Consider the following 114,115-nt stretch of genomic DNA (forward strand, 5'->3'; position numbering starts at 1 on the left):
ACAGCAGCATCATGCCCTGCGATTCGAGCTTCTTCTCGAGGAAGGGCTTCTGGGCCTGATAGAGCTTGAACGAGGCGTCGTAACCCGTGGCCAGGAAGGGCAGGCCGTCGAGTTCGTAGATGGGGGCTTCGTTGGCGAAGTTGGTCAGCAGGATCTCGCCGATCTGGGCCTGGTTGCCCTGGACCGCGCGCTTGATCTCCGGCGCCTTGTAGAGCGACGCATTGTTGTGCAGCTGGATCTTGAGCTTGCCGCCCGACAGCTCATCGACTTCTTTGACGAACTGCGTCAGGTTTTCGACGTGCAGGTTGCTGGCCGGGTAGGCCGAGGGCAGATCCCATTTGGTCTGAGCGATGGCGCCGGCGGAAAAAGCCAGGCCGATGCTGCCGGCGAGCAATGCGATGCGTTTGAACATAGGGTGGATCCTTCGTGCTGAGACTAGAAGAACCGCTTGCGCGCGAGCCGGCGCGATGGCGGTTTGTTACCAGGAGAGGAGCCGGGCGCCGAACCTGCGCGCGCCGTCGAAAACGCTGCAATTCTATGTTGAGGCCGCGTGCGACAGCGCTGAAAAAACGCTGTTTTGCGGGTAAGTCCTAACGTTGCACGCGCATCGATGCTTCAGGCATCAACGTTCGATAACGATGCGCGAAATCGGGTGACCCGATGCGAATGGCCGTCCCGCGAACCGCACCGGCGTGCCGTCGCGAAGCACGTTGCCGGGCTCCCGTATGGCGCATTCCGCACCGCGACGGTGAAGAACCCGGTGCGCGCGCCTCGAACGACCGCGATCGAGGGAAAACCATGAGGCGTTTCCTGGTTTCTGAGTCGTTATTTTGTTGATGAAACGTTGATAAATTATTAGTATTTCGCCATTGAAGGATTGGCGACGCCAGTCATGCCTGGGAATCACAGCGTGAAAAGCAATCTGATCGCGTCTTCGGCGCACCTGGCCAGCGGGCGCGCGCCCGATCTCTCCGAGGTCGAGTTCGGCCTCATGATCGCGAGCCACGCGTTCGACCGCTGGACGGTGCGCTGCATGGCGGCGGCGGGCCTGCCCGATCTCACGCCGACCGACGTCATGGTCATGCACCACGTCTATCACCGCGAGCGTCCCAAAAAGCTCGCCGACATCTGCTTCACGCTCAACGTCGAAGACACGCACATCGTCAACTATGCGCTCAAGAAGCTAGAGCGGCAGGGCGTGGTGCGGGGCGAGCGCAGCGGCAAGGAAGTGTTCTACAGCGTCACGCCTGAAGGCGCGGCCTATATCGAGCGGTACGCGGCCATCCGCGAGCAATGCCTGATCGACGGCATGGAAGCCGGCGCGGGTGGCGGTCTGGAGTTCACGCGCCAGTTGGCCAATACGCTGCGCGCGCTGTCCGGCCTGTACGACCAGGCCGCGCGGTCGGCGACGTCGCTCTGAAGAATCCGTCGGCCGCCGCCGCGGCGGCCGCGCATGCAGCTGAGCTGCGCTATTCCTACATTCCGAGGGTGTTATGAAGTGGCAATTCTGGGTGGACCGTGGCGGTACGTTCACGGATATCGTGGCGCGTCGCCCCGATGGCAGCATGACGACGGCGAAGATGCTGTCGGAGAATCCCGAGCAGTATCGCGACGCGGCCGTCGCGGGCATCCGCAAGCTGCTGGGCATCGCGCCCGGCGAGCCCGTGCCCGCCGAGCAGGTCGAGTGCGTCAAGATGGGCACCACGGTGGCGACCAACGCGCTGCTGGAGCGCAAGGGCGAGCGCACCGTGCTGGTCACCACCCGCGGTTTCCGCGACGCATTGCGCATCGCCTATCAGAATCGCCCGCGTCTCTTCGAGCGTAACGTCCAGCTGCCCGAGCTGCTGTATGAGCGCGTGGTCGAGGCCGACGAGCGCGTGGGCGCCGACGGCGCGGTGGTCGCGCCGCTCGACGAGGCCGCGCTGCGCGCCGCCATGCAGGCCACGTACGACGAAGGCGTGCGCGCCATGGCCATCGTGTTCATGCACGCCTGGCAGTCGCCCGAGCACGAGCAGGCCGCCGCGGCGATCGCGCGCGAGATCGGCTTTACGCAGGTGTCTGTCTCGCACGAGGCGAGCCCGCTGATCAAGTTCGTGTCGCGCGGCGACACGACGGTCGTGGACGCCTATCTGTCGCCGATCCTCAAGCGCTACGTGGATCAGGTGGCGGGCGAGCTGCCCGGCATCCGCCTGATGTTCATGCAATCCAACGGCGGCCTGACCGACGCCCACCGCTTCCGCGGCAAGGACGCCATCCTGTCCGGCCCGGCGGGCGGCATCGTCGGCATGGTGCGCACCAGCGAACTGGCCGGCTTCGAGCGTGTGATCGGCTTCGACATGGGCGGCACCTCCACCGATGTGTCGCATTACGCCGGCGAGTTTGAGCGCGAGTTCGAAACCCAGGTGGCCGGCGTGCGCATGCGCGCGCCCATGATGAGCATCCACACGGTCGCGGCCGGTGGCGGTTCGATTCTGCACTTCGACGGCGCGCGTCTGCGCGTGGGGCCGGATTCGGCCGGCGCCAACCCCGGTCCGGCCTGCTACCGCCGCGGCGGTCCGCTGGCCGTCACCGACTGCAACGTGCTGCTCGGCAAGATCCAGCCCGACTACTTCCCGCGCGTGTTCGGCCCGGGCGCCGACGAAGCGCTCGATCGCGATGCGGTGGCGCGGCAGTTCGAGGCCATGGCCGTCGAAGTGCGCGAGGCCACCGGCCGCGACATGACGCCCGAGCAACTGGCGGAGGGCTTCCTGGAAATCGCGGTGGGCAACATGGCCGAGGCCATCAAGCGCATCTCGGTGCAGCGCGGCCACGACGTGACCGAATACGCGCTGACCACCTTCGGCGGCGCCGGCGGCCAGCATGCCTGCCTGGTGGCCGATGCCCTGGGCATGACCACCGTGTTCGCGCATCCGCTGGGCGGCGTGCTCTCCGCCTATGGCATGGGGCTGGCCGACCAGACCGACATGCGTCAGAAGACGGTCGAGAAGACGCTGTCGGCCGAGCTGCTCGATGAACTCGAGGCGGGCCTGCAGGAGCTGGCCGATCTGGCCGAGGGCGAACTGCGCCGCCAGCACGTGGCCGCGCAGGACATCCGCGTCGTGCGCCGTCTGCATGTGAAGTATCGCGGCACCGATACCGCGCTGGACGTCACGTTCGGCGCGCTCGACGAGATGCGTGCCGCGTTCGAGGCCGCGTATCGCCAGCGTTATTCGTTCCTGATGCCCGGCCGCGAGCTGGTGGTCGAGACCATCTCGGTCGAGGCCACGGGCGGCGGCGAGCAGGCCACCGAAGCGCCGGTCGAGCGCAGCCGCGCCACGCCGCTGTCGGCGCGCGGCCAGGTCCGCATGTACAGCGCGGGCGCCTGGCGCGACACGCCGCTGTATGTGCGCGAGGATCTGGTGCCCGGCGACACGATGCCCGGCCCGGCCATCATCTCCGAGCCCAATCAGACCACGGTGGTCGAGCCGGGCTGGCAGGCCGAAGTCACGGCGCTCGATCACCTCGTGCTCAAGCGGGTGGAAGAGCGCGTGCAGCGCCGCGCCGTCGGCACGCAGGCCGATCCGGTCATGCTCGAGGTGTTCAACAACCTCTTCATGTCGATCGCCGAGCAGATGGGCTATCGCCTGCAGAACACCGCGTACTCGGTCAACATCAAGGAACGCCTGGACTTCTCCTGCGCGATCTTCGACGCCGAGGGCAATCTGATCGCCAATGCGCCGCACATGCCCGTGCATCTGGGCTCGATGGGTGAGTCCATCAAGACGGTGATGAATGCCAATGCCGGCGCGATGCGACAGGGCGACGCCTATGTGGTGAACGATCCGTATCACGGCGGCACGCACCTGCCGGACGTCACGGTCATCACGCCGGTGTTCGACCGCGCGGGCGCAGAGATCCTGTTCTTCGTGGGCTCGCGCGGGCACCACGCGGATATCGGTGGCACGACGCCGGGATCCATGCCGCCCGATTCGCGCACGGTGGAAGACGAGGGCGTGCTGTTCACCAACTTCCAGCTGGTCAAGAACGGCGAGTTCCGCGATGCCGAGGCGCGCGCGATCCTGGCGTCCGGCCGCTGGCCCGCCCGCAACCCCGACCAGAACATCGCCGACCTGCACGCGCAGATCGCGGCCAACGAGAAGGGCGTGCAGGAGCTGCTGCGCATGTGCGACCACTTCGGTCTGGACGTGGTGCGCGCCTATATGGGCCATGTGCAGGACAACGCCGAGGAGGCGGTGCGCCGCGTGATCTCGGTGCTGAAGGACGGCCGCTACGAGTATCCGCTGGATAACGGCGCGGTGATCAAGGTGAGCGTCAAGGTCGACACCGCCGCTCGCACCGCCGTGGTCGACTTCACCGGCACCTCGCCGCAGCTCGAGAACAACTTCAATGCCCCGGGCGCGATCGCGGTGGCGGCGGTGTTGTATGTGTTCCGCACGCTCGTCGACGACGAGATTCCGCTCAACGCCGGCTGCCTCAAGCCGCTAGAGATCGTGATTCCGGCCGGCTCGATGCTGCGTCCCAACCCGCCGGCGTCGGTGGTGGCGGGCAACGTCGAGACCTCGATGTGCGTCGTCAATGCGCTGTACGGCGCGCTGGGCGTGCTGGCCGCCAGCCAGGGCACGATGAACAACTTCACGTTCGGCAATGCGCGCTACCAGTACTACGAGACCATCTCCGGCGGCACCGGCGCGGGTCCGGTGCGCATCGACGCGACGGGCGCCGATGACCCCGGCTTTGCCGGAACCTCGCTGGTGCAGGCGCACATGACGAACTCGCGTCTGACCGATCCCGAGGTGCTGGAGCTGCGGTTCCCGGTGCGTCTGGAGTCGTACGAGATCCGGCACGGCTCGGGCGGGCGCGGGCGTTATCCGGGCGGCGACGGCGGCATACGCCGGGTGCGCTTCCTGGAAGACATGACGGCCGCCATCCTGTCGAACAACCGCCGCTTCGCGCCGTTCGGCCTGGCAGGCGGCGAGTCCGCGCAGATGGGCCGCAACTACGTCGAGCGCGCCGACGGTTCCGTGCAGGAGCTCGGGCCGCAGGACAGCGCGCAGTTGAAGGCGGGCGACGTGTTCGTGGTCGAAACCCCGGGCGGCGGCGGCTTCGGTCGGCCGCGGGCCGCGTAGGCCGGGCCGGGCCGCGTAGGCCGCGTAGGCCGCGCAGGCCGCGTAGCCCTACAGCACGATCGTCTGCGCCGGCAGCGCCTGACGATCGTGCACCGCCAGCGTTACCTGGCCACCGTCCATGCGAAAGCAGGCGGTGGCCAGCGTGTTTTCGTCGTCCGGATCGTCGGGCGCGCGGCGCAAGATCGGCAACGGCCCGCTGTCATCGTGCAACAGCGCGATCAGATCGCTCGGCTGTGCCATGCCGCCCCAGACGTCCAGTGCGCGCTCGGCCTTGTCGTGGCGGGCGCGTGACGAGTCGCTCACCACCTGAGCCTGCCGGGTGCTGCCGGCGTGCACCAGATGATTGGTGTGAGCGTAGCCGCGCCCGATTTCCAGCACCGAGCATGCGGCGGGCGCCGCCTCCACGCTGTAGAGCCGCTGATCGTGCGCCGAGCCCAGCAGGTGATGAAAGCCGCCCGCGCGCGGCGCGTCGCGCAGCAGGGTCAGCGCGTCGGGCAGGGTGGCGCAGTCGAGCACGGCGCGCGCCAGCAGCATGCGCGGCACGCCGGCATGGCGCTGGCGGATGCGCAGATTGTTGATGGTCTGGACGAGCCCGGCCCGGTTGGCCGCGAAGGTGTGCCCCGGCAGCGAGCCGGGATAGTAGAAGCTGACGTAGCCCGGCGCGTCGTCGGGCTGCACATCGACCAGCTGGCAGCGGCCGTACAGCCAGGGATCGCCGTCCTCGTTATGCGCGATCCAGCGCACCCCGCCGGCGTCGCGCAGCGCGATCGACGTGCAGCCGTCGGTGGTCTTGTGCAGCAGGTCGCCCCGGCAGTGCCAGAGCAGCACGTCATCGAGCGGCAGGCGCAGGCCCTCGGCCAGCCCCTCGAGCTCTTCCCAGATCGCGGGCAGGCGCAGCCGCGCCGTGTCGGCCAGGCTTTCGAGATAGGAATGGCCGCGCCACGGGCGCAGCGCCTGCCAGGTACGGCTCTGGTCGAGATACGGTTCCATGATCGGGCGCGCGAGCTTGCCCAGCGCCGCGCCGATCTCACGGCGGGTACCACGGATGGAGACAGGCTTGAACGGCATGGCAGACCTCCGGGTTGTCGATTCATTGTAGGGGCGCCGGGCGGCGTGCGCGTTCGGCCTGAATATTCGTTACAGCATCGCAGGCGCGGCAAGCTGCGCTAAGATCTTCGAAGCCCCTCGGCCCCTGGCTGAACGAGGCGATGCAATCCAGGCGCCGCAGGCGCGGCGTCGCGGACATAACCAGAGTGAGGAGACTTTCCATGTTCAAGCGTAGTGTTGCTGCGTTGTTGCTGGGGTTGTCGACTTCGGTGGCGGGCGTCACGTCCACCCAGGCGCAGGGGCGTGAATTGGTGGTGGCCACCGACACCGCGTTCGTGCCGTTCGAGTTCAAGCAGGGAAGTACCTACACCGGCTTCGATATCGACCTCTGGGAAGCCATCGCCAAGGAGCTCAAGCTCAAGTACAAGCTGCAGCCGATGGACTTCAACGGCATCATCCCGGGCCTGCAAACCAAAAACATCGACGTGGCGCTGGCCGGCATCACGATCCGCGACGACCGCAAAAAGGTCATCGACTTCTCCGATCCCTACTACGAAAGCGGCCTGGCGATCCTCGTCAGCGAGAAAAACACCGATATCAAATCGGCCGCCGATCTGGCCGGCAAGTCGGTCGCCGTCAAGACCGGCACCGCCACGGTCGACTATCTGCGCGCGCAGGTCCCCAAGGCGCAGCTGCGTCTGTTCCCCAACATCGACAACGCCTACCTCGAGCTCGCCACGGGCCGGGTCGACGCCGCCGTGCACGACACGCCCAACGTGCAGTACTACGCCAACACCGCGGGCAAGGGCCGCGTCAAGGTCGCGGGCACCCTGAAGAGCGGCGATTTCTACGGCATCGCCTTCCCCAAGGGCAGTGCGCTCGTGCCGGAGGTCAACAAGGCCCTGGCCACGCTCAAGTCCAACGGCCAGTACGACGCGATCTACACGAAGTGGTTCGGCAAGAAGCCCTGAACGCAGCGCAACGGTACTGACGGCGCGTCCCGCCGGTCCATCGTGGGCCGGTCGGGGGCCGCCTTCGTTCGAAGGGGACGCTCGTGGAATTCGACTGGTCCGTTATCGAAAATGCCCTGCCCAGCCTGATCGAGGGCACGCGCATGACCGTGTACATCACCGCGCTGGGTCTGGTCGGGGGCGCGCTGCTGGGCGCCCTTACCGGCGTCGTGCGCGCCTACGGCAACAGGGTGCTGGGCCTGCTGGCGCTCACCTATGTCGCGGTGATCCGCGGCACGCCGATCGTCGTGCAGGTGATGTTCATCTATTTTGCGCTGCCGCTGATGTTCGACATCCGGGTCGACCCGGTGATGGCCGCGATTGCCACGCTCATGATCAACTCCGGCGCCTACATCGCCGAGATCGTGCGGGGCGCGCTGCTGTCGGTGCACAAGGGGCTGCGCGAGGCAGGGCAGGCCATGGGCCTGCCTTTCTACAAGATCCTGTTCTACATCATCGGACCCATCGCGTTCCGGCGCATGATCCCGCCGCTCGGCAATCAATGCATCATCAGCCTGAAAGACTCTTCGCTCTTCATCGTGATCGGCGTGGCCGAGCTCACGCGCCAGGGGCAGGAGATCATGGCCAGCAACTTCCGCGCGGTCGAGATCTGGTCGGCGGTGGCCATCATCTATCTGATCCTGACCGGCATGATGGCACTGGGCCTGCGGCTGCTCGAAACCAGGATGCGCATACTATGAGCATGGTCGAGTTCGACAACGTCATCAAGCGCTTCGGCGAGACCACGGTGCTCGACGGGATCTCGCTCGCGATCGACGCGGGCGAGGTCGTGGTGGTGGTCGGGCCCTCGGGGTCGGGCAAGTCCACCTTCCTGCGCTGCATCAATGTGCTGGAGACCATCGACGACGGCGATCTGCGCGTCGACGGCCTCAGCGTGCGGGGCTCGGCGCGCGAGGTGCGCGAGATCCGGCGCGAGGCCGGCATGGTGTTTCAGCAGTTCAATCTGTTCCCGCAAATGACCGCCTTGCAGAACGTGATGTTCGGGCCGGTGCACACGCGCGACATGAGCCGCGACGAAGCGCACGAGCTGGCTCTGGATCTGCTGGCCAAGGTCGGGCTGTCAGAGCGGGCGGGGCACTATCCCGCGGAGCTCTCGGGCGGACAGCAGCAGCGCGTGGCGATCGCCCGGGCGCTGGCGATCCGGCCCAAGCTGATGTTGTTCGACGAGCCCACGTCGGCGCTGGACCCCGAGCTGCGGCACGAAGTGCTCAAGGTGATGCGTGACCTGGCCGAAGAGGGCATGACCATGATCGTGGTCACGCACGAAATGGAATTCGCGCGCAAGGTCGGCAGCAGGCTGCTGTTCATCGATGGCGGCAGGATCGCGCACGACGGCGCGCCGGCCGCGCTGTTGAGCGACCCGCCGAGCCAGCGGCTGCGGGACTTTCTGCAGCACGTGAGCTGAGCGAAACGCGCGCGTTGCGGACGGCCAGTCGCGGACGGCCAGTCGTGGACGGCGAGCTGAGGGCGCGTGCGAAACGCGCGAGCGGGGCGACCCGCTCAGCCCTTCACGCGCACGATCTTCTGTACCTGGGGTACGTGGCGGATGGCGCGGATGACCTGGGCCAGGTGCTTGCGGCTGTCGACCTGCACCGTGAGGTGCAGCGAGACCGTGGATACCGCATCGTCGTGCATCGTGACGTGCACGATGTTGGCGTCGGCCGCGGTGACCTCGGCGGCCAGACGGCCGAGCACGCCGCGCTCGTTGCGCGTGACGATGTCCAGGCGCGTGGCCAGGTGCTTGGCGGTGTGGCTGTCCCACGCCACCGTGACCCAGCGCTCGGGCTCGCGGGCGCGCTGGCGCGCCGCCACGGGGCAGTCGTCGATATGCACGACCAGGCCGTGGCCCAGACGCATGCCGGCAATGATGGGATCGCCGGGCAGCGGGCCGCAGCACGGAGCGAGCTGCACGGCCTGGCCCTCGTTGCCCTGGATCAGGATGGGCGCGCTGCGGGCCGAGGTGATTTCGTCGACGGCCGCGGCAGTGGTGGCCACCAGCGCGTGCTCCGGCGCGAAGCGGCGCGCCACGACGGCGGCGAGACGCTTGCCCAGGCCGATGTCGGCCAGGATCTCGTCGCGCGACGAGGCACCGCTGCTGCGGGCCAGCTTTTCCCACATCGGATCGTCGGCGGGCGCGAGCGGCAGATGCAGCTCCTGCAGGGCCTGCGTGAGCAGGCGTTCGCCGAACGCGACCGATTCTTCGTATTTGACCGTGCGCAGGTAATGCCGGATCTCGGAGCGGGCGCGGCCGGTGCGCACGTAGTTGAGCCACTGCGCGTTGGGGCGCGAGGCGGGCGAGGTGATGATCTCGACCGCGTCGCCGCTGTTGAGTTCGGTGCGCAGCGGCACGAACTCGTTGTTGATCTTGGCCGCGACGGCCTGGTTGCCGATGTCGGTGTGGATGGCGTAGGCGAAATCGACCGGCGTGGCTCCGCGCGGCAGCGAGATGATCTTGCCGCGCGGCGTGAAGACATACACCGCGTCCGGGAACAGGTCGACCTTGACGTGCTCGAGGAACTCGCCCGAATCGCCGGTCTGGCTCTGGATGTCGAGCAGCGACTGCAGCCATTGGTGCGTGCGCTTCTGCAGCTCGTTGAGCGTGAGGTCGGCTTCTTTGTAGAGCCAGTGCGAGGCCACGCCTTCTTCGGCGATGTGATGCATGTCGCGCGTGCGGAACTGGAATTCCACCGGCGTGCCATACGGGCCGACCAGCGTCGTGTGCAGCGACTGGTAGCCGTTCACCTTGGGGATGGCGATGTAGTCCTTGAACTTGCCCGGCACCGGCCGGTAAAGCTGATGCAGCGTGCCCAGCGCGAGGTAGCACTCGGGCAGCGTGTGCACGATGACGCGGAACCCGTAGATGTCCAGGACCTCGGAGAAGGTCTTTTTCTGGTCGGCCATCTTGCGATAGATGCCGAACAGCGTTTTTTCGCGGCCCGTGACCTCGGCCTCGATGCCGGCGGCGGGCAGGGCGGCGCGCACGGCGTCCTCGATCTTGCTGATCACTTCGCGGCGGTTGCCGCGCGCGGCCAGCACGGCCTTGTACAGCACCTGATAGCGATTCGGATACATCGCCGCGAAGCACAGATCCTGCAGTTCGCGGAACAGCAGGTTCAGGCCGAGGCGGTGCGCGATGGGCGCGTAGATCTCGAGCGTCTCGCGCGCGATGCGGCGGCGCTTCTCGGGATTGACCGCGTCCAGCGTGCGCATGTTGTGCAGGCGGTCGGCCAGCTTGATGAGGATGACGCGCACGTCGCGCGCCATCGCCAGCAGCATCTTGCGAAAGCTCTCGGCCTGCTGCTCGGCCTTGGTGGCGAAATCGAGACGGTCGAGCTTGGACAAACCATCGACCAGTTCGGCCACCTCGGGGCTGAAGCGCTCGGCCAGCTCCTGCTTGGTGACGCCCTGGTCTTCGATCACGTCGTGCATGAGGGCGGCCGACAGCGCATTGGCGTCGAGTTTCCAGCCCGCACAGATCTCGGTGACGGCGATCGGATGGGAGATGTAGGGGGCGCCGCTGGCGCGGAACTGGCCCAGGTGGGCCTGATCGGCGAAGCGATACGCCTCGCGCACCCGTTCGACCTCTTTGGGATCGAGGTAGGTGCTGATGATCTCGGTGAGGGGAGCGAGCGAGGCGACCGGCAGCGCGGCCGCCTGTGCGGCCTCTTCAGCCGCCTGCGCCTGGGGCAGGGCCGCGTTTTTCTTCGGGCTGCGCCGGCCCAGTCGAGAGCCGGCGCGCAGCGCCGCGAGCAGTCCTGAAGATGCGTACTTCAGTCCGGGAAAAGCCATGCCTGCCGCCTCCCCGGCCGTGATCAGGTCGGGACTTTACGCAGCATTTCCAGGCCGGTGAGGCCGGAAGCGATTTCGCGCAGCGCGGTCACCGTGGGCTTGTCCTTGCTGTCCAGGCGCGGGGCGTGGCCCTGAGCCAGCTCGCGGGCGCGGTACGTGGCGGCCAGCGTGAGCTTGAAACGATTGGGGATCTGATTCAGACAGTCTTCGACAGTGATACGGGCCATGGAGAAATACCTGATGCTGACGGGTGATAGGGGATCGCTTCAGTGTGCGGCCGGGATGCCGAGTTGTGCGAACAACTGGGAATTTCGGACAGCCTGAGACGAAAAACGTAGCCGTGCGGCGCTGACGATCTGGTTCAGCTCCGCGAGGGCTACGCTAAATTCTTGATTAATAATAACATATTCGCATTCCGGCGCGTGGGCGATTTCGCCCCCCGCCGCCAGCAGGCGGCGCGCGATCACTTGCGGGGCATCCTGGCCGCGCGCCTTCAGGCGCGACTCGAGCTCTTCAATCGAGGGCGGCAGGATGAAAATCCCGATCGCGTCGGGGTAACGCTGGCGCACCTGGCGCGCACCCTGCCAGTCGATCTCGAGCAGGACATCCTGGCCGGCCTTGGTGGCGGCGTCGATCCGGTCGCGCGGCGTGCCATAAAAGTTGCCATGCACCTCGGCCCATTCGAGCAACTGCTGGCCTTCGCGCATCTCATTGAACGCCTCGGGCGTAACGAAACGATATTCGCGGCCATCCTCTTCACCCGGACGCGGCGCGCGCGTGGTGCAGGAAATCGACAGCACGATGGACGGGTCGCGGTCGAGCAGAGCGCGGACCAGGCTGGATTTGCCGGCGCCACTGGGGGCGACGACCATGAAAACATTGCCGGAGTGAGCGGACATGGAGCGGAAAACACACGGAACGAGAGGCGAAGCATAGCAAATCGGCACGGATCGCGGCGCGCCGGCCCCGTGCGGAAGGCTACGCGAAGGTGTTGCAAGGCTGGAGCAAAATCGTCACCGGCGCTTGCAATGCACCCGCGACCTTTGGGGTAGGATGGCGCGGTTACAAATCTACCGCTGGAGCGATCCGTGAATTCCCAAACGTCTGAAACGCCCGAGATCCCGGTTGCCCGGGTCGCCCTGGTCACTGGCGCGGGGACCGGCATCGGCCGCGCCGTCGCGCTCGAGTTCCTGGCCCAGGGATATCGGGTCGTGCTCGCCGGACGGCGCCGCGAGCCGCTGGACCAGACCCGCATCGCGGCGGGCGAAGATGGCGTGCGGGCGCTGGTGGTGCCCACCGACGTGACGCGCGAAGAATCCGTGCGCGAGCTGTTCGAAACGACGCAGCGCGAGTATGGCCGCCTGGACGTGCTGTTCAACAATGCCGGGCGCGGCGCGCCGGCGGTGCCGATCGAGGATCTGCCGATCGAGACCTGGCGCGAGGTGGTCGATACCAATCTGAACGGCATGTTCTTCTGCGCCCAGGCCGCGATCCGGCTGATGAAGGCCCAGAATCCGCGCGGCGGACGCATCATCAACAACGGCTCGATCTCGGCGCATGCGCCGCGGCCGTATTCGATCGCCTATACCGCCACCAAGCATGCCGTGACCGGCCTCACCAAGTCGATTTCGCTCGACTGCCGTCAGTACGACATCGCCTGCGGTCAGATCGATATCGGCAATGCCGCCACCGACATGACCGAGCGCATGGCCAAAGGGGTACTCCAGGCCAACGGCACGACCTCTGTCGAACCGCGCATGGACGTGGCGCACGTGGCGCACGCCGTGGTGGCCATGGCCAAGCTGCCGCTCGACGCCAATGTTCAGTTCATGACCATCATGGCGACCAACATGCCGTTCGTCGGCCGCGGCTGAGCCAGGCCGCGGTCAGGCCTGGGGCCAGGGCGTGCCGGAAAAGCGCAGGCTCTCGGCCAGGTCGACCGACTTCAGCGCAAACGATGCGCTGCCATCCCAGGCGAACGGGCGGCTCGCATCGCACGCGAGCGGCTCGGCCGGCAGGCCCCACGGCCCGCCACAGGATGGGTCGGCGGGCTCGGCGTCTGCATGCGGCGGCAGGCCGCCCGTCAGGGCCGCAAGCGCCAGGCCGCCCAGCATGACGGGGCCGTTCACCAGCAGCGACACGACGCCGGCCATGGCCGGCTGCCAGGCGGGGGGCGGGGATGTCCGGCTCGGCGCGTCGGCGTGCATCGTGCTCCACGGATGCACTTCGGCCTCACCCTCCTGAACGAACGCAATGCGACGCCGGCCCTCGGCGTCGGTCTGCATGCGCAGCACCTGGCGGCTCAGCACGCGCCGATGTTCGGTGACGACGCCGTCGCTCAACGAGGTTTCGCTCTCGCAGACGAATTGATTGCCCGTGAAAGACAGGGTGAGCGAGTGCAGGGTGGGGGCGGCGGGCAAGCCGTCGTCCTGATCGACGCCGAGCGGACGCGGCGCCTTGAGCTGCAGCATCGGGAAGTCGCCCACGAACTCGAAGTCTTCGCGCTGCGTGCCCGGATAGGCAAGGGCCAGCGCAGGCAGGATCAATCTGTCCAGCAGCAGGTGCGGCGAGATCAGCATGGCCGCCGGCTGCTTGTCGGCGATCACGCTGGCCATCACCTGCTGCTTGAGGTGTCCGCCCGGGCGGCCGTTGGTCATGGCCAGAATGGCGAGCACGCCGTCGCCGCGCGCCGGCCGGTCGGCATAGGCGTAGCTGATGGTGGTGGGCTTGAGCCAGGCGTGCGGCGCGTCGGTGCGCGGCGGATCGAGCGCGATGGTGGCGAGCGCATGTCGGAAGGCCCCGGCATGGGTGGCGATCCAGTCGTGCAACGAGGATTCGACCATGGAACGCCCCATCAGCCCGCACAGCGCGCCGAGGTCCGTGCATTCGATATGGAAGGCGGCTTTGTCGTCGTCGCGATCGCTCCGGATCCGCAACGTGTGACCTTCAGCCTCGGCCACGTAGGCCAGGCTGACCGACACCGTGACCGAGCCATAAAAAGTCTGGATGCGGTCGGCGTGCCGCATGCTGGCATGCAGGATGGGAATCTGCAGGAAGATCCGATCCGCCCCGCCGCCGGGCACGATCTGCCATGCGCCCAGCGTGCCCTCGACGGAAATTTCTTCACCGTAGGCCGAGGAAAATTGCCGCGGCGCAGGTTGCCCGGCCGCGATGCGCGCGTTCAGATGCGAGATCTCGACGGCGTATACCAGGTCCCAGCCCAGGGTCGGGACGCCCCGGCGGGGCGCTTGAAGAAGTGAACTCATGCTTGTGTGCCAACTGCGCTGGAGCCCCCGTTGGTGGGGCGCTGTAACAAACGTTATCATCGCCAGATAGCGTTTTGATCTTCGAGGTTTGCTGGAATGCAGGACAGGTTTGCCGCAAGGAAAAATATTCGTGCGGCGGCAGGAGAGATGTCTGTCGCAGTGCGTCCGGCCGCGGGCCGCCGTGGAAGAATGCGCGGCATGAATGACGCCCCCGATCCGCTGGCACCCGGCCAGCTTGCCGGCTTGCGCGTGCTCGTCGTCGAGGATCGCCCCGAAGACCGCATGCTGCTGGTGGACTTCCTGACCAGCCAGGATTGCCGGGTCTATGTGGCCGAAGACGGCAACGACGGCTATCGGAAGGCGCTGCTGGTGCAGCCCGACATCATCCTGATGGATGTCACGATGCCGGTCTGCGATGGCGTCGCGGCCTGCCGCCTGTTGAAGGCCGACCGGGCCACGCACGGCATCCCGATCATCTTCCTGACGGCGGCGGTGTTGCCCAACGAGCGCGTGGCGGGCCTGTCGGCCGGCGCGGTCGATTACGTGACCAAGCCGTTCGACTTCGAAGAGGTGCGCCTGCGCCTCCTGATTCATCTGCGGGTGGCGCCGGCGGCGCCGCCCGAGCCGCGCCCGGAAGAGGGCATGTCGGCGGCCGCCGCCGGCGCCTCGCTCGACGGCGTGCTGTTTCGGGCCGCGCGCAAGCTGCTGCGCGAGCGGCTGGACCAGACGCCGGAGTTGATGCCGCTGGCGCAGGCGCTGGGCACCAACGCACGGCGCCTGAACCAGGCGTTCCGCCGCTGCGCGGGCACCACCGTGTTCGAGTTTTTGCGTGAAGAGCGCATGCGCGAAGCGCGCCGCCTGTTGTGCGAGACCGGCCTGGATATTCAGGCGATCTCGCAGGCGGTGGGCTACGGCAACCGCGGCAATTTCTCCACGGCGTTTCGCGAGCGTTTCGGTATGCCGCCGACGGCGTTGCGCCAGGAGTCGGATCCGCATGCTTGACCGCCACAGCGCGTGGCCGCGGTCGCTGGTCTCTGTTCTCGTTCTTCTGCTCTTGCTGTCCGGGTTCTTCATGCCCGCGCGCGGCCAGCCGCCGCAAGCCGTGGTGGATCTGAGCGCGCTCAGCGGCAGCCTGCGCCTGGAGGGCGTGCTGCGTGGCGTGGAGGATCGCGCCGGCCGGCAGGAAGCCGCCGACATGCTGCACGCTGCCTGGCAACCCGTGAGCGCGGCCTGGCTGAATCGCGGCTACTCGGCCTCGGCATTCTGGCTGCGCCTCGAAGTGAACAATTCCACGCCGGACATCCAGGAGCGCTGGCTGTCGCTGGGCGTGCCGCGGCTGGAAGACGTCCGTTTCTACCTGTTCGACGACGACACACAGCGCCCCTTCAAGACCTTGCTCGCCGGCAACCGCGAGCCCCTGTCGCTGCGCGAAGTGCCCGCCACCGTGTCGGTCCTGCCCTTGCTGCTGGCGCCGGGTGAGCGGATGACGGTGCTGGTCCGGGTGCAGAGCCGCTCGGCGATCAACATGGAACCCGTGCTCTGGACGCCCGCGGCCTTCGTGGGCGTGGAGCAGCGCGGCACGCTGGTGATGGCGCTGTTGATCGGCGCGCTGGCGATGGTGTGCCTCTACACGGCCTTGCTGGGGGTGTCGCAGCGCGATCCGGTGTTCCTGCTGCTGGCCGTGGCCATTCTCGCCGAGATCCTCTACAGCCTGGCGTTTCATGGTCTGCTGTATCGCTACGTGCTGACCGACGGCGGCGAATGGGTGCTGCGTGCCCCGACGGTGCTCGCGACGCTGGCCACGACACTCTTCGGCTACATGGCCATGCGCTTCGCGGATCTGCAGCGCGTGCGGCTGTGGCGCTGGGTGTATCACGCGCTCACCGTCTGCGGTGCGATCGGCTGCGTGTGGGCCGCGCTGGGCGATTACCGCGTGAGCGCACAGGCGATGATCGGGTTGGTGCTGCTGTGGGCCCTGGTCTGGCTGGTGTCGATGGTGGATGGATGGCGCCGGGGTCATGCCAATGCGCGCGTGTTTCTGCTGTCGTTCGCGGTCTATCTGGTGTGCCTGGTGCTGCGGCTGGCCTTTATCCACGGGCTGCTGCCGGGCAGTTGGGGCGGCGGGCCCGAGATTGCGTGGGACCTGATGGCGATCTCGTTGATGTTGGGCGTGCTGTTGCACGGCCGGGCGCGGCAGCAGCGCCAGGAACGGCTGGCGGCCCAGGAGGCCCTGACCCGGGCGCGCGAACGCGAACACCAGCGGCTCGATCAGGCGGTGACCGAGCGCACGCAGGCCCTGCAGGCCGCGCTCATTCGCGCCGACGAGGCAGGGCGGGTGCGCCAGGACTTCCTGGCCCGCATCAGCCACGACCTGCGCACGCCGCTCACGTCCATCATCGGCTTCGCGGATCTGATCCAGGCCGGCGGGCGCGACGACGCGCCGCGCGGCACGATCATTCGACGCAGCGCCGACCATATGCTGGGCATGGTCAACGACCTGATCGATTACGCGGCGGGGGCGGGCGGCCAGGCGCTGCGGCTTTCGCCCGAATACGTGCACGCGCTGCTGGACGTGATTGCGAAGGAGGCCGGCCCGATCGCGGCGCGCAACGGCAATCGCTTCGTGCTGCGCGTGTCGGCCGAGGTGCCGACCGTGCTGGATCTCGACGGCAGGCGCGTGCGGCAGGTGCTGTCCAATCTGATCGACAACGCCGCCAAGTTCACGCAGCACGGTGTCCTGACGCTGACCGCGGACTACCGCGAGGAGGACGGTGCCGCGGCATCGGCGACGGACGCCGTTTCAGGGCATCTCGTGCTCTCGGTGCGCGATACCGGAAGCGGCATCGCGCCGGAAGACCTGCAGCGCATTTTCGAGCCGTTCCAGCGGCTTGCGGCGGCGGACAGCCAGCCCGGCGTGGGCCTGGGCCTGGCCATCGTGCAGCACTGGACCGAGCGCATGGATGGCCACGTTCGCGTCGATAGCAGGGTGGGCGAGGGCACCACCGTGCACGTGACCCTGCCGGTGCGGGTGCTGGACGAGTCCCGGGTGTCGCATCACTACCTCGCGACGGCGGCGCACGCGCTGCCGGCGCTCGAGGGGCAGGGCAAGCAACTGTGGCTGGCCGAAGATACGCCGGAAATCCGCGAGTTCCTGGTCGAGGAGCTGACCAGCCTGGGCTTCGCGGTCGAGAGCGAGGCCGATGGGCTCGGCATGCTGGCGCGCATTCGGCGCGCGGATGCGCCACGGCCGGACCTGATCCTCACGGACCACCGCATGGAAGGTGCCGACGGTGCGGCGGTGCTGGCGGCCGCGCGCGCACGCTGGCCCGAGGTGCCGGTGGTCGCGGTGTCGGCCACGCCGCACGACACGCGCTCGGGCGGCGGTGCGGGTTACGACGCGAGCCTGCTCAAGCCCATCAGCCTGGTGGAACTGAGGCACGTGCTGGCCAGGTTGTTGCGGCTGTCGGTGAACGAGGTGGCGGCACCCGCGCCCGTGTCGGCGTCCGCGCCGCGACTGTCCGCCGACGATCTGCGACAGCTGCACGCGCTGCTCGACAGCGGCGCCATCTCCGACCTGATGGACTGGGCGCGCGCGCTGCGGGCGCGCGATCCCTCACTCGACGCATTGGGCGAGCAGATCCGCGGGCTCGCCCGTCTGGGCGATCTCGGCGCGATCCGTGCGCTGTGCGAGCGCCCGGATTCCGCCTGAACCGCGCGCGGACGAGCGCTCTGCCGGCGCCTGCTCAGCGCAGCGCGGCAGGCGCGCCGGCGTCTTCCCAGCCACCGCCGAGCGCCAGGAACAGCGCCACCTGATCCGACGAGAGCTGCGCCTGCGAGGCGGCCAGCGCGCTTTCGTTGGCAGCCAGCGTGCGTTCGGCGTCGAGCACCGTGAGGTAGTCGGTCTTGCCCAGCGTGAACAGCTGGCGCGCCTGCTGCGCCGCGAGGCGGCTCTGGTCGCGTGCCGCGCTCAGTGCGGCGTCGCGATCGAGCTGACGCGCATAGCTCACCAGCGCGCTCTCGGTTTCGCGCAGGGCGTTGAGTACCGTGCCGTCGAAGCGCGCGAGCGCGGCCTTGGTCGAGGCCTGGGCCTCGGCGATGCGGGCCTGCGCGGCGCCGGTGTTGGGCAGCGTCCAGCTGATCAGCGGCCCGACGCTCCAGCTGAACGTGCCTCGGTCGCCCAGCATGCTGGCCGGTCCGCCCGAGGCGCCGGACAGGCCGAGCGAAATTTTCGGATAGAGGTCGGCCGTGGCCACGCCGATGCGCGCCGTGGCCGCGGCCAGCGTGCGTTCGGCCTGACGGACGTCGGGCCGGCGCCGCAGCAGGGCCGCGCCGTCGCCCACCGGGATCGTCTGCGTCAGGCGCGGGGGCTGCGCGCATTGCAGCAGCGTCGTGGGCAACTCGGCCGGCGCCCGGCCGGTGAGGGCGGCGAGACGGTACAGCGCGATGCGCTGCTGGGCCTGGAAAGGCGGCAGATTGGCCTGCAGTTGTTCGAGCTGACCGCGGGCGCGCGAGACATCGAGGGCGGTGCCGCGCCCCGCCTGCTGCAGCCGCTCGACCGCCTGCAACGAATCGCGTTGCACCTTGACCGACTGCCGCGCGGAGGCGAGCTGCATGCCGGCCGCACACATATCGGCGTAGGCACGGGTGGTCTCGGCGACCAGCGTGACGCGGGCACTGTCGTAGGCGGCCTGCGCGGCGGCCTCGTCGCCCTGCGCGGCTTCGATCGCGCGCCGGATCTGGCCGAACAGATCGACCTGATAGGCGATGCTGACGCCGCTCGAATACGACCATCGGTCTTGCGGGCGGGTGTCGGGCTGCAGTTGCTGGATGCCGGAGCCATGACCGAAGGTCGGCGAGGCGTTGACGCCCAACGTGGGCTCCTGGCCCGCCTGCGTCTCGCGCGTGACGGCCTGCGCGCGCTCGAGATTGGCGGCCGCCACGCGCAGATCGGTGTTCGCGGCGAGCGCCTGTTCGACCAGCCCGTCGAGCGTGGGATCCTGATAGAGGCGCCACCAGTGCGCCGGCAGCGGCGCCTGGCTGACCATCGCCTCGGCCTGCGTGAACGGCCCCTGGGCCGCGTCGCGCTTTACCACGGCCTCGGCGGGCACGTGATAGTCGGGACCGACGGCGGCGCAGCCGGCCAGCGCGAGCGCGAACGCAAGCGGCAGGAGTAGGCGGGTTTTCATGGCAAGACTTCTGTAGGCAAACGATGAATGAAAAGTGCGATCAGCCCGCGCGACCGGACGGCGGCGTGCTGGCCGCCGGGGCGGCCGCGGTAGCCGCGGCAGGCGTGGCGTTGTCGATGGCGACCGTGGCCGTCTGACCGGCGACCAGCCGCACGCCGTCGGGAATGCTGTCGATCTTGACGCGCACCGGGATGCGCTGCGCGAGCCGCACCCAATTGAACGTCGGGTTCACATTGGGGAGCAGGTTGGCGCTGGTGCTGCGGTCCCGATCGGCGATGCCCATGGCGATGCTTTCGACATGGCCGCGGATCTGGCGGTCGTCGCCCATCAGCGTGACGAGCGCGGCATCGCCTTCTTTGATGCGCACCAGCTTGGTCTCTTCGAAGTAGCCCTCGATGTAGAACGAATGGGCATCGACCAGGGCCATGACGGGATGACCGGCGGTGGCATAGGCGCCCACGCGCAGATCGAGGTTGGTGACGCGGCCGTCGACCGCCGCGATCACGCGGCTGCGTTCGAGATTGAGCTTGGCCACGTCGAGCTGGACCTTGGCCTGCGCGAGCGCGGCGTCGGTCTGCTGCAGACGGGTCTGGCTCTGTTCGACCGTCTCGGCCGACACGAGCTGCCCGAGCGAACGATTGCGTTTGACGTCGCGCGCGGCCTGATCGTGGGCGACCTGCTGGGCGCGCACGGCGGCGTCGGCCTGGTCGAGCGCCAGCGCGAATCGGGCGCGGTCGATCTCGAACAGCACGTCGCCGGCCTTGACGTCCTGGTTGTCGTGCACCGGCACCTGGGTGACGAGGCCGGACACGTCGGGTGCGACCTGCACCACGTTGGCCTTGACGCGGCCATCGCGGGTCCAGGGTTCGACTTCGTAGTGCACCCAGAGCTGCCAGCCGGCGTACGCGGCGGCGGCCACGACGAGCGCCGTCACGGCATAACGGCCGAGCGCAGCGGGGCGAAGCATGGTTGGGAGTTTCATACTGCTATCTCTGGAAAAAATAAGGGGAAATCAGGCTGGCGCCATACAGCAGCACCACGAACAGCGCCAGATCGAACAGCGCGGGGTGCCACACGAGGCGGTAGAAGCCGACCCGTGCCAGCACGCGCCGCGTCATCCACGCCACGGCCAGGGTGGGCACGGCCAGCACCAGCAGCCACGGAAAGAAGACGCCGTAGAAATTGAATTCGCCGATCATGATGCATACCCTGCGGAATCAAGACGCCGCGGACGATAGTCTTCGGCATCGGGGAAAAGGGCGCGCCGGATACCCACCAGCGCCACCACGGCGCGCTCGCGGGGGCCGCCCGTGCGGGGTCCGCCCGTGCGGGGGCCGCCCATGCGGGGTCCGCACGTGCGCGGCGCGTCCGTACCGCGGGCGTCCGCACGCGGGCCCTCGGTGTGGTTCGCGCTGGCGCACACGCTGGCCAGTGCCTGATCGATGCGATCGAGCAGCTCGGGCGTGCGCGTGCCGCGCCGGCCCGCGTTGCGCTCGCGAAAGAAATTGCCCAGGCCATCGAGCACGGGCTGGATCGCCACGTCGGCGACCGGCAGATGGCGGCGCGCGCGCTGCAATTCGGCGATGTCCTTGCCCACCCGCAGATCCTTCAGGGCGTCGTCGGCCAACTGATCGTCGGCGCGTTTGCTCAGGGCCAGGCGCGGCTGCAGCAGACCGATGCGATCGAGCATGCGGCTCGCGTAGGCCTGGCGTCCCGGCACGCGGCGATTGCCGGCCAGTGCGATCAGCTCGCGCCAATTGGCGGCCTGGATGCGGCGCGCGCTGGCTTCGACGCTCACGCTGCGGAACAGCGCGGCGATCAGGGCGGCCACGGCGACGCCGATGCATTGGGCGACCACCGTGTCGAGGAAGGACACGAGATCGGCCGTGTTGGTGTCGTGCAGCGCGAGCGTGCCGGTCAGGCCGAAGAACACCGCCATCGCCTTACCCGTGCTGGCCGGCCGCATGATGTACACGCCCGTCACGAACGCCACCGGAAACAGCGTCAGGGCCAGCATTTCGAACGAATGCACGGCGGGCATGATGCCGAGCAGGTACAGCGCCGACAGCGGGACCGAATAGATCGTGTAGGTCAGGAACTGCATGATGCCGGGCACGGGGTTGTCCTGCGCGGCGAAGAAGCAGCTGAAGATCGCGGCCATCATGGCGGCGGTCGCGCCGTTGGTCCAGGCCGTGCCGATCCAGAACAGGCAGCAGATCGAGATCGCGACGCCGGCCGCGAGCGCCGAGAGCAGCGCCATGCCGTGATCCCGATGCAGGGCCTGGCCGCGGGTGAGGCGGCGGGGCCGCGCCGACAGATGCGGCACGCCGTGCAGGCCGTCGCGGATGTCCAGGCGCAGCGCCAGGCACGCATCGTAGGTGTCGACCAGCTCGCGCAGCCGTACGAGCAGGCTGGTGAGCAGCGCGTCCTGCCAGCTGGCCTGCGCATCGAGCGTGGGCTCGAGACGGGTGAGGGCGGCGCGCAGCTTCACCGCCTGATCGCGCGTGACGGTGCGGGAGCCGTCCATCCAAACGGAAATATCGTCGAGCACCTGCGCCACCGGCGCGGGCAGCTCGTGACCCGCGGCGCAGAGCGCCTGGAGCCGGTCTTCGACGGCGGACACGGCCGGCGTGAGCGCGGCGATGTGATCCTGCATGGCGCGCAGCGCGTCGGCCGTCCAGCGGATGTTGCCGTTGTCGAACGGCACATGGGTGGAGAGCAGGCGCAGCTGCGTGATGTCGTTGGCCAGCACGCGGCGGTCGCGCGCATGGCGGGCCTCGTCGCGGCGATTGAGCACGTCCTGAATCCAGCTGCGGGCATCGCGCACCGTGGCGTCGAGCCGACCCATGAGCGGCGCGGCGATGCCGCGCGGCAGGATCAGGCTGTGGGCGAGCGTGGCGCAGAGGATGCCGAGGCTGATCTCCTCGACGCGGGCCAGCGCGGTGTCGAACACGGTGGACGGGTCGGTCACGCTGGGAAAGCCGATCATGGCGGCCGTGTAGCCGGCCAGCATGAAGAGATACGAGCGCGGCGTGCGGTCGAGCACCGCGATATAGAGGCAGGTGCCCACCCACAGCACCATCACCAGCGTCATCAGCACGGGATAGTTGGCGAGCCGCGGCACGCAATACACCGTCATGGCCGAACCGAAGAAGGTGCCGCCCAGGCGGTACACCGCCTTCGAGCGCACGGCGCCCGACCAGGGCTGCGACACCACGTAGGCGGTGGTGACCGCCCAGAAGGGGCGCGGCAATCCGATGGTGTACGAAACATAAAGCGCCAACATGGCGCCCAGGTAACACTTGATCGAAAAGAGCGATTCCTCGGCGGTGGGCAGCTTCATGGCCGGTAGTCCTCCATGGAGGCGGCCGACTGGCGGCCCAGCGCGGTCTTGAGGGTGTCGAACACGCGCAGGCAGACCTCGAGATCGGCTTCGCTCACGCCATCGAACAGCTGCCGGCGCAACTGAATGAGCACGCCCTCGATGCGCTCGCGCAGCACCTGGCCGGCATCGGTCAGGTGGATCGTCTTGGCGCGGCGGTCCTGGGCGTCTTCGCGGCGCTCGATCATGCCGGCGGCGACGAGCTGATCCAGCACGCGCACCAGCGACGGCCCCTCGACGCCGAGCGCCTCGGCCAGCACGCCCTGGCGCACGCCATCGCCGAGCCGTCCGGTGAGGATCACCGGCCAGGCGGTGGCCTGCGACATGCCGAAGTCGGCCAGTGCCTTGTCGGCCGCGCCGCGATAGGCGCGCGAGAGCACCATGAGGTTGGCGGTCATGGCCATGAGGCGGGCGTCGGAAGGCGTGTTCATGGAGTGCATTGTATCCTATTTAGTAGGAAGCTAATAAATAGGAAATCGCAATAATTCTGATCGATTGTGCCTAATGGTGAGCAGGCGTCCCGCCTCACCAAAAAGGGGGCGGATTGACCGGGGTCGGGCAGGGAGGCGGGGAATTGGTGGCGCCGAAGGCGGCGGTCAGGGGAGCAACGAGGGAGTGCCGGCGGCCAGGGCGGCGGCGGGCACGAAGGCAGCGGGCAGGGCGGCAGCGGGGGCAGAGCGAGCGGCGGGCAGGGCGAGCGGCGGGCGCGCCGGCCGGCGCGCCCGTGCCGGGAACTCAGGCGGTGCAGTCGGCCCAGCAGTTGGGCGTTTCGTAGAGGCGCACGCGCGTGAGCCGCAGGTCGGCGCCGTAGTGGCCGTGGTAGTGCGGCGCGAGGATGCCGAAGATGATGGTGGCGAGATTTTCGGCCGTGGGGATGCGGTCGAGCACCACGGTCTTGTGGCCGGGCAGCGTTTCCAGGAACGCGCGCACCGCCGTGTCGCCCTCGAATACCAGGAACGCGTGGTCCCAGACGTCGACGACGTGCGTCTTTGCGATCGACTTGATCTCGGAGAAGTCCATCAGCATGCCGTTGTCGGACTCGCCGGGCGCCTGCACGATGTCGCCCGTGAGGGTGAGCTCGAGCACATAGCGGTGCCCGTGCAGGTTGCGGCATTGGCTGCGATGGTCGGGAATGCGATGGCCGGCGTCGAATTCGAGCCTGCGGGTAACGGAAATCACGACGCGTACCTCGTCGTGCTCATGCGGACGTTCATGGAATGCCTATGTATTTGTGGGTTTGCACGCTCAGCCGCCACTGCGGATGTTGCATGCAGTACTGCACCGCGGCCTCGGTATGGGCCAGCCGCTGCGGGCTGTCCATGGGCTGCAGGAAGAAGTGCTCGAACTCGAGATCGGCGTAGCGCTCTGGCGGCGCTTCGCGCTGCGGATAGACCAGCTTGAGCTCGTTGCCCTTGCGCACCACGATGGTGGAGCTGCCCTTGGGGCTGACGCAGATCCAGTCGATGCCGGGCGGCGGCTCGACCGTGCCGTTGGTCTCGATGGCGATGGTGAAGCCTTCGGCATGCACCGCCTCGATGAGCGGGGTGTCGAGCTGGAGCAGTGGTTCGCCGCCCGTGAAGACCACATAGCGGCCGGCGCGCTCGGGGCCCCAGGTGCGGGCGAGCGTGTCGGCCAGGGCCTGGGCCGTGGCGAACTTGCCGCCGCCCACGCCATCGGTGCCGACGAAGTCGGTGTCGCAGAAGGTACAGACGGCGCTGGCCCGGTCGCTTTCGCGGCCGGACCACAGATTGCATCCGGCGAAGCGGCAGAACACGGCCGCGCGGCCGGCCTGAGCGCCTTCGCCCTGCAGCGTTTTGAAGATTTCTTTGGCGGAGTAAGTCATGCGGGGGCCTCCGGGCGGACAGGCCGGAGGTGGAGAACAATCCCGCATTTTACCGGCACCGGCCAACCTGCGCCCGACCGAGGCGCGGACGCTGCCGCACGCGGCCCGATAAGGGGGTAGACTCACGCCCTATGTTGCATATCAAGGACGCTTTCTACCTGGATCCGCGCGATCTGGTCTTCGGCATGATCCGAGCCCAGGGCGCCGGCGGCCAGAACGTCAACAAGGTCTCCAGCGCGGTGCACCTGCGCCTGGACCTGCGCGCCAGCGGTTTGCCGCCCGAGGTGCAGGACAAGGTCATGGCGCTCGACGATCATCGGGTCACGAAAGAGGGCGTCGTGGTGATCAAGGCGCAGGCGTTTCGCAGCCAGGAAAAGAACCGCGCCGACGCCGTCGAGCGCCTGCTGGTGCTGCTGCGCAAGGCCTTGCACGAAGAGCGCCCGCGCAAGGCGACGCGCCCCACGCGCGCCTCGCAACAGCGGCGGGTGCAGCGCAAGGTCCAGCATGGCGACGTCAAGCGCATGCGGGGCCGCGTGCGCGACGACTGACGCGGCGCGCGCCGCGTCAGCCCGCCAGCGCGGGATAGACGAACAAGCCGAAGTGCACGGTGTTGAGCCCCAGATGCGCGGCCACGGCCGCGGCCAGGCCGCCGTGCCGGTACGCCCAGCCGTAGCAGAGTCCCGCCACGGTGGCGAGCGCGATCATGGCGGGCCCGCCCGCCCAGTGTGCCAACCCGAACAGCAACGCGGCGATGCCGCATGCCGCCGCGAAGCCCAGCCTGCGGCTTAGCTGCTGCTGCACATAGCCGCGAAAAAACGCTTCTTCCGCCAGCGTCACGAGCACGGCGTTGTTCAGCAGCCAGATCCCGCCCTGGGCCGGCCAATGAGGCGACCAGCGCGTGTAGTCGAACAGCCAGGCCAGACCCAGGCACGCGAGGCAGGCGGCGGCGGTGGCCATCCACGCGGCGCGCAGCGTGGCGGCCGCGCTGCGGCCCAGGCAGGGCGGGGCCAGCACCAGCAGGATCCAGGCCGCGACGAGGGGTTTGTCGAAGTTCAGATAGAGCGTGAACGGCACCGCCCGCGGATCGAACCGGACGCCGTCGATGACGCGCGTGTTGTGAAAGCCGGGGAACAGGTGCAGCGCCAGGCCGAGGGCCGTCAGCACGAATACCGCGTGCCCCACCGGCGTGAGCCAGCCGCGCGCGGACGCGCCTTGCGGGCTGCCTTGCCACACCGCCCACGCGGACGCGCCCAGCAGTGCGAGCGGGGCGAGCACGCGCGCGTCGATCTGTCCGCCGATCGCGGCCAGCAGCAGACCGGCGGCGATGCCTATCAGCGCGAGGCGCCGGGTCGCCGGCGGCCAGAGCAGCAGGTAAGAAGGAATCAGGATCAGCCAGGGGGCGTGGGCAGGCATGGCGCGGCAAGGAAAGCCAGGGGTGCGCAGCAGTGTATGCGAGGGCCGTGGGCGGCACGGCGCGCGTTCGGACGAAGGCGCGGAGATCGCGTGCCTGACGCCGCGCGGGCGCATACCTGCCGAAGCGACACCAGCCCGATTGACGCCTTGAAACGGGCAGGCAATCATGTGACGCCCGGCATCCGTCGCCGGAGCAGGAGACAGGGATGCATGTGATCGCGTGGTTGATGGTGGTGGCCGCTGTGCTGCCGATCGTGTCGGCGGGGCTGGCGAAGGCGGGCGGCAAGCGCTTCGACAACAACGCGCCGCGCGAGTGGCTGGCGCGTCAGGAGGGCTGGCGTGCGCGCGCGCATGCCGCGCAGAACAACGGGTTCGAGTCGCTGCCGTTTTTCTACGCGGCGGTGCTGTATGCACTGCACACCCACGCCGATCCGCGCCATCTCGCCGTGCTCATGGGCGCCTGGCTGCTCACGCGCGTCGTCTACGTCGCGCTGTACGTGGGCGGCTACGGCACGCTGCGCTCGCTCATCTGGGCGACCGGCCTGGTGCTCAACGTGGTGATCCTCTTCTCGGGCCGTTGAGCCGGCCTTTGCTGCCGGATAAAAACAGGCCGGCAATATGCCGGCCTGCGTCCTTAATGGCGCACAGCGGTCAGGCGTGCAATCGAATGGGCCCGACGCCGCGGCGCCAGGCGCGTGGCCCGCTTACTTGCTGAGCGGCCACTCGAAGCTGGCGCGGGTGGTGCCGCTTGCGCCCACTTTCACCTTCTGCGTTTTTTCGACACCGCTGGAACTTGCCTTGACGGTGTATTCACCGGCCGGCAGGTTGGCCAGCAGGTACGGCCCCTGGGAGGTGGTGTTGAGCACCGTGGCGCCCTTGGCGTCGGTGATCTGCACGGGCACGTCGGCCAGGTAGACGCCGCGGCCGCCGTCGCCGCGCTGGGCGAAGGTGAGGGCGAGGCGGTATTGCGACGAGGCCTTCTGCAGCGCCTGCGACTGGCCTTCGCCGATCCCGCCCGAGACGAATTGCACCGAGCCCTGGGTCTGTGCCTGCGGCAGCACGGGCAGGGTTTCCTGGGCATGGGCGAGCCCGGAGAAGGCGAGGGTGCCGGCGATCATCGCGGCGGCAATCATCGAACGTTCGTGGTTTTTCTTCATGGCGAACACTCCTATCGGTCGGTTCCGGCAGGTGCGGCGGGGCAGTTCGAAAGCCCGGTCGCCGTTCATCCCGGAATGTCTGATTCGACCATGGGAAGCCATGCAAGTTCGTTGCCGGTTGTGAACAAATCCGGCAGAGCTTTCAGCCTGGACTGACGCGGAAAGCCAGATCGGTTTCGCGCCGGATGCGCGCGTCCGGATCGAAGGTGCGCTCGTGCAGCTCGCCGCGTCCGTCGGCATGCCAGGCGAGCAGCGTGGAGCTGCGCGTGCCGTAATCCGGGCTCACGATGAACGGGCTGCCCAGCAGGCGCTCGCGATCCAGCGGCAGGCCGGTGCGCGGCAGATCGGCGTCGTTGGCCGGGGTGCGGTCGTCGAGCGCCGCGTACAGGGCCGGAATCTGTTGCGCGAAGGCCGCGTTGGCGTGTTCCAGCACGTGCGTGAAAGCGGCTTTGAGGCGGACCAGCTTCGGCCAGGGCGTGTCGAGCAGGGCGTTGGAGACCGCATACACGCCCGGCGCCAGCCGGCGTGGCGAGCCCGGGTCGCGATTGCTGCAATACCAGGCCGAACGCAGATCGCCGACGATGAGATTGAATCCGTTGTAGCGCTCCCCCTCGCGGGCCACACGCGCCACGTAGTCGGCCGGCGCGTCGTCGCCGCGCAGGTAGGCCTCGACCAGGGCGCCGCGCGAGACCGCATCGGTCTGCTGGCGCCCGACCTCGCGGTAGTTCGTGACCAGTGCAAAGCGGCCCCGGTCCGTCGTGCCCATCCAGCTGCCGCCGGCCTGCAGATCGCGGCCGGCATAAAGCACCGGCTGCCCGGGCCAGGGGTGGATGGGCTCGGTGGGGCGGGCATGGAACTCATCGCGGTTGGCCGCGATCAGGACCGGCATGCCGGGCACATGATGAAGGGCGAGGACGGCAAGGCACATGGCGGATCCTAGGTCGCGTCGACGTCGGCCGCGCCGGCGGGCTGGGCGGAAGCGGCCTGCACGGGCGCGGCATCGGCCGGGCGCACCAGGGGGGCCACGCGGGGCCGCGCGATGCGAAAGTAGTCGTCCGCCCGCATCAGGATCGACGCGTCGAGGCGGCCGGCGTTGAAAACGATCTGCTCATGACGGTGCTCGAGCGTGGGATCCACCAGCAGCATCAGATCCGGATTGAACGAAAAGGGCGGAATCGCGCCGATCTCGCAGCCCGTGAGTTCGCGGGCGAGGTCACGCGTGGCCAGCGATGCCTTCTTGCCACCCGCCGCCACGGCGATCGCGTCGAGATCGGCCTGGCCATCGGCCGGGAAGACGGCCAGCACATGCTGGCGCACGGTGGAGCTCATTTTCACGCGGCAGACCAGAGCCTTGGCGCCCTGGCTGACCTGCGTGCCACGGATCGCGGCCACCTCGGCGGAACGGCCCTCCGCCGCGTGGCGCAGAAGCTGATAGGTGGCGCCTTGCGCGTCGAGCAGGTCTTGCAATTGCTGGAAGATGTCCATCGTCGGAGGGGCGCCGCCGCGAAGGCGGAATGAGCTGTCGAACGGGGCTCCATGATACGCCGCCGCGTGCGTAGGGCCCCGCAAGGCGCATGGTGTAAAAGAGAGGGAACGGGCGCGGACAGGTTGCCCGGCCGGCGTCACCGGCCATGCGGACCCGCGCCCACCATGCGCATTGCGCGAGGAGGCTGTATCCGATGACGACATCTCAATCCGCCACGATCAATCGCCGTGTCGTGCTCGCACGGCGCCCGCAGGGCGAGCCCGTTGCCGAGGATTTCCGGCTCGAGACCGATGCGGTGCCCACGCCCGGCGAGGGCCAGGTGCTCTTGCGCACCGTCTATCTCTCGCTCGATCCCTACATGCGCGGCCGCATGAGCGACGCGGCGTCGTACGCCGATCCCGTGGCGCTGGGCGCGGTGATGGTGGGCGGCACGGTCAGTCGCGTCGTGGCCAGCCATCATCCCAAATATCAGGTCGGCGACTGGGTGCTGTCGTATGCCGGCTGGCAGGACTACAGCCTGTCGGATGGCACGGGCCTGCTGCCGCTCGGCGCGGCGCCGGAGCATCCCTCGTATGCGCTGGGCGTGCTGGGCATGCCGGGCTATACCGGCTATCAGGGGCTGCTGGACATCGGCCAGCCCCAGCCCGGCGAAACCGTGGTGGTCGGCGCGGCCACCGGCGCGGTGGGCTCGGTCGTCGCGCAGGTGGCACGGCTGAAGGGTTGCCGGGTCGTCGGCGTGGCGGGCGGCGCCGACAAGTGCCGCTACGCCGTCGAAGTGCTGGGCATGGACGCGTGCGTGGATCATCGTGGCCCGGACCTGGCCGGCGCGCTCGCGGAGGTCACGCCCAAGGGCATCGACGTGTATTTCGAGAACGTGGGCGGCAAGACTTTCGACGCGGTCCTGCCGCGCCTCAATACCCGCGCACGTATTCCGGTGTGCGGCCTGATCTCGGCCTATAACGCCACGTCGCTGCCCGACGGTCCGGATCGACTGCCGCTGCTGACGCGTACCATTCTGACCAAGCGCTTGCGCGTGCAGGGCTTCATCATCATGCAGGACTATCCCGATGGATTCGGCGCGTTCCGGCGCGAGATGACGGGATGGCTGGAGCAAGGCCAGGTCAAGTATCGCGAGGACGTGGTCGAGGGATTGCAGGCCGCGCCGCAGGGCCTCATCGGCCTGTTGCGAGGAGAAAACGCCGGCAAGCGCATCGTGCGCGTCGGCACGGACGAAGGGAGTGCATGATGAAGATCCTGATGGTGCTGACCTCGCACGACCGGCTGGGCGACACGGGCCGCAAGACGGGCTTCTGGCTCGAGGAGTTCGCCGCGCCTTATTACGTCTTCAAGGATGCGGGCGCCGAGCTGGTGCTGGCCTCGCCGGCGGGCGGGCAGCCGCCGCTCGATCCCAAGAGCAGTGATCCGGACGCGCAGACCGAGGCCACGCGCCGTTTCGATGCCGATGCCGAGGCCCAGGCACGCCTGGCCGCCACGGTGCCGCTCGCGCAGGTCGACGCGGCCGAGCATGACGCCGTGTTCTATCCCGGTGGCCACGGGCCGCTGTGGGATCTGGCGGAAGATCGCCGCTCGATCTCGCTGATCGAGACGCTGCTCGCGGCGGGCAAGCCCGTGGCCGCGGTCTGTCATGCGCCGGGCGTGCTGCGCCATGCGAAGGCCGCCGATGGCCGTCCGCTCGTGGCGGGACGGCACGTGACGGGCTTTTCCGATACCGAGGAGCGGGCGGTGCAACTCGAGAAGGTGGTGCCGTTCCTGGTGGAAGACGAGCTCAAGCGGCTGGGCGGGCACTACACGCGCGGACCCGACTGGGCCGTGCACGTGGCCAGCGATGGCCTGCTCATCACCGGTCAGAACCCGGCCTCGTCGGAAGCGGCGGCCCGCGCGTTGCTCGCCGCGCTCGAGAACTGAGTCAGGAATCAACCAAGTCGCGAACGCGGCGGGGCTCCGTGGCCTCAGTGCAGGCGGTAGCCCGCCGCGACGGCCGCGAAGGCGGTCTGCTGGGCCTGCTGCCAGACCGCATCGTGGCCCAGCTCTTCAGCCAGCAGACGGGCCACTTCGGGCGCGGCCGCTTCGGCGGCCGCCGCATCGAGGAACAGCGCGCGGTTGCGCCGCGCCAGCACGTCTTCGACCGTGCGCGCCAGCTCGGCGCGGGCGGCGTAGCGTACGTGAGCTTCGGTCAGGCCGCTGGCCTTGACCAGCATGCGGTCGGCACCCGGCAGGGCGCGCACCGTGGCCAGGTCCGTGCCGTAGTAGCTGTCGGGCGTGCCCTGGGCCGCCGGCAGCGCGGTGCCCGGACGCGGCGCGCCGTGCAGCGGCAGGGCGGCCGTCGCGCAGGGTCGTTGCGGCAGCAACTGTTTTTCGATGGCGGTATCGATCACGTCCTGGGCCATGCGGCGATAGGTCGTCCACTTACCGCCCGTGACCGTGACCAGACCCGAGGCCGACACCAGAATGGTGTGCTCGCGCGACAGGGACTTGGTGGCGGCATCGCCGGTGGCCTTCACCAGCGGGCGCAGGCCGGCCCAGATGCTGGTGACGTCGGCGCGCGTCGGCTTGCGGGTCAGGTAGCGGCCCGCGGTTTCCAGGATGAAGTCGATTTCGCGCTCATCGGCCTTGGGCTCGAGCGGCAGGTCCGAGCGCGGGCTGTCGGTCGTACCGACGATGGTGTGGCCGTTCCACGGCACCACGAACAGCACGCGGCCGTCGTCGGTCTTGGGAATCAGGATGGCGTCGTCGCCCGGCAGGAATTCGCGCGGCAGCGTCAGGTGCGTGCCCTGGCTGGGGGCGACCATGGTCTGAGCCTGCGGATCGTCCATGCGGCGCACGGCGTCCACCCAGACGCCGGTCGCGTTGATGATGCATTTACCCTGCACGGTGTACTGGCCGCCGCCGATATCGTCGCGCAGCGTCACGCCGTCGATCTTGTCGTCCGTGCGCGTCAGCCCTTCGGCGCGCATGTAGTTGATCGCGGTGCCGCCCTGGTCGAACAGCGTGCGCATCAGCGCCAGCGCCAGGCGCGCGTCGTCGAACTGGCCGTCGTAATAGAGCACCCCCCCGCGCAGGCGCTTGCCATTGACCTCGGGCGCGACGGTGGCCGCGTGGGCGATGGTATCGGCACGCGAGAGCCAGCGGCTGGACGCGAGATTCAGCTTGCCGGCCAGCATGTCGTACACCTTGAGGCCGATGCCGTAGAACGGCTGGTCCAGCAGCGTGTAGGCGGGCACCACGAAGCCCAGCGGCCAGGCCAGGTGCGGGGCATTGCGCGCCAGCAGACCGCGCTCGTGCAGGGCCTCGCGCACCAGGCTGATGTTGCCCTGGGCCAGGTAGCGCACGCCGCCGTGCACGAGTTTGGTGGCGCGGCTGGAGGTGCCTTTGGCGAAGTCGGCGCCTTCGACCAGCAGCGTGCGCAGGCCGCGTGCCGCCGCGTCGACCGCGGTGCCCAGGCCCGTGGCGCCGCCGCCGATCACGATCACGTCCCAGGTCTGGGGCTGGCGCAGGGTGTCTAGGAGGGCCGCGCGGTGGGGCAGGGCAGGAGAGGCGTGTTCAGTCATGGAATGGGCGTGCGGAGTATGAGAGGGACGGGCCGATGCGGCCGGCTCAAGGGGTGTCGTTGAAGTCGTCGGTGGCGTGCAGGACATCCTCACCGGGGCCGGCGTCGGAGATCTCGCAGCGCACGCCGGCTTCGCTCAGGGCCTGCGCGAGCTGCGCATGCGGGCGGGCATCGGTGAAAAAGCGGTCGATCTTGGAGATGTGGGCCAGCTCGACCATGGCCTGGCGCTGGAACTTGCTGCTGTCGGCAGCCAGCCACACCTCACGCGACTGCTCGATGATGCTGCGGGCCACGCGCACTTCGCGGAAGTCGTAGTCGCGCAGCGTGCCATCGGCCTCGATGCCCGAGATGCCGATCAGGCCGATGTCGACCTTGAACTGGCGGATGAAATCGATCGTGGCCTCGCCGGTGATGCCGCGGTCGCGCGGGCGCACCACGCCACCGGCGATGATCACCTCGCAATCCGGGTTGTCGGACAGGATGTCGGCCACGTGCAGGTTGTTGGTGATCACGCGCAGGCCGCGATGGCGCAGCAGCGCGCGCGCGATGGCTTCGGTGGTGGTGCCGATATTGATCAGAAGCGAACAGCCATCGGGCACGGCGCGGGCCACGGCCTCGGCGATGCGGCGTTTGCCGTCGGCATGAAGCCCCTGGCGCTTGCGATACGCGATATTCTCGATGGTGGAGGCTTCGATCCGGACGCCGCCATGAAAGCGTGCCAACATGCCAGCCTCGGCCAGCAGATTGACGTCGCGCCGCACGGTTTGCAGCGTGACGTCGAAATGGCGCGCCAGGGCCTCGATCGAAGCCGATCCCTGGCTTCGGACCAGCTCGACCAGGGCGCTTTGTCGTGGATTGAGTGTCATGGTTGCATCATAAAACAACAAAACCGAAAAATGATGACGCAGTGCGGGATTGTTTTTGGTTCGTTTCTTCTGTAAAACGCAAAAAAACAAAAGAAAGCGCACGCAGCACCCTTGAAGTCGCAGCATCGCCGATGGCTGGAGGAGGCCGGATGGAGCTGGTGTTGGATGGCATCGAAGTGCATGCCGGGTCTCAGGTCCACCTGTATCCCATGAGCCTGGCGCCCGTGCCGGGCGCCATGACGGTGCTGCTGGGGGCCACCCTGGCGGGCAAGACCACGCTGATGCGCGTCATGGCCGGGCTCGACCGCCCCAGCGGCGGCCACGTGCGCGTCGATGGCCACGACGTCACCGGCGTGCCGGTGCGCCAGCGCAACGTGGCGATGGTGTATCAGCAGTTCATCAACTATCCCTCGCTCACCGTCGCCGACAACATCGCCTCGCCGCTGCGCCTGCGCGGCGGCAAGCGTGCCGACATCGACGCCGCCGTGCGCGCCATGGCGGCCCGCCTGCGCATCGATCACCTGCTGGAGCGCCTGCCCGCGGAGCTGTCGGGCGGGCAGCAGCAGCGCGTGGCACTGGCGCGGGCGCTCGTGAAGCAGGCGCCGCTGGTGCTGCTCGACGAGCCGCTGGTCAATCTGGATTACAAGCTGCGCGAATCCCTGCGCGACGAGCTCGCCGGCCTGTTTGCCGAGGGCCGCTCGACGGTGGTCTACGCCACCACCGAGCCGGCCGAGGCGCTGTTGCTGGGCGGCCACACCGCGGTGCTGGACGCCGGCGAACTGCTGCAGTACGGGCCCACGGCCGAGGTCTTTCACCGGCCGGCCTCGCTGCGCGTGGCGCGCGCATTCAGCGACCCCCCCATGAATCTGTTCGCGGCCGAGCGCGAGGCGGGCGGCCTGCGCCTGCCAGGCGGGCTGTTCCTGCCGCGCGCGCTGCCCGAGGCGGCGGCCGGCGCATCGGCGCCCGGCGCATCGGCGCCCGGCGCATCGGCGCCCGGCGCATCGGCGCCCGACGCAGCGGCGGCCGGCGCTCCGGCACCCGGCGCTCCGGCGCCCGATGCCTCGCGCCAGACCCTGACGGCCGGCATTCGCGCCGGCGCGTTCCGGGTGGCGCCGCGTCCGGGCGACGTGGCCCTGCCCGGGACGGTGGCCCTGGCCGAGATATCGGGTTCCGACACCTTCCTGCATCTGGACACCGCCGCTGGATCGATCGTGGCGCAGTTGCCCGGCGTGCATCGCCACGCCCTGCAGGCGCCGCTTACGCTGCACGTCGATCCGGCCGACACCTACGCCTTCGATGCGGCGGGCTGGCTGCTGGCCGCGCCCTCGGCGCGGGGGGAGATGCGCTGATGGCACGTATCGACCTCGACCTCGCACACGCCTATGTGCCGCATCCCCAGCGCGACGAGGATTACGCGCTGCTGCCCCTGCGCTTTACGTTCGAGGACGGCGGCGCGTACGCGCTGCTCGGCCCCTCGGGCTGCGGCAAGACCACGCTGCTCAACTGCGTGTCCGGGCTGTTGCGCCCCTCGCGCGGCAAGGTGATGTTCGACGGGCGCGACGTGACGGCGCTCTCGCCCCAGGCCCGCAACATCGCCCAGGTGTTCCAGTTTCCAGTGGTGTACGACACGATGACGGTGGCGCAGAACCTGGCGTTTCCGCTGCGCAACCGCGGCGTGCCGGCGGCCCAGGTGCGCGAGCGGGTCGGCCGCATCGCCGAGATGCTCGAGCTCTCGAACGTGCTCGACCGGCGCGCCAGCAACCTCACCGCCGATGCCAAGCAGAAGATCTCGCTCGGCCGCGGCCTGGTCCGCAACGATGTGTCGGCCGTGCTGTTCGACGAGCCGCTCACGGTGATCGACCCGCATCTCAAGTGGGAGCTGCGGCGCAAGCTCAAGGAAATTCACCACGAGCTGGGGCTGACGCTGATCTACGTCACGCACGACCAGACCGAGGCGCTGACCTTCGCCGATCAGGTGGTGGTGATGTCGCGCGGCAAGGCGGTGCAGGTCGGCACCGCCGACGATCTGTTCGAACGGCCCGCGCACACCTTCGTGGGGCATTTCATCGGTTCGCCGGGCATGAATTTTCTGGCCGCGGTGTGGCAGGACGGCACGCTGCAGGTCGGCGAGTATCGCCTGGACGGGCTCACCGCCGCCCAGGCGCTGCGGCTCGACGCCGAGGGGCCCGTCACGCTCGGCGTGCGGCCCGACTACCTGCGCCAGGTCGCGCCGGGCACGCCGGGCGCCGTGCCGGTGCGGCTCGCGCGGGTGCAGGACGTGGGCACCTATGGCCTGCTCACCGGCGAATTCGAAGGCACGACGCTGCGCGCCCGCGTGCCGCTCGAGCCGGGCCTGCCGGCGGTCGGCCAGACCGTCTGGCTTGCCGTGATCAATCATCACACCTGCTTCTACCGCAACGAGGAGCTGATCCAATGAAACCCCTCGATCATCGCGCGTGGTTCCTCGTGCTCCCGGTGGTGTTGTGCGTTTCGTTCTCGGCCATCCTGCCGCTGATGACCATCGTGAACTATTCGGTGCAGGACATCATTTCGCCGGATCGGCGGGTGTTCGTGGGCACGGAGTGGTACGCGGCCGCTTTGCAGGACGAGGAATTGCACGGCGCGCTGTGGCGCCAGATCGGCTTCTCGCTGGCGGTGCTGGCGATCGAGATTCCGCTGGGCATCCTGCTCGCGCTGGCGATGCCGGCGCAGGGCTGGCGCGCCTCGGCGGTGCTGGTGATCATCGCGCTGTCGCTGCTGATTCCGTGGAACGTCGTCGGCACCATCTGGCAGGTGTTCGGCCGCACCGATATCGGTCTGCTCGGCGCCAGTCTCGCGGCGCTGGGCCTGGACTACAACTACACCGGCAATGCGCTCGACGCCTGGCTCACGGTGCTGGTGATGGACGTGTGGCACTGGACGCCGCTGGTCGCGTTGCTTTGCTATGCCGGGCTGCGCGCCATCCCCGATGCCTATTACCAGGCGGCGCGCATCGATGGCGCGAGCCGCTTCGCGGTGTTCCGCTACATTCAGCTGCCCAAGCTGCGCGGGGTGTTGATGATCGCGGTGCTGTTGCGATTCATGGACAGCTTCATGATCTACACCGAGCCGTTCGTGCTCACCGGTGGCGGGCCGGGCAATGCCACCACCTTCCTGTCGCAGTACCTCACCCAGAAGGCCGTGGGGCAATTCGACCTCGGGCCGGCGGCCGCGTTCTCGATCATCTACTTTCTCATCATCCTGCTGCTGTGCTTCATCCTCTACAACTGGATGCAGCGCGCGGGCACGGGCTCGGAGACCGATCATGTCTGAATCGCGTTCGGCCTGGCGGCCGCTGTTCCTGATCCTGTATCTGCTGTTCGCCATCCTGCCGCTGTATTGGATGCTGAATATGTCGTTCAAGACCAATACCGAGATCGTGGGCGAGCTCACGCTGTTTCCGCGCGAGTTCACGCTGGAGCATTACCGCACGATCTTCACGGATCCGGCCTGGTATTCGGGGTATATCAACTCGCTGATCTACGTGCTCATCAACACGGTGATCTCGCTGGCCGTGGCGCTGCCCGCGGCGTATGCGTTCTCGCGCTATCGCTTCATCGGCGACAAGCACGTGTTCTTCTGGCTGCTCACCAATCGCATGACGCCGCCCGCGGTGTTTCTCCTGCCGTTCTTCCAGCTCTACACCTCGGTCGGGCTGATGGACACGCACCTCGCGGTGGCACTGGCGCACCTGGTGTTCAACGTGCCGCTGGCCGTGTGGATCCTCGAAGGCTTCATGTCCGGTGTGCCACGCGAGATCGACGAGACGGCCTATGTCGATGGCTACTCGTTTCCGCGCTTCTTTCTCACGATCTTCCTGCCGCTGATCAAGGCGGGCGTGGGCGTGGCCGCCTTCTTCTGCTTCATGTTCAGCTGGGTCGAACTGCTGCTCGCGCGCACGCTCACTTCGGTAAACGCCAAGCCCATCGTCGCCACCATGACACGCACGGTGTCGGCGTCCGGCATGGACTGGGGCGTGCTGGCCGCCGCCGGCGTGCTCACGATCGTGCCGGGCGCCATCGTGATCTGGTTCGTGCGGCATTACATCGCGAAGGGCTTCGCGATGGGACGCGTCTAGGCGCAGGGAGACACGCGATGTTCGACTGGATGGTCTGGACGCTGCCGGTGGCGATCTTTTTTTCGTGTGTGGTGCTCATGCTGGCCGGCATGACGCTCTGGGAGCTGAAGTCGCCCACCCGCCTGCGCAAGGGGTTTCTGCCGATCGCCACCACGCGCGGCGACCGGCTCTTCATCGGCCTGATGCTGGCGGCATGGATCAACCTGGCGTATGTGGGGCTGGGCGAGCACTTCGTGACGTGGTTCACGCTGGACCAGCCGCCGACGCTGTGGCTGGGGTTCGTGATTTCGATGGTGATGCTGGTGGTGGTGATGCGCAAGGGATGAGGGCGGCGGACGCTATGCACCGCCGCAGTCAGTGAGGATTACCAGGACCACGGCCCCGCCTTCCCGGCCCGCGTCCGGCAGCACAACACGGGAAAGCCCAACGAGGAGACAGTCATGAAAGTGCGGGTGATGCAGTTCCGCGTGCGCGCCATGGTGGCCGCGATCGCGCTCATCGGTTCCTCGGCCGCCTGGGCCGGCGAGCCCGAGGCGCAGAAGTGGGTGGACAGCGAGTTCCAGCCCTCCAGCCTTTCCAAGGACAAGCAACTGGCCGAGATGAAGTGGTTCATCGAGGCCGCCGCCAAGCTCAAGGCCAAGGGCGTGAACGAGATCAGCGTGGTGTCCGAGACCATCACCACGCACGAGTACGAGTCCAAGACGCTGGCGCGCGCCTTCACCGAGATCACCGGCATCAAGGTCACGCACGATCTGATCCAGGAGGGCGACGTCGTCGAGAAACTGCAGACCTCGATGCAGTCGGGCAAGTCGATCTACGACGGCTGGATTTCCGATTCCGACCTGATCGGCACGCATTACCGCTACGGCGCGATCCTGCCCTTGTCGGACTACATGGCCGGCGCGGGCAAGGAGTGGACCAACCCCGAACTCGACCTGAAGGATTTCATCGGCACCAAGTTCACGACGGCGCCCGACGGCAAGCTCTACCAGCTGCCCGATCAGCAGTTCGCGAACGTGTACTGGTTCCGCGCGGACTGGTTCGCCCGCAAGGACCTGCAGGAGAAGTTCAAGACCAAGTATGGCTACGACCTGGGCGTGCCCACGAATTGGTCGGCCTACGAAGACATCGCCGATTTCTTCACCAACGATGTGAAGGAGCTGGACGGCAAGAAGGTCTACGGCCACATGGACTACGGCAAGAAAGACCCGTCGCTGGGCTGGCGCTTCACCGATGCGTGGCTCTCGATGGCCGGCGCCGCCGACAAGGGCCTGCCCAACGGCATGCCGGTCGACGAGTGGGGCATCCGCGTGGCCGACGACAAGTGCACGCCGGTGGGCGCGTCGGTGGCGCGCGGCGGCGCGACCAACAGCCCCGCGGCGGTCTATGCGCTCACCAAGTACATCGACTGGATGAAGAAGTACGCCCCGGCGCAGGCCATGGGCATGACGTTCTCGGAGTCGGGTCCGGTGCCGGCGCAAGGGCAGATCGCGCAGCAGATCTTCTGGTACACGGCATTCACGGCCGACATGACCAAGAAGGGCCTGCCCGTGGTCAACGCCGACGGCACGCCGAAGTGGCGCATGGCGCCGTCGCCATACGGGCCGTACTGGAAGCAGGGCATGCAGAACGGCTACCAGGACGTGGGTTCCTGGACCTTCTTCAAATCGACCGATCCCAACCGGCTCGCGGCCGCCTGGCTCTACGCGCAGTTCGTGACATCGAAGACCGTGTCGCTGAAGAAGTCGATCACCGGCCTCACCTTCATCCGCGACAGCGACATCAACAGCGAGTTTTTCACGAAGAATGCCGACAACTATGGCGGGCTGATCGAGTTCTACCGCAGCCCCGCGCGCGTGGCCTGGACGCCCACCGGCAACAACGTGCCCGACTATCCCAAGCTGGCGCAGCTGTGGTGGAAGAACGTGGCCACGGCCGTGACGGGCGAGAAGACGCCGCAGCAGGCCATGGACACGCTCGCCAACGAGATGGATCAGGTGATGGCCCGCCTGGAGCGTGCCGGCATGGCGCAATGCGCGCCCAAGCTCAACGCCCGAAGCGATCCGGGCAAGTGGCTCTCGGATGAGCACGCCCCATGGAAAAAGCTCGCCAACGAGAAGCCCAAGGGCGAGACGATTCCGTACGACAAGCTGCTGCAGGCCTGGAAGGAGGGCAAGGTGCGCTGATCACGGCCGTACCGGACGGCGAGGGAGCTCCTGCACAAGCGGAGTGCCGTCCGGACGATGCGTGAACCGCCGCGTCTGACGCGGCGGTTTTTTTATTGCGGGTCCGAACCTCGAGCGAGCCTCGGGGTAAGCCGAGGGCGCGTGATTCGTCATGCCGTGTCCGTCGGCGTGCGCCTCCTGCCGCCCGGCTTTTCAATCCGCCGAGCCCGGCGTCGGGTATTCCGGCAAGGTGACGTCGGCGTGGCCGGGGCGGACCCAGCGGGCGCATTCCCGGGTGGCGTCGATGCAGCCGCCTTCGGCGTAGACGCCCTGCGGATCGCGGATGCGCACCATGCGCTCGAGAATGCGCGCGGTGGCGTCGGGGTGGGCGAGGGTCTCGGCGACGCGCGCTTCGACGATGTCTTCGTTGATGAAAAGCTTGCCGTTGGCGTCGTACTGCGCGCCGTGGCGCCAGTGGAAGATTTCGACGCACTTGCCGGTGAAGGTGAACGGCTTGTCGCGCTTCCAGAAATTATTGAAGAGCCCGTTGCCCAGGTAGAAGACCCACGAGCCTTCGTAGCCTTCGACGTTGGACGAGTGCTCGTCGGGGTTGCGGAACCAGAGCCGGTCGCCGGGCACATAGAAGCGCGGCGGCAGGGGCTGGGCCAGCGAGCCGTATTCACGCAGGAAGGCATCGTGGAAGCGGCCCGACATCACGGCGCGCGTTTCCCATTGGCGCTGCAGGCGCCGCGCCATCTCGGGGTTGGCGGCCTCGAGCTCCTGCGCGATGCCGAGCACCGTGACGTACTCGGTGGCGCGATAGCACGAGAAGGCGTAGAGCTCGCCGGAGGCTTCCGGCTGGGTGGCGCGTCGCAGCCCTTCAATGAGCGACTGGCCCGGCAGGATGGTGAAGCCGCGGGCTTCGTCGTAGGTCCAGTAGCCGGCCGGGCGCTCCGCCTGCTCGGTATCGAAGGCCAGCGCGGTCTTGCGGGCGGCCTGCACGGTATAGCGCCTGATGCGCACGGCCGATTCGAGCTCGGCCACGTCGGGAAACGCGAAAGCGACCGGGCAGGCCAGCATGGCGAGCACGATCTCGCGGTCGAGATCGGCTTCGACGGTATCGGTGCGCAGCTTGAGCGCTTCGGCCAGACCCGTGGTGTCGCCGTCGGGCAGATAGCGCGAGGCGAAGGCGGGCATGGCCTGGATGCGCACGCCGGGGGCGCCGTCTTGCTGGGTGACGCTGACCCACGCGGCCAGATCGAGCGCGCGCACGAATTGGCCGGCTTGCTGCAGGGCCAGCGCGGCGCTCGCCGCATCGGCACTGTCGATGCGGATGCCGCCGTGGTCGGCGCGCTCGGGCGTGGAAAGGAGGGGGGACGACATCGGAAACGGCTCCAGGGCCCGGCGAGTGCCGGGCATCGAGCCGGCAGGGGGCGAATCTCGCTCCCTCAGGTGCCGGCGCCTGGCCGGGAGCGTGGGCATCGTGCGCCCATCGCTATCATTGCCAATGCGTTGCTGCGGTGCAACTGGGGCAAGCCTGTGATGACAAACCGCCCCGGCTGTCGTCCGTTTTGGGCGGGGTCAGGGCTGACGGGGAGGGATGTCGGTCGTCGCTGCGCCGGGCGCCGCTGCGCCGGGCGTCGCCACGCCGGGCGTCGCCACGCCGGAGGTCGGCGCGGAGGGAGCGGCACTGCCAGGCGCTACCGCGCCGGACGCCGTTGCGCCGGGCGCCGTTGCGCCGGGCGTCGCCACGCCGGGCGCCGCCGGCGGGCGGCTATGCGCGTCGATCTCTTTCTGCATGGCACCCGCGGCCTCGGCGGCCGCCGGGCCCTGCGCTTCGGCGCGCGCCATCCAGGCGATCAGGGACGAGCGCATGGCTTCCTCGACCGACATCTGAATCGGCGTGACCCATTCCTGCGGCACGAATACCGTATAGCCGCCGATCATGTAGCCCATGGGCAGATAGACGGCGACGCGCTCGCCCGGCAGGAAGCCCTCGGGCAGGCCGTCGGCGCCGCGGCGGGTGATCAGGCCCACCACCTCGAGCGGCTGGTTCGGCAGACGCAGCACCACCACCTGCTGGTTGGTGGTCTTGGCGGAAGGCGTGAAGTAGTCGGCAAAGCTCTTGAGCGAGGAATAGATGCTCTTGATCACCGGCAGATTGGTGAACGGCATCTCGAGGAAGGTCATGAAGCGCTGCACGCGCTCGAGCGAGACCAGATAGCCGATCGCGAGGATCGCAAGAATGCCCAGCATCAGGCCAAGGCCGGGAAAGTAGAAGTTGCCGATGAACGGGCGCAGGAACGCCAGCGCGAACGACTCCGTCCAGGCCAGGAAAATGAACAGCAGATAGAGCGTGAGCGCGATCGGCAGGACCGTGATCAATCCACGGAAAAAGTAACGGGAAAGCTTGGACATCAATTTGGACATGAATCGGGCTCCAGGGCCGCGCACGGGAGGCGGCGGCCGGGCCGCACGAGCGCGGCGAGGTCGGACACGGCAGAATGGTACAGAAAAAGTACCCCCACGCCGCGCCTTCGGCTTGCTGCCCCCCGAGGGGGCGTTTTTATCTTGGGGCGGCCCGGCGATAAAAAGCGCCCCCACGCTGCGCCTCCGGCTTGCTGCCCCCCAAGGGGGCGTTTTTATCTTGGGGCGGCCCGGCGATAAAAAAGCGCCCCCACGCCGCGCCTACGGCTTGCTGCCCCCGAGGGGGCGTTTTTATCTTGGGGCGGCCCGGCGATAAAAAGCGCCCCCACGCTGCGCCTACGGCTTGCTGCCCCAGGGGGCTTGTTTGTCTTGGGCGACAATATTGCGGCAGCTGTCAGGGTCGGGAAGCCGCGAGCGGGATTCCGGCAGGCTGCCGCCGTGTTGTTCTAGAGGTTATTCGTGCTGCCCATCCTGTATTCGTTCCGTCGTTGTCCTTACGCCATGCGGGCGCGCATGGCGTTGTTGATCGCGGGCCAGCGCTGCGAGTTGCGCGAGGTGGTGCTGCGCGACAAACCGCCCGCGCTGCTGGCCGCGTCGCCCAAGGCGACGGTGCCGGTGTTGGTACTGGCCGGCGGCCACGTATTGGAACAGAGTCTGGACATCATGCACTGGGCGCTGGGCCGGCACGACCCCGAAGGCTGGCTCGAAGGCGGCGCGGGCGCGGACTGGATCGCGCGCTGCGACGGCGACTTCAAGCATCACCTCGACCGCTATAAGTATGCCGGACGCTACCCGGGCGCCGACGCCACCGTACACCGGGAGCAGGCCGCGGGCCTGGTGCGAGACATCGACGCCGCGCTGCGCGTGGCGCCCTGGCTGGGCGGCGCCCGGCCGCGTCTGGCCGACTTCGCCGTGATGCCGTTCGTGCGGCAGTATGCCCATACCGACCGCGACTGGTTCGACGCTCAGCCCTGGTCCGCCGCCATCGCCTGGCTGGACGCGCTCACGCAGGCGCCGCTGTTCGAGGCCGCGCTGCGCAAGTTCGACGCCTGGCGCGAGGGTGCGGCGCCGGCGCACCTGGAGGGGTTCAGCGGTCCGTCGGTAGATAAAGCGACTCCTTGATTTCTTCCATCACCACGTAGCTGTGGGACTCGGCCGAGGCCGGCAGACGCTTGAGGATCTCGCCCAGCAGGCGCCGGTATTCGTTCATTTCCGAAAGCCTGGCCTTCACCAGATAGTCGAAATCGCCCGAGACCAGATGGCATTCCATCACTTCGGGCACATACATCAGCTCTTGCTTGACCTTGTCGAACACGTCGCCCGACTTGGCCGAGAGCCGGATTTCGAGGAAGACCAGCAGCGTCTTGCCCAGGGCCGCCGGGTTGATGCGCGCATGGTAGCCGGTGATCACGCCCTCGCGTTCCAGGCGCTTGACGCGCTCGGAGCAGGGCGTGGCCGACAGGCTCACGCGGTCGGCCAATTCGGTGATCGAAATCCGGCCCTCGCGCTGCAGGATTTCGAGGATTTTGCGGTCGGTACGGTCGAGCTCGCGCATTTTCACTTTGGGACGGCGGAAAAGCCGGGGTCGGCAGGATTAAATCGGGTTGGCTGGGCCAATTTTAGTGGTTTTCACTGGCATATGACTCCTAGACTACAAGAATTCACGTAAACGCAATAACGAGCGAGACCTCTCATGCACGTCATCGTCCTGGGCAGCGGCGTCATCGGCATCACCACCGCCTATTATCTGGCTCGCCAGGGGGCGAGCGTCACGGTCATCGACCGCCAGGGCGGTCCGGCCGACGAGACCAGTTACGCCAATGCCGGGCAGGTGTCGCCGGGCTATTCCACGCCCTGGGCCGCGCCCGGCATCCCGACGAAGGCCTTCAAGTGGCTGTTCCAGAAGCATGCGCCGCTTGCATTGCGTCCCGATGGCACCCTGTTCCAGTGGCGCTGGCTCGCCGCGATGCTGGCCAACTGCTCGGCCGACCGCTACTCGGTCAATAAAGAGCGCATGCTGCGCCTGGCCGAGTACAGCCGGGATTGCCTGCGCAGCCTGCGCGCCGACACCGGTATCCAGTACGAGCAGCGCACGCAAGGCACGCTGCAGTTGTTCCGTACCGAAAAACAGATGGAAGCGGCGCGCCGCGACATCGCGGTGCTCGAAGAAGTGGGTGTGCCTTACGAGCTGCTCGACGCCAACCGGCTGCCGGTGGCCGAACCGGCGCTGGCGCGCTCGCTGCACAAGCTGGCCGGCGGCCTGCGCCTGCCCAACGACGAAACCGGTGACTGCCGCCGCTTCACGCTCGCGCTGGCCGACATCGCCCGCTCGCTCGGTGTGCAGTTCCGCTTCAACACGCCCGTCAAGGGCCTGCTGCGCCAGAAGAACCGCATCACCGGCGTGCGTCTGGCCAACGACGAGGTTCTCACCGCGGACTGCTACGTGACGGCGTTCGGCAGCTACAGCCGTGGCTTTCTCGAGCCGCTCGGCCTCGACCTGCCGGTGTACCCGGTCAAGGGCTACTCGCTCACGATTCCGCTCACCGACGAATCGGCCGCGCCGGTCTCCACCGTGCTCGACGAAACCTACAAGGTCGCGGTCACGCGCTTCGATCAGCGGATCCGGGTGGGCGGCATGGCCGAGATCTCCGGCTTCGACCTGCGCCTCAAGCCCGCGCGCCGCGCCACGCTCGAGTTGGTCGTCAACGATCTCTATCCCGATTCCGGCGACGTGGCCCGTGCCGAGTTCTGGACCGGCCTGCGGCCCATGACGCCCGACAGCACGCCGATCGTTGGCGCCACGCGCTACGACAATCTGATCCTCAATACCGGTCATGGCACGCTGGGCTGGACCATGTCGTGCGGCTCGGGCAAGCTCACCGCCGACCTCGTGATGGGCCGTCAGCCGGGTATCCGCGCCGACGACCTCGCGCTCTCGCGTTACGGCAAGGAGCGCGCCGCGCCGCGCGCGATGGTGGCCGGTCCGGCCTGATCGCCGCAGCGTCTCGCGCAGCGCCCGCCGCCTCCCGGCCGCGGGCGCTGTTTCATTGCGGCGCGCCGCTTATCCGCCTCCGGAGCCAAGCCCCGGCCCGGGCGGAAGCCGGGCAGGCCGGCCGCCGCGTGCGCCTATGCCACAATCGCACCAAACCGGGTACTTCTGAGGTCCGCCTTGGCTCATTTTCTACATACCGCCGATTGGCAGATCGGCCGGGTCTACGGTCAGTTCGAGTCCGACGACGCCGCCGTGCTGGCGGAAGCGCGCATCGAAACCGTGACGCGCATCGCGGCGCTGGCCCGCGAGCGCCGGGTCGACGCCGTGCTGGTCGCGGGCGACGTGTTCGATACCCAGGCGGTCTCCGATCGCACCATTCGCCGCCTGTTCGACGCGCTTGCCGCCTTCGATGGCCCGTGGGTCATGATCGCCGGCAACCACGATGCGGCGCTGGCCGACAGTGTCTGGTCGCGTGCGCGCCAGCTGAACTGCGTGCCGGCCAACGTGCATATTCCGCTCACCACGCAGGCCGTGCTGCTGGACACGTTCAGCGCGCTCGCCGCGCCGCTTACGCAGCGTCATACCTATGACGACGTGAGCGCGGCCTTCGATCATCTGGATACGCCGGACGGGCTGCCCCGCGTGGGCCTGGCCCACGGCAGCGTCAGCGGCCGCCTGCCCGAATCTGCCGACGCCGCCAATCCGATCGCGCCCGACCGCGCGGCGCGGGCCCGCCTCGATTACCTGGCGCTCGGCGACTGGCACGGGTGCCTCGAGATCGATGCGCGCACCTGGTATGCCGGCACACCGGAGCAGGACCGCTTTCGCGGCAACGATCCGGGCCATGTGCTCGACGTGCGCATCGCGGCGCCGGGGCAGGCGCCGCAGGTCGAGCGCGTCGCGATAGGCCGGTTTCGCTGGCAGTTATGGCAGACGCCGCTGGCGCTGCCGAGCGATCTGGAAACGCTGGGCGTGCGGCTCGCGCAGCTCGGCGCCGACGACGTGCTGCGGCTGGAGGTCAGTGGCAGCGTCACGCTCGCCGACTGGGAGGGCTTGCAGCAGGCCGTGGGCCAGGCCGCGGCGCGTGCCCGCAGTCTCGACATCGACACCGCCGCGCTGACCATCGCGCCGGCCGAGGCCGACCTAGCGGCCTTGCGCCTGGATGGCTATGTGGCCGAGGTGGCCGAGCGTCTGCAAGCCATGCAGGCGCGGGCCGGCACCGCGACGGAGGCGGCCGAGGGCGCGGTGGCGCGTACGGCCTTGCGCTTGTTGCTGCAGTACCAGCGCAACCTGGCGCGGGAGGCCGCATGAAGGTCTCGCGCATCGCACTGGCCGAGTTCCGCAAGTTTCACGGCGCGGCCGAGCTCGACGGGCTCGAAGCCGGGCTCAACATCATCGTCGGCGCCAACGAGGCGGGCAAGAGCACGTATGCGGCGGCGCTGCGGGCGGCGTTTCTCGAGCGCTATGGCACATCGACCGTGTCGCACCTCGCGCCGCGCGGCGTGGCCGGCGCGCGTCCGTCCGTCGAGGTCGCCTTCGAGCACGACGGCCATGACTACCTGCTGCGCAAGCACTTCCTGTCCAGGGCGCGCTGCGAGCTGTTGATCGACGGCGGCCGGCAGCGCCACGAGGGCGAGGACGCGGAGCAGGTGCTGGCGACCCTGCTGGGTTTCGACCTGCCGAAAAAAGGCCTGAGCAAACCCGAACATGCGGGCATCCCGGGGCTGCTGTGGATCGAGCAAGGCGAAGGACAGTTGCTGGCCGGCCCGGCCGGCCATGCGGACACGTATCTGCGCGATGCCCTCACCGGCATCAGCGGCGAGCTCGCCAGCCAGGACGGCGACCGGCTCTACGAGCAGGTACAGGCGGATCGCGCCGAGTTGCTGGATGCGCGCGGCAAACCGCGCGCCGCCTATCGCGACGCCGAGGCCGAGCTCGCCCGCCTCGCGCAGCAGGAAGACGAGCAGGCGCGCGCGCTGGCGGCGCTCGAGGCCGATGTCGATCGCCTGACGCGGCTGCGTGGCGAGCACGAGCGGGATGAGCGCGAGGCGCCGTGGGTAGGTCACGAGGCGCAGGCCATGCAGGCACGCCAGCGGCTCGAGGCGCTGGCGCGTCTGCGCGAACAGGTGGCGCGGCTGCAGAGCGATGCGCAGCGCGCGGGCGAGACCGCCGCGCTGACGCGTGCCCAGGTGCAACGCGATCAGGACGACGCCCAGGCCCTCGCCGCGCTGGCCGACACGCTCGCGCGTGAGCAGCAGCGGGCGAGCGAGCAGGCGCAACACGCGCAGACGGCCGCCGCCGCGCTGGCGCAGGCCGAGCAGGAGCTGGCCGCCGCGCGTGAGCACCATGCGGCCCGCACGGCGGCCGAGGCCGCCGCTCAGGAACTGGCGTCGCTGACCGCGAGGGTGCGCGACGCCGAGGCGGATATCGCGCGGCTGCGCCAGGCGGTGGCGCAGGCCGAGGCCGCTCAGGCCGCGGCCGAAGCGGCCCGCGCCGCCCGCGAGGGCCAGGTTCGTTTCGAGGAGCCGCGCTTGCAGGCGCTGCGCCGCGCGCAACAGGCGCTCGATGCCTTGCGCGTGCAGCAGCAAGCGGTGGCGACACGGCTGAGCTATACATTTTCGGCACCCGGGGCCCGGCTCGAGGGGCAGCCGCTGGACGGCGAGGGCAGCATGCTGCTCACCGAGGCCGCGCGGCTCGACATTCCGGGCGTGGGCTGGTTGCGCATCGAACCGGGCGGGCGCGATCTGCAGGCCCTCGCCAGCGATCTGGTGCAGGCGCAGGGGGCGCATCAGCAGTTGCTGCGCGAGCTGGGCGTCGAATCGCTCGCGCAGGCGGAGCAGGCCTGGCTGCGCCTGGCCGCGTCCGAGCGCGACCTCAACGACGCGCACAAGGCGCTGGCCATTCATGCGCCGCAGGGGCTCGACGCCCTGCGGCGCGAGTTGCAGAGCCGGGAGCAGACCGCCGCGCGCGACCAGGAACGACTGGCCACGTTGCGCGCGCAACAATCGGCGGCCGCGCCCGCCGCGCCGGCCGGCACGGCCACCCTCGCGCAGGCGCAGGAGCGCTACCAGCAGCTGGCGCAACAGGCCCGGCAGACCCAGGCCGCGCACGACACCGCCGCCGCGCGCGCACAGATGTTGAGCGAAGACTTGCGCACCCGCCGTAATGCGTTCGATGCGCCCGAAGAGAGCGCCCGGCGCGCGGCGCGCGGCGACGCGTGGCTGGCGGCGCGCACGGCGCAGGAGGCGCTGGAGCGCGACCACGCGCAGCAGGCGCAGACGCTGGCGGCCGAGCGGCCCGACGTGGCGGAGCAGGATCTTGCGCGTTTCACCCGCTCGGCGGAAGTGGCGCGGCACCGGCATGCCGAACGGCAGGCCGAGCTGCTGCAGCTGCAAGGCAGGCTGCAGCAGGCCAATGCCCAGGGCATGGGCGAGCAACTCGCGCTCACGCGCGCCGAGCGCGAGCGCTGGACGCGCCGCCGCGACGAGTTGCGCGAACGCGCCCAGGCGCTCGATCTGCTGGCGGGCCTGCTGCAGTCGGCGCGCCAGCAGACCACGCAGCGCCTGCTCGCGCCGCTGTCGCAGCGGCTCGAGCATTATCTGGGCCTGCTGCTGCCGGGCGCGCGCCTCGCCTTCGACGCGCAACTGCAACCGGTGGCGCTCAGCCGCGGGGTCGAGGAAGACCTCGCGAGCCTGAGCTTCGGCACGCGCGAGCAGCTGGGTCTGCTGGCGCGGTTCGCCTACGCCGATCTGCTGCGAGAGGCGGGCCGGCCCACGCTGCTGGTGCTCGACGATGCGCTGGTCCACGCCGACGATGCGCGCCGCGATCTGATGAAGCGCGCGTTGTTCGACGTGGCCACGCGCCACCAGGTGCTGCTGTTCACCTGCCATGGCCGTGCCTGGGAAGACATGGGCGTGCCGCAGCGCCAGCTCGCCTGAGCGCCGCCAAACAAAACGGCGGCGCGTCTGCATGACGTGCCGCCGTCGAAAGCTTATGGCCGCGGGCCGCCAGCAGGCGGCCCGCGCCGTTTCATTTACTGCGTGAGCTTGATGTTCTGCTCGCGCGCGATCTTCTGGCGCAGTTCGAGTTCGCGCTTGATGAGCGCCGCGTAATCCTGCGAGCTGCCGCCGTCGATGAACGAGCCGCCATCGATCAGACGCTGGGCCGTCTTGGGATCCTTGAGCGCCTTGACCGCCGCGTCGTGCACGCGGGCGACCACGTCGGCGGGCACACCGGCCGGCGCCACCAGTCCGTACCAGGCCATGTTGTTCATGGCGGGCAGGCCGGCCTCGGCGAAGGTCGGTGCGTCCACGCCCTTCACGCGTTCGGTGGATGCCACCGCCAGCGCGCGCAGCTTGCCCGCCTGGATGTGCGGCATGGAAGAGGGCAGGTTGTCGAACTGGGCGCTCACCTGCCCGGCGATCGTATCGTTCAGGCCCGGGCCCGATCCGCGGTACGGCACGTGGATCATGTCCGTGCCGGTCAGCGATTTGAACAGCTCGCCATCCAGGTGCGAGATGCCGCCGGTGCCGGCCGAGGCGTAGCTGTATTTGCCCGGGTTGGCCTTGAGCAGGGCGATGAACGCCTGCAGGTTCTCGGCGGGCACCTTGGGATTGACCGTCAGCACGTTCGGCACATTCACCAGATTGATGATGGGCGTGAAGTCCTTGAGCGGGTTGTACGGGGTGGCGGGATTGGTGGCCGGGTTCGTCGCCATGGTGCTGACCGTGGCCATGCCCAGGGTGTAACCGTCGTTGCTCGCCCGCGCGAGCGCTTCGGCGCCGATCGCGCCGCCGCCGCCACCGCGGTTTTCGACCACCACGGCCTGGCCGAGCTCACGGCCGAGGCCCTCGGCGACGATCCGGGCCACGATATCCGTGGTGCCGCCGGCCGCGAACGGCACGATGAGGCGGATCGGGCGGTCGGGATACTTGGCCTGGGCGCCAGCCATGACGCAGGTGCTCGCCAGGACGGCGCCGAGCAGCAACTTGAGCTTGGGCAACTTCATTCGACATCTCTCCTCGGTACGGGTCCGGTCTGTCTGCCGGCTGGCCGTGGGTTGTTGCGCCCGCCGGGTCGCGGGGGCACGTGTCCGCAGGTCGCGGGAGCGCCATTGCAGCGAAAAAGCGGTGTCCCCGATATGGGTATCTACCCGCAGCGCAACAAACAGGGCGGGATGGACCCGGCGGTGGTGCGACGCCATACTGAGCCGCGGGGGCCGGGGAAGCTGGCCCGGGAACCGGTCCGACGCTGCGGGCGGGCCGCCTTCGAAAGCCCGATCAAGCCGGCAAAACCGGTCTTTTCCGTCCCTCAATCTGCCGCCTGGTGGCACCGGTTTCGCGCTTGCGCCGGCCAGCTTTTTGTAAGCTGAGCGAAATAAAGCGACGTTGGGCGAATTTGACACATTCCGAGTGCCGAAATGGGCTGTCAATCCACTGTCATTCGCTTGTTCGATTCTTGCGGGAATCGGTGCGCATCCCGCAGCGATTGGCTGCTATCCGTGCACAACTTACAAGAATCTGATATTTTTCACGTAAGAATTCCTGGCGCTTTCCGCCGAAACCCTTGTCGTATCCTGTCGCCGCAGCGGCGCGTCCGCGGGCGGTGCCTGCCCCTGCCGGGGGCCGGCGGTGGGCGGTTGCGTGGTCTCGTGCCAGGGATTTACCGACTGCCATCCCTGGCTTCATGCTCTCGCGGTGCACGCCACGCCGTCTGGAGCCGGATTTTCCCCGGAGCGCCATGTCGCTGATTCTCATCCTCGCTCTGCCGTTCATCGGCAGTCTGTGCGCCGCTTTGCTGCCAACCAACGCCCGCAATGCGGAATCCTGGCTGGCCGGCATCACGGCGCTGGTCTGTACCGTCCTGGTGGCCAGCCTGTATCCCCAGATCGCGGCCGGCGAGGTGGTACGTGCGAACTTCGAATGGGCCCCCGCGCTCGGCCTGCAGTTCTCGCTGCGCATGGACGGCTACGCCTGGCTGTTCTCGCTGATCGTGTCGCTCATGGGCACGCTGGTGGTGCTGTATGCGCGCTACTACATGTCGCCCGAGGACCCGGTCCCGCGTTTCTTCTCCTTCTTCCAGGCCTTCATGGCCGCGATGCTGGGCGTGGTGCTCTCCGGCAACCTGATCCAGCTGGTGATGTTCTGGGAAATGACCAGCCTGGCCTCGTTCATGCTGATCGCCTACTGGCATCACCGGGCCGACGCCCGCCGCGGCGCCCGCATGGCGCTCACCATCACGGGCGCGGGCGGCCTCTGCCTGCTGGCCGGCGTGCTGATCCTCGGCCATATCGTCGGCAGCTACGACATGGATCGGGTGCTGGCCTCGGGCGATCTGGTCCGCGCGGATCCCTGGTATCCCGCCGTGCTTGCCCTGGTGGCGCTGGGCGCCCTGACCAAGAGCGCCCAGTTTCCGTTCCAGTTCTGGCTGCCCAACGCCATGGCGGCGCCCACGCCGGTCTCGGCCTATCTGCACTCGGCCACGATGGTGAAGGCCGGGGTGTTTCTGCTGGCGCGTTTCTGGCCGGTGCTCGCGGGCACCGAAGAGTGGTTCTGGGTCATCGGCGGCGCCGGGGCGATCACGCTGGTCCTGGGTGCCTACGCGGCCATTTTCCAGCGTGACATGAAAGGAGTGCTGGCGTACTCCACCATCAGCCATCTCGGCCTCATCACGCTGCTGCTCGGCCTGAACAGCACGCTCGGCCTGGTGGCCGCGATCTTCCACATGGTCAACCATGCCACGTTCAAGGCCTCGCTCTTCATGGCGGCCGGCATCGTCGACCACGAAACCGGCACGCGCGACATGACCCGCCTGTCGGGCCTGTACAAGGCGATGCCGATCACGGCCACGCTGGCCATGGTGGCGGCCGCGTCCATGGCGGGCGTGCCGCTGATGAACGGCTTCATCTCCAAAGAGATGTTCTTCGCCGAAACCACCTTCATCTCGGGCGATCGCGCGCTCGAAATCGGCCTGCCGCTGCTGGCCACCGTGGCCGGCGCGTTCTCGGTGACTTATTCCCTGCGCTTCATCCTGCAGGTGTTCTTCGGCCCGCCCGCCACCGACCTGCCGCGCGCGCCGCACGAGCCGCCGCGCTGGATGCTGTTCCCGAGCGGTCTGCTGGTCATGATCTGTTTGATCGTGGGCATCATTCCCGGCCTTACCGTCGGGCCGTTCCTGCACCTGGCGGCGCAGAGCATCCTGGGCGAGCGCATGCCGGAGTACAGCCTGGCCGTCTGGCACGGCTTCAATCTGCCGCTGGCGATGAGCTTCGTCGCGCTGATGGTGGGCATCGCCCTCTATCTGGTGCTGCGTGCGCACCAGCGCAATCACCCGGGCCGCGTGCCGTTCATCTATCGCTTCGACGGCCGCCGCAGCTTCGAGTATCTGGTCGACTCGGCCTCCGTCCTGGCGAGCCGGGCGGTCCGCGTGCTGGCCTCGTCGCGCCTGCAGGTGCAGATGCTGGTGATCGTGATTGGAACCCTCGCGGTGGCCTGGCTGCCGCTGCGGGTGGGCGGCTGGCTCTCGGGCGACGGTCCGCGCACGCCCGCAGATCCGGTGTTTCTCATTCTCTGGCTGGTGGGTGGCGGCTGCGCGCTGGGCGCGGCCTACCAGGCCAAGTACCACCGGCTGGCCGCGCTCACGCTGTCGGGCGGCGCCGGTCTCATGACCTGCCTGACCTTCGTGTGGTTTTCGGCGCCCGACCTGGCGCTCACGCAGCTGGCGGTCGAGGTCGTGACCGTGGTGCTGTTGCTGCTGGGCCTGCGCTGGCTGCCGCGCCGGATGCTGGCCGGCACCGATGACGACCGTCCGGGCCTGAAGGCACGGGCGCGCCGCCTGCGCGACCTGCTGGTCGCCGGTGTGGCCGGCGTCAGCCTGACCGCGATCACCTACGCGATGCTCACGCGTCCGATCGGCGACACGATCTCGTCGTTCTTCCTGGAGCAGGCCTTGCCCGAGGGCGGCGGCACCAACGTGGTGAACGTGATCCTGGTGGACTTCCGCGGCTTCGATACGCTGGGCGAGATCACCGTGCTGGGCATCGTGGCGCTCACGGTTTACGCGCTGCTGCGGCGGTTCCGTCCGGCGCAGGAGAGCGTGGAACTGCCGCGTCAGCAGCTCGAGCAGGATGGCCGCGCGGCGCTGCTGCCGCCCGACATCAAGGCGCCGCTGCCCGAAGGCCAGATGCGCGTGCCCGCCGTGCTGGTGCGCATGCTGCTGCCGGTGGCGGTGCTGGTGTCGGTCTATCTGCTGCTGCGTGGTCACAACCTGCCGGGCGGCGGCTTCGTCGGCGGGCTGGTCATGGCTACCTCCATCATCCTGCAATACATCGTGGGCGGCGTGTACTGGGTCGAGTCGCGCAGCCGCCTGAACCCGCAGCACTGGGTCGGCCTGGGGCTGGCGGCGGCGGGGATCGCGGCGATGTCGTCGTGGTTCGCGCTGCGGCCGTTCCTGTCGGCGCTGGCCTGGGACGTGCATGTGCCGCTGGTCGGTCACCTGCATCTGTCGAGCGTGCTGCTGTTCGATCTGGGCGTCTACATGCTGGTGGTGGGCGCGACCGTGCTGGTGCTGGTGGCGCTCGCTCACCAATCGCTGCGTGCACAACGCCGCGCGGCCGCCGAAGCCGAGGCCGAAGACGAGGCTGCCGTGGACCTGCCCGCCGCGGGCGGCGCGGCACCCCAGCCCGAAGGAGCTTGAACATGGAATGGATATATGCGCTGGCGATCGGCGTCCTGACCGGATCCGGGGTGTGGCTGCTGCTGCGGCCCCGGACCTTCCAGGTCATCATGGGGCTGTCGTTGCTCTCTTATGCGGTCAACCTCTTCATCTTCAGCATGGGCCGGCTCACCGTGGGCCGTCCGCCCGTGCTCGAGAATGGCGTGCCGGCCGATCCGAGCCTCTACGCCGATCCGCTGCCGCAGGCCCTGGTGCTGACGGCCATCGTGATCGGTTTCGCAACGACCGCATTGTTTCTCGTGGTGCTGCTCGCTTCGCGCGGGCTGACGGGCACCGACCACGTCGACGGCCGGGAGCCTGAATCTTGATTGATTGGCAGCAACATCTTCCCATTTACCCCATTGCCGTCCCGCTGATCGCGGGCGCGATCATGCTGCTGCTGGCCGACACGCGTCGCCGTGTCCGCGCCGGCATCGCGGTCTTATCCACGCTGATACAGCTGGGCAGCGCGATCGCGCTGCTGGCCATGGCGGGCGGCGCGCTCGGCGCCTGGCCCGAAGGCATCGGCGTCTATCTGCCGGGCGACTGGCCCGCGCCGTTCGGCATCGTGCTGGTGGTCGACCGTCTCGCGGCCGTGATGCTCACGCTCACCGGCGTGCTCGGCCTGGCCACGCTGATCTACTCGCTGTCGCGCTGGGATCGCGCCGGGGTGCACTTTCATTCGTTGTTCCAGTTCCTGCTGATGGGGCTGAACGGCGCCTTCCTGACCGGCGACCTGTTCAACCTGTTCGTGTTCTTCGAGGTGCTGCTGGCCGCGTCGTACGGCCTGATGCTGCACGGCTCGGGCGTGGCACGCGTCAGCGCGGGCCTGCAATACATCGCCGTGAATCTGGTGGCGTCGTTCCTGCTGCTGATCAGCATCGCGCTGATCTACGGCGTGACCGGCACGCTCAACATGGCCGATCTGGCCGTGCGCGCCGGCACGCTGACGGGCAATGACCGCAGCATGTTCGAGGCGGGGTGCGCGATCCTGGGGGTGGCGTTCCTGGTCAAGGCCGGGGCCTGGCCGCTGAACTTCTGGCTGGTGCGCGGCTACGGCTCGGCGTGCGCGCCGGTGGCCGCGATGTTCTCGATCATGACCAAGGTCGGCATCTATTCGCTGCTGCGCATCGGCTCGCTGCTGCTGCCCACGGGCGCGCCGTCGGCCTTCAGCCTGGACTGGATGTTCGCGGTCGGCCTGGCCACGCTGCTGTTCGGCGGTATCGGCCTGCTGTCGACCCAGGGCCTCGAGAAGCTGGCCGGCTACTGCGTGATCGTGTCCGCCGGCACGCTGCTGACCGCGCTCGGCATGCCCGGCGTCGCGCTCACGGGTCCGGCGCTGTTCTATCTGGTGAGCTCGGTGCTCGCGACCGGCGCGCTGTTCCTGCTGATCGAGCTGATCGAGCGCACCCGCACCTTCGGGGCCAACGTGCTGGCCATCACGATGGACGTCTTCGATCTCGACGACCCGTCCACGCCCAACAAATCCGACGACGTGGTCGGCGTGGCGATTCCCGCGGCGATGGCGTTTCTGGGGCTGGCGTTCGTGTCCTGCACGCTGCTCGTGACGGGCCTGCCGCCGCTGTCGGGCTTCGTGGCCAAGTTCTCGCTGCTGTCTGCGGCCGTCACGGCGGCGGATTCGGCCGCGGTGCCGTCGATGGATGCCTGGTTGCTGGTGGCGGCCGTGCTGCTGTCCGGCCTGGCCGGTCTGATGGCGCTCTCGCGCACCGGTATCCGTGTGTTCTGGGCCTCCGACGACCGCAGCACGCCGCGTCTGCGCGTGCTCGAGGCCGGCCCGGTGGCCGTGCTGATCCTGCTGTGCGTGGCGCTGGCCGCGGGCGCGGGTCCGATTTCGGCCTATCTGGATCAAGCGGCGCAATCGCTGGATCAACCCACTCACTACATCGACGCCGTGCTGTCCAAGCTGCCCGTGCGTCCCCTCGAAGGAGTGAACTGATGCGCGACTCCTTCCTGAAAATGCTGTTGCCGCTGTGCATGTTCGTGCTGTGGCTGCTGCTGAACCAATCGGCCTCGGCGGGCCAGATGCTGCTGGGTCTGGCGCTCGCGCTGTGGCTCGGCTGGGCGTCCAGCCGGCTGCGGCCGTTGCGGGCCAAGCCGCGCCGCTTCTGGCTGTTGCCCGGCCTGTTCTGCAAGGTCGTGGTCGACATCGTGCATTCGAACTGGTCGGTGGCCAAGCTCATCTGGGTGCCGCGCGCCGAGATGGCGCCGGGCTTCATCACCATTCCGCTCGAGATGCGCGATCCGCATGGCCTCGCGTTCCTGGCCTGCATCCTGACCTACACCCCCGGCACCGTGCTGGTCGATATCGCGGAGGGCGGCGACATGACCCTGCACGTGCTCGACCTGCAGAACGAGCAGGAGTGGATCGACCTGGTCAAGAACCGCTACGAACGCACGCTCAAGGAGGTATTCGAATAATGGACGTTCTGCTTTTCTGGTCCGCCTCGTTCGCGCTGCTGTGCTTTGCCGTTGCCATGGGCTGCGCGGCGCTGCGCGTGGTGCGGGGCCCGACCGCCCAGGACCGGGTGCTCGGCCTGGATGCCATGTATATCCAGGGCATGCTGATCATGCTGGTATTCGGCATCCGCTCCGGTACCGGGGTGTATTTCGACATCGCGCTGCTGATCGCGCTGTTCGGCTTCGTCGGTTCGACCGCGCTGGCCAAGTTCCTGCTGCGCGGGGAGGTGATCGAGCCATGATCGGAGCCGAAATCCCTTGGTGGATCGCCGTCCCGGCCAGCCTGTTTCTCATCATGGGCGGCATCCTGGCTTTGACGGGCGCGGTCGGACTGTTGCGGTTCGGCCACTTCTACGCCCGGATCCACGCGCCCACGCTGGGCAACACGCTGGGCGCCTGCTTCGTGCTGGGCGCGTCCGCGCTGGTGTTCTCCTATCTGTCGTCGCGCGCGGTTTTTCACGAAGTCGTGATCGTCATCCTGCTGATCCTGACCTCGCCGGTCACGGGCATGCTGCTGATGCGCGCCGCCGTCTACCGTAACCGCTCGGCCGAAATCGGGCCGAACGAACCGCATCAGGAACCCTGAACCGGGCAGGGCGGGCGCCCCGCTTTACGACTCGACAGAGCTGTAACAATTCGGTCGCCCGCCTGTCTTCTCTTTTTCGTATCTTGATCGCAAGGGCTGCGCCCGGACCCGCGCCGCGGGCCGGGACCGGAACTTGCTAAGGGAGGCAGTCACCCCTGCCACGAGAGGAGAAAACCATGGAGCCGTTCACGATGCGTAGCAGCCTGTACACGATTCTGGGCACCACCGGCGGCGCGATCGCGCTGGCCCTGGCGTCCACCTGGATGGTTCAGCCCGCCCAGGCCGCCGACCCCAGCGCCAATACCGCGCCGCGTCCGGCGCAAAGCGCCTATGACCGCGAAGTCGCCCGCTGCAACAGCGGCACGAGCGGCCAGGACCGCGCCACCTGCCTGCGCGAGGCCGGTGCGGCCCGCCAGGAATCGGGCCGTGGCACGCTCAACGAGCCTGCCTACGAAACCAACCAGACCCGCCGTTGCGACAATCTGCCGGCCGGCCAGCGCCAGGACTGCATCACGCAGATGAATGCGCCGACCAACACGCAAGGCAGCGTGAAGGGCGGCGGCATGCTGCGCGAGACCGTGATTCCGGTGCCGGCCGCCACGCCGGGCACGCCGGCCGCGCCCGCCGCGCCGATGACGGCGCCGGCGCCGGCCACCGCGCCGATGCCGGTGCGCTGAGCCCTCGCGCCAGCCTCACGGCAGACGGGTGGTACGCGGTTCGCCGCGCGCCACCCGTTTTTTCTTGCGCGCCGCCCGGCAGCGCCGCCCGGCGCAATCAGGCAAAATGACGCCTGATTCGATTTTCCGCGGTCGCGCCGCGCTCCCACATGTCCGACGTCATCGCCCTGGTATTCGATTTCGACGATACGCTCGCGCCGGACAGCACCACCGGCTTTCTCGGCAGCATCGGCGTCGATACGGCGTCGTTCTGGAAAGACGAGGTCGATCCGCTGCTCACGCGCGACGACTGGGATCCGGTGCCGGCCTATCTCTACAAGATGATCGAGCTCAGCCAGCGCGGCGCGCTCGGGCCCATCACGCGCGAGCGCCTGCAGGACTGGGGCCGGCGGCTGCCGCTGCACGAGGGCGTCACGACGCTGTTTTCGCGCCTGCGGGCCGCGGTGCGCGCCAGCCATCCGCGCGTGCAGCTCGAGTTCTATCTGATATCGAGCGGCATCGGCGATATCGTGCGCTCCACCCCGATCGCGCATGAGTTCACCGACATCTGGGCATCGGAGTTCGTCTATGGCGAAGACGGCGGCATCACGTTTCCCCGGCGGATCGTGAGCTTTACCGACAAGACGCGCTACCTGTTTCACATCCAGAAAGGCCTGGTCGGCACGGAATTCCGCAACAAGCCCTTCGAGGTAAACCGCAAGGTGCCTCAGGAGCACCTGCGCGTGCCGTTCGACCAGATGGTGTTCGTGGGCGACGGCTATACCGATATCCCGTGCTTCTCGCTCATCAAGCGCGCCAATGGCTACGCCTTCGGCGTGTGGGATCCGAAGCACCGCGACAAGCGCAGCCGGGCCTGGGGCTTCGTGGAGCAGGGGCGGGTGTCCAACCTGAACTTCGCACGCTACGACGAAGAAGCCGAGCTTTACCAACTGCTCGAGGCCGCGCTCACGGCCCTGGCCGGCAATCTTTCGCTCAAGTCGAGGGCCTACGGTGGCTGAGTCGGATCTGCTCCCGGCCACGGTGGCGCAGCCCGAGGTGAGCGCCGCCGACGCCGAACAGGCCGCGCGCGACGAGGCCTTCATGGCCCAGGCGCTGGGGCTCGCGCAGCAGGCCGCGGCACTCGGCGAAGTGCCGGTGGGGGCCCTGGTGGTCGACGCCAGCGGCCAGGTGCTGGGCACCGGCTTCAACCGCACCATCATCGATCACGACCCGACCGCGCACGCCGAAGTGGTGGCGTTGCGTGCCACCGCGGCACGGCTGGCCAACTACCGGCTGCCGGGGCTCACGCTGTACGTCACGCTCGAGCCCTGCGTGATGTGCATAGGCGCCATGCTGCATGCCCGGCTCGACCGCATCGTCTACGGCGCGCACGACCCCAAGACCGGCGCCTGTGGCAGCGTGCTGAACGTCGGCGCGGTCGCTCAACTGAACCATCACACCTCCATCGTGGGCGGCGTGCTGGCGGAACCCTGCGGCGAGATGCTGCGCGATTTCTTCCGTCAACGCCGCCAGAAAGTATCCCGGGAACCCCGCGCATGACCCAGAAATCCAAACGCTCCAGCAAGGCCGCCGCCTCCCGGCAGCCGGCCACCCGTCACGAGCACGACACGCTGCACGGCCATGACGATGATCATGAGCACGGCGATGCGCATGAGCACGATCATGCTCACGCCTGCGGTCCGGACTGCGTCCACGACCACGCCCCCTCCTCGGGCATCTATCTGGTCTCGCCCTCGTCGGCCGTGCGCGACGCCGCCGAGCTCGAGCTGGCGCGCGAGCGCCTGGCCGCAGAAGGCTTCAAGACGGCGGTCGACCGCGCCGCCCTGGCGCAGCACCAGCGCTTCGCCGGCACCGACAAACAACGCCTGGCGGGTCTAGCGCGGGCGATCAAACAAAAGCATCCGATCGTGATGGCAACCCGCGGCGGCTACGGCCTGACGCGCCTGTTGCCGGAGATCGACTGGAAAGCCATGGCCGACAGCGGCAAGCGCTTCGTCGGCATGAGCGACTTCACCGCCTTCAATCTGGCGCTGTTGGCGCAGACCGGGGCCGAGAGCTACTCCGGCGTAACGGCCGTGCGCGACTACGGGCTGAAGAAAACCGACGAGCTGACGCTCGCGCTGTTCGGCGAACTGATGCGCGGCGAACTCGAGATCCTGAGCTTCGAGACGCGTGACGCGGATCCGGTCGATGCGCGCGGCGTGCTGTGGGGCGGCAACCTCGCCACCCTGGTGGCGCTGCTGGGCACGCCGTATTTCCCGCGCGTGCGCGGTGGCATCCTGTTCCTGGAAGACGTGGCCGAGCATCCCTACCGCGTCGAGCGCATGCTGATCCAGTTGCATCAGGCGGGCGTGCTGGCGCGCCAGAAGGCCATCGTGCTGGGCCACTTCAGCGAGTATCGGCTCGCGCCGCACGACCAGGGTTACGACATGCCCGAGGTCGTGAAGTGGCTGCGCCGCGAGGTCAAGGTGCCGGTCGTCACGGGCCTGCCGTATGGTCATATCGAAACCAAGGCCACGCTGCCCATCGGCCGCAAGATCGGTGTCGCCACCGAGCGCGGCCTGGCCCATCTGGTGCTCGACGAGCACACGCACTAGGCGGAGGTCACTGCGCCTGCCCGCCAATGGCGGCGGGCTCAGGGCCGTCGAGCTTCATTCATCCTGCGACGGCGCCCAATTCGGGCGCCGTTTTTCCAGGAAGGCCGCCATGCCTTCGCGGCCGTCCGCGCTGGCGCGCTGGCGCGCGATGCGCGTTGCCGTGTCTTCGAGCAATTCTGCCGCGAGCGGCCGGCCCGTCACCTCGCGGATCAGCGTCTTGGTCTGCGCCAGCGCATCCGGTGACGCCTGCATGAACTGCGCGAGCAGGTGCTCGATGCGCACGTCGAGCTGGTCTTCGTCGCACCAGTCGTGCAGCAAGCCGATCCGGCGCGCGGTCTCGCTGTCGAAGACCTCGGCAGTCAGAAAGTAGCGGCTGGCCGCGCGCGCGCCGATGGCGCGCAGCACGTAGGGCGAGATCATGGCCGGGATGAGGCCCAGGCGAACTTCGCTCAAGGCGAAACGGGCCGCGGGCGTGCCGATGGCGATGTCGCACGCCGCGGCCAGGCCCATGCCCCCGGCCATGCACGGGCCGTGAATGCGCGCGATGGTGGGCTTGGGGCAGGTGGCGATGGTCTGCAGCAGCGTGGCGAGCGTCAGCGCGTCGTCGCGGTTCTCGGCTTCGCCGGCCTGCGCGCTGGCGCGCATCCAGTTCAGATCCGCGCCCGCGCAGAAAGCCTTGCCCCGGCCGCCCAGCACGATGGCGCGCACGGCGTTGTCCTGCGAGAGCGTCATGAAGGTTTCGGTGAGCTCGGCGATGAGCCGCGGATCGAGCGCGTTGCGCAATTCCGGGCGGGCGAGCCAGACACGCGCGACAGCGTCGCGCCATTCGACTTCGAGGGTCTGCGGCATGAGGGTCTCCGGGAGGACAGCCTCATGCCGTTGTACCACCGCGGGGCGCGTCAGCGCCGTTCGAGCGCCAGCCGCAGGCCGAAGGCGATGAAGACGCCGCCCGTGAGGCGATCGAGGCCGCGGGCCACGGACGGGCGGGCGAGCCAGCGTGCCACCGGACGCGTGGCGGCCACCAGCAAGGCGAACCACAACACGCCCATGGCCGCGTGCAACACGGCCAGGAGCAGGCTGAACTGCAGCACATCGGCGCCCTGCGGGATGAACTGCGGCAGAAAGGTGATGTAGAACACCCCTACCTTGGGATTGAGCACGTTGGTGAGGCAGCCCCGCAGAAACCAGCCCATCGCCGTGGTGTCGTGGGCGACGGGGGAGACAGGGGCGGCGGGCGATCCGGCGGCGGGCGATCCCGCGGCCGGCGCTCCGGCGGCCGGCGACCCGGCGGCGGGCGATCCCGCGGCGGGCGCACCCGCCGCCCTCGCCGTAGCGGCCGCGGGGTCTCCGATTGCCAGCTCGCCCGCCGGGGCCCGTGCCGATGCGGACGGGGCGGCCTGCCGGGTGCGCCACAACAGCCGTGCGCCGAGATAGCAGAGATAGATCGCGGCGCCGATGCGCAGGATGTCGTAGGCCAGCGTGGACATGGCGAGCAGCGAGCCCAGACCCAGCGCCGCGCCGGTGCCCCACACCAGGCAGCCGGCACAGATGCCCAGGCCCGCCATCAGTGCGCGGCGTGCGCCCTCGATGACGCTGGTGCGCAGCACGAGGGCCGTGTCCAGCCCAGGCGTGATCGTGAGGATGCCTGCGGCAAGCGCGAAGGCGATGAGAGCGGTGGTCGTGGTCATGGTGTGGGATCCGACAGAAGCAGCGCGCCGGCAGTGTAACGCGGCGGCTCGCGTTACACTGCCGCCCAGTTTCGTCTTTCGAGGAAGTTCTATCCCATGGCCCTGCGCGCCACCATCTACAAGGCCGACCTGCACGTCGCCGATACCGATCGCAATTACTACGGCAGCCATCAGCTCACGATCGCCCGGCATCCTTCGGAGACGGACGAGCGCATGATGGTGCGGGTGGCGGCCTTTGCCCTGAACGCGCACGACGAGCTGGCCTTCACCAAAGGCCTGAGCGACACCGACGAGCCCGATCTCTGGCGCAAGGACCTGACCGGCGCGATCGAGCAGTGGATCGAGGTCGGCCAGCCCGAAGAGCGCCGTGTGCTGCGCGCCTGTGGCCGCGCCGACTCGGTGGTGATCTATTGCTACGGCGGCCATGCCTCGCAGATCTGGTGGGATGGCATCCGCAACAAGGTCGACCGCGCGCGCAATCTGCGGGTGATCAATCTGCCCTCGGGCCAGACCAACGCGCTGGCGGCGCTCACCGAACGCTCGATGCAGCTGCACGCCAATATTTCGGATGGCGTGCTGTATATGTCGGGCGCGCTCGGTCAGGTCACGATCGAGCCCGAGATCTGGCGCTGAGCGCCGGATCGACCGGCGTCGGCCAGGCAGATTTGCCGCCGGCGCTGGCGGCTAGCCGCGGCGGATGACGTGGCGCTTGAGCGGCGGGAAGGGATTGCTCGCGGCCGCCACGGGCCAGAAGCCGGGCAGAAAACACTCCGCCACCAACAGCGGCTGGCCCGCGCGCCAGAATACCGAGCGGCGCGCCCAGAGATGACGCGCGGCGTGTTCACCATGCTGCGCGTCGAGCAGTCCCTGCAGGCTCTGGAAAAAAGGCACGGGCGCGGCCAGCCGGCGCACGGCGAACGGCGACCGCGTGACGGTGCGATCGTGATAGAGCATATCGGCCAGCGGCCGTGTCGACAGGCGCCGCATGCCCTGCCAGGCGCCGTGCGAAGCGGTGAGCGGCGCGAGGCTGCGCGCCGGCACGCTGTCCACCCCATCGACCGACATCAGGACCTCGCGCACCCACACGGGCGTGCCGGGGGCGATGTGCATGGCGCGCGCCTCGTCGGGCAGGGCGCCTTGCGCGTATTCACCCGTCACGCGCAGGCGGACCTGGCCCACCTGACGCAGACCGGCCGTGAGCGCGCCCGGCCGCATCAGCCAGTGGCGCATCAGCGCATCGCACACGGGAGGGCAGTGACGGAGCCAGCCGTCGGCCAGCGGAGGAGAGTTGTGCAGCGGAAGCGTCATGGCTGCGTATTATGCCAAGTCTCCCGCGGTGGGGCGGGTGCGGCCGGCCAGGTGCGGCCGGCGAGGTGCGGGCGGCCCGGCGCGCTTACAATAGCGCCCATGGAAAAAGTACGTATCTCCAAGCTCATGTCCGAGCGGGGGCTCTGTTCGCGCCGCGAGGCCGACAGCTATATCGAACGCGGCTGGGTGCGGGTCGATGGCGAGGTGGTGTCCGAGCTCGGCGCCAAGGCCTTCCCCAATCAGGTCATCACGCTCGAACGCGCCGCGCGCGCGCAGCAGACCGCGCGCGTCACCATTCTGATCAACAAGCCCATCGGCTATGTGTCGGGTCAGGCCGAGGACGGCTACACGCCGGCCGTGGCGCTGGTCGAGGCGCGTAACCACTGGGCGGGCGACCGCTCGCCGCTGCGCTTCGACCGCAGCCAGTTGCGCGGCCTGGCGGTCGCGGGGCGGCTCGACATCGATTCGCAGGGCCTGCTGGTCCTCACGCAGGACGGCCGCGTCGCGCGCCAGCTCATCGGCGAAGAATCCGAGGTCGACAAGGAGTATCTGGTGCGGGTGCAGGGCAACCTGAACGACCGCGGCCTGGCCTTGCTCAACCACGGCCTGTCGCTCGACGGACGGGCGCTGCGGCCGGCCCAGGTGTCGTGGCAGAACGAAGATCAGTTGCGCTTCGTACTGCGCGAAGGCAAGAAGCGCCAGATCCGCCGCATGTGCGAACTGGTCGGCCTGCGCGTGGTGGGACTCAAGCGCGTGCGCATCGGCCGCGTCAATCTGGCCGATCTGCCGCAAGGGCAGTGGCGCTACCTGCGCGAAGACGAGCGCTTCTGAGTCCGGCGCGGCGCATTTCGCCGCCGCGCGCGCTCACACAATCATTTCAGCCGGTTTCAGCGTTCCCGCTACGGGAACAGGCTGGCGCTATCCTGGCCCAGCGGCGCGAGCCGCAGGCGTTCCATCAAAAACTCGATGAAGATCCGCGTCTTGGCCGGCAGCAGACGGGTGTCCGTGACGGCATAGACCGGAAACGGCCCCGCGTGCCAGTCGGGCAGGATGCGTTTGAGCTGGCTGCTCTCCAGATCCGCCTGCACGGCACGCACGGGCGCCAGGATGGCGATGCCGGCGCCCAGGTTGGTCAGGCTGCGCAACATCGAGATGCTGTTCACCGAATAGCGATGGCCGGGCGTGATCTCGATGTGGCGTTCGCCATTGTGCAAAGGCCAGCGCGTCACGCGCCCGCCGCGTCCGGCGCGGAACTCCAGGCACTCATGACGGGTCAGGTCACTGGGGTGCCGCGGTTCGCCATGGCGCGCCAGGTAATCGGGCGAGGCGTACAGGTAAGCCGGAAGCATGCCCAGCGGGCGCGCGATCTGGTTCGAATCGGGCAGTTCGCCGATCTCCACCGAGACGTCGCAGGTCTGGAACACGCGGTTGGCGTGTTCCGGGCTGGCCTGGTCCAGATAGAACGTCACGTCCGGGTACTTCTGCGAAAACGCGACGAACGCTTCGGCCATGAAGTCGGTGCCGAAGTCGGCCGGCATGTTCACGCGCAGCGGCCCCGACGGGGTCTCGACCAGGTTCTGCAGCTCTTCGTGCACCACCTGCGCCTCGGCGACGATGCGCTCGCAGCGTTCGAAGTAGAGCTGGCCTGCCGCCGTGAGCTCCACCTTGCGGGTGGTGCGCGCGAGCAGCTGCAGGCCGACCGAACGCTCGAGCTCGGCCACCTGGCGTGACAGCGTGGATTTGGGAATGCCCAGGTTCTCGGCGGCACGGCTGAAGTTGCGGGTCTTGGCGACCTCGACGAACAGCTCCATGCCCTGCAAACGTGTGTTCATGGCGGACTCGGGAAGGGCGGAAGGACGGCTGCGGGGATGGCATCAACGGGCGTCCAGGCGGAATTATTGTCCCATATTTGGAATGATGTTTTCGCTTGAGCGCACTTTGTTTCTCGGGCGGGATAACGGACAATGTGGCGTTTTGCAATGCAGCAAAGATGCCCATCTTGTCACTCGTAGAAGTTGGAAAAAGAGGCATCACCCGCGGGGCGAGCCCCCCTCGGGGGGCGGCAAGCCGAAGGCGCAGCGTGGGGGCAACCCTGCCGCCGGGCCGCCCCAAGGCAGGGAGCCCCCTCGGGGGGCAGCAAGCCGAAGGCGCAGCGTGGGGGCAAACCCCCCCCCCCCCCCCCCGCTTTCGGCGCAATACAAATTTTTGTTCGGGATATGCACGGAATGAAAAAGAAGAATCTGGTCCGTCGCGGCGCCTTTGCGCTGTCGGCAACCGCCCTGGCACTGGCTCTGGCCGCCTGCGGCAAGCAGGAAGCGCCGCCCGCGGCGGGCAAGCCGCAGGTCAGCGTCGTCACGCTCAAGACGCAGCCCGTTTCGCTGACCACCGAGTTGCCCGGCCGGACCTCCGCCTATCGCAACGCCGAAGTCCGGCCCCAGGTCAGTGGCATCGTGCAGAAGCGTCTTTTCACCGAAGGCGGCGAGGTGCGCGCGGGCCAGCAGCTCTACCAGATCGATCCCTCGCTCTATCAAGCTGAGTTCGACAGCCGCCAGGCGGCGCTCGCCCGGGTCCAGGCGCAGCTGCGCACCGCCAACCTGCTCGTCCAGCGCTACAAGCCGCTGACCGAGAGCCGTGCCGTGAGCCGCCAGACCTACGACGATGCCGTGGCTACCCGCGACCAGGCCAATGCCGATGTGTTGTCGGCCAAGGCGGCGCTCGAGACGGCCCGCATCAATCTCGTCTACACCAAGGTGCTGTCGCCGATCGACGGCATCATCGGTCGTTCGGCCGTGACCGAAGGCGCGCTGGTCACCGCCAACCAGACCAACGCCATCGCCCAGGTCCAGCAGATCGACCCGATCTACGTCGACGTCACGCAGTCGAGCGTGCAGCTGCTGCGCCTGAAGAGCGCGATGGCCAGCGGCTTGCTGCAGCAGGGCAGCAACGGCCAGGAAGCGCGCGTGACGCTCACGCTCGAAGACGGCACGAAGTACGCGCAGGAAGGCAAGCTGCAGTTCTCGGAAGTCACGGTCGACCCGGGCACCGGCTCGGTGACTCTGCGCGCCGAGTTCCCGAATCCCGATCGCCAGCTGTTGCCGGGCATGTTCGTGCGCGCCCGGCTCGCGCAGGGCGTGGCCGCCGAAGGCCTGCTCGTGCCGCAGCGCGGCGTGACGCGCAGTCAGCGCGGCCTGCCGACGGCGCTGGTGGTCAATGCCGAAAACAAGGTCGAGCTGCGTCAGATCAGCGCCGACCGCGCTATCGGCGATCAATGGCTCGTGACCGATGGCCTGAAGGCGGGCGACCGCGTGATCGTCGAAGGTCTGCAGTCCGCACGTCCCGGCGTCGAAGTGACGGCGACGGAAGCCAAGCCGGCGGACGCCACGCCGGCCGATGCCTCGGCGCCCGCCGCCGACAAAGCCGCCGGCGGCGCAAACGCAGCGGCAAACGCGGCTGCAAAGTAAGGAAACCCAGGCATGGCAAAGTTTTTTATCGACAGGCCGGTATTTGCCTGGGTGATCGCCATCGTGCTGATGCTGGCCGGTGCGCTGTCCATCCTGAGCTTGCCGGTCGCGCAGTATCCGAACATCGCGCCGCCCTCGATCGCCATCAACGTGACCTACCCGGGCGCCTCCGCGCAGACGGTGCAGGACACGGTGGTGCAGGTGATCGAGCAGCAGATGAACGGCATCGACAACCTGCAATACATCTCGTCCGAGAGCAACTCCGACGGCAGCATGAGCATCACGCTCACGTTCGCGCAGGGCACCAATCCGGATACGGCGCAGGTGCAGGTGCAGAACAAGCTGTCGGTGGCGCAGCCGCTGCTGCCGCAAGAGGTGCAGCAGCAGGGGATCCGGGTCACCAAGGCGACGCGCAACTTCCTGATCGTGGCGGGCTTCGTCTCCGCCGATGGTTCGCTGGATCGCGCCGACCTGGCCGACTACGTGGCCTCGTACGTGCAGGATCCGATCAGCCGCACCAAGGGCGTCGGTGACTTCCAGCTCTTCGGCGCCTCGTACGCCATGCGGATCTGGCTCGATCCGTCCAAGCTCGTCAATTTCAACCTGACCGCGGCGGATGTCACCGCCGCGATCCGCGAGCAGAACGTGCAGGTCTCGGCCGGTCAGCTGGGCGGCCTGCCGGCCGCGCGCGGCCAGCAGCTCAATGCCACCGTGATCGGCCCGTCGCGCCTGCAGACGCCGGAAGATTTCGGCGCGATCCTGCTCAAGGTCGACACCAACGGCTCGCAGGTGCGCCTGCGCGACGTGGCGCGCATCGAACTGGGCGCGCAGACCTACTCGATCGACAGTAACTACAACGGCAAGCCGGCCGCCGGCCTGGCCATCAAGCTGGCGCCGGGCGCGAACGCGCTCGACACCGCCCAGGCCGTGCGCGACACGATCAACAGCCTCAAGCCGTTCTTCCCGCCCAGCATGGAGGTCGTCTATCCGTACGACACCACGCCGTTCGTGAGCCTGTCGATCGAGAGCGTGGTGCACACGCTGTTCGAGGCGGTGCTGCTCGTGTTCCTGGTGATGTACCTGTTCCTGCAGAACTTCCGGGCCACGCTGATTCCCACCCTGGCGGTGCCGGTGGTGCTGCTCGGCACCTTCGGCGTGCTCGCCGCGTTCGGCTACTCGATCAACACCCTCACCATGTTCGGCATGGTGCTGGCCATCGGCCTGCTGGTGGACGATGCCATCGTGGTGGTCGAGAACGTCGAGCGGGTGATGGCCGAGGAGGGGCTCAGTCCCAAGGCGGCGACCCGCAAATCCATGGGGCAGATCACCGGCGCACTGGTCGGTATCGCGATGGTGCTGTCGGCGGTGTTCGTGCCCATGGCCTTCTTCGGCGGCTCCACGGGCGTGATCTATCGCCAGTTCTCGATCACCATCGTCTCGTCCATGGTGCTGTCCGTGGTCGTGGCCATCGTGTTCACGCCGGCCCTGTGCGCCACGCTGCTCAAGCCGATTCCGAAGGGCCATCACGGCACCAAGAAGGGCTTCTTCGGCTGGTTCAACCGCATGTTCGACCGCTCGAGCGAGCGCTATGCGAACACCGTGTCGCGCAGCATGAACCGCACCAAGCGTCTGCTGGTGATCTATCTCGCGTTGCTGGTCGCCATGGTCTGGATGTTCACGCGCATCCCGACCGCGTTCCTGCCCGAAGAAGACCAGGGCATCCTGTTCGCCCAGGTCCAGGCACCGGCCGGCGCGACCGCCGAGCGCACCCGCGAAAGCATCGACAAGGCGGTCAAGTACCTGCTCGAAGACGAGAAGGACGCGGTCACCTCGGTGTTCGCCGTGTCGGGCTTCTCCTTCGGTGGCCGGGGCCAGAATGCCGCCATCCTGTTCGTGAAACTGCGCGACTGGGGTGATCGCGGTGGCGACGACCTGCGGGCCGGCGCCGTGGCGCAGCGCGCCAATGCCTTCTTCGCGAAAAACATCCGCGATGCGCAGGTGGCCGTGTTCGCGCCGCCGTCCGTGATGGAGCTGGGTAACGCCTCGGGCTTCGACTTCCAGCTGGTGGACCGCGCCGGTCTGGGCCATGACCAGCTGCTGGCCGCGCGCAATCAGCTGCTCGGCGAGGCGCGCCAGAGCCCGATCCTGGCCGCGGTGCGCCCCAACGGCATCGAAGACGCTCCGCAGTACGAGCTCGATATCGACCGCGAAAAGGCGCGTGCGCTGGGCGTGTCGATCGCCGACATCAACAGCACGCTCGCCACGGCGTGGGGCTCGTCGTACGTGAACGACTTCATCGACCGCGGCCGCGTGAAAAAGGTGTTCGTGCAGGGCGAGGCCTCGGCGCGCATGCTGCCCGAAGACCTCGACAAATGGTACGTGCGCAACAGCTCGGGCGACATGGTGCCGTTCTCGGCCTTCTCGTCGGCCGAATGGACCTACGGCCCGCAGAAGCTCAACCGCTATAACGGTGTGCCGTCGTTCAACATTCAAGGCCAGGCCGCACCCGGCTACAGCTCGGGCGACGCCATGGCCGAGATGGAGCGCATCGCCAGTACCCTGCCTGCCGGTATCGGCTATGACTGGACCGGCCTGTCGTTCGAGGAGCGGCTGTCGGGCGCTCAGGCGCCGGCGCTCTACGCGATCTCGCTGATCGTGGTGTTCCTGTGCCTGGCCGCGCTGTACGAGAGCTGGAGCATTCCGACCTCGGTGATGCTGGTCGTGCCGCTCGGGGTGCTGGGGGCGCTCGCCGCCACGCTGGGCCGGGGCTTGTCCAACGACGTGTTCTTCCAGGTGGGCTTGCTCACCACGATCGGGCTGGCGGCCAAAAACGCCATCCTGATCGTCGAGTTCGCCAAAGAGCACTATGAGTCCGGCGCCAGCCTGGTGGAGTCCGCGGTGCACGCCGCACGCCAGCGCCTGCGGCCGATCCTGATGACCTCGCTCGCCTTCATCCTGGGCGTGGTCCCGCTGGCGATCTCCACGGGCGCGGGCTCGGGCGGCCGCCATGCCATCGGCACGGGCGTGATCGGCGGCATGCTGTCGGGCACCTTCCTCGCCATCTTCTTTGTTCCGGCCTTCTTCGTGATCGTCCTGCGCCTCTTCAAGGTGCGCCGCCAGAGCGAGCTGCGCGCCGAAGAAGAAGCCCACGACGCCGCGCTGGCGGCCGAATCGGATGCCTCGCACGGAGGCAAGCCGCAATGACACTCATGAGAACTCTGCTGTCGCTTTCGCTGGCTGGCGCGCTGGCCGGCTGCTCGCTGGCACCGACCTACGAGCGCCCGGCCGCGCCCATCGACGCCGCCTATCCCACCGGCCCGGCCTACGGCCAGCCCGGTGATCCCAACGCCATGTCGGCCGCCGATCTGGGCTGGCGCGACTTCTTCAACGATCCGCTGTTGCAGCAGCTCATCACGCTGAGCCTGGCCAACAACCGCGATCTGCGCGTGGCCGCGCTCAACGTCGAAGTGGCGCGCGCGCAGTACCGCATCCAGCGCGCCGACCTGCTGCCCGGCGTGGGCGTGGGCGGCACCGGCACGGTCCAGCGCACGCCCGGTTCGCTCACGACGACGGGCGAGTCCGCGATCTCGCGCCGCTACGAGGTGGGCGCATCCACCACCTCGTGGGAGCTCGATCTGTTCGGCCGCATCCGCAGCCTGTCGGAGCAAGCCCTCGAGACCTACTTCGCGCAGGAAGAAACCCGCAACGCGGCGCAGTTGTCGCTGGTCGCGGAAACGGCCATCGTCTATTTCACGCTGCGCGCCGACCAGGAGCTGCTCAAGCTCACGCGCGACACGCTCGTGGCCCAGCAGAATTCGTTCGATCTGACCAAGCAGAGCTACGATCTGGGCGTCGCCACCGAGCTCGATCTCAGCCAGGCCGAGGTGTCGCTGCGCACGGCCGAGCGCAACCTGTCGCAGTACACACGCCAGGCCGCCCAGGACAAGAACGCGCTCGTGCTGCTGGTGGGCCAATCCTTGCCCGCGCCGTTGCAGGCCGAGCTCGATGGCGCGACCCAGCTGCCCGACCGGGTGCTGATCGCCGATCTGCCCGCGGGCCTGCCCTCGGACCTGATCGAACGTCGTCCCGATATCCGCGCGGCCGAGCATACGCTGCGCGGCGCGAACGCCAACATCGGCGCGGCGCGCGCGGCCTTTTTCCCGACCATCACGCTCACCGGTTCGGCCGGCACGGCCAGCAACAGCCTGGGCGGCCTGTTCGACGCCGGCAGTGGCGCCTGGAGCTTCATGCCCCAGATCTCGGTGCCGCTGTTCGCGGGCGGCTCGCTGGTGGCGGCGCTCGACGTGTCCAAGCTGCGCCAGCGCATCGAGGTCGCGCAGTACGAGCGGGCCATCCAGGCGGGCTTTCGCGAGGTTGCCGACGGTCTGGCCGGCCGCGCCACGCTCGAAGAGCAGATCCGTGCGCAGCGCCTGCTGGTGGATGCCAACCAGCGCGCCTACACCGTGTCGGATCAACGCTTTCGGGAAGGCATCGACAACTACCTGAGCGTGCTCGACTCGCAGCGCTCGCTGTACGCCTCGCAGCAGGCCCTGGTCGAAACGCGTCTCGCGCGCCTGACCAATCTGGTCAATCTGTACAAGGCGCTCGGGGGCGGCTGGACCGAGCAGACTGTGGCGGGCGGAGCCGTGAGCCGCTAGCGCGCGGTCTGCGCTCGCGCCAGCCGCGAGCGGATCAGCTCGGCGACGGTGCGCTGGCGCTGCGCCTGCATGCGCCCGATGAGGCTGGAGACGCTGACCGCCAGCCGCGGATAGCCGGCGGCATCCAGCACCGGCACACCCACGCCGAGCACGCCCGGCACAGCCGCGTTGCCCACCACGGCCCAGCCGCGATGACGGGTGTTCTGCACCAGCCGCCGCATCTGTTCGGCGGTCATCCCGCCGTAGGCCCGCAGCGCCCGCTCGTTCTGCGTCACGATCTGCTCGCATTCGTCTTCGGGTAGCGCGGCCAGCAGGGCGAGCCCGGCCGCGCCCACGCCCAGCGGCTGCCGATGGCCGATGGTGACCGCCAGCACCTGCACCGGATAGTTGCCCACCTCGCGATGCAGGCACAGCGAGTCGTTGGCCGCGCGGCAGATCAGGAAGGCGGAGTCGCCCGTCACGTCGCTGATGTCGCGCAGGACCGGCCGCAGCTGCCGCACCGCATCGGCATGAGGATCGGCCGCCGGCGCGGCGCCATCCTCGGCGACGCGCCAGCGCGGCGCGCCTTCGTCGCGCACCGCATAGCCCTCGTCGGCCAGCACGTCCAGATACCGATAGACCGTCGAGCGCTGCATGCCGGCCTCGCGGGCGATGTCGACCACATGCAGGCCCGTGGCGCCCGCCTGGCGCAGCACGCCCAGGATGCGCAGGCCTCGGCGCAGGATGCGCGGGCCGGAAGCGTCGGAATCAGGGTTGTTCATTTTTTGGACAAGCGTGATTGTCGGTCTTGCCAAGGCAGCCCAATATGGGACCGGGCAGACAAAGAGCTGTCCAAATATTAGACAAATAATACGGAGACAGACAATGAAAGCATGGACCGGGCGGATCGCATCCGCCGCGGCGGCGCTCAGTGCCGCCTTGCTCGCCGGGGCGCCCGCCACCGCCGCAAAACCCTATCCCGAACGTCCGGTGACCCTGGTGGTGGGATACGCCGCGGGCGGCGCCACCGACATCGTGGCCCGCCTGATGGCCAAATCGCTGTCCGAATCGCTGGGCCAGACCTTCGTGGTGGAAAACAAGACCGGGGCCAACAGCAACATCGGCGCGGAGATCGTGGCGCGGGCGGCGCCCGATGGCTACACGCTCTATGTCGGCTCGATCGCCAACACGATCAACCGCACGCTCTACAGCCAGCTGAACTACGACTTCGTCAAGGATTTCGCGCCGGTCGGCATGATCGCCACGATTCCGAACATTCTGGTCGTGAATCCCAAGGTGCCCGTCAAGACGGTGCAGGAATACATCGCCTATGCCAAGGCGAACCCGGGCAAGCTCACCTGCGCCTCGTCGGGCAGCGGCTCGTCGATCCATCTGTCCTGCGAGCTGTTCAAGATGCGCACGGGCACCGACATCCTGCACGTGCCGTATCGGGGCAGCGGGCCGGCCGTGGCGGATCTGCTGGGCGGGCAGGTCGACTCGATGTTCGACAACCTGCCGTCTTCGCTGCCGCACGTGCAGGCGGGCAAGCTGCGTCCCATCGGCGTCACTTCGCCCAAGCGCCTGCCGGCCACGCCCGACGTGCCCACGCTGGCCGAATCGGGCCTGGACGGCTTCGACGTCGAGTCGTGGTTCGGCCTGGTCGCGCCCAAGGGTACGCCGCAGCCGGTCATCGACCGCCTCAACAAAGCCCTGAACGATGCGCTGGCCAGCCCCGCGCTGCAGGCCTCGTACAAGCAGGGCGGCTTCTACCTGCCGGCCCAGCCCAATACGCCCGCCACCTTCACCACCAAGATCGCGAGCGAGATCGACAAGTGGGGCGCGGTCGTCAAGAGCGCCAACCTCAAGGCAAACTAGTCCAAGGAGTTCCAGGGTGTACCCGATCGACTTTTTTTTCCGGGCCGCCGAGCGTCATCCCGAGCGGGTGGCGCTCGATGGTCCCGCGGGGCAGATCCGCTATGCGCAGCTGGCCGCCGATGTGCGGGCACTGGCCGCGGCCTTGCAGGATCTGGATCCCGAGCCGCAGAGCCGCGTGGCCATCTGCGCGGGCAATACCGCCGAGCACGTGCTGGCCTTTCTGGCCGTGCTGGCGAGCGGCAAGATCTGGGTGCCGCTGAACTACCGCAGCACCGTGTCCGAACTCGGCCGCATCATCGAGGCCACCGCCCCGAGCATCGTCGTGGCCGACGAGCTCGGCCATCCCTTGCTGCCGTCTGCTCAGGGCGTGCGCCGTGTGGCGCTGGACGAGGCGGCCCGCGCGGCCGACGCGGTCTCGGCCTTGCCCGACCTGCTCGCGCGATTCAGCGGGCGGGCGCCGGTGCGGCACGCGCTCTCGCGCGATGCGATTCAGGCGATCAAGTTCACGGGCGGCACGACCGGGCTGCCCAAGGGCGTGATGCAGCCTTATCGCGCATGGAACACCGGCATCATGAATCAGATCGCCGTCTGGTCGCTCACGCCGGAGGATCGCTATGTGGTGGCCGCGCCGATCACGCACGGCACCGGCACCTACGTGGTGCCCGTGCTCGCGCAGGGCGGCAGCCTTCTGTTGCTCGATGGCGCGGGCCCGGCCGCGGTGACCGAGGCCTTTCGCGAACGCGGCGGCACGATGAGCTTCATGCCGCCCACACTGATCTACATGATCATGGCGCAGCCGGGCGTCACGCGCGCGGACTTTCCGCGCCTGCGCAATCTCATCTACGGCGGGGCGCCCATGCCGGTCGAGAAAATCGATCGGGCGCGCGCCTTCTTCGGGCCTGTCCTCGGCACGACCTACGGCCAGACCGAGGCGCCGCAGATCGTCACGGCGCTGCGGCCCGCCGAGCTGGAGAGCGATGCCTGGCGCGGCTCGGTGGGGCGTCTCACCTGGCTGTCGGAGGTCGCCATCCTGGGCGCGGACGGCACCGAACTGCCGCGCGGCGAGATCGGTGAGGTCGCGGTGCGCGGCGATCTGGTCATGACCGGCTATTGGCGCCTGCCCGAAAAGACCGCCGAGACCCTGGTCGACGGCTGGCTGCGCACCGGCGATACCGGCCTGCTCGACGAGAGCGGCTACCTGTTTCTGAAAGACCGGCTGCGCGATGTGATCATCACCGGCGGGTTCAACGTCTATCCGGTCGATGTCGAGAACGCGCTCTCATCGCATCCCGCCGTGTACGAATGCTCGGTGTTCGGCCTGCCCGACGACAAATGGGGCGAGGCGGTGCATGCCGCCGTGCAGTTCCATCCCGAGGCGTCGGCCGATGCCGACGCGCTGAAGGCGCATGTGCGCGCGCTGCTCGGGCCGGTGGCCACGCCCAAACACATCCATGTCCATCAGAGCCTGCCGCGTTCCAGTGTCGGCAAAGTGCTCAAGAATGCCGTGCGCGACGCGGCCCGCGAGGAGACATCATGAAGACCCCTGAAACGCGCCTGTGCGCGCACCACCTGACCGGCATGTCGTATCGCGACGTGGATCTGGTCGAAGACCTGATCGGCAAGAAGAGCTTCACCGAAGTGATGATCATGCAGATCCTTGGCCGCGACGCGCGTCCGGTCGATGTGCACATCGTGGACGCGGTGCTGGTCACGCTGATGGAGCACGGCCTCACGCCCAGCGCCATCGCGACACGGGTGGTCTACATGAGCGCGCCGGAAAACCTGCAGGGTGCCGTGGCATCGGGACTGATGGCCGTGGGCAGCCAGTTTGTCGGCACCATGGAGAATTGTTCGCGCCTGCTCGACCGCATCCGCCACGCCAGCGATCCGCGCGCCGAGGCCCTTGCCATTGCCCAGGACCATCGCGCCAACCGGCGCGCCTTGCCCGGCTTCGGCCACCATCTGCACAAGCCCGACGATCCGCGCGCGCTCAGGCTGATCGCGTTGGGCGAGGCACAGCCGGAGCTGGGCGGCGAGTCGCTGCGCGCGCTGCGCCTGCTCGCCGAGGCGGTGGACAGCACCTACGGCAAGCACATCACCATCAACGCCACCGGCGCGGTGGCGGCCCTGCTGAGCGAGATCGGCGTGCCCACGGAGCTGATGCGTGGCTTCGCGGTGATTTCGCGCGCCGCCGGCCTGGTGTCGCACGTGGCCGAAGAGCAGACCGATCCGTCGGGGCGCTTCATCTGGGAGACCATCGACCACGCGATCCCGTATGTGGGCAAGGGCCGCACGCATCAGACGCAGGGAGAGGGCGAATGAAGTCCGATGTGCTGGTCACCGGCGCGAGCCAGGGCATCGGCCGCGCGATCGCCGAGCGGCTGATCGAAGACGGGTATGCGGTCTTCAACCTGGATCTGCGCGCGCCCGAGGCGCCGCTCGCGGGCGAAACGCATATCGCGGTCGACCTGACCGACGCCCAGGCGCTGCGCGACGCGGTGCGCGAGGTGGCGGGCCGGGGCAGGGTGCTGCGCCTGGTCAACAACGCCGGCATCGTGAAGCCCGCGCTGCTCGAAGACACCACGCCCGAAGATCTCGCCGCGGTCAGCGCGCTCAATCTCACCGCGCCGCTGCTGCTGTTGCAGGGGCTGCTGCCGGGCATGCGCGAGGCGCGCTTCGGCCGCGTCGTGAACATCGCGAGCCGTGCCGCGCTCGGCAAGGGGCGACGCAGTGCCTATGCCGCGACCAAGGCCGGGCTGCTGGGCTTGACGCGGACCTGGGCCCTCGAAACCGCGCCGCATGGCATCACGGTGAACGCCATCGGCCCCGGCCCGATCGCCACCGAGCTGTTCGATCGCGTGAATCCGCCCGACGCGCCGCAGACGCGCCAGATTCTCGACACCATTCCGGTTCGCCGCATGGGCACGCCCGCCGAAGTGGCGCATGCCGTGGCCGGCTTTCTCGACAGCCGCGCCGGGTTCACCACCGGACAGGTGCTGTATGTGTGCGGCGGCATGACGGTCGGTCTGGGGAACGCGGCATGACGGGCGCCACGGAACCCCGCCTCGCGGGCAAGATCGCGGTCGTGGCCGGTGCCGGCGCTTCCGCGGCCGGATGGAGCATCGGCAAGGCGAGCTGCGTCACGCTCGCCCGCCATGGGGCAGCGGTGGTGGCGCTCGACGCCGATCTGGCCGCCGCCGAAGACGCGGCGCACGAGGTCGAAGCGGCGGGCGGCCGCGCGTTGCCGGTGCGCGCCGACGTGGCCGATCCCGACGCCATGCAGGCGGCGGTGCAGGCTGCGCTCGCGCATTACGGGCGCATCGACATCTGGCAGGCCAACGCCGGCATCGGCAAGGTCGGTGGCCCGGAAGATATTTCGCTCGATGATTGGGAGCGGATTCAGCGCGTGAACGTGAGCAGCCTGCTGATCGCCACGCGGCTCATCGCGCCGCCCATGCGTGCGCAGGGCGGCGGCGCCATCGTCACCGTCTCGTCGATCGCGGGCATCCGCTACACCGGCTATCCGCATCTGGCGTATAGCGTCAGCAAAGCGGCGGTGATCCATTTCGCGCGCATGGCGGCGCAGCAGTACGCGGCCGACGGCATACGGGTGAACACGGTAATTCCGGGCCTCATCGATACGCCGCGCGTGGCGGCGAACGTGGCGCGCATGTTCGATCCCGATGATCTGGCGGCGGCCAAGGCCGCGCGGGATCGGCAGGTGCCGATGGGCCGCATGGGCACACCATGGGAAGTGGCCAACGCCGTGGCGTTTCTGGCTTCCGACGACGCGTCGTACATCACCGGCACCGAGCTCGTGGTGGACGGCGGGCTGACCGGTAAATATGCCTGATCCGTATCCAGGTCCGCCAGTCGTCGTGGGCGGACCCCGCAGACGCGAGGGTCGCAGGGCCGCGATCGCGATTGCGTGATTCCTCGCGCACGAACAAAGGGGCGTGTTCCGCGATGGAACACGCCCCTCGTCCGACCCGGCCCCGAGGAGCGCGGCCGGATCAGCCGAACCGATTACTTGCCGCCGGTGTTCGGGTAGTTCGTGCCCGGCGAGTTCGGGTTGACGTCACGCGGTGCGCTGGAATTGGGCGCGGGGATGGTCTTGCCGTCCATGCCCTTGTTGTGGTCCATGCGCTTGTCCTTGTCGTTCGACATCGTGCCGCTGTGCGAGGGCGTGGTCGTCGTCTTGGACGGTTCGCCCGGGGCGGGAGCCTGCTGGCCGGCCGGCAGCGGACGGTTCGGCTGTGCCGCGGTCGAATCGTTCGGCGTCTTGGACGGGCTGGCCGGGGTGGCGCTTTGCGCCATGGCGGCGCCGGTGAAGGCGAAGCCCGCGAGGGCGGCGATGGCCAGTTTGCGATTGAGGTTCAGATGCATGGCGTATCTCCTATGGGGGTGCGTGCGGATGCCGCATGCCTTCATCCGCAAGCGCTGTTCCTGCGCTTTGCACCGCTCCCGTCGGCTCGGCATCGCATGGTCGTCCTCAACCCGCGTGCCCCGATCCCGGGCGATTCCGGCGGCCCAATGAAAAAGCCCCGCGGAACACCGCGGAGCTCTCGTGCCGAAGCGTGGCGGGGTCAGGCGCGCTTGCGCGTGACGAGCCCCACGACGAACAGCACGATGATGGCGCCCACGACCGAGGCGATCCAGCCCGCCGGCTCGCCGGACTGATACCAGCCGAGCGACTGACCGAGGAAACCGGCGACCACCGCACCGACGATCCCGAGGATCGTGGTCATGATGATGCCCATGCTCTGGTCTCCCGGCATGATGGCGCGGGCGATCAAGCCCACGATGAACCCGACGATGATCATGATGATGATGCTCATGCGACCTCCTGGTGCGGTGGGGAAGGGGTGAGCTCATGATACTCAGCCCCTTGTTGCGGCAGTTGTAACAACTGGTGCGCTCCCTCCGCACGTAGCGTGCCCGCGACAGCGGCTCAGCCGGTCTGCGCGAGCAATTGCCGCAAATCTTTGACCATCGCCGCCACGGTATCCGTGTCGGAGGCGAGCAGCCGTGCCCGGCCGCGGTTGTCGAAGATATATACGCCGCGGCTGTGCGTGACGTCGTAGGTGTCGGCGTCGTCGCCGGGCTTGGGCTTTTCGATCTGATAGGCGACGCGATAGCGCCGCGCCAGATCGGCCACCTGCCGTTCATTGCCCGTCAGGCCCAGCGTGTTGGGATTGAAGGCGTTGACATAGGCCTGCAGGATTTCGGGCGTGTCGCGATGGGGATCGACGCTGACGAACACGATGCGCACATCGCGTGCGGCGTCGCCGAGTTCGCCCAGCACCGCCGTGAGCTGCGCCATCGTGGTGGGACAGACGTCCGGGCAGCTCGCATAGCCGAAGAACAGCAACACGGTCTTGCCGGCGAGCGCGTCGGCCGTCACCGTCTGGCCATTGGCCGCCTGCAAGGAAAACTTGAGATCGGGCAGGTGGCCGCGCACGTTGTAGAGCGACCAGTCCGCCGAGCGTTCGCTGCACCCGGCCAGCATCCCGGCGGCGGCGAGCGCGGCGGCGCCGAGCAACACGCGCCGGCGTGCGGGAGAGAAAGAAGACGGACGGACCAGCGGAACAGGCACGAAGGACATGAAATCGGCTCGACGGTGCGCAACGCGGTGAAGGGGACGGGCTGTCTCGATTCTAGCAACCCCGTCCACCTTGCGCGGCCGTCGGCCTGGCGGGCGCTTGCGCTGGAGCAAGCCCGCCCGATCCGGGCGGGCGTCGCGTCAGGCCGGCTGGGCGTCGCTCATGCCGCTGTGACGCAGCAGGGCGTCCATGCGGGGCGCGCGGCCGCGGAAGGCCGCGAACGAGTCGGCCGCGGGGCGAGCGCCACCCACCGCCAGCACTTCCTTGCGAAAGCGCAGACCGGTGGCGGTGTCGAGCGTGTCGGCCTGCTCGCCGGCCGCCCTGGCCGCTTCTTCGAAGGCCTCGTAGGCATCGGCCGACAGCACTTCGGCCCACTTGTAGCTGTAGTAGCCCGCGCCATAACCGCCGGCGAACAGGTGCGAGAACGCATGCGGCAGGCGATGCCAGGCCGGCGGGAACAGCACGGCGACTTCCTTGCGCACGTCCTGCAGCAGCGCGAGCACGTCGGCGATCGGCATGCCTTCGGCGCGGTCGTGCATCAACATGTCGAAGAGCGCGAACTCGATCTGGCGCACGGCCTGCATGCCGCTTTGATAGTTGCGCGCGGCGACGAGGCGGTCGTAGAGCGCGCGCGGCAGCGGCGCGCCGCTGTCGACGTGGGCCGAGAGCTTCTGCACCACGGCCCACTCCCAGCAAAAGTTCTCCATGAATTGCGAAGGCAGTTCGATGGCGTCCCACTCGACGCTCGAGAACGCGGCCACGCCGGGCTCGTCGACTTCGGAGAGCAGCGCGTGCAGCGCATGGCCCGCCTCGTGGAACAGCGTGATGACGTCGTCGTGCGTGAGCAGGGCGGCCTTGCCACCGGCCGGGCGCGAGAAATTGCAGGTGAGGTAAACCACCGGCGTCTGCAGGCCCTTGGCGGTGCGGCGGCGGCTGCGTTCGCTGTCGACCCAGGCGCCGCTCTGCTTGCCGGCGCGCGCATACAGATCGAGATAGAGATGGCCGATCAGGCGGCCATCGGGCGCCTGCACCTGCACGCCGCGCACGTCGGCGTGCCAGGACGACACCGGTACCTCGCGCAGGCGCACGTCGAACAGCGACTCGACCACCTCGAACAGGCCGGAGAGCACGCGCGGCTCGGTGAAGTACTGTTTGATCTCGTCTTCGGAATACGCATAGCGCGATTCGCGCAGGCGCTCGGAAGCGAAGCCCACGTCCCAGGGTTCTAGGGTATCCAGGCCGAGCTCGCGCGCGGCGAACTCGCGCAGCTCGTTCAGGTCGCGCTGCGCATAGGGCTTGGCGCGCGCCGCGAGGTTGCGCAGGAAGTCCGTGACCTCGCCGGCGTTGCTCGCCATGCGCGTCTGCAGGCGCAGCTCGGCGAAGTTGGCGTACGACAGCAGCCGGGCCTCTTCCGCGCGCAGCCCCAGCAGCTCTTCGATGAGCGGCGAGTTGTCGAACTGACTGGCGCCTTGCTCGGACGCCACGGTGCCGTACGCGCGGTACAGCGTTTCGCGCAGGCCGCGATCGCGGGCGTACTGCATCACCGGCAGATAGCTCGGCATCTTGAGCGTGAACTTGTAGCCCGGCTTGCCGTCTTCGGCGGCGGCCTGGCGGGCGGTCTCGATGACGTCGCCCGGAATGCCGTCGAGCCGCTTTTCGTCTTCGATCACGATCGACCACGCATCGATCGAATCGAGCACGTTTTCGGAGAACTTCTGCGAGACCTGGGCCTCGCGATCGGAGATCTCGGCGTAGCGTTCGCGCGCCGGGCCCACGAGCTCCACGCCGCTCAGGCGGAAGTCGCGCAGCGCCAGCTCGATCACGCGGCGGCGCACCGGATCCCAGCTGGCGAAGTCGGGCGCGGCGGCGAGGCGTTGATACTGGCGGTACAGCCCTTCGTGCAGGCCCACCCAGGTCGAGAACTCGGTAACCAGTGGCAGCGCGGCGTTATAGGCCTCGCGCAGCTCGGGCGTGTTGACCACTGCATTCAGATGGCCTGCCACCGACCAGGCGCGCCACAGGCGCTCGGAAGCGCTGTCGAGCGGCTCGACGACGGCTTCCCAGCTGGCCTCGAGCGACGGATCGGCGGCGTGTTCGACGGCCTTGCGCGCCGACGCGAGCAGGTCTTCGATCGCCGGCACGATGTGCGCGGGTTTGACGGCGGCATAGTCGACCAGGTCGGCCACGGGTGCGAGCAGGGGATTGGTCATCGCGCGATTCCAGAAAACAATAAACGACCCGCAAGCGGGCAGGCTTGCAGATCAGATGAGGGCGGGAAGGGAGAAAACAAGGCGCGCGGCCCCCGGGGCGGGGTGCGGCCGGCCGAATCGCCGCGGCCCGGGGCGCCGCCTGCGGCGGCGCCCCGTGGGCGATCAGGCAGCCGAGCCGGCAACGGCATCCGCCGCGCGTTCGGCGGCCTCGACCGTATTCACCAACAGCATGGCGATGGTCATGGGGCCCACGCCACCCGGCACGGGCGAGATCGCGCCGGCCACTTCCTTGGCGGTGGCGAAGTCGACGTCGCCGCAGAGCTTGCCGTCGGCGCCGCGATTGATGCCCACGTCGATCACGACGGCGCCAGGCTTGATCATGTCGCCGGTCACCATGCCGGCGCGGCCGGTGGCCACCACGAGCACGTCGGCGCGGCGCGTCTGCGCGCCGAGATCACGCGTCTTGGAGTTGCACAGCGTGACCGTGGCGCCCGCGGCCAGCAGCAGCATGGCCATCGGCTTGCCGACGATGTTGCTCGCGCCCACCACCACTGCCTCGGCGCCGCGCAGCACGGTGCCTTCGGACTCGAGCATCTTCATGACGCCGTACGGCGTGCACGGACGGAACAGCGGCTGGCCGGTCATGAGCAGGCCGGCGTTGCTGATGTGGAAACCGTCGACGTCCTTCTCGGCGGCGATGGCCTCGATCACCTTGTGGGCGTCGATGTGCTTGGGCAGCGGCAGCTGCACCAGGATGCCGTGGATGGACGGATCGCGGTTCAGCGTATCGATGCGGGCGAGCAGCTCGGCCTCGCTCATGTCGGCCGGGTACTGCTCCTTGACCGAGTGCAGGCCGGCCTTTTCGCAGGCGGCGACCTTGTTGCGCACATAGACCTGCGAGGCGGGATCTTCGCCCACCAGCACCACGGCCAGGCCGGGACGATGGCCGCGCTCGGCCAGGGCGGCGACGCGCTCGGCGACTTCGGTGCGGATGCGCTGCGACAGGGCGGCGCCGTCGATGATGCGTGCGGTCATTGTTGCGAGGCCTCCGGGGCGGCCGCGAAATTCACTGCCTGGGTCATGCCTGGGTCTCCGGCTTGGCCAGAGCAACCTTCATCAGATCTGCTACGGTGGTCACTTCAAGTTTTTCCATGATGTTGGCGCGGTGCGCCTCGACGGTCTTGATGCTGATGCCCAGGTCGTCGGCGATCTGCTTGTTCAAGCGGCCGGCGACGATGCGCTCCAGCACCTGCTGCTCGCGCGCGGTCAGGCGCGCCAGCATGGCTTCGTGGTCTTTCTGGGCCTGGTGCTTGCTCACGCGCTGCACCGCCTGCTCGAGCATGCGCGCCACGATCTCGCGCAGATCGGACTCGTTGAACGGCTTCTCGAGGAAGTCGATCGCACCCTTCTTCATGGTGGACACCGCCATGGGCACGTCGCCGTGGCCGGTGATGAACACGATGGGCAGTGGCGCGTTGCGCGCGATCAGCTGTTCCTGCAGTTCGAGGCCGCTCATGCCGGGCATGCGCACGTCGGCGATCAGCACGCCGACCTGCGAGGCATCGTATTCGTCGAGGAAGGATTCGCCACTCGAGAACGCCCGCACGCGATAGCCATTGGCCTCGAGCAACCAGCGCAACGAATCACGCACGGCTTCGTCGTCATCGACAATGAATACCGTGCTCGACAGGTGGGGGGTGTTCATGCGTGCAACTCCTCGGACTGATCATTCTGCGCATTGGCCTGGGGCGCGGCGCAGGGCAGGGTAAAGCGGAAGATAGTACCGCCGGCGGGATTCGGGTCGGCCCACAGGCGCCCATGGTGAGACTCAATAATGGTACGGCAAATATTCAGCCCCATGCCCAGGCCCTGAGACTTGGTGCTGAAGAACGGTTCGAACAGTCGCTCGGGTTCGGCGAGTCCGTGGCCGCGGTCGACCACGGCGACCTCGATCTGCTGCTCGTGCGGGATCACCGCCACCTTGAGCTCGTCGGACTCGCTCTTTTCCATGGCCTCGAGGCCGTTCTTGAGCAGATTGAGCAGCACCTGCTCGATCAGGATCGGATCGGCCAGCACATCGGGCGCATTGGACGGCACGAAGCTGTCGATGCGGATGCGGCGCTTGCGTGCGTCGATCTCGGCGAAGCCGATCGCGTTTTCGACGATGCGGCCGATGGCCACGCGCTGACGGCGCGGCTCGCTGCGCTTCACGAATTCGCGGATGCGGCTGATGATCTTGCCGGCGCGCTCGGCCTGCGACGCGGCCTTCTCGAGCGCGGGCAGCAGCATGTTGGGGCTGGTGTGGCCGGCCTTGACCAGCGCCACCGCGCCCATGCTGTAGTTGGCGATGGCCGTGAGCGGCTGGTTGAGCTCGTGCGCCAGCGACGAGGCCATCTCGCCCATCGTGGTGAGACGGCTGGTGAGCTGGATCTTTTCCTGCTGTACGCGCGAGGCCTCTTCGTGGCTGCGGCGTTCGGTGATGTCGCGCGCCACCTGCATCCGCACCCGGCGGCCGTCGGTCCAGGCCAGCATGCGGTGATGCACTTCGAACCAGCGCTGCACCGAGGGGGCGAACACTTCGACGGATTCGTCGGTGAAGCGGCCGCGGCGTCCGGCCAGGAGCTCGTCGTGCCCGCCGGTCTGCGCGCCGAACACGCGGCGGTAGGTGCGGTTGGCGAACAGCAGCTCGAGGCCATCGTGGGTATCGGCGGTGACCGAGATCGCGTCGTCCAGGCCTTCGAGCACCGTCATGAAGCGCTCATGGGCGGCGGTGAGCGCCTCGCGGATGCGCTTGGGCTCGGTGATGTCGGTCATGGAGGTCATCCAGCCGATCTGGTTGCCGTTGGGGTCGAGCAGCGGCGACACATACATGCGCGCCGTGAAGCGCGAGCCGTCGCGGCGCTGCGCCTCGACCTCCAGGCCGCTGGAGGGCGTCTTGCCGGACATCAGCACATCGAGCGTGTGCTGATGCTGCTCGTGGCGGCCGGGCACCCAATACGGGAACGGCGGGCTGCGGCCGATCAGATCGGCTTCGTTCCAGCCGATCATGCGACAGAAGGCGGGATTGACGTAGGCGATGCGGCCTTCCATGTCGAGCACGCGCATGCCGGTGGACATGGAGTTTTCCATGGCGCGGCGAAAGCCGGTCTCGGCGATCAGCGCGGCCTCGGCCTCGGACCGGAAGCGGGTGTAGCGCCACAGCATCAGCAGGCTGATGATGATCACGCACGAGAGCGCGAGCACGACCCAGATCAGGCGTTGCTGGCGCAGCTCCTGATCGATCGTGACGAACATCACGCTGTCATCGTGGATGCGCTGCAGCCAGAAGAACATGCCCATCACACATATATAGAGGATGAGCACGAGCGCCGGGGTCACCCAGTACAGCCCACGCCGGCGCAGGCGGGCGTGGTCGTGAAACGAGTTCGGAATGTTGGACTTGTGCGGGCTGGACATGGACTTCGGGCCGTTAGACCGCCTATTTTACGGGCAAAGCCGGGTGCACGACGCCGGAATTGCGGCGGCGCGGGGCAGGGCGGCCGCCACGGTGCGTGGCGCGGGCGGCGCCTCAGTCGGCGGCGCCCCTCCCAAAATCGATGCTGCGCTGCAATATAGAAGGATGGCTGCTCGCATTCTTTCGGGGAACTGCCCGGAAACCCGCGCCACGCCTGGAGCCGGGGCCGGTTGTCACCTTGCCGCGCTTGGCAGGGAGGGGCCGGTTGTGGCACGGTTGAGGCTGCCTGTGCCTGCCTGGCCCTGCACGATAGCGGCCGTTTCCCGGGCAATACGCAGCATTCTCGCGGGCAGATCGCTCCTGATGCGGCTATTTTCATATTATGAAATGCCGTATCGCAACATGAAATATCGCTTGCGGCGGGCGATTCTTGTTTCTTAGAATGCGGGCTTCAGCAGTCCGTCAGAGCCGCCACCGCGTGGGAGCAGGCATCGACGGACCGCGTCCGCATATCAAACCCCGCTACCTCACAAGCCGGGGTGTGGTACCGAAAACCCCATCAGGAGACACACGATGTCCTCTATCGACCAGGCCGGCGGCCTTCTGGCTGCCAACGACGAAGACTCCCAAGAGACTCAGGAGTGGCTGGAAGCCTTGGCGGCAGTCCTCGATCGCGAGGGCCCGCAACGCGCTCACTACCTGCTCGAGCGCCTGATCGACGAGGCTCGCCGCTCCGGTGCGCACATCCCGTATTCGGCCAACACCGCCTACGTCAACACCATCCCCGCCGGCCTCGAGCCCGCCCATCCCGGCAACCTCGAGCTCGAGACGCGCATCCGTTCGTACGTGCGCTGGAACGCCATGGCCATGGTGGTCAAGGCCAACAAGCACAATCCGCCCGATGGCGGCGACCTCGGCGGTCACATCGCCTCGTTCGCTTCGCTGGCCACCATGATCGGCTGCGGCCAGAACCACTTCTGGCACGCCGAGACCGAAGACCACGGCGGCGATCTGGTCTACTTCCAGGGCCACACCTCGCCCGGCATGTACGGCCGCGCCTACCTCGAAGGCCGCCTGACCGAAGAGCAGCTGAATCACTTCCGCCAGGAAGTCGATGGCAAGGGTCTGTCGTCGTACCCGCACCCGAAGCTGATGCCGGATTTCTGGCAGTTCCCGACGGTGTCGATGGGCCTCGGCCCGCTGATGGCCATCTATCAGGCCCGCTTCCTGAAGTACCTGCACGCCCGCGGCATCGCCGACACCAGCAAGCGCAAGGTCTGGGTGTTCTGCGGCGACGGCGAAATGGACGAACCCGAATCGCTGGGCGCCATCGCGCTGGCGGCTCGCGAGAAGCTCGACAACCTGATCTTCGTCATCAACTGCAACCTGCAGCGTCTGGACGGCCCGGTGCGCGGCAACGGCAAGATCATCCAGGAACTCGAAGGCGACTTCCGCGGTTCGGGCTGGAACGTCATCAAGCTGATCTGGGGCGGTTACTGGGATCCTCTCCTTGCGCACGACAAGGAAGGCATCCTGCGCAAGATCATGGAAGAGACCGTCGACGGCGAGTACCAGGCGTACAAGGCCAATGACGGCAAGTTCGTGCGCGAACACTTCTTCGGCAAGCACCCCAAGCTGCTCGAGGCCGTCTCGCGCATGAGCGACGAAGACATCTGGCGCCTGAACCGTGGCGGTCACGATCCCCACAAGGTGTACGCGGCGTTCGACGCGGCCGCCAACACCACGGGTCAGCCGACCGTGATCCTGGCCAAGACCATCAAGGGCTACGGCATGGGCCACGTGGGCCAGGCCAAGAACCCGACCCACCAGCAAAAGAAGCTGGAGCTCGAGTCGATCCGCGAATTCCGCGATCGCTTCGGCATCCCGATCCCCGACGACCAGCTCGAAAAGCTGCCGTACTTCAAGCCGGCCGAAGATTCCGCCGAAATGAAGTACCTGCACGAGCGCCGCAAGGCCCTGGGCGGTTACCTGCCCAAGCGCCGCGCCAAGGCCGACGAGAAGCTCAAGGTGCCCGCGCTCGAGGCCTTCAAGGCCACGCTGGAACCCACCTCCGAAGGCCGTGAAATCTCGACCACGCAAGCCTTCGTGCGCGTGCTGAACCAGATCCTGCGCGACAAGGACCTCGGTCCGCGCGTGGTGCCGATCCTGGCCGACGAATCGCGTACGTTCGGCATGGAAGGTCTGTTCCGCCAGATCGGTATCTATGCGCCGGAAGGCCAGAAGTACACGCCGGTCGACAAGGATCAGGTCATGTATTACAAGGAGTCGGCCGACGGTCAGCTCCTGCAGGAAGGCATCAACGAAGCGGGCGCCATGAGCTCGTGGATCGCCGCGGCCACGTCGTACTCGACGAACAACCGCATCATGGTCCCGTTCTACATCTACTACTCGATGTTCGGCTTCCAGCGCATCGGCGATCTGGCCTGGGCGGCCGGCGACATGCAGGCGCGCGGCTTCCTGCTGGGTGGCACCGCCGGGCGCACCACGCTCAACGGCGAAGGCCTGCAGCACGAAGACGGTCACAGCCACATCCTGGCCTCGACCATCCCGAACTGCGTGTCGTACGACCCGACCTTCGCGCACGAGCTGGCCGTCATCATCCAGCACGGCATGAAGCGCATGGTCGAAGACCAGGAGAACGTGTATTACTACCTGACCCTGATGAATGAAAACTACGCTCAGCCGGGTCTGAATACCGGCGACGAAGAAGGCATCATCAAGGGTATGTACAAGCTGAAGTCGGCCGGCAAGGGCAAGCAGCGCGTGCAACTGATGGGCTCGGGCACGATCCTGCGCGAAGTCATGGCCGCGCAGGACATGCTCGACGCCGACTGGGGTGTCGCTTCCGACGTCTGGAGCGTGACCAGCTTCACCGAGCTGCGCCGCAACGGTCTGGACGCCGAGCGTCACAACCTGCTCAATCCCGAAGCCAAGAAGCCGCAGGTGGCCTACGTGACCGAGCAGCTCGCCAAGAGCGAAGGCCCGATCATCGCGTCGACCGACTACATGAAGCTGTTCGCCGACCAGATCCGTCCGTTCGTGCCGAAGGGCCGCGAATACCGCGTGCTGGGCACCGATGGCTTCGGCCGCTCGGATTTCCGCTCGAAGCTGCGCGAGCACTTCGAAGTGGATCGCCGCTTCGTCGTCGTGGCCGCGCTCAAGGCGCTGGCCGACGAAGGCAAGGTGCCGGCCGCCAAGGTCGCCGAAGCCATCAAGAAGTACGGCATCGATCCGAACAAAGCCAACCCGCAATACGCCTGAGGGTAGACAGACATGAGCAACATCGTGGAAATCAAGGTCCCCGACATTGGCGACTTCAAGGAAGTCGAAGTCATCGAGGTGCTGGTTGCCGAGGGCGACACCATCCAGGCCGAACAGAGCCTGATCACCGTCGAGTCCGATAAGGCCTCGATGGAGATCCCGGCCTCGGCCGGTGGCGTGGTGAAGTCGGTCAAGGTCAAGGTCGGCGACAAGGTCGCCGAGAACACCGTCATCCTCGAGATCGAGGCCGGCGAGGCCAAGGCCGAGGCGCCCAAGGAAGCGCCGAAGCAGGAAGCCGCCAAGGAAGCGCCCAAGGAAGAAGCCAAGGCCGCGCCCAAGCAGGAAGCGGCCGAGTCGGCCGCGCCGGCTTCGTCGGGCCCGTCCGAAATCACCGTGCCCGATATCGGCGACTTCAAGGAAGTCGAGGTCATCGAGGTCATGGTGGCCGTCGGCGACACCATCAAGGCGGAACAAAGCCTGATCACCGTCGAGTCCGACAAGGCCTCGATGGAGATCCCGGCCTCGGCCGGTGGTGTGGTCAAGGACATCAAGGTCAAGGTGGGCGACAAGGTCGCCAAGGGCAGCGTGATCGTCGTGGTCGAGGGCGGTGCCGCCCCGGCCAAGCAGGACGCGCCCAAGGCCGAAGCCAAGGCCGAAGCGCCCAAGCAGGCCGCGGCCGAAGCGCCCCGCGCGGAGGCCAAGAGCGAAGCCCGTCCTTCGCCCACCGCCGCGCTCGAAGACGCCAACCTGAAGCCGGGCCAGCTGCCGCACGCGTCGCCCTCGGTGCGCAAGTTCGCCCGCGAACTCGGCGTGAACCTGAGCAAGGTGACCGGCTCCGGTCAGAAGGGCCGCATCACGGCCGACGACGTGCGCGGCTTCGTGAAGCAGGCGCTCGCCGGGGGTGCCGGTGCCGCCGCGCCCGCGTCCGGTTCGGCCGATGGCGCCGCGCTGGGTCTGCTGCCGTGGCCGAAGATCGACTTCACCAAGTTCGGTCCGATCGAAGCCAAGCCGCTGTCGCGCATCAAGAAGATCTCCGGCGCGAACCTGCACCGCAACTGGGTCATGATCCCGCACGTCACCAACAACGACGTGGCCGACATCACCGATCTCGAAGCGTTGCGCGTGCAACTGAACAAGGAAAACGAAAAGGCCGGCATCAAGGTCACGATGCTCGCCTTCGTGATCAAGGCCGTCGTGGCCGCCTTGAAGAAGTTCCCCGAGTTCAACGCCTCGCTCGATGGCGACACGCTGGTGCTCAAGCAGTACTACCACATCGGCTTCGCGGCCGACACGCCCAACGGGCTGGTGGTGCCGGTGGTGCGCGATGCCGACAAGAAGGGCATCGTGGAGCTGGCGAAGGAAACCGCCGAACTCGCCAAGAAGGCGCGTGACGGCAAGATTTCGCCCGCCGACATGCAGGGTGGCTGCTTCTCGATCTCGTCGCTGGGCGGCATCGGTGGCACCCACTTCACGCCCATCATCAACGCGCCCGAAGTCGCGATTCTCGGTCTGTCGCGTTCGTCGCACCAGCCGGTCTGGGACGGCAAGCAGTTCCAGCCGCGCCTGACCCTGCCGCTGTCGCTGTCGTACGATCACCGCGTGATCGACGGCGCATCGGCCGCGCGCTTCAACGCGTACCTCGGTCAGCTGCTGGCCGACTTCCGCCGCATCGCGCTGTAAGCACCGGGAGACACGATGAGCAATATCACTGAAATCAAGGTTCCCGACATCGGTGACTTCAAGGAAGTCGAAGTCATCGAGGTGCTGGTTGCCGAGGGCGACACCGTCAAGGCCGAACAAAGCCTGATCACCGTCGAGTCCGACAAGGCCTCGATGGAGATCCCGGCCTCGGCGGGCGGCGTGGTGAAGTCGGTCAAGGTCAAGGTCGGCGACAAGGTCGCCGAGGGCAGCGTGATCCTCGAGGTCGAAGCCGCCGAGGGCGGTGCCGACGCCAAGCCCGCCGCCAAGGAAGCGCCAAAAGAAGCCGCCAAGGAAGCCCCCAAGAAGGACGCCGGCGGCGCTGAAGCGCCCAAGGCGGCGAAGGCCGACGCCCCGCAGGCGGCGTCGTACAGCGGCTCGGCCGACGGCGAATACGACGTGCTGGTGCTGGGCGCCGGCCCCGGCGGCTACTCGGCCGCCTTCCGGGCCGCCGATCTGGGCCTGAAGACCGTCCTGGTCGAGCGCTACGCCACCCTGGGTGGTGTGTGCCTGAACGTGGGCTGCATCCCGTCCAAGGCGCTGCTGCACAACGCCGCCATCATCGACGAGGCGCGCGCGCTGGCTGCCCACGGCATCAGCTTCGGCGAGCCCAAGATCGATCTGGACAAGCTGCGCGGCTACAAGGACAGCGTGGTGGCCAAGCTCACCGGCGGTCTGGCCGGCATGGCCAAGGCCCGCAAGGTCACGGTCGTGACGGGCGTGGGCGAGTTCGCCGACCCCCATCACCTCACCGTGAAGGGCGCCGACGGCAAGACCCAGACGCTCAAATTCAAGAACGCCATCATCGCCGCCGGCAGCCAGTCGGTGAAGCTGCCGTTCCTGCCCGACGACGAACGCATCGTCGATTCGACCGGCGCGCTGCTGCTGCGCGAGATTCCCAAGAAGATGCTCATCATCGGCGGCGGGATCATCGGTCTGGAAATGGGCACGGTGTATTCCACGCTGGGCGCACGCCTGGACGTCGTGGAGATGCTCGACGGCCTGATGCAGGGCGCGGATCGCGACCTGGTCAAGGTGTGGCAGAAGATGAATGCGCCGCGCTTCGACAACATCATGCTCAAGACCAAGACCGTGGGCGCCGAGGCGCGCAAGGACGGCATCTATGTGAGCTTCGAGGGCGAGGGTGCGCCCAAAGAGCCGCAGCGCTACGACCTGGTGCTCCAGGCCGTGGGCCGCAGCCCCAATGGCAAGAAGATCGGCGCCGACAAGGCGGGTATCGCCGTGACCGACCGGGGATTCATCGAGGTCGATCGCCAGATGCGCACCAACGTGCCGCACATCTTCGCGATCGGCGACATCGTGGGCCAGCCCATGCTGGCGCACAAGGCCGTGCACGAAGGCCACGTGGCCGCCGAAGCGGCCGCCGGCGAGAAGGCTTTCTTCGATGCCCGCGTGATTCCGTCGGTGGCCTACACCGATCCGGAAGTGGCGTGGGTCGGCCTGACCGAAGACGAAGCCAAGAAGCAGGGCATCAAGGTCGAGAAGGGCGTGTTCCCGTGGGCCGCCTCGGGCCGCGCCATCGCCAACGGCCGCGACGAAGGCTTCACCAAGCTGCTGTTCGACGGCGAAACGCACCGCATCCTGGGTGGCGGCATCGTTGGCACGCACGCGGGCGATCTGATCAGCGAGGTCGCGCTGGCGATCGAAATGGGCGCCGACGTGGTGGATATCGCCAAGACCATCCACCCGCACCCGACCCTGGGCGAATCCGTCGGCATGGCCGCCGAAGTCGCCGAGGGCGTGTGCACGGACCTGCCGCCGATGCGCAAGAAGTAAGACGCGCCACGACGGGCGTCACGCAAAGACAAGGCCGCCCTCGGGCGGCCTTGTTTTTGCTGAGAGCCGCCCGAAGGCGGCCTCTTCGCAGGCGCAGGTGCGCTTATGCGTGGGTATTGATGCGCGAGCCCAGATTGGCGTCGACGGCGGTCGGCAGCGACTGCATCAGGGTGGCCATGGTATCGGCCTGCGATGCAAGCACCTTCTTGAGCAGGGCGACCTGGACTTCCTGGACGGTGTTCACGTCGCGCATGGCGAGGGCGGTATTGACGGCGTTGCTGACGGACATGTCATCCATGGCGGTTCCTTTAAAGGCTGCGCGCGAGACGCGGCATCTGACGATTCGGAAAAAATATAGTCGGGCGTGATGACGTCGGCATGACTATACGCCGTTTTCGCCGCGCCAGCCCAGCAAAACGAGCGGGTTGCCGCCCTGGATCGAGTAGGCCGGCACCTCGCCGCGGACGATCGAGCCCGCGCCGATCACGCAGCCCTGGCGCAGGATCGCGCCGTCGAGCAGCACGCAGTTGGCGCCGATCCAGACGTCGTCCTCGATGATGATCCCGCCCTTGCTCGGGCGAAAGCCCTGTTCGCGGATCGGGACGTCGCGGCGCTTGAACTCGTGATTGGTCGGTGCGAACGTGCAGTTGGCGGCCACGGCGACGCCGCGGCCGATCGTGATGCCGTTGCCGGTGTAGAGCACGCAGCCCGAGTTGATCACGCTGTCGCGGCCGATGATCACATCACCGCTGCCGCCCGCGGGCTTGATCTTGACGAAGGCGTCGATGACGACGCCCGACTCGATCACGATGCGGGTTCCGCGGCGGGAATCCTCGAGATCGGCCAGTCCGGACACGCGGGCAGCAGGGTGAAGTTCGATCATGGCGGGGTCCGGGCGATCAGGCCTTGCGGCGCAGGAAGCCGTCGGGCGCCGAGGTCACGAGCAGGCGGTCTTCGACGGAACGGTCGATTTCGAACTCGGGATGCGACTTGAGGTATTCCCACACGGCGGTCTTCGGGTTGTTGCCCTTGCCCCAGCCACGATCCTGCCAGACGTAGTCGGCCGGCATGTCTTCCACGAAGGTGTCGAACACGACGCAGTAGCTGCCCGGGCTCACCAGCGGCGCGTAGGCCTCGAGCTCGGCCAGCACGTGTTCGTGCGTGTGGTTCGAATCCAGGCACACCAGGATCTTCTTCTTGCCTTCGGCATGCGCACGCACCTGATCGATGACCTTGGCGTCGATGCTGGAGCCCTCGATCAGCGAGATGCGCTTGGCGAGCGGGTGGCTTTCGATGGCGTCGCGGTTGTGCTGACGGATCTCGATGTCCACGCCCACGACCTCGCCGTGGCCCACCAGTTCGAGCATGGAGGCCGACAGGATCAGCGAGCCGCCGTGCGCGATGCCGGTCTCGATCACCAGATCGGGCTTGACCGCCCAGATCAGCTCCTGCATCGCCATGGCGTCCTGCGGCAGCTGGATCAGCGGGCGGCCGAGCCACGAGAAGTTGTTCATGTACTTGCGCTCGAGCGCCATCGTGCGCCAGGCGTTGGAGAGCGCGCGGAATTCGTCGTCGGAAGCGTAGCCTTCGATGCGGGCCTGCTTCTCGTTGCGGTAGTCGGGGTGCCCGTCGGGCGTCGTTTCGAGGTAGGACATCTAGGATCCCCTGTGCTGTCGATACTGATTGAGAAAGGTCGGAAAGTACTCGGCGAATGGCCGGGCCGTCAGGCCCGTCAGCGCCGCCGTATTGCGGGTGTCGATATCGGGAAAGCGCCAGGACGGCGCCTGGTCGCGCACCGTGACGGACCAACCGAATTGCCGCGTGAGCAGCTCGGCGATGTCGCGGTTCTCGATGCCGGCACCGCCCGCCACGTTGTAGATGCCGGTGGCGGGCGATTGGGCGATTGCCGTGATCTGTGCCACGGCGTCATCGATATGAATGTAGTCCTTGCGCGAATCGAGCGCGGTCTGCAGTTCGAGCCGGCCCTGCGGCCAGCCCTCTTCGAGCAGCTGGTCGATGAAGCTGTCGGGCGTATCGCGCAGCCCCACGACATTGGACAGACGCACGACCTTGGCCCGTCCCGCGCCGGCGTGCAGGCACAGCGCTTCGCCGGTGAGCTTCGAGAGGTTGTACAGGTCGCTCGGATCGTTGGGGTTCACGCCAAGGCGCGTGTCTTCGCTGGTGGCGCTGGCGCCGGCGTATACCCGCGTGCTCGACAGATAGGTGAGGCTGTCGAAGCCGCCTTCGGCCAGCAGCTCGCGCAGCACGCACACGTGCGCCTCCACCGTGTCGAGCGGGCGTTGCCGGAAGTCCGAAGTCAGGCCGATGGCATAGATCACGTGACCCAGGGGCCGGACATACTGCGAACGCGCCTCGCGCCCGTAGGCGCGGCAGTCGTGGCCCTGGCCGCGCAGATGCGCGACCAGATGCCGGCCGACGAAGCCGGTTGCGCCCAGAACGGTGAAAGTCAGGCTCATTGCGGCGGGCGTCAGGCCGGGACGATCGCCAGATGCGGCACGGCCGTCACCAGGCGTGCGCCCCATTCGCGCGCATAGGCCAGCTGGGCCGAGACCTCGGTCTTCAGGTTCCAGGGCAGGATCACGATGTAGTCGGGCTTGTCGCGTTGCAGCGTGGCCTCGTCCACCACCGGGATGTGGCTGCCGGGCAGGTACTGATTCTGCTTGGCGGGGTTGCGATCGACCACGTAAGGCAGCAGGTCGGGGCGGACGCCGGCGAAGTTCATCAGCGTGTTGCCCTTGGCCGCTGCGCCATAGGCGCCCACCCGCTTGCCTTCGGCGTGGGCCTGCAGCAGGAAGGCCAGCAGGCCGTTCTTGACCGCCTCGGCCTGCTTCTGGAAGCCGGCGTAGAACGCGGCCGTACGCAGCCCGCTTTCGTCTTCCTGGCTCAGCAGGCGCTGCACCGAGGGCGCGACCGGATGCGTGCCCGTGTCGGTGCGCTGGGCATAGACGCGCAGGCTGCCGCCATGGGTCGGGATCTGTTCGACGTCGAACACCGTCAGGCCATTGGCGGCGAAGATATGGCGCACGGCCGTGAGCGACAGATAGGAGTAGTGCTCGTGGTAGGCCGTGTCGAACTGGCTCTCGGCCACCATGCGCAGCAGGTGCGGAAACTCGAACGTGGCCACGCCGTTGGGCTTGAGCAGCTGGCGGAAGCCGATCACGAAATCGTTGATGTCCGGCACGTGCGCGAGCACGTTGTTGGCGGCGATCAGGTCGGCGGCGCGGCCCCGGGCGGAAAGCTCGTTGCCCAGCGTTTCGCCGAAGAAGCGCTCGACGATCTCCAGGCCGAGCTTGCGCGCGGCCGCCGCCGTGCTGGCGGTGGGCTCGATGCCATAGCAGGGCACGCCCGCGGCCTGCACGTATTGCAGCAGATAGCCGTCATTGGCCGCGACCTCCACCACCATGCTGCCTTCGCCCAGGCCGAAGCGGTCGGTCATCTTCTCGACGTAGTTGCGCGAGTGGTCCAGCCACGACTGCGAATACGAGCTGAAGTAGGCGTACTCCTCGGTGAAGAGTGCCTCGCGGCCCGCGTAGTCTTCCGTCTGCACCAGCCAGCATTGCTCGCAGACCAGCAGGCGCAGCGGGAACGTCGTCTCGGGCCGGTTCAGGTCCTCGGGCTTGAGGTAGGCATTGGAAGGCGGAGCGTGGCCCAGGTCGAGAAAGGGCAGGCGCAGCTCGGCGCTGCAATGGCGGCACTTCATGGATCCAATCCTTGGAAACCGGGGTCGAGGAAAGCGTGGCCCTGGTCCCGCACGGAGACTTCCGTGACGGGCAGGGGCCAGGCGATGGCCAGACGGGGGTCGAGGTGATGCAGCGCGCCTTCGCATGCGGGGGCATACGGGGCGGCGTGGCAATACACCAGTTCGACGTCGTCGGTGAGTGTCTGAAATCCGTGCGCGAAGCCCGCCGGAATGAGCAGGCCGCGGCGATTGTCGGCCGACAGGCGCTGCGCGTGCCACCGCAGAAAGGTGGGGGAGCCGCGGCGCAGGTCCACGGCCACGTCCCACACCTCGCCGCGCACGCACTGCACCAGCTTGGTGTCGGCCTGGGGCTGGTGCTGGTAATGCATGCCGCGCACCGATCCGCGCTGCGCGGTATAGCTGTGATTGACCTGCTCGATCGGGCCGGGCCAGCCGGCCTCCTGCAATTCGGCGGCGTTGAACAGACGCGCGAAGAACCCGCGCGAATCGCCGGCGCGCGGACGCTCCAGCGTGCGCAGGCCCGCGAGCGGGGTGTCGCCGAACATCAGCTTCATGGCCGGGCCTCGAAGGCAGCCAGGTCGGCTTCGCACAGGTCGCGGGCGGGAGTGCCTGTGGCCTGTCCGCGGTACCAGCCCATGGTGCGACCCACCGCGTCCGCCAGGGTCCAGCGCGGCGCGCAGCCGAGCGCGGCACGGGTGGCCGAGGTGTCCAGCATGAGCAGCCCCGCCTCGTGCGGACCGGTGATCTCGGTGCCGTAGTGCACCTCGCCGCGGCCATAGGCGGCGCGGGCGATCTCGATCACATCACGCACCGGCACGGCGCCGGCGGCATCGGGACCGAAGTTGTACGCGCCGGCCAGCGCCGGGGTATCCCAGAGCGCGTGCGCCAGGCGCAGATAGCCCGCGAGCGGTTCCAGCACGTGCTGCCAGGGGCGCACCGCATCGGGGCGGCGGATCTCCAGCGTGGCGCCGCGCTCCCAGGCGCGCACCGCATCGGGAATGAGCCGGTCTTCCGACCAGTCGCCGCCACCGATCACGTTGCCGGCCCGCGCGCTTGCCAGGGCCACACCCTGGCTTGCCAGAAAGGCGTCGCGGTAGCAGGCGATCGCGATCTCGCAGGCCGCCTTGCTGGCGCTGTAGGGGTCGTGGCCGCCGAGCGCGTCGGTCTCGCGGTAGGGGTAGTGCCACTCCTGGTTGCGATAGACCTTGTCGGTCGTGATCGAGACCACGGAGCGCACGCTGTCCAGGCCGCGTATCGCGTCGAGCAGATGCACCGTGCCCATCACGTTGGCGGCGAAGGTCTCGACCGGCTCGCGATAGCTCGCGCGCACCAGCGGCTGGGCCGCCAGGTGCAGCACGATCTCGGGGCGGGCGGCGCGCACCAGGCGGGTGAACGCCTCGCGATCGCGGATGTCGCACAGATGGGCGTCGATCTCGCCCTCGAGCGCCAGCGCCTCGTACAGCGACGGGCGAGTATTGGGCGCGAGCGCGATGCCGCTGACCCGCGCGCCCAGGCGCGCCAGCCAGAAGGCGAGCCAGGCGCCCTTGAAACCGGTATGCCCGGTGACAAGGACGCGCTTGCCGCGCCAGAAGCCGGGAACAGGCAGCATCACCAGACTTTCCAGGGGGCGGTGTCGCTGCTCCACAGGGATTCGAGCAGGTTTTTCTCGCGCAGCGTGTCCATGGGCTGCCAGAAGCCCAGGTGTTCGAAGGCCTGCAGCTCGCCATCGCGGCTCAGGCGCTCGAGCGGCGCCGATTCCCAGGCGGTGCTGTCATCGTCGATGAGCGGCAGCACGCTGGGCGACAGCACGAAGAAGCCGCCATTGATCAGGCCGCCGTCGCCGCGCGGCTTTTCGGTGAAGCCCGCGACGCGCGAGCCTTCCATGCGCAGCGCGCCGTAACGGCCCGGGGGCTGCACGGCCGTGACGGTGGCCGACTTGCCGTGGTCGCGGTGAAACGCGATCAGCTTGCCGATGTCCACGTCGGCCACGCCGTCGCCGTAGGTGAAGCAGAACGCCTCTTCGTCCTTCAGGTAGGGCGCCACGCGCTTCAGACGGCCGCCGGTCATGGTGTTTTCGCCGGTGTCCACCAGCGTGACGCGCCACGGTTCGGCCTTCTGCTGATGCACTTCCATCTGGTTGCGCGCCATGTCGAACGTGACGTCGGACATGTGCAGGAAGTAGTTGGCGAAGTACTCCTTGATCATGTAGCCCTTGTAGCCGCAGCAGATGATGAAGTCATTCACGCCGTAGTGCGAATAGATCTTCATGATGTGCCACAGGATGGGCCGCCCGCCGATCTCGATCATCGGCTTGGGACGCATGTGAGTTTCTTCGGAGATGCGGGTGCCGAGGCCGCCCGCCAGAATGACTGCCTTCATTGGGATGACTCGCACCAGGTCTTGAACATGTCTTGGAAGGCCGCCTCGACGCGGCGGGTGAAGCCCTTGCCGTCCATCAAGGGGCTGGCCTCGAGTTCGCCGCGCAGCTTGCCGCGGATCTCGGCCAGGGCCGGAAGATCGCTGGCCAGGGCCACGACCTTCTCGATGTATTCGTCTTCGGTGTTGGCGACCCATTCCGGGTGGCCGGCGCTGTGCAGCAGCGAGCTGCCGATGCGGCCCACGCTCGGGCGGTCGGCCAGCGTGACGTAGGGCACGCCCATGTACAGCGTCTCGACCAGCGTGACGCCCGAGTTGTGCGGGAAGCAGTCCAGACCGATGTCCATCTTGCGCAGCACGTTCCAGGGCGGGCTGTTCTTGCCGATCAGCAGGCGGTCGCCGGCGATGCCTTGCGCCATGAAGCGCGCCGCCATTTCCTGCTGCAGCTGCGGTTCGCCGAAGCTGCCGCTGTCGAGCACCAGCTGAGCATTCGGAATGCGGCGCATGATCTCCGACCACACGCGCACGGTGCGCGCGTTGATCCGGATCGATCGGCTGAGCGAGCCCAGCGTGATGCGCTCGTTGTTCAGCGCGGGCAGCTCGCTGACATGGCCCATGCCGGGCTTGGCCTGGTAGACCAGGCTGCCGTGCTCCAGGCGCCAGGGACGCTCGGCGAACAGGTGCTCGCTGCCGGCCGGTGCCATCACGCCATCGGTGAGGATGTAGTCGATGGCCTTGATACCCGTGGTGTAGCCGAAGCCCAGCCACGTGATCGAGACCGGCGCCGGCTTGCGCGCGAACACGCTCAGGCGGTTGTGACCGGTGTGGCCGGCCAGATCGATCAGGATGTCGATGCCGTCCTTGCGGATCTGCTCGGTCAGCGCATCGGCGCCCACGCCGCGGATGCCGACCCAGTGATCGAAATAGCCTTTGAAGCGGCGCGTGACCACGTCTTCGGTCTTGACCTCGGCATAGGCGTAGAGCTCGAACTGCGAGCGATCATGGTTCGACAGCAGCGGCTCGATGAACTCATTGCCCGAGTGCAGGCGGAAGTCGGGCGAGACATAGCCCACCTTCAGCTTGCGGCCGGGGGTACGCGTGTTGCGGAACGGGCGCCACAGCGTATAGAGCGGCTCGCACAGGGCCTTCTCGAACTCGCGATAAGCCTCGAAGATCTCTTCGGCCGACTTCTCGGGCGCGTAGTTGGCGGCGAACAGGCGATTGTTGTGCAGCGTGGCCAGCTTCGGGAACACCTCGAGGCCATCCTTCGCGGCCTGCTCGGCGGCGACCGCGTCGCCACGCTGGGCAAGGATGTTGACCAGGTTGGTGCGGGCGGCCTGCAGCGTCGGCTTGATCTCGAGCGCGCGCCGGCAGGCGTGCTCGGCTTCGGAGTAGCGGCCGGCGGCGGCCAGCGCGTCGCCCAGCGTCAGGTGGCTGACGGCGTTGGTCGGATCGAGCTCGAGGCAGCGCCGGCCGGCGGCCAGCGCTTCGATCACGCGGCCTGCCGTGGTCAGGCACTCGCCCAGGCGGGCATAGGAGAGCTGGCGCATGGGCGCCAGATCCAGCAATCGCAGCGCGGCCTTCAGCGCCTCTTCGATATAGCCCGAGCGGCACAGGCTGTAGACCAGGATTTCCCAACCCTGATAGTGGTTGGGGTGCTTGGCGAGCAGCTTGCGGGTGTCGGCAATGGCGCTGGCATAGCCTTCGCTATTGGCCTGATCCGCCAGCTTGCGGGTGGCGGCGGCGAGCGCGGGAGAGGTCGTGCCGGTCGTGGCGGGCTCGGTCACGAACGCGTAGCCGTGATTGAGCGCCTGGCGCGTCAGCGCATCGATGTAGTGGTGCCAGAACGGGCCGGCATGATCGGCTTCCGACAGGCCGTTGCGCAGCAGCGCGAGCCAGGTGCCATTGCCCGAGCGCAGGCCGCCGTAGCGTTTCAGGCTGGCGAGCGCGGTCGCGGCGGCGCCGGCGAAGGTCACGCCCTGGGTCTTGTCGGTCTTGCCGTTCAGTTCCCACAGTTCGTCGGAGATCGCGCCGAGCGGGGTGCCGGTGGCGATCTGCTTGATGATCTTCTTCTCGACGTTGGGCGGGTTCCACGCCAGCGTTTCGTGCCACAGGTTGAACTGCGTGATGACGTTGTGGGTCAGCGCCGAGAAGTTGTGGCAGATGCCCGTCACCAGCTCGAGCGGGGCGTCGTCGGGCTGGTCGTAAGGACCGGCCTCGAGCGCGTAATAGAGCAGATTCTGGAACAGCAGGGTCTGCAGCGCCTTGTCGAGCGCGTCCTGGCTGTAGGTGCCGGGACGATCGGTCATGCCGTGTTCCAGCGCCCGCGCCAGCGCCTCGTACGACAGGCTGGCGGGCCAGGCGTGCGCGAGGGTGTCCACCAGCGCGATCGTCAGGGGATCGCTCGTGTTGAGCACCTGGCCGGCGTTGCCGAGATACATCACGCCCTTGACGGCGTAATTCACGCTGGCCCGCATCAGGCCGGTGGCCCAGCGCAGCTCGCGCAGGCGCTCGACGTCGGGCTTGCTTTGAATATCGGCCGTGCGGTCTTCGTGCACGAGCAGGCTGCGGCGGCTGGCGCGGCCGATCGCGAAGTCCAGGTACTGCTGGCGCATCACCTTGGGCCGTCCCAGCGCCATCAGGCTCTGCGACAGGGCCACGTTCTGGCCGTAATGCTGCGGCAGCTCGGTGAGCGGCAGCCCGTCGCCCACGTAGGCGAGGCCCGCCTGTTGTGCGCGGTCGGTGAATTCGACGAGATAGCAGGCGTTGCTGCCCAGCAGGTAGGGCGACGGCGCGCCTGCGTCGTCGGCCAGTTCGCTGGCAAATGCCTTGGAGCTCTGATCGAGCGCGGGGCCGAGCGGATTGGTGCCGGAGATGCCGCTCTGGAACAGCGTGAGGGCGGCGCGCGCGCTCGCCTTGACCTCGTCTTCGGTCGTTGCGTCGTGGGCGTGCAGCATGATCGCGTCGCGCACGATCTCGGCCGCCTTCGCGCCGGGATTGGTGGCGTAGTCGACGAACACCACGCCCGCCGGAGCCAGCACGCTGCGGCACCACATCAGCAGGGCCGTCTGGGCGTCGTTGCCCAGCGCGCTGAACAATCCGCGCACCAGGATGTAGTCGAACGGGCCCACCCCGGTCTGCCAGTCGAGCAGCTCCTCGAACTGCAGGGCCTGCAGCGAGAGGTTGTCCAGGCCCAGCAGCTCGGCGTGGCGGCGGCCGCGTTCGATGGCTTCCGGATTGGTGTCCACGCCCTGCACGGTGGCCCGCGGGTACGCCTGCGCGAGCGGCAGCAGGTTCTCGGCGGCGGCGCAGCCGATCTCCAGCACGCGCGCCGTGTCGAGCGGCGTGGTGGCGATGCCGTAGAGATGGGCGCTGGCGCGCAGATGGCCAGGCGAGAGCGTGTAGTCGAGCCGTTTGGCGCTTGCGATGGCGTTCGGACTCTGGGGGGCCGTGTTGAGCATGGTGATGAGGGTCGCGAAAGCGGCTCCATTAGTGATGGAGGGCATTCTACGAAGCGGCATCCCCCGGCATTACGCCAATTAATCCGGCAAACAATGCCTATATTGGTGGGCTCGCGATCCGCGCCCGGGCCGACCGGGGGGAGGGGGCGCCGCTCCTGTCGACCCGTGGCGCGGCCCGGTGCGCGCCCATGAAAAAACCGCCCCAGGGTTTCCCCTGGGGCGGTTCTCGATCAGCGAGAGGGAAGGCGAGCCCTCCCTCCGTGACGCGGTTACGATTAACGCAGCAGCGACAGGACCGTTTGCGGCACTTGGTTGGCCTGCGCCAGCACCGAGGTACCAGCTTGTTGCAGGATCTGAGCCTTGGTCATGTTCGACACTTCGACAGCGTAGTCGGCATCTTCGATACGCGAACGGGCGGCGGACAGGTTGTTCACCGTGTTGTTCAGGTTCGTGATGGTCGACTCGAAGCGGTTCTGGATCGCGCCCAGGTCGCTACGCAGTGCGTCAACGCTGGCCAGCGCATCGTCGATCGAGGCCAGGGGGTCGGCGTTGAGCTTGTCGCCCAGCGTGACCTTGCCGTCGGTGGCGATTTGCGCCTTGTAGTACACGTCGGCGCCGTTGGCTTCGCCCTTGACGACGTAGCCGCCATCGCTGTTAGCGAAGACTTGCGGGTTCGAACCAACTTGCGTGGCCGACAGGCCCGACAGGTCAGCCGTCACGGCCGGCACGGTCGAGGGGATTTCGTAATCGCCGACAACGGCGGTTGCGTCCGAAGCCAGGTTGGTAGCGGCAGCGGAGGTGTCGTACTCAACCGTACCGTCGGTGGCGAACGTGCCAGCCCAGCCGGTCGAGCCGCCATCGGTCGACACGAAGAAGTTGCCCGACGAGTCCAGGTAGACTTCCGGAGCGGCGCCCGTGTTGGCATCTTCGAAGCGGACGTCGTCAGCGTTGACGGTCACGCCGCCGCCGACAGCGATCTGCTGGCCAGCGGTAGCCGCGGTAGCCGTAGCGGCAACCGTGGTGGTCGAGTCGAATTGCAGTTCGCCGGTGGCGTTGTCGTAGCCGGTGACTTCGTAGAAGGCCGAGCCGTCGTTCGAGACATACAGCTTCTCGGGATCAGCGTCGTCCACATACACATCCCACGGGCCAGCCGTGTTGGTGTCGACGGCGTTCAGGGCGACCGAGGTGGTCGTGCCGGCCGGCGTCACGGTCGTGACGGGCGAGGCAGCCAGCTTCGTGGTGTCGAACTTGGCGTTCGTCACGTCCAGGTTGCCGAGGCCGAGCGTGGCAGCGTTGATCTGCTTCAGGTCGATCTTGATGACTTCGTTGTCGTTCGCGCCGACTTGGATCGTCAGGGTTTGCTCGTCAGCCAGAACCTTGACGCCGTTGAATTGGGTCTGTTCCGACACGCGGGTGATTTCGCCCAGACGCTGGGTGATTTCAGCCTGGATCGATTCCAGGTCGCTCTTCGAGTTCGTGCCGTTGACGGCTTGAACGGTCAGTTCGCGAACGCGCTGCAGGTTGTTGTTGATTTCGTTCAGGGCGCCTTCGGTCGTTTGAGCGATCGAGATACCGTCGTTGGCGTTACGAGCGGCTTGGGTCAGACCCTTGACGTTGGCGGTGAAGCGGTTGGCGATGGCTTGGCCAGCGGCGTCGTCCTTGGCGCTGTTGATGCGCAGACCCGACGACAGGCGCTCGATGGCGGAACCCAGAGCCGATTGGGACTTGTTCAGGTTGTTCTGAGCAACGAGCGACAAGTAGTTGGTATTGATAACAGCAGCCATGAATAGCTCCCAAGAGAGAAAGGCATCTTCAAACTGGGCAGCCGAGCCGCCCAACAGTTGCAGTGACTGTCAGAGTCTTTACAGCTCCGATCAGTGTCCCGCTGCCTGGATAACGTCGGGGCCAAACAAATCTTTAGGCCTTTAGTTCGCTGTTACACATTTTTTTTGGGCTGGGGTTTCTTGCGAGGCCGACCGGGCAGGGGGGGCACGCCTATTTGTATGGCGGGGATTCGGCAACTTGCGATGCGGTGTTCCGGCGACCTTGCGACGGGTCTTCGCAAGGTGGGTCCGACTGGCCGTATGCGCGCTTGTGGAGGGGGTTAAAGATCGCTCCGAGCTTGCCGGGATCGTAACATTCGGCAATGCGCGGACGCGCTATATGTGTCGGCAGTGGATACATATTACTAACGCCTCGCGTTGCGGAACGATACATTCTGCAGACTCGCGGGTCGTTTAGCTGCGGGTTTCCCCCAGGATTTTTAGCCGTTTCGCCGAGAACGTAACGAATACCAACGGCCTAAAAGCCTCTAAAACCGCGTTTGTAAGGCGCGAGTTACGTCATTTCGCGCGTTGCATTGCAATCTTTTCGGCGAGTTGTTGCATTGCCCTTGCTCGCGCGAAAGAGCGTGGCAACGGCGCGATCCGTCAAAAAGGTGATTGACGGCCCGCGCCGGCGGGGCGCAGCCCGGCCCGTCAAGCGCGAACGACGTGGCGGCCCGCGCAGGGCGGCCCGCGCAGGGCGGCCTTGTAAGGCGCGACCGGCGTAATGCGATAGGCGAGGAGAGGGCCTGCGGGCTCGTGCGCGGCGCATGCGCCGGCACGAGCGACCGCGCTGTCAGATGACCTGCGAGAGCAGGCCGTGTTCGGGCAGCTCGCCCCAGGCTTGTTCGCTCAGCGAGGAGCGCAGCCGGGCGGTCGCCTGCGTGCGGAGTTGGCACACGCGCGCCTCGGTCACGTTGAGCACCGCGCCGATTTCCTTGAGGTTGAGCCCCTGCTCGTAATAGAGGGAGAGCAGCAGCTTCTCGCGGTCGGGCAGCTTGTCGATGGCCTGGATCAGCGCGGCGCGCAGGTCGGTGGCCAGCAGTGCGTTGAGCGGGTTGCCGCTGCTCTCGCTGGCCGCGCCTTCGCTCCAGTCGAGATCGCCCGCGTCATCGCCGCCCATGCCTTCGTAATGCACGATTTGCAGGCCTTGCGCGTCGGTCAGCATGCTCTGGTATTCGTCCAGCGGCACGCCGAGTTCCTGTGCGATCTCGGTCTCGGTGGGCGAGCGCATGAGCTGTTGCTCCTTGCGCTGGATGGCGGTTTCGATCTTGCGGCTCTTGCTGCGCACGCTGCGCGGCAGCCAGTCCTGGCTGCGCAATTCGTCGAGCATGGCGCCGCGGATGCGCGAGGTGGCATACGTCTCGAACTGCGCGTCCGGGCTCTCCTGATAGCGCCGCACGGCATCGAGCAGACCGATCATGCCGGCCTGGATGAGGTCGTCCAATTGCACGCTGGCCGGCAAGCGGGCCAGCAACTGCAGCGCCAGTTTGCGAACCAGCGGTGCGTATTGGACCAAGCTGTCTTCTGCGTTGGACATTCAGGTTCAGTCTGCAGGTGTCTCACGAATCTCGTTGTGAGATGGGTGTTGCATAGTTGCGACATATGAGGCTAGCCGGCTCGGATGGCCGGAGACGGTCGTCTACGCCTGCTAACCCGTAGATTGTCGACAAATGGCGCTGTTTCATTCTATGAAGAACGCAACTTTTTGCGCGTTTGTTTGCGCATTTGCGATTTTGGCGCTGCAAGAGATGTAACGAGTAACTGTCAAGCTCGAAGAAAGTCTGAAAAAAATCAATGTTTCGTCATAAAAGTCATAGAAAATGACAGTGTGCATGTTAAATTGCATGCAAATTGCGATCAAATGATACATTTCGCATTAAGACGAAAACAGGTCTGCGTGAGGTTTCTCGGGGGCGCGGATCTGGACTTCTTCACCCCGGCTAGACATCGTCAACGGAGTACCAAAGTGAAAACCGCCGATAGTTCCTTGCTCGCCGATATACGTGAAGTGAATCTCTCGTATCTGCTGCTGGCCCAACGCATGTTGAGAGACGATTACGCGGCCTCCATGTTTCGCCTGGGTTTCAGCAATGAGGTCGCGGACATTCTGATGCGTCTGTCGCCCGCTCAGCTGGTGAAGCTTGCCAGCTCCAGCTCGCTGCTGTGCCGTTTCCGTTTCGACGATTACAGCCTGTTGTCGGCCTTGACCCAGGATGTGCTGGGCGGTGCCCTGCAACAAGCTCATGCCACGATTCTGCTGGCGAAACAGCCAGTCGAAGAGTTGGCCTGACCAACCGCTCACTCAGCAGGAAGGCGGTATGCCAGTAAAAAGCGTTTCACAGGAAGCCGACGAGATTCTGTTGGCCAGTGCAATGATCACACTCGGGGCGCGGCTTCAAGTACTCGAAGCCGAGACCAGCCTCAGCCATGACCGGCTTGCGCGCCTGTATCGCGAAATCCGGGGCTGCTCGCCACCCAAGGGCATGTTGCCGTTCTCGGTGGACTGGTTCATGACCTGGTTGCCGAACATTCACTCGTCGTTGTTCTACAACGTCTACTCGTTTCTCAATACGCGGACCTCGAGCAAGGGTGTGCGCGCCGTGATCGACGCCTATCGTCTGTATCTCGAGCACGCCCAGACCGACGCCACGCAGCCGGCCGGTTCGGAGCCGGTGCTGAGCTTCACGCGGGCCTGGATGCTGGTGCGCTTCTTCGACAGCGGCATGCTGCAGTTGTCGTCGTGCCGTCAGTGCGGCGGGCATTTCATCGCCCACGCGCACGATCCGCAGACCGACTTCGTGTGCGCCATCTGCCGTCCGCCACCCCGTGCGGGCAAGACGCGCGCGGCAGCTCGTGCGCGGGCCAACGCGGGTACGCCGGCACGCGCCGAACAGGCTTCCTGACCCCCAGGGAAGGCCAAACACGCCAAAAGCCCCAAAAAACCCCCCGTAACCCGCGTTTTTGCGACAGGGTCCTCGGGGGATCATTGTCGCCAGTTTTAGACTACGTTGGCAGAGGCCTGATGTGTTGATTGTTATCGGTTATGCAGTGGTGATCATCGCGGTGATCGGCAGCTTCATGGGCTTGGGCGGGCACCTCGGTGCACTCTACCAGCCGTTCGAGCTGACCCTCATCGGTGGTGGCGCGTTGGGCGCTTTCCTGGCCGGTAACAGCCGCAAGACGCTCAAACTGGTGAAGGGCGCCATTCCGCGCGCCTTCAAATCCGGCCCGTACAGCAAGGACCTCTACATGGAGCTGATGGCGCTCCTGTATGTGCTGCTGAACAAGGCGCGCCGCGAAGGCCTGATGGCCATCGAATCCCACATCGAGGATCCGCAGTCCAGCCCGGTGTTCAATGAGTATCCGCGGATCATGAAAGATCCGAAGCTCATGGAGTTCATCACCGACTACCTACGCATCATGATCAGCGGCAACATGAGCTCGTTCGAAATCGAAACGCTCATGGACGAAGAAATCGAAACCTTCCGCCACGAGCGCGAAGTGCCCACGCACGCGCTGCAGCAGATGGCCGACGGCCTGCCGGCCTTCGGTATCGTGGCCGCCGTGCTGGGCGTGATCAAGGCGCTGGCCGCCGTGGATCAGCCGCCCGCCATTCTGGGCGACCTCATCTCCAAGGCCATGGTCGGCACGTTCCTCGGGATTCTGCTCGCCTACGGTTTCGTTGCGCCGTTCGCCTCGCGCGTCGAAGGCCAGGCCGCCGAATCCGTCAAGGTGCTGGAGTGCATCAAGGTCACGCTGCTGGCCAGCATGAACGGCTATCCGCCGCAGCTCGCCGTGGAATTCGGCCGCAAGGTGCTGTTCTCGTCGGTTCGCCCGTCCTTCGGCGAGCTCGAAGAGCACGTTCGACAGGCAAAGACCAGCTCGGCCCCCGGCCGCGCCTGATCGGGAGTCCGTTAGATGAGCACGGTCAACAACCACCGTGTGGTGGTCCGCCGCAAGAAGTCCGGCGGCAAGGGCGGCCACCACGGCGGCAGCTGGAAGATCGCCTACGCCGACTTCATCACGGCGATGATGGCGTTCTTCCTGGTCATGTGGCTGATCAGCATCGTGCCGCGCGAAGAGCTCAAGGGCATCGCCGAGTATTTCCGCATGCCGCTGAGCGTCGCCATCGCGGGTGGCCCCAGCAGCTCGGCCGAGACCAGCGCCATCCCCGGCGGCGGCTCGGATCCGCTGCGCGACCAGGGCGAGACCCGTCGCTCCAATGGCAATCGCGTGCAGTCGCAGAACATCCCGGACTCCGAGCGCCGGGATCGCCACCGCCTGGAGCGCCTGAAGCAGCGTCTCGACAGCCTGATCGAGACCAGCCCCGTCCTGAAGAACTTCAAGCCGCAGCTGCTGATCGACATGACGACCGAGGGCTTGCGGATCCAGATCATCGACAGCCAGAACCGTCCGATGTTCGCCACCGGCAGCGCCGAAGTGCGCCCGTACATGCGCGACATCCTGCGCGAGCTCGGCCCGACGCTCAACGAGCTGCCCAACAAGATCAGCATCTCCGGTCACACCGACGCGTCGCAGTACGCGCGGGGTGAGCGCGCCTACAGCAATTGGGAGTTGTCCGCCGACCGCGCCAACTCCTCGCGCCAGGAATTGGTGGCTGGCGGCATGAACGAAACCAAGGTGCTGCGCATCCAGGGTTTGTCTTCGAGCATGAGCCTCGTTAAAGATGATCCATATGCTGCCGTTAACCGGCGTATCAGCTTGGTAGTGCTGAACGAGAAAACGCAGAAGCGTATCGAGGACGAGAACGCGGCGGCCGCGGAAGTGAGCGCGCGCGATGCCCAGGATGTGATGCATGCAGTGCAGGAACGCGCGGCCGCGGCCGCCGCGGCGCCCGCCTCCGGCATCGTGATCCCGGTCATCACGCCGCCCGCGGGCACGCAGCCGGCACCGGCCGCGCAGGCCGCGCCCGCGGCGGCAGCCGCGACGGTCACGGTGACCACCGTCTCGGGTACCTCTGCCCGGTAGGAGTGAACAGGAGCATGACCGCAAAGATATTGGTCGCGGATGATTCCGCAACGATGCGCATGATCGTGCGGGCCGCCTTGGCGGGCGCAGGATGGGAGGTCGTCACGGCCGGCAACGGGCAGGAAGCGCTCGAACTGGCCGGCCAGCACGACATCCATCTGGTCGTGAGCGACTGGAACATGCCGGTAATGGGCGGCCTGGATCTGATCCGGGGCCTGCGCGAGCAGGAGCGCTATTTCGATGTTCCGGTTTTGGTACTGACTACCGAGGATGACGTGGACAGCAAGACAGCTGCCCGCGATCTGGGGGTCTGCGGCTGGCTGAACAAGCCGGTCGATCCCGAAACTCTGGTGGATTTGGCCGCCGAGCTGCTCGATGAGCAGCCGCCGGTTTAGTGTCAACACGCTTCGGCGTGTTCTATAGGAAGGCAAACGGCTCATCATGAGTTCAGGTCTGGACCTCAGTCAGTTCTACGAAACGTTCTTCGACGAAGCGGACGAATTGCTCGCGCAGATGGAGCAGTTGCTGCTCGAGCTCGACGTCGGCCAACCCGACATCGAACAGCTCAACGCCATCTTCCGCGCCGCGCACTCCATCAAGGGTGGCGCGGCCACGTTCGGCTGCTTTCAAAAGCTGGCCGAAACCACGCATTTGCTCGAAAACCTGCTGGACGCCATCCGTCGCGGCGAAATGAAACTGCGCGCCGATATGGTCGATACTTTTCTGGAAACGAAAGACGTGCTCAAAAGCCAGTTGGATGCCTATCGGGCCTCCGAAGAGCCCGATCAGGCCGTGTTCGAACGGATCTGCGCGGTGCTGCGGCAACTCGCGCTGGAAGGCAAGGGCGAGGCCGCCCCGGCTGCCGCGGCGCCTGCGCCGGCACCCGCACCTGCACCTGTCGCTGCCGCGCCCGCGCCTGTCGCGGCGCCCGCCCCGGCTGCCGCAGCCCCGGCTGCCGCAGCCCCGGCTGCCGCGGCCGACAGTTCCGCGCTGCCGTTCCGCGTGCAGTTCCGCAAGGTGTCCGACAAGGACGCCCAGTCGCTGCTCGAAGAAATGGGCAACCTCGGCACGGTGCACCATCATGAGCGCACCCCCGAGGCCCTGACTGTCTGGGTCGATACCACCTGCGCGCAGGACGATATCGAGGCGGTGTGCTGCTTCATCGTCGATGCCGATCAGCTGGATATCCGCCGTGAAGCCGCGCCGGGCAAGCCCGCCGCCACGCCCGACGTGGTCGAGCAGTTCGAGGCCGCCGCGGCAGGTTTCGCCGCGCCGGCCGTCGCCGCGCCGGCCGTTGCTGCGCCGGCCGTTGCCGCGCCGGCGGCTCCCGCTGCTGCCGCACCGGCCGCACCCGCCGCACCCGCCGCCGCGCCCGCACCGGCTCCGGCCGCAGCCGCTGCCGCGCCTGCCGCGCGCGCCGCCGCGCCGGCCCATGCCAACACCGAATCGACCTCGATCCGGGTCGGCGTGGAGAAGGTCGATCAGATCATCAACCTGGTGGGCGAGCTCGTGATCACGCAGGCCATGCTGGCCCAGACCGCGTCCACGCTGGACCCGGTGCTGCACGATCGCCTGCTCAACGGCATGGAGCAGCTCGAGCGCAACGCGCGCGACCTGCAGGAAGCCGTGATGTCCATCCGCATGATGCCGATGGATTACGTGTTCTCGCGCTTCCCGCGGGTGGTGCGCGACATCGCCGGCAAGATGGGCAAGCAGATCGAACTGCAAACCTTCGGCCGCGCGACCGAGCTCGACAAGAGCCTCATCGAACGCATCATCGATCCGCTGACGCACCTGGTGCGCAACAGCCTGGATCACGGTATCGAAACGCCCGAGAAGCGCGTCGCGGCCGGCAAGGAGCCGGTGGGCCAGCTGGTCCTGTCCGCGCAGCACAACGGCGGCAACATCGTGATCGAGGTGAGCGATGACGGCGGTGGTCTGAATCGCGACCGCATCCTGAAGAAGGCCCAGACGCAAGGTCTGTCGGTGAACGAGAACTCGCCCGACGAAGAAATCTGGCAGCTGATTTTCGCGCCCGGCTTCTCGACCGCCGAGCAGGTCACCGACATCTCCGGCCGTGGCGTGGGCATGGACGTGGTCCGCCGCAACATCCAGGACATGGGCGGCCACGTGCAGCTCTCGAGCGTTCCGGGGCAGGGCACCACGACCCGCATCGTGCTGCCGCTGACGCTGGCCATCCTCGACGGCATGTCGGTGCGCGTGGGCGAAGAGACCTTCATCCTGCCGTTGAACCACGTGACGGAATCGCTGCAGCCGACCGAAGACCAGATCTACTCGGTGGCCGGCAACGAGCGCGTGATGCATGTGCGCGGCGAGTACCTGCCGCTGGTGGAAATGCACCGGGTGTTCTCGGTGCACGAGGCACAGACCGATCCCACGCAGGCCATCGCCGTGATTATGCAGGCCGAAGACCGCCGCTTCGCGCTGCTGGTGGACCACCTGGTCGGCCAGCATCAGGTGGTGGTGAAGAACCTCGAATCCAACTATCGCAAGGTCCCCGGCATTTCCGCCGCGACCATTCTCGGCGACGGCAGTGTTGCACTGATTGTCGACGTATTCGCGCTTGCGCGTGCCAACCGTGAGCGTTGGTCGCAGCCCGAAGCCATTCTGAATTGACGGAGAGCACTACCATGGCAGCCAAGCCGCAAGCGCAAAACGCCCGTGTCGAAGACGTGGGCAACGAATTCCTGGTCTTCACCCTGGGTTCGGAAGAATACGGTATCGACATTCTGAAGGTGCAGGAAATCCGCGGCTACGACGCCGACGCGGTGACCCGCATCGCCAACGTGCCCACGTTCATCAAGGGCGTGACGAACCTGCGCGGCATCATCGTGCCGATCATCGACCTGCGCATCAAATTCAACCTGGGCAGCGTCGAATACAACGAGCAGACGGTCGTCATCATCCTGAACCTCGACCACCGCGTCGTGGGCATCGTGGTCGACGGCGTGTCCGACGTGCTGATGCTCAACGCCGGCCAGATCCGTCCGGCGCCGGAATTCGGCGCCACGCTGTCGACGGAGTACCTGACCGGTCTGGGCACCGTGGACGAGCGCATGCTCATCCTGGTCGACATCGAAAAGCTGATGACCAGCGACGAAATGGAGCTGGTCGAGCGCGTCGCTTCCTGATCCCGGGAAACGCAGGACAAGCCGGGCGGCGGAAGCATTTCGCCGCCCGCCGTATTGCAGGCGTGGCAATCATCGCAGGGGAGACCCGTACGTTATGCGCAAGTTCTTGGCGAATCTGACCATCCGCAGCAGTTTGCTGGCGGTGTTGGCGTTCTTCTCTTTCATGCTGGTGCTGGGCGCCGCGCTGGGTGTGCTGTCGTTGCGCGTTTCCAATGGCACGCTGGTCGAGGTCAAGCAGACGCAGGATCTGTCAGACTCCATGGGCCGCGTCGTCGCGTCGTACAAAGACACGCTCAATGCGATGGGCCGCGCCGCGACCGCGCAATACGCCGACATCGTGCGTTCCATCGGTCAGCCGTTGATGGTGCAGCAGGGCCTGGCCACCGAGGCCGCCGGCCTGTTGCAGCGCTCGAAGGCCGCCCTGGCCCGCGCGCAGACCGAATTCGATTACTACAAGACCCTGCCCAAGCCCGACAGCGCCGCCGCTTCCCTCAAGGAAATCGAGGAGTCGTTCGGCGCGCTGGTCACGCAGGGCCTGAACCCGCTGATCGCCTCGCTCGAGAAGGCGGACATGTCGGGCTATCAGTCGCATGTGCAGATGGTGCAGGATGCGCTCGAGGCGCGCTTCGCGCGTTCGATCGACGCGTTCGACGCCTGGCGCGCGGGCCTGGTGCAAGAGGCCTACGACACGGCCGAGAAGCGCTACACCTTCGTGCTCGCGGCGGTCGCCCTGGGCGGCGTCGTGGCCTCGCTGCTGGTGTTCATGACCTACGTCTTCCTGCGCCGCCGCGTGCTGGCGCCGCTCAAGGAAGCCGGCTCGTACTTCGATCGCATCGCCGCGGGTGACCTGACGGCGCGCGTCGACGTGCGCAACAGCAACGAAATCGGCCAGCTGTTCGCCGCGCTCAAGCGCATGCAGGAAAGCCTGACCCGCACCGTGTCGTCGGTGCGTCGCGGCGTCGAAGAGATCAACGTCGGCGCGCACGAGATCGCCGCGGGCAACACCGATCTGTCGTCGCGCACCGAGCAGCAGGCGGCCTCGCTCGAAGAGACCGCGGCCTCGATGGAGCAGCTCGCTTCCACCGTGAAGCAGAACGCCGATAACGCGCGCCAGGCCAATCAGCTGGCCGCCAGCGCCTCGGACGTGGCCGAGCGCGGCGGTTCGGCCGTGTCGGAAGTGGTGCACACCATGGAAGGCATTTCGGCCAGCTCGCGCAAGATCAGCGAGATCGTGTCGGTGATCGACGGCATCGCGTTCCAGACCAACATCCTGGCGCTCAACGCCGCGGTGGAAGCCGCCCGCGCGGGCGAGCAGGGCAAGGGCTTTGCGGTGGTGGCGGGCGAAGTGCGCTCGCTGGCGCAGCGCAGCGCGCAGGCCGCCAAGGAAATCAAGGTGTTGATCGAAGACTCGGTGACCAAGGTGGGCACGGGTTCGCAGCAGGTCGGGCGCGCCGGTGACACGATGCAAGAGATCGTGGCCTCGGTGAAGCGCGTGACCGACATCATGGGCGAGATTTCGGCGGCGTCCGAAGAGCAGTCCAGCGGCATCGATCAGGTCAATCGCGCGGTGGCGCAGATGGACGAAGTGACCCAGCAGAACGCGGCGCTGGTGGAAGAAGCCGCGGCCGCGGCCGGCTCGCTGCAGGAACAGGCCGAGCGCCTGGCCGAAGCGGTGGCCGTATTCAAGATCAACGGCGGCGAAGTCATCGACGCGTCGCTGGAGCGCCTGGGTGCGCGGCGTCATGACGCCGGCCACCTGGCGTTGGAGCATTGAGGAAGGCATGTTGAACACCACCCCGTCATTTTCGGCGGAGCGCCAGTTCGAATTCCGCGACGCGGATTTCTCCCGGGTGCGCAGCATGATCTATGCGCGCGCCGGCATATCGCTGGGCGCGCACAAGCGTGAAATGGTGTACAGCCGTCTGGCGCGCCGCCTGCGCGCGCTGGGCAAGATGGACTTCAGCAGCTATCTCGACGAACTCGAGAATCAGCCCTCGGCCGCCGAGTGGGAAGACTTCGTCAACGCGCTCACGACCAACCTGACCGCGTTCTTTCGCGAGTCGCATCACTTCCCGATCCTGGCGGATTTCGCCCGGACCCGCGGCGGACCGGTGTCGGTCTGGTGCTGCGCGGCCTCCACGGGCGAAGAGCCTTACTCGATCGCGATCACGCTGACCGAGGCGCTGGGCGGCCGTGCGAGCAACAGCAAGGTCTACTCGACGGACATCGACACCAACTGCCTGAACAAGGCGCGTGCCGGGGTGTACACCTGGGACCGCGTGGCGAAGATGGACGAGGCGCGCCTGAAGCGCTTTTTCCTGCGCGGACGGGCCGACAACGAAGGCCAGGTGAAGGTGCGGCCCGAGATTGCGCAGATGGTGCAGTTCGAGACGCTCAACCTGCTGGCGCCCTCGTGGCCGGTGACCGAGAAGTTCGATGCGATCTTCTGCCGCAACGTGATGATCTATTTCGACAAGCCGACGCAGGCCAAGATCCTGCGGCGCTTCGTCCCGCTGCTCAAGCCGGGCGGCCTGCTGTTTGCCGGCCACTCGGAGAACTTCACGTACATCAGCCAGGATTTCCGCCTGCGCGGCCAGACCGTGTACGAGTGCGTAAGCCAGGATTAAACGATCAACGTCAGAAAAGCGGCCCGGAAGAAGGGGCCTGGACCATGAAGAAAATCAGAGTACTTTGCGTTGATGATTCCGCCCTGGTGCGGGGCTTGATGACCGAGATCATCAACAGCCATGCCGACATGGAAGTCGTGGCGACCGCGCCCGATCCGCTCGTCGCGCGTGAACTGATCAAACAGCACAACCCGGATGTCCTGACGCTGGACGTCGAAATGCCGCGCATGGACGGCCTCGACTTCCTCGAGAAGCTGATGCGCCTGCGCCCGATGCCGGTCGTGATGGTGTCGTCGCTGACCGAGCGCGGCGGTGAAATCACGCTGCGCGCGCTCGAACTGGGCGCCATCGACTTCGTGACCAAGCCCAAGCTGGGGATCCGCGATGGCCTGCTGGATTATTCCGAGCTCATCGCCGACAAGATTCGTGCCGCTTCGCGCGCGCGCCTGCGCGCCCCGACGCCGGCGGCCGCCGGCACGCCCGCGCCGGTGCGTCTGCGCAGCCCGTTCGCGAGCTCGGAGAAGCTGGTCATCATCGGCTCGTCCACCGGCGGCACCGAAGCCATCCGCGAGGTGCTGCAGCCGCTGCCGCCGGACAGCCCGGCCATTCTGATCACGCAGCACATGCCGGCGGGCTTCACCCGTTCGTTCGCGCAGCGCCTCGATGCGCTGTGCGCCGTGACGGTGCGCGAAGCCGTCCATGGCGAGCGTGTGCTGCCGGGCCACGTGTATCTTGCGCCGGGCGGCGAACAGCATATGAAGCTGGGCCGCAGTGGTGCAAACTACGTGATCGAACTGGAGACGGGTGACCCGGTCAACCGCCACCGTCCTTCGGTCGATGTGCTTTTCAATTCGGCGGCCGTGGCCGCCGGCCGCAACGCCATCGGCGTCATCCTGACCGGTATGGGCAAGGACGGCGCCGCGGGCATGCTGGCCATGCGTCGTGCCGGCGCCCACACGCTGGCCCAGGACGAAGCCAGCTGCGTGGTGTTCGGCATGCCGCGCGAGGCCATTGCGATCGGCGCCGCCGACGAAGTGGT

100 protein-coding genes and 1 pseudogene (2 of these 101 running past the window's edge) are annotated in these 114,115 nt (G+C 67.5%); 55 read left to right on the forward strand and 46 right to left on the reverse strand.

Annotated elements, in window-relative coordinates; translation table 11 throughout:
- Positions 1-412: the beginning of a TRAP transporter substrate-binding protein gene (locus CAL25_RS07625; RefSeq protein ID WP_094799330.1), read on the reverse strand. 563 nt of this gene lie to the left of the window's left edge; the window shows 412 of its 975 coding nt (coding positions 1-412); the start codon lies at positions 410-412; its stop codon lies off the left edge, out of view.
- A 480-nt stretch (positions 413-892) separates the two neighbouring features.
- Between CAL25_RS07625 and CAL25_RS07630 the strand changes: the two genes are divergently transcribed.
- Together CAL25_RS07630 and CAL25_RS07635 are read left to right on the forward strand one after the other, a co-directional pair.
- Positions 893-1,420, forward strand: coding sequence for a winged helix DNA-binding protein (locus CAL25_RS07630; RefSeq protein ID WP_094799331.1), 528 nt, complete (start codon positions 893-895; stop codon positions 1,418-1,420).
- A 73-nt stretch (positions 1,421-1,493) separates the two neighbouring features.
- Positions 1,494-5,126: a hydantoinase B/oxoprolinase family protein gene (locus tag CAL25_RS07635; protein WP_094799332.1), complete on the forward strand. Its 3,633-nt coding sequence runs from the start codon at positions 1,494-1,496 to the stop codon at positions 5,124-5,126.
- 48 nt (positions 5,127-5,174) lie between these two features.
- On the opposite strand, the gene CAL25_RS07640 is transcribed toward CAL25_RS07635, so the two are convergent.
- Complete coding sequence (locus CAL25_RS07640; RefSeq protein WP_094799333.1) at positions 5,175-6,194, reverse strand: C45 family autoproteolytic acyltransferase/hydolase; 1,020 nt, start codon at positions 6,192-6,194, stop codon at positions 5,175-5,177.
- A 200-nt stretch (positions 6,195-6,394) separates the two neighbouring features.
- On the opposite strand from CAL25_RS07640, the gene glnH reads away from it, so the two are divergent.
- The 3 genes from glnH to glnQ all read left to right on the forward strand — a co-directional run bounded on the left by glnH (position 6,395) and on the right by glnQ (position 8,609).
- A complete protein-coding gene (glnH, locus tag CAL25_RS07645; RefSeq protein WP_094799334.1) occupies positions 6,395-7,144 on the forward strand; it encodes a glutamine ABC transporter substrate-binding protein GlnH in 750 nt (249 codons plus the stop codon).
- 83 nt (positions 7,145-7,227) lie between these two features.
- Complete coding sequence (gene glnP / locus CAL25_RS07650; protein ID WP_094799335.1) at positions 7,228-7,884, forward strand: glutamine ABC transporter permease GlnP; 657 nt, start codon at positions 7,228-7,230, stop codon at positions 7,882-7,884.
- Positions 7,881-8,609 (forward strand): glutamine ABC transporter ATP-binding protein GlnQ, encoded by a 729-nt coding sequence (gene glnQ, locus CAL25_RS07655; RefSeq protein ID WP_094799336.1) that lies wholly within the window; start codon positions 7,881-7,883, stop codon positions 8,607-8,609. The genes glnP and glnQ overlap by 4 nt, the downstream gene beginning before the upstream one ends.
- 95 nt (positions 8,610-8,704) lie before the next feature.
- Here glnQ and CAL25_RS07660 read toward each other — a convergent pair whose 3' ends face one another.
- Genes CAL25_RS07660 through gmk form a run of 3 tightly spaced genes read right to left on the reverse strand, consistent with a single transcriptional unit; the run spans position 8,705 to position 11,892 of the window.
- Positions 8,705-10,993, reverse strand: coding sequence for a RelA/SpoT family protein (locus tag CAL25_RS07660; protein WP_094799337.1), 2,289 nt, complete (start codon positions 10,991-10,993; stop codon positions 8,705-8,707).
- 23 nt (positions 10,994-11,016) lie between these two features.
- Positions 11,017-11,220, reverse strand: coding sequence for a DNA-directed RNA polymerase subunit omega (rpoZ, locus tag CAL25_RS07665; RefSeq protein ID WP_003811126.1), 204 nt, complete (start codon positions 11,218-11,220; stop codon positions 11,017-11,019).
- Positions 11,221-11,259: 39 nt separating this feature from the next.
- Entirely contained in the window at positions 11,260-11,892 is a 633-nt protein-coding gene (gene gmk, locus CAL25_RS07670; RefSeq protein WP_094799338.1) for a guanylate kinase, read from the reverse strand.
- Between the two features lie 189 nt (positions 11,893-12,081).
- Here gmk and CAL25_RS07675 point away from each other — a divergent pair, with 189 nt between their 5' ends.
- Positions 12,082-12,867 carry an SDR family oxidoreductase gene (locus tag CAL25_RS07675; protein ID WP_249278986.1) on the forward strand — a complete coding sequence of 262 codons (786 nt, stop codon included), beginning with the start codon at positions 12,082-12,084 and terminating at the stop codon, positions 12,865-12,867.
- 12 nt (positions 12,868-12,879) lie between these two features.
- On the opposite strand, the gene CAL25_RS07680 is transcribed toward CAL25_RS07675, so the two are convergent.
- Positions 12,880-14,259 (reverse strand): TULIP family P47-like protein, encoded by a 1,380-nt coding sequence (locus CAL25_RS07680; protein WP_170948426.1) that lies wholly within the window; start codon positions 14,257-14,259, stop codon positions 12,880-12,882.
- A gap of 189 nt (positions 14,260-14,448) precedes the next feature.
- On the opposite strand from CAL25_RS07680, the gene CAL25_RS07685 reads away from it, so the two are divergent.
- A complete protein-coding gene (locus CAL25_RS07685; RefSeq protein ID WP_094799340.1) occupies positions 14,449-15,261 on the forward strand; it encodes a response regulator transcription factor in 813 nt (270 codons plus the stop codon).
- Positions 15,254-17,968 (forward strand): hybrid sensor histidine kinase/response regulator, encoded by a 2,715-nt coding sequence (locus CAL25_RS07690; protein ID WP_094799341.1) that lies wholly within the window; start codon positions 15,254-15,256, stop codon positions 17,966-17,968. The genes CAL25_RS07685 and CAL25_RS07690 overlap by 8 nt, the downstream gene beginning before the upstream one ends.
- A 34-nt stretch (positions 17,969-18,002) precedes the next feature.
- On the opposite strand, the gene CAL25_RS07695 is transcribed toward CAL25_RS07690, so the two are convergent.
- From CAL25_RS07695 to queE, 7 genes are all read right to left on the reverse strand, one after another.
- The gene (locus CAL25_RS07695; RefSeq protein WP_094799342.1) at positions 18,003-19,445 is read right to left on the reverse strand and encodes an efflux transporter outer membrane subunit; all 1,443 of its coding nucleotides are present in this window, start codon (positions 19,443-19,445) and stop codon (positions 18,003-18,005) included.
- A gap of 40 nt (positions 19,446-19,485) precedes the next feature.
- Positions 19,486-20,427, reverse strand: a complete 942-nt coding sequence (locus tag CAL25_RS07700; protein ID WP_094799343.1) for an efflux RND transporter periplasmic adaptor subunit — start codon at positions 20,425-20,427, stop codon at positions 19,486-19,488.
- A gap of 4 nt (positions 20,428-20,431) precedes the next feature.
- Positions 20,432-20,644: a DUF1656 domain-containing protein gene (locus tag CAL25_RS07705; RefSeq protein WP_094799344.1), complete on the reverse strand. Its 213-nt coding sequence runs from the start codon at positions 20,642-20,644 to the stop codon at positions 20,432-20,434.
- On the reverse strand, positions 20,641-22,788 hold the full coding sequence (locus CAL25_RS07710) for an FUSC family protein (RefSeq protein WP_094799345.1): 2,148 nt from the start codon (positions 22,786-22,788) through the stop codon (positions 20,641-20,643). The genes CAL25_RS07705 and CAL25_RS07710 overlap by 4 nt, the downstream gene beginning before the upstream one ends.
- Positions 22,785-23,258 carry a MarR family winged helix-turn-helix transcriptional regulator gene (locus CAL25_RS07715; RefSeq protein ID WP_094799346.1) on the reverse strand — a complete coding sequence of 158 codons (474 nt, stop codon included), beginning with the start codon at positions 23,256-23,258 and terminating at the stop codon, positions 22,785-22,787. The genes CAL25_RS07710 and CAL25_RS07715 overlap by 4 nt, the downstream gene beginning before the upstream one ends.
- Positions 23,259-23,562: 304 nt before the next feature.
- Positions 23,563-24,006: a 6-carboxytetrahydropterin synthase QueD gene (queD, locus tag CAL25_RS07720; RefSeq protein ID WP_094799347.1), complete on the reverse strand. Its 444-nt coding sequence runs from the start codon at positions 24,004-24,006 to the stop codon at positions 23,563-23,565.
- Positions 24,007-24,037: 31 nt separating this feature from the next.
- A complete protein-coding gene (gene queE / locus CAL25_RS07725; protein WP_094799348.1) occupies positions 24,038-24,670 on the reverse strand; it encodes a 7-carboxy-7-deazaguanine synthase in 633 nt (210 codons plus the stop codon).
- A gap of 131 nt (positions 24,671-24,801) precedes the next feature.
- On the opposite strand from queE, the gene arfB reads away from it, so the two are divergent.
- Positions 24,802-25,218: an alternative ribosome rescue aminoacyl-tRNA hydrolase ArfB gene (gene arfB / locus CAL25_RS07730; RefSeq protein ID WP_094799349.1), complete on the forward strand. Its 417-nt coding sequence runs from the start codon at positions 24,802-24,804 to the stop codon at positions 25,216-25,218.
- 16 nt (positions 25,219-25,234) lie between these two features.
- On the opposite strand, the gene CAL25_RS07735 is transcribed toward arfB, so the two are convergent.
- The gene (locus CAL25_RS07735) at positions 25,235-26,083 is read right to left on the reverse strand and encodes a CPBP family intramembrane glutamic endopeptidase (protein ID WP_094799350.1); all 849 of its coding nucleotides are present in this window, start codon (positions 26,081-26,083) and stop codon (positions 25,235-25,237) included.
- A 206-nt stretch (positions 26,084-26,289) separates the two neighbouring features.
- On the opposite strand from CAL25_RS07735, the gene CAL25_RS07740 reads away from it, so the two are divergent.
- Complete coding sequence (locus CAL25_RS07740) at positions 26,290-26,664, forward strand: MAPEG family protein (protein WP_094799351.1); 375 nt, start codon at positions 26,290-26,292, stop codon at positions 26,662-26,664.
- Positions 26,665-26,787: 123 nt separating this feature from the next.
- Here CAL25_RS07740 and CAL25_RS07745 read toward each other — a convergent pair whose 3' ends face one another.
- The 3 genes from CAL25_RS07745 to CAL25_RS07755 form a co-directional block, all read right to left on the reverse strand.
- A complete protein-coding gene (locus tag CAL25_RS07745) occupies positions 26,788-27,240 on the reverse strand; it encodes a carboxypeptidase-like regulatory domain-containing protein (protein ID WP_094799352.1) in 453 nt (150 codons plus the stop codon).
- 142 nt (positions 27,241-27,382) lie between these two features.
- Positions 27,383-28,168, reverse strand: a complete 786-nt coding sequence (locus CAL25_RS07750) for an NRDE family protein (RefSeq protein ID WP_094799353.1) — start codon at positions 28,166-28,168, stop codon at positions 27,383-27,385.
- Between the two features lie 8 nt (positions 28,169-28,176).
- Positions 28,177-28,725 (reverse strand): YbaK/prolyl-tRNA synthetase associated domain-containing protein, encoded by a 549-nt coding sequence (locus CAL25_RS07755; protein ID WP_094799354.1) that lies wholly within the window; start codon positions 28,723-28,725, stop codon positions 28,177-28,179.
- A gap of 194 nt (positions 28,726-28,919) precedes the next feature.
- Between CAL25_RS07755 and CAL25_RS07760 the strand changes: the two genes are divergently transcribed.
- Both CAL25_RS07760 and CAL25_RS07765 read left to right on the forward strand, forming a co-directional pair.
- Positions 28,920-29,972, forward strand: a complete 1,053-nt coding sequence (locus CAL25_RS07760) for an NADP-dependent oxidoreductase (protein ID WP_094799355.1) — start codon at positions 28,920-28,922, stop codon at positions 29,970-29,972.
- Positions 29,972-30,652: a type 1 glutamine amidotransferase domain-containing protein gene (locus CAL25_RS07765; RefSeq protein ID WP_094799356.1), complete on the forward strand. Its 681-nt coding sequence runs from the start codon at positions 29,972-29,974 to the stop codon at positions 30,650-30,652. Before CAL25_RS07760 ends, CAL25_RS07765 begins: the two co-directional genes overlap by 1 nt.
- A gap of 44 nt (positions 30,653-30,696) precedes the next feature.
- Here the strand turns inward: CAL25_RS07765 and CAL25_RS07770 are convergent, their stop codons facing one another.
- Both CAL25_RS07770 and CAL25_RS07775 read right to left on the reverse strand, forming a co-directional pair.
- Complete coding sequence (locus CAL25_RS07770; protein ID WP_094799357.1) at positions 30,697-32,295, reverse strand: glycerol-3-phosphate dehydrogenase/oxidase; 1,599 nt, start codon at positions 32,293-32,295, stop codon at positions 30,697-30,699.
- A 46-nt stretch (positions 32,296-32,341) separates the two neighbouring features.
- Positions 32,342-33,160 carry a DeoR/GlpR family DNA-binding transcription regulator gene (locus CAL25_RS07775; protein WP_170948427.1) on the reverse strand — a complete coding sequence of 273 codons (819 nt, stop codon included), beginning with the start codon at positions 33,158-33,160 and terminating at the stop codon, positions 32,342-32,344.
- Positions 33,161-33,309: 149 nt separating this feature from the next.
- Here CAL25_RS07775 and CAL25_RS07780 point away from each other — a divergent pair, with 149 nt between their 5' ends.
- The 6 genes from CAL25_RS07780 to CAL25_RS07805 all read left to right on the forward strand — a co-directional run bounded on the left by CAL25_RS07780 (position 33,310) and on the right by CAL25_RS07805 (position 39,463).
- On the forward strand, positions 33,310-34,509 hold the full coding sequence (locus CAL25_RS07780) for an ABC transporter ATP-binding protein (RefSeq protein WP_094799359.1): 1,200 nt from the start codon (positions 33,310-33,312) through the stop codon (positions 34,507-34,509).
- A complete protein-coding gene (locus tag CAL25_RS07785) occupies positions 34,509-35,597 on the forward strand; it encodes an ABC transporter ATP-binding protein (RefSeq protein ID WP_094799360.1) in 1,089 nt (362 codons plus the stop codon). Before CAL25_RS07780 ends, CAL25_RS07785 begins: the two co-directional genes overlap by 1 nt.
- On the forward strand, positions 35,594-36,472 hold the full coding sequence (locus CAL25_RS07790; protein WP_094799361.1) for a carbohydrate ABC transporter permease: 879 nt from the start codon (positions 35,594-35,596) through the stop codon (positions 36,470-36,472). Before CAL25_RS07785 ends, CAL25_RS07790 begins: the two co-directional genes overlap by 4 nt.
- On the forward strand, positions 36,465-37,277 hold the full coding sequence (locus CAL25_RS07795; protein WP_094799362.1) for a carbohydrate ABC transporter permease: 813 nt from the start codon (positions 36,465-36,467) through the stop codon (positions 37,275-37,277). The genes CAL25_RS07790 and CAL25_RS07795 overlap by 8 nt, the downstream gene beginning before the upstream one ends.
- Before the next feature lie 17 nt (positions 37,278-37,294).
- Positions 37,295-37,603: a DUF2160 domain-containing protein gene (locus CAL25_RS07800; protein ID WP_094799363.1), complete on the forward strand. Its 309-nt coding sequence runs from the start codon at positions 37,295-37,297 to the stop codon at positions 37,601-37,603.
- Between the two features lie 129 nt (positions 37,604-37,732).
- Positions 37,733-39,463 (forward strand): ABC transporter substrate-binding protein, encoded by a 1,731-nt coding sequence (locus CAL25_RS07805; protein ID WP_094799488.1) that lies wholly within the window; start codon positions 37,733-37,735, stop codon positions 39,461-39,463.
- A gap of 192 nt (positions 39,464-39,655) precedes the next feature.
- On the opposite strand, the gene CAL25_RS07810 is transcribed toward CAL25_RS07805, so the two are convergent.
- Positions 39,656-40,825: a hypothetical protein gene (locus CAL25_RS07810; RefSeq protein WP_094799364.1), complete on the reverse strand. Its 1,170-nt coding sequence runs from the start codon at positions 40,823-40,825 to the stop codon at positions 39,656-39,658.
- A 336-nt stretch (positions 40,826-41,161) separates the two neighbouring features.
- Positions 41,162-41,860, reverse strand: a pseudogene (locus CAL25_RS07815) (DUF502 domain-containing protein); the annotation flags it as partial.
- A 468-nt stretch (positions 41,861-42,328) separates the two neighbouring features.
- On the opposite strand from CAL25_RS07815, the gene CAL25_RS07820 reads away from it, so the two are divergent.
- Positions 42,329-42,991: a glutathione S-transferase gene (locus CAL25_RS07820; RefSeq protein WP_094799365.1), complete on the forward strand. Its 663-nt coding sequence runs from the start codon at positions 42,329-42,331 to the stop codon at positions 42,989-42,991.
- Here the strand turns inward: CAL25_RS07820 and CAL25_RS07825 are convergent.
- Complete coding sequence (locus CAL25_RS07825) at positions 42,957-43,424, reverse strand: winged helix-turn-helix transcriptional regulator (protein WP_094799366.1); 468 nt, start codon at positions 43,422-43,424, stop codon at positions 42,957-42,959. The genes CAL25_RS07820 and CAL25_RS07825 overlap by 35 nt on opposite strands.
- 138 nt (positions 43,425-43,562) lie before the next feature.
- On the opposite strand from CAL25_RS07825, the gene CAL25_RS07830 reads away from it, so the two are divergent.
- From CAL25_RS07830 to CAL25_RS07840, 3 genes are all read left to right on the forward strand, one after another.
- Entirely contained in the window at positions 43,563-44,861 is a 1,299-nt protein-coding gene (locus tag CAL25_RS07830; protein WP_094799367.1) for a D-amino acid dehydrogenase, read from the forward strand.
- Between the two features lie 177 nt (positions 44,862-45,038).
- Complete coding sequence (locus tag CAL25_RS07835; RefSeq protein ID WP_094799368.1) at positions 45,039-46,172, forward strand: metallophosphoesterase family protein; 1,134 nt, start codon at positions 45,039-45,041, stop codon at positions 46,170-46,172.
- Positions 46,169-48,799 (forward strand): AAA family ATPase, encoded by a 2,631-nt coding sequence (locus tag CAL25_RS07840; protein ID WP_094799369.1) that lies wholly within the window; start codon positions 46,169-46,171, stop codon positions 48,797-48,799. The genes CAL25_RS07835 and CAL25_RS07840 overlap by 4 nt, the downstream gene beginning before the upstream one ends.
- Positions 48,800-48,894: 95 nt before the next feature.
- Here the strand turns inward: CAL25_RS07840 and CAL25_RS07845 are convergent, their stop codons facing one another.
- Positions 48,895-49,812, reverse strand: a complete 918-nt coding sequence (locus CAL25_RS07845; RefSeq protein WP_249278994.1) for a tripartite tricarboxylate transporter substrate binding protein BugE — start codon at positions 49,810-49,812, stop codon at positions 48,895-48,897.
- Positions 49,813-50,600: 788 nt separating this feature from the next.
- Between CAL25_RS07845 and CAL25_RS07850 the strand changes: the two genes are divergently transcribed.
- The 10 genes from CAL25_RS07850 to CAL25_RS07895 all read left to right on the forward strand — a co-directional run bounded on the left by CAL25_RS07850 (position 50,601) and on the right by CAL25_RS07895 (position 59,911).
- On the forward strand, positions 50,601-53,555 hold the full coding sequence (locus CAL25_RS07850; RefSeq protein WP_094799371.1) for a monovalent cation/H+ antiporter subunit A: 2,955 nt from the start codon (positions 50,601-50,603) through the stop codon (positions 53,553-53,555).
- Positions 53,556-53,557: 2 nt separating this feature from the next.
- The gene (locus tag CAL25_RS07855) at positions 53,558-53,902 is read left to right on the forward strand and encodes a Na+/H+ antiporter subunit C (protein ID WP_094799372.1); all 345 of its coding nucleotides are present in this window, start codon (positions 53,558-53,560) and stop codon (positions 53,900-53,902) included.
- On the forward strand, positions 53,899-55,530 hold the full coding sequence (locus CAL25_RS07860) for a monovalent cation/H+ antiporter subunit D (RefSeq protein ID WP_094799373.1): 1,632 nt from the start codon (positions 53,899-53,901) through the stop codon (positions 55,528-55,530). The genes CAL25_RS07855 and CAL25_RS07860 overlap by 4 nt, the downstream gene beginning before the upstream one ends.
- On the forward strand, positions 55,527-56,012 hold the full coding sequence (locus CAL25_RS07865; protein ID WP_249278995.1) for a Na+/H+ antiporter subunit E: 486 nt from the start codon (positions 55,527-55,529) through the stop codon (positions 56,010-56,012). Before CAL25_RS07860 ends, CAL25_RS07865 begins: the two co-directional genes overlap by 4 nt.
- Positions 56,012-56,293 carry a K+/H+ antiporter subunit F gene (locus CAL25_RS07870; RefSeq protein WP_170948428.1) on the forward strand — a complete coding sequence of 94 codons (282 nt, stop codon included), beginning with the start codon at positions 56,012-56,014 and terminating at the stop codon, positions 56,291-56,293. The genes CAL25_RS07865 and CAL25_RS07870 overlap by 1 nt, the downstream gene beginning before the upstream one ends.
- Positions 56,290-56,637, forward strand: a complete 348-nt coding sequence (gene mnhG / locus CAL25_RS07875; protein ID WP_094799375.1) for a monovalent cation/H(+) antiporter subunit G — start codon at positions 56,290-56,292, stop codon at positions 56,635-56,637. Before CAL25_RS07870 ends, mnhG begins: the two co-directional genes overlap by 4 nt.
- Positions 56,638-56,813: 176 nt before the next feature.
- The gene (locus CAL25_RS07880; RefSeq protein ID WP_432759228.1) at positions 56,814-57,314 is read left to right on the forward strand and encodes a hypothetical protein; all 501 of its coding nucleotides are present in this window, start codon (positions 56,814-56,816) and stop codon (positions 57,312-57,314) included.
- 149 nt (positions 57,315-57,463) lie between these two features.
- Entirely contained in the window at positions 57,464-58,312 is an 849-nt protein-coding gene (locus tag CAL25_RS07885) for a haloacid dehalogenase-like hydrolase (RefSeq protein ID WP_094799376.1), read from the forward strand.
- Between the two features lie 37 nt (positions 58,313-58,349).
- Positions 58,350-58,853 (forward strand): tRNA adenosine(34) deaminase TadA, encoded by a 504-nt coding sequence (gene tadA, locus CAL25_RS07890; protein ID WP_283162759.1) that lies wholly within the window; start codon positions 58,350-58,352, stop codon positions 58,851-58,853.
- Complete coding sequence (locus CAL25_RS07895) at positions 58,850-59,911, forward strand: LD-carboxypeptidase (RefSeq protein ID WP_094799378.1); 1,062 nt, start codon at positions 58,850-58,852, stop codon at positions 59,909-59,911. Before tadA ends, CAL25_RS07895 begins: the two co-directional genes overlap by 4 nt.
- Before the next feature lie 54 nt (positions 59,912-59,965).
- Here CAL25_RS07895 and CAL25_RS07900 read toward each other — a convergent pair whose 3' ends face one another.
- Positions 59,966-60,760, reverse strand: coding sequence for an enoyl-CoA hydratase/isomerase family protein (locus tag CAL25_RS07900; RefSeq protein ID WP_094799379.1), 795 nt, complete (start codon positions 60,758-60,760; stop codon positions 59,966-59,968).
- Between the two features lie 50 nt (positions 60,761-60,810).
- Entirely contained in the window at positions 60,811-61,599 is a 789-nt protein-coding gene (locus tag CAL25_RS07905; RefSeq protein ID WP_094799380.1) for a LysE family translocator, read from the reverse strand.
- A gap of 96 nt (positions 61,600-61,695) precedes the next feature.
- Between CAL25_RS07905 and CAL25_RS07910 the strand changes: the two genes are divergently transcribed.
- Positions 61,696-62,232 carry a YaeQ family protein gene (locus CAL25_RS07910; protein WP_094799381.1) on the forward strand — a complete coding sequence of 179 codons (537 nt, stop codon included), beginning with the start codon at positions 61,696-61,698 and terminating at the stop codon, positions 62,230-62,232.
- Positions 62,233-62,283: 51 nt separating this feature from the next.
- Here CAL25_RS07910 and CAL25_RS07915 read toward each other — a convergent pair whose 3' ends face one another.
- Positions 62,284-62,907 carry a chorismate--pyruvate lyase family protein gene (locus CAL25_RS07915; RefSeq protein ID WP_094799382.1) on the reverse strand — a complete coding sequence of 208 codons (624 nt, stop codon included), beginning with the start codon at positions 62,905-62,907 and terminating at the stop codon, positions 62,284-62,286.
- Positions 62,908-63,006: 99 nt separating this feature from the next.
- Here CAL25_RS07915 and CAL25_RS07920 point away from each other — a divergent pair, with 99 nt between their 5' ends.
- Complete coding sequence (locus CAL25_RS07920; RefSeq protein ID WP_094799383.1) at positions 63,007-63,738, forward strand: pseudouridine synthase; 732 nt, start codon at positions 63,007-63,009, stop codon at positions 63,736-63,738.
- Positions 63,739-63,806: 68 nt separating this feature from the next.
- Here the strand turns inward: CAL25_RS07920 and CAL25_RS07925 are convergent, their stop codons facing one another.
- Entirely contained in the window at positions 63,807-64,718 is a 912-nt protein-coding gene (locus CAL25_RS07925; protein ID WP_094799492.1) for a LysR family transcriptional regulator, read from the reverse strand.
- A 414-nt stretch (positions 64,719-65,132) separates the two neighbouring features.
- On the opposite strand from CAL25_RS07925, the gene CAL25_RS07930 reads away from it, so the two are divergent.
- From CAL25_RS07930 to adeC, 3 genes are read left to right on the forward strand one after another with little or no spacing between them, the layout of a single operon-like run.
- A complete protein-coding gene (locus tag CAL25_RS07930) occupies positions 65,133-66,368 on the forward strand; it encodes an efflux RND transporter periplasmic adaptor subunit (protein ID WP_094799384.1) in 1,236 nt (411 codons plus the stop codon).
- A gap of 12 nt (positions 66,369-66,380) precedes the next feature.
- On the forward strand, positions 66,381-69,572 hold the full coding sequence (locus CAL25_RS07935; protein WP_094799385.1) for an efflux RND transporter permease subunit: 3,192 nt from the start codon (positions 66,381-66,383) through the stop codon (positions 69,570-69,572).
- A complete protein-coding gene (gene adeC / locus CAL25_RS07940) occupies positions 69,569-71,026 on the forward strand; it encodes an AdeC/AdeK/OprM family multidrug efflux complex outer membrane factor (protein ID WP_094799386.1) in 1,458 nt (485 codons plus the stop codon). The genes CAL25_RS07935 and adeC overlap by 4 nt, the downstream gene beginning before the upstream one ends.
- Here adeC and CAL25_RS07945 read toward each other — a convergent pair.
- The gene (locus tag CAL25_RS07945; protein ID WP_094799387.1) at positions 71,023-71,787 is read right to left on the reverse strand and encodes an IclR family transcriptional regulator; all 765 of its coding nucleotides are present in this window, start codon (positions 71,785-71,787) and stop codon (positions 71,023-71,025) included. The two genes, adeC and CAL25_RS07945, sit on opposite strands and share 4 nt — an antisense overlap.
- Positions 71,788-71,890: 103 nt before the next feature.
- Here CAL25_RS07945 and CAL25_RS07950 point away from each other — a divergent pair, with 103 nt between their 5' ends.
- The 5 genes from CAL25_RS07950 to CAL25_RS07970 are packed head-to-tail and all read left to right on the forward strand — an operon-like array spanning position 71,891 to position 76,733.
- Positions 71,891-72,880: a tripartite tricarboxylate transporter substrate binding protein gene (locus tag CAL25_RS07950; protein WP_094799388.1), complete on the forward strand. Its 990-nt coding sequence runs from the start codon at positions 71,891-71,893 to the stop codon at positions 72,878-72,880.
- A gap of 16 nt (positions 72,881-72,896) precedes the next feature.
- On the forward strand, positions 72,897-74,417 hold the full coding sequence (locus CAL25_RS07955; protein WP_094799389.1) for a class I adenylate-forming enzyme family protein: 1,521 nt from the start codon (positions 72,897-72,899) through the stop codon (positions 74,415-74,417).
- The gene (locus tag CAL25_RS07960) at positions 74,414-75,202 is read left to right on the forward strand and encodes a citryl-CoA lyase (protein WP_094799390.1); all 789 of its coding nucleotides are present in this window, start codon (positions 74,414-74,416) and stop codon (positions 75,200-75,202) included. The genes CAL25_RS07955 and CAL25_RS07960 overlap by 4 nt, the downstream gene beginning before the upstream one ends.
- Complete coding sequence (locus CAL25_RS07965) at positions 75,199-75,924, forward strand: SDR family NAD(P)-dependent oxidoreductase (protein ID WP_094799391.1); 726 nt, start codon at positions 75,199-75,201, stop codon at positions 75,922-75,924. Before CAL25_RS07960 ends, CAL25_RS07965 begins: the two co-directional genes overlap by 4 nt.
- Complete coding sequence (locus CAL25_RS07970) at positions 75,921-76,733, forward strand: SDR family NAD(P)-dependent oxidoreductase (protein ID WP_094799392.1); 813 nt, start codon at positions 75,921-75,923, stop codon at positions 76,731-76,733. Before CAL25_RS07965 ends, CAL25_RS07970 begins: the two co-directional genes overlap by 4 nt.
- A 173-nt stretch (positions 76,734-76,906) precedes the next feature.
- Here CAL25_RS07970 and CAL25_RS07975 read toward each other — a convergent pair whose 3' ends face one another.
- The 7 genes from CAL25_RS07975 to CAL25_RS08005 form a co-directional block, all read right to left on the reverse strand.
- Positions 76,907-77,266, reverse strand: a complete 360-nt coding sequence (locus CAL25_RS07975; RefSeq protein WP_212590879.1) for a hypothetical protein — start codon at positions 77,264-77,266, stop codon at positions 76,907-76,909.
- 200 nt (positions 77,267-77,466) lie between these two features.
- Positions 77,467-77,718: a GlsB/YeaQ/YmgE family stress response membrane protein gene (locus tag CAL25_RS07980; protein ID WP_094799393.1), complete on the reverse strand. Its 252-nt coding sequence runs from the start codon at positions 77,716-77,718 to the stop codon at positions 77,467-77,469.
- Positions 77,719-77,831: 113 nt separating this feature from the next.
- Positions 77,832-78,389, reverse strand: coding sequence for an SCO family protein (locus tag CAL25_RS07985; RefSeq protein WP_094799493.1), 558 nt, complete (start codon positions 78,387-78,389; stop codon positions 77,832-77,834).
- Between the two features lie 234 nt (positions 78,390-78,623).
- Positions 78,624-80,693, reverse strand: coding sequence for a M3 family metallopeptidase (locus CAL25_RS07990; RefSeq protein WP_094799394.1), 2,070 nt, complete (start codon positions 80,691-80,693; stop codon positions 78,624-78,626).
- Positions 80,694-80,855: 162 nt separating this feature from the next.
- Positions 80,856-81,728 carry a bifunctional methylenetetrahydrofolate dehydrogenase/methenyltetrahydrofolate cyclohydrolase FolD gene (gene folD / locus CAL25_RS07995; RefSeq protein WP_094799395.1) on the reverse strand — a complete coding sequence of 291 codons (873 nt, stop codon included), beginning with the start codon at positions 81,726-81,728 and terminating at the stop codon, positions 80,856-80,858.
- 43 nt (positions 81,729-81,771) lie between these two features.
- Complete coding sequence (locus tag CAL25_RS08000; protein WP_094799396.1) at positions 81,772-82,398, reverse strand: response regulator transcription factor; 627 nt, start codon at positions 82,396-82,398, stop codon at positions 81,772-81,774.
- Positions 82,395-84,149, reverse strand: coding sequence for a PAS domain-containing sensor histidine kinase (locus tag CAL25_RS08005; RefSeq protein WP_094799397.1), 1,755 nt, complete (start codon positions 84,147-84,149; stop codon positions 82,395-82,397). Before CAL25_RS08005 ends, CAL25_RS08000 begins: the two co-directional genes overlap by 4 nt.
- A gap of 571 nt (positions 84,150-84,720) precedes the next feature.
- Here CAL25_RS08005 and aceE point away from each other — a divergent pair.
- From aceE to lpdA, 3 genes are read left to right on the forward strand one after another with little or no spacing between them, the layout of a single operon-like run.
- Positions 84,721-87,429 (forward strand): pyruvate dehydrogenase (acetyl-transferring), homodimeric type, encoded by a 2,709-nt coding sequence (gene aceE, locus CAL25_RS08010; RefSeq protein WP_094799398.1) that lies wholly within the window; start codon positions 84,721-84,723, stop codon positions 87,427-87,429.
- Between the two features lie 12 nt (positions 87,430-87,441).
- Positions 87,442-89,109, forward strand: a complete 1,668-nt coding sequence (gene aceF / locus CAL25_RS08015) for a dihydrolipoyllysine-residue acetyltransferase (RefSeq protein WP_094799399.1) — start codon at positions 87,442-87,444, stop codon at positions 89,107-89,109.
- 15 nt (positions 89,110-89,124) lie between these two features.
- Positions 89,125-90,924 carry a dihydrolipoyl dehydrogenase gene (lpdA, locus tag CAL25_RS08020; RefSeq protein WP_094799400.1) on the forward strand — a complete coding sequence of 600 codons (1,800 nt, stop codon included), beginning with the start codon at positions 89,125-89,127 and terminating at the stop codon, positions 90,922-90,924.
- 103 nt (positions 90,925-91,027) lie between these two features.
- Here lpdA and CAL25_RS08025 read toward each other — a convergent pair whose 3' ends face one another.
- The 11 genes from CAL25_RS08025 to CAL25_RS08075 all read right to left on the reverse strand — a co-directional run bounded on the left by CAL25_RS08025 (position 91,028) and on the right by CAL25_RS08075 (position 103,845).
- On the reverse strand, positions 91,028-91,222 hold the full coding sequence (locus CAL25_RS08025; protein WP_094799401.1) for a putative motility protein: 195 nt from the start codon (positions 91,220-91,222) through the stop codon (positions 91,028-91,030).
- Positions 91,223-91,306: 84 nt separating this feature from the next.
- Positions 91,307-91,807: an acyltransferase gene (locus tag CAL25_RS08030; RefSeq protein WP_094799402.1), complete on the reverse strand. Its 501-nt coding sequence runs from the start codon at positions 91,805-91,807 to the stop codon at positions 91,307-91,309.
- Positions 91,808-91,823: 16 nt separating this feature from the next.
- Positions 91,824-92,579: a cephalosporin hydroxylase family protein gene (locus CAL25_RS08035; RefSeq protein ID WP_094799403.1), complete on the reverse strand. Its 756-nt coding sequence runs from the start codon at positions 92,577-92,579 to the stop codon at positions 91,824-91,826.
- Positions 92,580-93,401, reverse strand: coding sequence for an NAD-dependent epimerase/dehydratase family protein (locus CAL25_RS08040; protein WP_249278988.1), 822 nt, complete (start codon positions 93,399-93,401; stop codon positions 92,580-92,582). It abuts the gene before it with no gap.
- 11 nt (positions 93,402-93,412) lie between these two features.
- Positions 93,413-94,645, reverse strand: a complete 1,233-nt coding sequence (locus CAL25_RS08045; protein WP_094799405.1) for a class I SAM-dependent methyltransferase — start codon at positions 94,643-94,645, stop codon at positions 93,413-93,415.
- Positions 94,642-95,199, reverse strand: coding sequence for a dTDP-4-dehydrorhamnose 3,5-epimerase (gene rfbC / locus CAL25_RS08050; protein ID WP_094799406.1), 558 nt, complete (start codon positions 95,197-95,199; stop codon positions 94,642-94,644). The genes CAL25_RS08045 and rfbC overlap by 4 nt, the downstream gene beginning before the upstream one ends.
- Positions 95,196-96,254 (reverse strand): CDP-glucose 4,6-dehydratase, encoded by a 1,059-nt coding sequence (rfbG, locus tag CAL25_RS08055; protein ID WP_094799407.1) that lies wholly within the window; start codon positions 96,252-96,254, stop codon positions 95,196-95,198. The genes rfbC and rfbG overlap by 4 nt, the downstream gene beginning before the upstream one ends.
- Entirely contained in the window at positions 96,254-97,024 is a 771-nt protein-coding gene (rfbF, locus tag CAL25_RS08060; RefSeq protein ID WP_094799408.1) for a glucose-1-phosphate cytidylyltransferase, read from the reverse strand. Before rfbF ends, rfbG begins: the two co-directional genes overlap by 1 nt.
- On the reverse strand, positions 97,021-100,527 hold the full coding sequence (locus CAL25_RS08065; protein ID WP_170948430.1) for a methyltransferase domain-containing protein: 3,507 nt from the start codon (positions 100,525-100,527) through the stop codon (positions 97,021-97,023). Before CAL25_RS08065 ends, rfbF begins: the two co-directional genes overlap by 4 nt.
- Positions 100,528-100,757: 230 nt before the next feature.
- Positions 100,758-102,266 carry a flagellin gene (locus CAL25_RS08070; protein ID WP_094799410.1) on the reverse strand — a complete coding sequence of 503 codons (1,509 nt, stop codon included), beginning with the start codon at positions 102,264-102,266 and terminating at the stop codon, positions 100,758-100,760.
- Positions 102,267-103,101: 835 nt separating this feature from the next.
- Positions 103,102-103,845, reverse strand: a complete 744-nt coding sequence (locus CAL25_RS08075; RefSeq protein ID WP_094799411.1) for an RNA polymerase sigma factor FliA — start codon at positions 103,843-103,845, stop codon at positions 103,102-103,104.
- A gap of 429 nt (positions 103,846-104,274) precedes the next feature.
- On the opposite strand from CAL25_RS08075, the gene flhD reads away from it, so the two are divergent.
- The 10 genes from flhD to CAL25_RS08125 form a co-directional block, all read left to right on the forward strand.
- Positions 104,275-104,598, forward strand: a complete 324-nt coding sequence (flhD, locus tag CAL25_RS08080; protein ID WP_094799412.1) for a flagellar transcriptional regulator FlhD — start codon at positions 104,275-104,277, stop codon at positions 104,596-104,598.
- Positions 104,599-104,626: 28 nt separating this feature from the next.
- On the forward strand, positions 104,627-105,211 hold the full coding sequence (flhC, locus tag CAL25_RS08085; RefSeq protein WP_094799413.1) for a flagellar transcriptional regulator FlhC: 585 nt from the start codon (positions 104,627-104,629) through the stop codon (positions 105,209-105,211).
- Between the two features lie 121 nt (positions 105,212-105,332).
- Positions 105,333-106,211 carry a flagellar motor stator protein MotA gene (gene motA, locus CAL25_RS08090; RefSeq protein WP_094799414.1) on the forward strand — a complete coding sequence of 293 codons (879 nt, stop codon included), beginning with the start codon at positions 105,333-105,335 and terminating at the stop codon, positions 106,209-106,211.
- Between the two features lie 15 nt (positions 106,212-106,226).
- The gene (motB, locus tag CAL25_RS08095) at positions 106,227-107,297 is read left to right on the forward strand and encodes a flagellar motor protein MotB (protein WP_094799415.1); all 1,071 of its coding nucleotides are present in this window, start codon (positions 106,227-106,229) and stop codon (positions 107,295-107,297) included.
- 14 nt (positions 107,298-107,311) lie between these two features.
- Complete coding sequence (locus CAL25_RS08100) at positions 107,312-107,692, forward strand: response regulator (protein WP_094799416.1); 381 nt, start codon at positions 107,312-107,314, stop codon at positions 107,690-107,692.
- Positions 107,693-107,738: 46 nt separating this feature from the next.
- Complete coding sequence (cheA, locus tag CAL25_RS08105) at positions 107,739-109,934, forward strand: chemotaxis protein CheA (protein WP_094799417.1); 2,196 nt, start codon at positions 107,739-107,741, stop codon at positions 109,932-109,934.
- A gap of 14 nt (positions 109,935-109,948) precedes the next feature.
- Entirely contained in the window at positions 109,949-110,449 is a 501-nt protein-coding gene (gene cheW / locus CAL25_RS08110; protein WP_094799418.1) for a chemotaxis protein CheW, read from the forward strand.
- Positions 110,450-110,543: 94 nt separating this feature from the next.
- Positions 110,544-112,223 (forward strand): methyl-accepting chemotaxis protein, encoded by a 1,680-nt coding sequence (locus CAL25_RS08115; protein WP_094799419.1) that lies wholly within the window; start codon positions 110,544-110,546, stop codon positions 112,221-112,223.
- Positions 112,224-112,230: 7 nt separating this feature from the next.
- Entirely contained in the window at positions 112,231-113,076 is an 846-nt protein-coding gene (locus CAL25_RS08120) for a CheR family methyltransferase (RefSeq protein WP_094799494.1), read from the forward strand.
- 44 nt (positions 113,077-113,120) lie between these two features.
- Positions 113,121-114,115: the 5' portion of a protein-glutamate methylesterase/protein-glutamine glutaminase gene (locus tag CAL25_RS08125; protein WP_094799420.1), read on the forward strand. It continues 64 nt past the right edge of the window; only the first 995 of its 1,059 coding nucleotides appear in the window; it begins with the start codon at positions 113,121-113,123; its stop codon lies off the right edge, out of view.

Source organism: Bordetella genomosp. 5 (assembly GCF_002261315.1).
Classification (GTDB): domain Bacteria; phylum Pseudomonadota; class Gammaproteobacteria; order Burkholderiales; family Burkholderiaceae_B; genus Bordetella.

Coding starts and splice junctions, on each gene's coding strand:
- CAL25_RS07630 (WP_094799331.1), top strand. CDS start 893: ATGCCTGGGAATCACAGCGTGAAAAGCAATCTGATCGCGTCTTCGGCG.
- CAL25_RS07635 (WP_094799332.1), top strand. CDS start 1,494: ATGAAGTGGCAATTCTGGGTGGACCGTGGCGGTACGTTCACGGATATC.
- CAL25_RS07640 (WP_094799333.1), bottom strand. CDS start 6,194: ATGCCGTTCAAGCCTGTCTCCATCCGTGGTACCCGCCGTGAGATCGGC.
- glnH (WP_094799334.1), top strand. CDS start 6,395: ATGTTCAAGCGTAGTGTTGCTGCGTTGTTGCTGGGGTTGTCGACTTCG.
- glnQ (WP_094799336.1), top strand. CDS start 7,881: ATGAGCATGGTCGAGTTCGACAACGTCATCAAGCGCTTCGGCGAGACC.
- CAL25_RS07660 (WP_094799337.1), bottom strand. CDS start 10,993: ATGGCTTTTCCCGGACTGAAGTACGCATCTTCAGGACTGCTCGCGGCG.
- rpoZ (WP_003811126.1), bottom strand. CDS start 11,220: ATGGCCCGTATCACTGTCGAAGACTGTCTGAATCAGATCCCCAATCGT.
- gmk (WP_094799338.1), bottom strand. CDS start 11,892: ATGTCCGCTCACTCCGGCAATGTTTTCATGGTCGTCGCCCCCAGTGGC.
- CAL25_RS07680 (WP_170948426.1), bottom strand. CDS start 14,259: ATGAGTTCACTTCTTCAAGCGCCCCGCCGGGGCGTCCCGACCCTGGGC.
- CAL25_RS07685 (WP_094799340.1), top strand. CDS start 14,449: ATGCGCGGCATGAATGACGCCCCCGATCCGCTGGCACCCGGCCAGCTT.
- CAL25_RS07690 (WP_094799341.1), top strand. CDS start 15,254: ATGCTTGACCGCCACAGCGCGTGGCCGCGGTCGCTGGTCTCTGTTCTC.
- CAL25_RS07695 (WP_094799342.1), bottom strand. CDS start 19,445: ATGAAAACCCGCCTACTCCTGCCGCTTGCGTTCGCGCTCGCGCTGGCC.
- CAL25_RS07700 (WP_094799343.1), bottom strand. CDS start 20,427: ATGAAACTCCCAACCATGCTTCGCCCCGCTGCGCTCGGCCGTTATGCC.
- CAL25_RS07705 (WP_094799344.1), bottom strand. CDS start 20,644: ATGATCGGCGAATTCAATTTCTACGGCGTCTTCTTTCCGTGGCTGCTG.
- CAL25_RS07710 (WP_094799345.1), bottom strand. CDS start 22,788: ATGAAGCTGCCCACCGCCGAGGAATCGCTCTTTTCGATCAAGTGTTAC.
- CAL25_RS07715 (WP_094799346.1), bottom strand. CDS start 23,258: ATGAACACGCCTTCCGACGCCCGCCTCATGGCCATGACCGCCAACCTC.
- queE (WP_094799348.1), bottom strand. CDS start 24,670: ATGACTTACTCCGCCAAAGAAATCTTCAAAACGCTGCAGGGCGAAGGC.
- arfB (WP_094799349.1), top strand. CDS start 24,802: ATGTTGCATATCAAGGACGCTTTCTACCTGGATCCGCGCGATCTGGTC.
- CAL25_RS07735 (WP_094799350.1), bottom strand. CDS start 26,083: ATGCCTGCCCACGCCCCCTGGCTGATCCTGATTCCTTCTTACCTGCTG.
- CAL25_RS07740 (WP_094799351.1), top strand. CDS start 26,290: ATGCATGTGATCGCGTGGTTGATGGTGGTGGCCGCTGTGCTGCCGATC.
- CAL25_RS07745 (WP_094799352.1), bottom strand. CDS start 27,240: ATGAAGAAAAACCACGAACGTTCGATGATTGCCGCCGCGATGATCGCC.
- CAL25_RS07750 (WP_094799353.1), bottom strand. CDS start 28,168: ATGTGCCTTGCCGTCCTCGCCCTTCATCATGTGCCCGGCATGCCGGTC.
- CAL25_RS07755 (WP_094799354.1), bottom strand. CDS start 28,725: ATGGACATCTTCCAGCAATTGCAAGACCTGCTCGACGCGCAAGGCGCC.
- CAL25_RS07760 (WP_094799355.1), top strand. CDS start 28,920: ATGACGACATCTCAATCCGCCACGATCAATCGCCGTGTCGTGCTCGCA.
- CAL25_RS07765 (WP_094799356.1), top strand. CDS start 29,972: ATGAAGATCCTGATGGTGCTGACCTCGCACGACCGGCTGGGCGACACG.
- CAL25_RS07770 (WP_094799357.1), bottom strand. CDS start 32,295: ATGACTGAACACGCCTCTCCTGCCCTGCCCCACCGCGCGGCCCTCCTA.
- CAL25_RS07775 (WP_170948427.1), bottom strand. CDS start 33,160: ATGACACTCAATCCACGACAAAGCGCCCTGGTCGAGCTGGTCCGAAGC.
- CAL25_RS07780 (WP_094799359.1), top strand. CDS start 33,310: ATGGAGCTGGTGTTGGATGGCATCGAAGTGCATGCCGGGTCTCAGGTC.
- CAL25_RS07785 (WP_094799360.1), top strand. CDS start 34,509: ATGGCACGTATCGACCTCGACCTCGCACACGCCTATGTGCCGCATCCC.
- CAL25_RS07790 (WP_094799361.1), top strand. CDS start 35,594: ATGAAACCCCTCGATCATCGCGCGTGGTTCCTCGTGCTCCCGGTGGTG.
- CAL25_RS07795 (WP_094799362.1), top strand. CDS start 36,465: ATGTCTGAATCGCGTTCGGCCTGGCGGCCGCTGTTCCTGATCCTGTAT.
- CAL25_RS07800 (WP_094799363.1), top strand. CDS start 37,295: ATGTTCGACTGGATGGTCTGGACGCTGCCGGTGGCGATCTTTTTTTCG.
- CAL25_RS07805 (WP_094799488.1), top strand. CDS start 37,733: ATGCAGTTCCGCGTGCGCGCCATGGTGGCCGCGATCGCGCTCATCGGT.
- CAL25_RS07810 (WP_094799364.1), bottom strand. CDS start 40,825: ATGTCGTCCCCCCTCCTTTCCACGCCCGAGCGCGCCGACCACGGCGGC.
- CAL25_RS07825 (WP_094799366.1), bottom strand. CDS start 43,424: ATGCGCGAGCTCGACCGTACCGACCGCAAAATCCTCGAAATCCTGCAG.
- CAL25_RS07830 (WP_094799367.1), top strand. CDS start 43,563: ATGCACGTCATCGTCCTGGGCAGCGGCGTCATCGGCATCACCACCGCC.
- CAL25_RS07840 (WP_094799369.1), top strand. CDS start 46,169: ATGAAGGTCTCGCGCATCGCACTGGCCGAGTTCCGCAAGTTTCACGGC.
- CAL25_RS07845 (WP_249278994.1), bottom strand. CDS start 49,812: ATGGCTGGCGCCCAGGCCAAGTATCCCGACCGCCCGATCCGCCTCATC.
- CAL25_RS07850 (WP_094799371.1), top strand. CDS start 50,601: ATGTCGCTGATTCTCATCCTCGCTCTGCCGTTCATCGGCAGTCTGTGC.
- CAL25_RS07855 (WP_094799372.1), top strand. CDS start 53,558: ATGGAATGGATATATGCGCTGGCGATCGGCGTCCTGACCGGATCCGGG.
- CAL25_RS07870 (WP_170948428.1), top strand. CDS start 56,012: ATGGACGTTCTGCTTTTCTGGTCCGCCTCGTTCGCGCTGCTGTGCTTT.
- mnhG (WP_094799375.1), top strand. CDS start 56,290: ATGATCGGAGCCGAAATCCCTTGGTGGATCGCCGTCCCGGCCAGCCTG.
- CAL25_RS07880 (WP_432759228.1), top strand. CDS start 56,814: ATGGAGCCGTTCACGATGCGTAGCAGCCTGTACACGATTCTGGGCACC.
- CAL25_RS07885 (WP_094799376.1), top strand. CDS start 57,464: ATGTCCGACGTCATCGCCCTGGTATTCGATTTCGACGATACGCTCGCG.
- CAL25_RS07895 (WP_094799378.1), top strand. CDS start 58,850: ATGACCCAGAAATCCAAACGCTCCAGCAAGGCCGCCGCCTCCCGGCAG.
- CAL25_RS07900 (WP_094799379.1), bottom strand. CDS start 60,760: ATGCCGCAGACCCTCGAAGTCGAATGGCGCGACGCTGTCGCGCGTGTC.
- CAL25_RS07905 (WP_094799380.1), bottom strand. CDS start 61,599: ATGACCACGACCACCGCTCTCATCGCCTTCGCGCTTGCCGCAGGCATC.
- CAL25_RS07910 (WP_094799381.1), top strand. CDS start 61,696: ATGGCCCTGCGCGCCACCATCTACAAGGCCGACCTGCACGTCGCCGAT.
- CAL25_RS07915 (WP_094799382.1), bottom strand. CDS start 62,907: ATGACGCTTCCGCTGCACAACTCTCCTCCGCTGGCCGACGGCTGGCTC.
- CAL25_RS07920 (WP_094799383.1), top strand. CDS start 63,007: ATGGAAAAAGTACGTATCTCCAAGCTCATGTCCGAGCGGGGGCTCTGT.
- CAL25_RS07925 (WP_094799492.1), bottom strand. CDS start 64,718: ATGGAGCTGTTCGTCGAGGTCGCCAAGACCCGCAACTTCAGCCGTGCC.
- CAL25_RS07930 (WP_094799384.1), top strand. CDS start 65,133: ATGAAAAAGAAGAATCTGGTCCGTCGCGGCGCCTTTGCGCTGTCGGCA.
- CAL25_RS07935 (WP_094799385.1), top strand. CDS start 66,381: ATGGCAAAGTTTTTTATCGACAGGCCGGTATTTGCCTGGGTGATCGCC.
- adeC (WP_094799386.1), top strand. CDS start 69,569: ATGACACTCATGAGAACTCTGCTGTCGCTTTCGCTGGCTGGCGCGCTG.
- CAL25_RS07945 (WP_094799387.1), bottom strand. CDS start 71,787: ATGAACAACCCTGATTCCGACGCTTCCGGCCCGCGCATCCTGCGCCGA.
- CAL25_RS07950 (WP_094799388.1), top strand. CDS start 71,891: ATGAAAGCATGGACCGGGCGGATCGCATCCGCCGCGGCGGCGCTCAGT.
- CAL25_RS07960 (WP_094799390.1), top strand. CDS start 74,414: ATGAAGACCCCTGAAACGCGCCTGTGCGCGCACCACCTGACCGGCATG.
- CAL25_RS07965 (WP_094799391.1), top strand. CDS start 75,199: ATGAAGTCCGATGTGCTGGTCACCGGCGCGAGCCAGGGCATCGGCCGC.
- CAL25_RS07970 (WP_094799392.1), top strand. CDS start 75,921: ATGACGGGCGCCACGGAACCCCGCCTCGCGGGCAAGATCGCGGTCGTG.
- CAL25_RS07975 (WP_212590879.1), bottom strand. CDS start 77,266: ATGCATCTGAACCTCAATCGCAAACTGGCCATCGCCGCCCTCGCGGGC.
- CAL25_RS07980 (WP_094799393.1), bottom strand. CDS start 77,718: ATGAGCATCATCATCATGATCATCGTCGGGTTCATCGTGGGCTTGATC.
- CAL25_RS07985 (WP_094799493.1), bottom strand. CDS start 78,389: ATGCTGGCCGGGTGCAGCGAACGCTCGGCGGACTGGTCGCTCTACAAC.
- CAL25_RS07990 (WP_094799394.1), bottom strand. CDS start 80,693: ATGACCAATCCCCTGCTCGCACCCGTGGCCGACCTGGTCGACTATGCC.
- folD (WP_094799395.1), bottom strand. CDS start 81,728: ATGACCGCACGCATCATCGACGGCGCCGCCCTGTCGCAGCGCATCCGC.
- CAL25_RS08000 (WP_094799396.1), bottom strand. CDS start 82,398: ATGAACACCCCCCACCTGTCGAGCACGGTATTCATTGTCGATGACGAC.
- CAL25_RS08005 (WP_094799397.1), bottom strand. CDS start 84,149: ATGTCCAGCCCGCACAAGTCCAACATTCCGAACTCGTTTCACGACCAC.
- aceE (WP_094799398.1), top strand. CDS start 84,721: ATGTCCTCTATCGACCAGGCCGGCGGCCTTCTGGCTGCCAACGACGAA.
- aceF (WP_094799399.1), top strand. CDS start 87,442: ATGAGCAACATCGTGGAAATCAAGGTCCCCGACATTGGCGACTTCAAG.
- lpdA (WP_094799400.1), top strand. CDS start 89,125: ATGAGCAATATCACTGAAATCAAGGTTCCCGACATCGGTGACTTCAAG.
- CAL25_RS08025 (WP_094799401.1), bottom strand. CDS start 91,222: ATGGATGACATGTCCGTCAGCAACGCCGTCAATACCGCCCTCGCCATG.
- CAL25_RS08030 (WP_094799402.1), bottom strand. CDS start 91,807: ATGATCGAACTTCACCCTGCTGCCCGCGTGTCCGGACTGGCCGATCTC.
- CAL25_RS08035 (WP_094799403.1), bottom strand. CDS start 92,579: ATGTCCTACCTCGAAACGACGCCCGACGGGCACCCCGACTACCGCAAC.
- CAL25_RS08040 (WP_249278988.1), bottom strand. CDS start 93,401: ATGAGCCTGACTTTCACCGTTCTGGGCGCAACCGGCTTCGTCGGCCGG.
- CAL25_RS08045 (WP_094799405.1), bottom strand. CDS start 94,645: ATGAAGTGCCGCCATTGCAGCGCCGAGCTGCGCCTGCCCTTTCTCGAC.
- rfbC (WP_094799406.1), bottom strand. CDS start 95,199: ATGAAGCTGATGTTCGGCGACACCCCGCTCGCGGGCCTGCGCACGCTG.
- rfbG (WP_094799407.1), bottom strand. CDS start 96,254: ATGCTGCCTGTTCCCGGCTTCTGGCGCGGCAAGCGCGTCCTTGTCACC.
- rfbF (WP_094799408.1), bottom strand. CDS start 97,024: ATGAAGGCAGTCATTCTGGCGGGCGGCCTCGGCACCCGCATCTCCGAA.
- CAL25_RS08065 (WP_170948430.1), bottom strand. CDS start 100,527: ATGCCCTCCATCACTAATGGAGCCGCTTTCGCGACCCTCATCACCATG.
- CAL25_RS08070 (WP_094799410.1), bottom strand. CDS start 102,266: ATGGCTGCTGTTATCAATACCAACTACTTGTCGCTCGTTGCTCAGAAC.
- CAL25_RS08075 (WP_094799411.1), bottom strand. CDS start 103,845: ATGTCCAACGCAGAAGACAGCTTGGTCCAATACGCACCGCTGGTTCGC.
- flhC (WP_094799413.1), top strand. CDS start 104,627: ATGCCAGTAAAAAGCGTTTCACAGGAAGCCGACGAGATTCTGTTGGCC.
- motB (WP_094799415.1), top strand. CDS start 106,227: ATGAGCACGGTCAACAACCACCGTGTGGTGGTCCGCCGCAAGAAGTCC.
- CAL25_RS08100 (WP_094799416.1), top strand. CDS start 107,312: ATGACCGCAAAGATATTGGTCGCGGATGATTCCGCAACGATGCGCATG.
- cheA (WP_094799417.1), top strand. CDS start 107,739: ATGAGTTCAGGTCTGGACCTCAGTCAGTTCTACGAAACGTTCTTCGAC.
- cheW (WP_094799418.1), top strand. CDS start 109,949: ATGGCAGCCAAGCCGCAAGCGCAAAACGCCCGTGTCGAAGACGTGGGC.
- CAL25_RS08115 (WP_094799419.1), top strand. CDS start 110,544: ATGCGCAAGTTCTTGGCGAATCTGACCATCCGCAGCAGTTTGCTGGCG.
- CAL25_RS08120 (WP_094799494.1), top strand. CDS start 112,231: ATGTTGAACACCACCCCGTCATTTTCGGCGGAGCGCCAGTTCGAATTC.